At 33.7% G+C, this 115,343-nt stretch carries 94 protein-coding genes and 1 riboswitch (2 of these 95 cut by a window edge); of the genes, 49 read left to right on the top strand and 45 right to left on the bottom strand.

Annotated features, from left to right (window positions below):
- From QMG60_RS07465 to QMG60_RS07455, 3 genes are all read right to left on the bottom strand, one after another.
- On the bottom strand, positions 1 to 1,164 hold the 5' portion of the coding sequence (locus QMG60_RS07465) for a HAMP domain-containing sensor histidine kinase (protein ID WP_281867369.1). 165 nt of this gene lie to the left of the window's left edge; 1,164 of the gene's 1,329 nt are visible here — the first part of the coding sequence; the start codon lies at positions 1,162 to 1,164; its stop codon lies beyond the left edge, outside the window.
- 10 nt (positions 1,165 to 1,174) lie between these two features.
- Positions 1,175 to 1,849: a response regulator transcription factor gene (locus QMG60_RS07460; protein WP_281867368.1), complete on the bottom strand. Its 675-nt coding sequence runs from the start codon at positions 1,847 to 1,849 to the stop codon at positions 1,175 to 1,177.
- A gap of 180 nt (positions 1,850 to 2,029) precedes the next feature.
- Positions 2,030 to 2,242, bottom strand: a complete 213-nt coding sequence (locus QMG60_RS07455) for a hypothetical protein (RefSeq protein WP_281867367.1) — start codon at positions 2,240 to 2,242, stop codon at positions 2,030 to 2,032.
- A gap of 288 nt (positions 2,243 to 2,530) precedes the next feature.
- Between QMG60_RS07455 and polA the strand changes: the two genes are divergently transcribed.
- On the top strand, positions 2,531 to 5,383 hold the full coding sequence (polA, locus tag QMG60_RS07450) for a DNA polymerase I (protein WP_281867366.1): 2,853 nt from the start codon (positions 2,531 to 2,533) through the stop codon (positions 5,381 to 5,383).
- A 209-nt stretch (positions 5,384 to 5,592) separates the two neighbouring features.
- Here polA and QMG60_RS07445 read toward each other — a convergent pair whose 3' ends face one another.
- On the bottom strand, positions 5,593 to 6,618 hold the full coding sequence (locus QMG60_RS07445; RefSeq protein ID WP_134139338.1) for a LacI family DNA-binding transcriptional regulator: 1,026 nt from the start codon (positions 6,616 to 6,618) through the stop codon (positions 5,593 to 5,595).
- Positions 6,619 to 6,813: 195 nt separating this feature from the next.
- Between QMG60_RS07445 and QMG60_RS07440 the strand changes: the two genes are divergently transcribed.
- From QMG60_RS07440 to tsf, 6 genes are all read left to right on the top strand, one after another.
- Positions 6,814 to 7,560, top strand: a complete 747-nt coding sequence (locus tag QMG60_RS07440) for a ferritin-like domain-containing protein (protein WP_134139337.1) — start codon at positions 6,814 to 6,816, stop codon at positions 7,558 to 7,560.
- 25 nt (positions 7,561 to 7,585) lie between these two features.
- Positions 7,586 to 8,398, top strand: coding sequence for a ferritin-like domain-containing protein (locus tag QMG60_RS07435; RefSeq protein WP_057117473.1), 813 nt, complete (start codon positions 7,586 to 7,588; stop codon positions 8,396 to 8,398).
- Positions 8,399 to 8,593: 195 nt separating this feature from the next.
- Positions 8,594 to 9,049 carry a 50S ribosomal protein L13 gene (rplM, locus tag QMG60_RS07430; protein ID WP_057117474.1) on the top strand — a complete coding sequence of 152 codons (456 nt, stop codon included), beginning with the start codon at positions 8,594 to 8,596 and terminating at the stop codon, positions 9,047 to 9,049.
- Entirely contained in the window at positions 9,049 to 9,435 is a 387-nt protein-coding gene (gene rpsI, locus QMG60_RS07425; RefSeq protein WP_012023687.1) for a 30S ribosomal protein S9, read from the top strand. Before rplM ends, rpsI begins: the two co-directional genes overlap by 1 nt.
- 227 nt (positions 9,436 to 9,662) lie before the next feature.
- Positions 9,663 to 10,433, top strand: coding sequence for a 30S ribosomal protein S2 (gene rpsB / locus QMG60_RS07420; RefSeq protein ID WP_057117475.1), 771 nt, complete (start codon positions 9,663 to 9,665; stop codon positions 10,431 to 10,433).
- A gap of 139 nt (positions 10,434 to 10,572) precedes the next feature.
- A complete protein-coding gene (gene tsf / locus QMG60_RS07415) occupies positions 10,573 to 11,535 on the top strand; it encodes a translation elongation factor Ts (RefSeq protein ID WP_113677488.1) in 963 nt (320 codons plus the stop codon).
- A gap of 66 nt (positions 11,536 to 11,601) precedes the next feature.
- On the opposite strand, the gene QMG60_RS07410 is transcribed toward tsf, so the two are convergent.
- Positions 11,602 to 13,665, bottom strand: a complete 2,064-nt coding sequence (locus QMG60_RS07410) for a M3 family metallopeptidase (RefSeq protein ID WP_281867365.1) — start codon at positions 13,663 to 13,665, stop codon at positions 11,602 to 11,604.
- Positions 13,666 to 13,839: 174 nt separating this feature from the next.
- On the opposite strand from QMG60_RS07410, the gene QMG60_RS07405 reads away from it, so the two are divergent.
- The 11 genes from QMG60_RS07405 (at position 13,840) to QMG60_RS07355 (ending at position 22,929) form a co-directional block, all read left to right on the top strand.
- On the top strand, positions 13,840 to 14,502 hold the full coding sequence (locus QMG60_RS07405) for a queuosine precursor transporter (RefSeq protein WP_134139334.1): 663 nt from the start codon (positions 13,840 to 13,842) through the stop codon (positions 14,500 to 14,502).
- Positions 14,503 to 14,517: 15 nt separating this feature from the next.
- Positions 14,518 to 15,180, top strand: a complete 663-nt coding sequence (locus QMG60_RS07400) for a hypothetical protein (RefSeq protein WP_134139333.1) — start codon at positions 14,518 to 14,520, stop codon at positions 15,178 to 15,180.
- Positions 15,180 to 15,749, top strand: coding sequence for a DNA-3-methyladenine glycosylase I (locus QMG60_RS07395; protein WP_281867364.1), 570 nt, complete (start codon positions 15,180 to 15,182; stop codon positions 15,747 to 15,749). Before QMG60_RS07400 ends, QMG60_RS07395 begins: the two co-directional genes overlap by 1 nt.
- 89 nt (positions 15,750 to 15,838) lie before the next feature.
- Positions 15,839 to 15,935, top strand: a riboswitch (TPP riboswitch).
- A 65-nt stretch (positions 15,936 to 16,000) separates the two neighbouring features.
- The gene (gene thiS, locus QMG60_RS07390) at positions 16,001 to 16,207 is read left to right on the top strand and encodes a sulfur carrier protein ThiS (RefSeq protein ID WP_281867363.1); all 207 of its coding nucleotides are present in this window, start codon (positions 16,001 to 16,003) and stop codon (positions 16,205 to 16,207) included.
- A gap of 128 nt (positions 16,208 to 16,335) precedes the next feature.
- Positions 16,336 to 18,159: a phosphomethylpyrimidine synthase ThiC gene (gene thiC, locus QMG60_RS07385; RefSeq protein WP_281867362.1), complete on the top strand. Its 1,824-nt coding sequence runs from the start codon at positions 16,336 to 16,338 to the stop codon at positions 18,157 to 18,159.
- A gap of 33 nt (positions 18,160 to 18,192) precedes the next feature.
- Complete coding sequence (locus QMG60_RS07380) at positions 18,193 to 18,801, top strand: thiamine phosphate synthase (protein ID WP_281867361.1); 609 nt, start codon at positions 18,193 to 18,195, stop codon at positions 18,799 to 18,801.
- Positions 18,759 to 19,499, top strand: a complete 741-nt coding sequence (locus QMG60_RS07375; protein WP_281867360.1) for a hydroxymethylpyrimidine/phosphomethylpyrimidine kinase — start codon at positions 18,759 to 18,761, stop codon at positions 19,497 to 19,499. Before QMG60_RS07380 ends, QMG60_RS07375 begins: the two co-directional genes overlap by 43 nt.
- The gene (locus tag QMG60_RS07370) at positions 19,492 to 20,130 is read left to right on the top strand and encodes a thiamine phosphate synthase (RefSeq protein ID WP_281867359.1); all 639 of its coding nucleotides are present in this window, start codon (positions 19,492 to 19,494) and stop codon (positions 20,128 to 20,130) included. Before QMG60_RS07375 ends, QMG60_RS07370 begins: the two co-directional genes overlap by 8 nt.
- Positions 20,111 to 20,887 (top strand): thiazole synthase, encoded by a 777-nt coding sequence (locus tag QMG60_RS07365; RefSeq protein WP_281867358.1) that lies wholly within the window; start codon positions 20,111 to 20,113, stop codon positions 20,885 to 20,887. The genes QMG60_RS07370 and QMG60_RS07365 overlap by 20 nt, the downstream gene beginning before the upstream one ends.
- 154 nt (positions 20,888 to 21,041) lie before the next feature.
- Entirely contained in the window at positions 21,042 to 22,169 is a 1,128-nt protein-coding gene (thiH, locus tag QMG60_RS07360) for a 2-iminoacetate synthase ThiH (RefSeq protein WP_281867357.1), read from the top strand.
- 49 nt (positions 22,170 to 22,218) lie between these two features.
- Positions 22,219 to 22,929, top strand: coding sequence for a HesA/MoeB/ThiF family protein (locus QMG60_RS07355; protein ID WP_281867356.1), 711 nt, complete (start codon positions 22,219 to 22,221; stop codon positions 22,927 to 22,929).
- Here the strand turns inward: QMG60_RS07355 and QMG60_RS07350 are convergent.
- From QMG60_RS07350 to QMG60_RS07335, 4 genes are all read right to left on the bottom strand, one after another.
- Entirely contained in the window at positions 22,926 to 23,720 is a 795-nt protein-coding gene (locus tag QMG60_RS07350; RefSeq protein ID WP_281867355.1) for an MOSC N-terminal beta barrel domain-containing protein, read from the bottom strand. The genes QMG60_RS07355 and QMG60_RS07350 overlap by 4 nt on opposite strands.
- A gap of 2 nt (positions 23,721 to 23,722) precedes the next feature.
- Positions 23,723 to 24,361 (bottom strand): leucyl/phenylalanyl-tRNA--protein transferase, encoded by a 639-nt coding sequence (gene aat / locus QMG60_RS07345; RefSeq protein WP_281867354.1) that lies wholly within the window; start codon positions 24,359 to 24,361, stop codon positions 23,723 to 23,725.
- Positions 24,362 to 24,528: 167 nt separating this feature from the next.
- Positions 24,529 to 24,900 (bottom strand): DUF3127 domain-containing protein, encoded by a 372-nt coding sequence (locus tag QMG60_RS07340; protein WP_281867353.1) that lies wholly within the window; start codon positions 24,898 to 24,900, stop codon positions 24,529 to 24,531.
- A gap of 35 nt (positions 24,901 to 24,935) precedes the next feature.
- On the bottom strand, positions 24,936 to 25,811 hold the full coding sequence (locus tag QMG60_RS07335; protein ID WP_281867352.1) for a flavin reductase family protein: 876 nt from the start codon (positions 25,809 to 25,811) through the stop codon (positions 24,936 to 24,938).
- 160 nt (positions 25,812 to 25,971) lie between these two features.
- On the opposite strand from QMG60_RS07335, the gene QMG60_RS07330 reads away from it, so the two are divergent.
- Positions 25,972 to 27,123, top strand: coding sequence for a HAMP domain-containing sensor histidine kinase (locus QMG60_RS07330; protein ID WP_057117492.1), 1,152 nt, complete (start codon positions 25,972 to 25,974; stop codon positions 27,121 to 27,123).
- Between the two features lie 112 nt (positions 27,124 to 27,235).
- Here the strand turns inward: QMG60_RS07330 and QMG60_RS07325 are convergent, their stop codons facing one another.
- Both QMG60_RS07325 and greA read right to left on the bottom strand, forming a co-directional pair.
- Positions 27,236 to 27,625, bottom strand: coding sequence for an HIT family protein (locus QMG60_RS07325; protein ID WP_281867351.1), 390 nt, complete (start codon positions 27,623 to 27,625; stop codon positions 27,236 to 27,238).
- Between the two features lie 68 nt (positions 27,626 to 27,693).
- On the bottom strand, positions 27,694 to 28,170 hold the full coding sequence (gene greA / locus QMG60_RS07320; protein WP_057117494.1) for a transcription elongation factor GreA: 477 nt from the start codon (positions 28,168 to 28,170) through the stop codon (positions 27,694 to 27,696).
- A 156-nt stretch (positions 28,171 to 28,326) separates the two neighbouring features.
- On the opposite strand from greA, the gene QMG60_RS07315 reads away from it, so the two are divergent.
- Positions 28,327 to 28,743: a hypothetical protein gene (locus QMG60_RS07315; protein WP_281867350.1), complete on the top strand. Its 417-nt coding sequence runs from the start codon at positions 28,327 to 28,329 to the stop codon at positions 28,741 to 28,743.
- Positions 28,744 to 28,790: 47 nt separating this feature from the next.
- On the opposite strand, the gene QMG60_RS07310 is transcribed toward QMG60_RS07315, so the two are convergent.
- The 5 genes from QMG60_RS07310 to QMG60_RS07290 form a co-directional block, all read right to left on the bottom strand.
- Positions 28,791 to 30,953 (bottom strand): TonB-dependent receptor, encoded by a 2,163-nt coding sequence (locus tag QMG60_RS07310; RefSeq protein WP_281867349.1) that lies wholly within the window; start codon positions 30,951 to 30,953, stop codon positions 28,791 to 28,793.
- Positions 30,954 to 31,223: 270 nt separating this feature from the next.
- On the bottom strand, positions 31,224 to 31,625 hold the full coding sequence (arfB, locus tag QMG60_RS07305) for an alternative ribosome rescue aminoacyl-tRNA hydrolase ArfB (protein ID WP_281867348.1): 402 nt from the start codon (positions 31,623 to 31,625) through the stop codon (positions 31,224 to 31,226).
- A 1-nt stretch (position 31,626) separates the two neighbouring features.
- Entirely contained in the window at positions 31,627 to 33,741 is a 2,115-nt protein-coding gene (locus QMG60_RS07300; protein ID WP_281867347.1) for a DUF4301 family protein, read from the bottom strand.
- On the bottom strand, positions 33,705 to 34,325 hold the full coding sequence (pnuC, locus tag QMG60_RS07295) for a nicotinamide riboside transporter PnuC (RefSeq protein WP_057117499.1): 621 nt from the start codon (positions 34,323 to 34,325) through the stop codon (positions 33,705 to 33,707). The genes QMG60_RS07300 and pnuC overlap by 37 nt, the downstream gene beginning before the upstream one ends.
- Before the next feature lie 30 nt (positions 34,326 to 34,355).
- On the bottom strand, positions 34,356 to 35,087 hold the full coding sequence (locus QMG60_RS07290) for a geranylgeranylglyceryl/heptaprenylglyceryl phosphate synthase (protein WP_281867346.1): 732 nt from the start codon (positions 35,085 to 35,087) through the stop codon (positions 34,356 to 34,358).
- Between the two features lie 86 nt (positions 35,088 to 35,173).
- On the opposite strand from QMG60_RS07290, the gene QMG60_RS07285 reads away from it, so the two are divergent.
- The 3 genes from QMG60_RS07285 (at position 35,174) to QMG60_RS07275 (ending at position 36,528) form a co-directional block, all read left to right on the top strand.
- On the top strand, positions 35,174 to 35,770 hold the full coding sequence (locus QMG60_RS07285; RefSeq protein WP_281867345.1) for a Crp/Fnr family transcriptional regulator: 597 nt from the start codon (positions 35,174 to 35,176) through the stop codon (positions 35,768 to 35,770).
- 81 nt (positions 35,771 to 35,851) lie between these two features.
- Positions 35,852 to 36,139, top strand: a complete 288-nt coding sequence (locus QMG60_RS07280) for a hypothetical protein (protein ID WP_057117502.1) — start codon at positions 35,852 to 35,854, stop codon at positions 36,137 to 36,139.
- Positions 36,136 to 36,528, top strand: coding sequence for a group III truncated hemoglobin (locus QMG60_RS07275; protein WP_281867344.1), 393 nt, complete (start codon positions 36,136 to 36,138; stop codon positions 36,526 to 36,528). Before QMG60_RS07280 ends, QMG60_RS07275 begins: the two co-directional genes overlap by 4 nt.
- Before the next feature lie 100 nt (positions 36,529 to 36,628).
- Here the strand turns inward: QMG60_RS07275 and QMG60_RS07270 are convergent, their stop codons facing one another.
- Positions 36,629 to 37,279 carry a 4'-phosphopantetheinyl transferase superfamily protein gene (locus QMG60_RS07270; protein ID WP_281867343.1) on the bottom strand — a complete coding sequence of 217 codons (651 nt, stop codon included), beginning with the start codon at positions 37,277 to 37,279 and terminating at the stop codon, positions 36,629 to 36,631.
- A gap of 298 nt (positions 37,280 to 37,577) precedes the next feature.
- Between QMG60_RS07270 and ahcY the strand changes: the two genes are divergently transcribed.
- The 8 genes from ahcY to QMG60_RS07230 all read left to right on the top strand — a co-directional run bounded on the left by ahcY (position 37,578) and on the right by QMG60_RS07230 (position 43,613).
- Positions 37,578 to 38,894: an adenosylhomocysteinase gene (gene ahcY / locus QMG60_RS07265; protein ID WP_134139299.1), complete on the top strand. Its 1,317-nt coding sequence runs from the start codon at positions 37,578 to 37,580 to the stop codon at positions 38,892 to 38,894.
- 149 nt (positions 38,895 to 39,043) lie between these two features.
- Positions 39,044 to 39,328, top strand: coding sequence for a hypothetical protein (locus QMG60_RS07260; protein ID WP_057117506.1), 285 nt, complete (start codon positions 39,044 to 39,046; stop codon positions 39,326 to 39,328).
- A gap of 10 nt (positions 39,329 to 39,338) precedes the next feature.
- Positions 39,339 to 40,421, top strand: coding sequence for a WG repeat-containing protein (locus QMG60_RS07255; protein WP_281867342.1), 1,083 nt, complete (start codon positions 39,339 to 39,341; stop codon positions 40,419 to 40,421).
- Positions 40,422 to 40,449: 28 nt separating this feature from the next.
- The gene (locus tag QMG60_RS07250) at positions 40,450 to 40,908 is read left to right on the top strand and encodes a hypothetical protein (RefSeq protein WP_281867341.1); all 459 of its coding nucleotides are present in this window, start codon (positions 40,450 to 40,452) and stop codon (positions 40,906 to 40,908) included.
- Positions 40,909 to 41,011: 103 nt separating this feature from the next.
- Positions 41,012 to 41,854, top strand: coding sequence for a methylated-DNA--[protein]-cysteine S-methyltransferase (locus tag QMG60_RS07245; RefSeq protein ID WP_281867340.1), 843 nt, complete (start codon positions 41,012 to 41,014; stop codon positions 41,852 to 41,854).
- A gap of 75 nt (positions 41,855 to 41,929) precedes the next feature.
- On the top strand, positions 41,930 to 42,643 hold the full coding sequence (locus QMG60_RS07240; protein ID WP_281867339.1) for a 2OG-Fe(II) oxygenase: 714 nt from the start codon (positions 41,930 to 41,932) through the stop codon (positions 42,641 to 42,643).
- A 129-nt stretch (positions 42,644 to 42,772) separates the two neighbouring features.
- Entirely contained in the window at positions 42,773 to 43,018 is a 246-nt protein-coding gene (locus QMG60_RS07235; protein ID WP_134139288.1) for an Ada metal-binding domain-containing protein, read from the top strand.
- Positions 43,005 to 43,613, top strand: coding sequence for an alpha-ketoglutarate-dependent dioxygenase AlkB (locus QMG60_RS07230; RefSeq protein ID WP_134139287.1), 609 nt, complete (start codon positions 43,005 to 43,007; stop codon positions 43,611 to 43,613). Before QMG60_RS07235 ends, QMG60_RS07230 begins: the two co-directional genes overlap by 14 nt.
- Positions 43,614 to 43,627: 14 nt before the next feature.
- Here the strand turns inward: QMG60_RS07230 and QMG60_RS07225 are convergent, their stop codons facing one another.
- The gene (locus QMG60_RS07225; protein ID WP_134139286.1) at positions 43,628 to 43,945 is read right to left on the bottom strand and encodes an MmcQ/YjbR family DNA-binding protein; all 318 of its coding nucleotides are present in this window, start codon (positions 43,943 to 43,945) and stop codon (positions 43,628 to 43,630) included.
- Between the two features lie 65 nt (positions 43,946 to 44,010).
- A complete protein-coding gene (locus QMG60_RS07220) occupies positions 44,011 to 44,766 on the bottom strand; it encodes an NUDIX hydrolase (RefSeq protein WP_281867338.1) in 756 nt (251 codons plus the stop codon).
- Positions 44,767 to 45,061: 295 nt separating this feature from the next.
- Here QMG60_RS07220 and QMG60_RS07215 point away from each other — a divergent pair, with 295 nt between their 5' ends.
- On the top strand, positions 45,062 to 45,319 hold the full coding sequence (locus tag QMG60_RS07215; RefSeq protein ID WP_281867337.1) for a hypothetical protein: 258 nt from the start codon (positions 45,062 to 45,064) through the stop codon (positions 45,317 to 45,319).
- Between the two features lie 141 nt (positions 45,320 to 45,460).
- On the top strand, positions 45,461 to 47,482 hold the full coding sequence (locus QMG60_RS07210) for a hypothetical protein (protein ID WP_281867336.1): 2,022 nt from the start codon (positions 45,461 to 45,463) through the stop codon (positions 47,480 to 47,482).
- Positions 47,483 to 47,537: 55 nt separating this feature from the next.
- Here the strand turns inward: QMG60_RS07210 and QMG60_RS07205 are convergent, their stop codons facing one another.
- The 13 genes from QMG60_RS07205 to QMG60_RS07145 form a co-directional block, all read right to left on the bottom strand.
- Positions 47,538 to 49,769, bottom strand: a complete 2,232-nt coding sequence (locus QMG60_RS07205; protein ID WP_281867335.1) for a glycoside hydrolase family 3 N-terminal domain-containing protein — start codon at positions 49,767 to 49,769, stop codon at positions 47,538 to 47,540.
- 13 nt (positions 49,770 to 49,782) lie between these two features.
- Positions 49,783 to 51,210 carry a glycoside hydrolase family 30 beta sandwich domain-containing protein gene (locus tag QMG60_RS07200; RefSeq protein WP_281867334.1) on the bottom strand — a complete coding sequence of 476 codons (1,428 nt, stop codon included), beginning with the start codon at positions 51,208 to 51,210 and terminating at the stop codon, positions 49,783 to 49,785.
- Complete coding sequence (locus tag QMG60_RS07195) at positions 51,210 to 52,046, bottom strand: endonuclease/exonuclease/phosphatase family protein (protein WP_281867333.1); 837 nt, start codon at positions 52,044 to 52,046, stop codon at positions 51,210 to 51,212. Before QMG60_RS07195 ends, QMG60_RS07200 begins: the two co-directional genes overlap by 1 nt.
- A gap of 72 nt (positions 52,047 to 52,118) precedes the next feature.
- Complete coding sequence (locus QMG60_RS07190) at positions 52,119 to 53,195, bottom strand: glycoside hydrolase family 16 protein (protein ID WP_281867332.1); 1,077 nt, start codon at positions 53,193 to 53,195, stop codon at positions 52,119 to 52,121.
- Between the two features lie 112 nt (positions 53,196 to 53,307).
- Entirely contained in the window at positions 53,308 to 54,783 is a 1,476-nt protein-coding gene (locus tag QMG60_RS07185) for a glycoside hydrolase family 30 beta sandwich domain-containing protein (protein WP_281867331.1), read from the bottom strand.
- A gap of 29 nt (positions 54,784 to 54,812) precedes the next feature.
- Positions 54,813 to 56,285: a glycoside hydrolase family 30 protein gene (locus QMG60_RS07180; RefSeq protein ID WP_281867330.1), complete on the bottom strand. Its 1,473-nt coding sequence runs from the start codon at positions 56,283 to 56,285 to the stop codon at positions 54,813 to 54,815.
- A 92-nt stretch (positions 56,286 to 56,377) separates the two neighbouring features.
- On the bottom strand, positions 56,378 to 57,832 hold the full coding sequence (locus QMG60_RS07175) for a glycoside hydrolase family 30 protein (protein WP_134139274.1): 1,455 nt from the start codon (positions 57,830 to 57,832) through the stop codon (positions 56,378 to 56,380).
- 154 nt (positions 57,833 to 57,986) lie between these two features.
- Entirely contained in the window at positions 57,987 to 58,871 is an 885-nt protein-coding gene (locus tag QMG60_RS07170; protein WP_281867329.1) for a hypothetical protein, read from the bottom strand.
- A gap of 19 nt (positions 58,872 to 58,890) precedes the next feature.
- Positions 58,891 to 60,399 (bottom strand): RagB/SusD family nutrient uptake outer membrane protein, encoded by a 1,509-nt coding sequence (locus tag QMG60_RS07165; RefSeq protein WP_281867328.1) that lies wholly within the window; start codon positions 60,397 to 60,399, stop codon positions 58,891 to 58,893.
- A gap of 11 nt (positions 60,400 to 60,410) precedes the next feature.
- Entirely contained in the window at positions 60,411 to 63,533 is a 3,123-nt protein-coding gene (locus tag QMG60_RS07160) for a TonB-dependent receptor (RefSeq protein WP_134139270.1), read from the bottom strand.
- Positions 63,534 to 64,648: 1,115 nt separating this feature from the next.
- Positions 64,649 to 65,437, bottom strand: a complete 789-nt coding sequence (locus tag QMG60_RS07155) for a hypothetical protein (RefSeq protein ID WP_057117527.1) — start codon at positions 65,435 to 65,437, stop codon at positions 64,649 to 64,651.
- Between the two features lie 27 nt (positions 65,438 to 65,464).
- Complete coding sequence (locus QMG60_RS07150; RefSeq protein ID WP_057117680.1) at positions 65,465 to 67,171, bottom strand: RagB/SusD family nutrient uptake outer membrane protein; 1,707 nt, start codon at positions 67,169 to 67,171, stop codon at positions 65,465 to 65,467.
- A 16-nt stretch (positions 67,172 to 67,187) separates the two neighbouring features.
- Positions 67,188 to 70,412: a TonB-dependent receptor gene (locus QMG60_RS07145; protein WP_281867327.1), complete on the bottom strand. Its 3,225-nt coding sequence runs from the start codon at positions 70,410 to 70,412 to the stop codon at positions 67,188 to 67,190.
- 344 nt (positions 70,413 to 70,756) lie between these two features.
- Between QMG60_RS07145 and QMG60_RS07140 the strand changes: the two genes are divergently transcribed.
- Positions 70,757 to 73,636: a triple tyrosine motif-containing protein gene (locus QMG60_RS07140; RefSeq protein ID WP_134139266.1), complete on the top strand. Its 2,880-nt coding sequence runs from the start codon at positions 70,757 to 70,759 to the stop codon at positions 73,634 to 73,636.
- Positions 73,637 to 73,669: 33 nt separating this feature from the next.
- Here QMG60_RS07140 and murF read toward each other — a convergent pair whose 3' ends face one another.
- Positions 73,670 to 74,956 (bottom strand): UDP-N-acetylmuramoyl-tripeptide--D-alanyl-D-alanine ligase, encoded by a 1,287-nt coding sequence (murF, locus tag QMG60_RS07135; RefSeq protein ID WP_281867326.1) that lies wholly within the window; start codon positions 74,954 to 74,956, stop codon positions 73,670 to 73,672.
- Positions 74,957 to 75,073: 117 nt separating this feature from the next.
- Positions 75,074 to 76,759 carry a gliding motility lipoprotein GldJ gene (gldJ, locus tag QMG60_RS07130; RefSeq protein WP_057117531.1) on the bottom strand — a complete coding sequence of 562 codons (1,686 nt, stop codon included), beginning with the start codon at positions 76,757 to 76,759 and terminating at the stop codon, positions 75,074 to 75,076.
- 212 nt (positions 76,760 to 76,971) lie between these two features.
- Here gldJ and porU point away from each other — a divergent pair, with 212 nt between their 5' ends.
- From porU to QMG60_RS07090, 8 genes are all read left to right on the top strand, one after another.
- Entirely contained in the window at positions 76,972 to 80,808 is a 3,837-nt protein-coding gene (porU, locus tag QMG60_RS07125) for a type IX secretion system sortase PorU (protein WP_281867325.1), read from the top strand.
- A gap of 40 nt (positions 80,809 to 80,848) precedes the next feature.
- Complete coding sequence (gene porV, locus QMG60_RS07120; RefSeq protein ID WP_057117533.1) at positions 80,849 to 82,054, top strand: type IX secretion system outer membrane channel protein PorV; 1,206 nt, start codon at positions 80,849 to 80,851, stop codon at positions 82,052 to 82,054.
- 79 nt (positions 82,055 to 82,133) lie between these two features.
- The gene (gene cdd, locus QMG60_RS07115) at positions 82,134 to 82,616 is read left to right on the top strand and encodes a cytidine deaminase (protein ID WP_281867324.1); all 483 of its coding nucleotides are present in this window, start codon (positions 82,134 to 82,136) and stop codon (positions 82,614 to 82,616) included.
- Between the two features lie 159 nt (positions 82,617 to 82,775).
- The gene (gene pdhA, locus QMG60_RS07110; RefSeq protein WP_057117535.1) at positions 82,776 to 83,774 is read left to right on the top strand and encodes a pyruvate dehydrogenase (acetyl-transferring) E1 component subunit alpha; all 999 of its coding nucleotides are present in this window, start codon (positions 82,776 to 82,778) and stop codon (positions 83,772 to 83,774) included.
- A gap of 6 nt (positions 83,775 to 83,780) precedes the next feature.
- Positions 83,781 to 85,436 (top strand): pyruvate dehydrogenase complex dihydrolipoamide acetyltransferase, encoded by a 1,656-nt coding sequence (locus QMG60_RS07105; RefSeq protein ID WP_281867323.1) that lies wholly within the window; start codon positions 83,781 to 83,783, stop codon positions 85,434 to 85,436.
- A 115-nt stretch (positions 85,437 to 85,551) separates the two neighbouring features.
- Positions 85,552 to 87,399: a hydrolase/aminopeptidase gene (locus tag QMG60_RS07100; RefSeq protein WP_281867322.1), complete on the top strand. Its 1,848-nt coding sequence runs from the start codon at positions 85,552 to 85,554 to the stop codon at positions 87,397 to 87,399.
- A gap of 243 nt (positions 87,400 to 87,642) precedes the next feature.
- On the top strand, positions 87,643 to 88,173 hold the full coding sequence (locus QMG60_RS07095; protein WP_057117538.1) for a carboxymuconolactone decarboxylase family protein: 531 nt from the start codon (positions 87,643 to 87,645) through the stop codon (positions 88,171 to 88,173).
- Between the two features lie 96 nt (positions 88,174 to 88,269).
- Positions 88,270 to 89,148, top strand: a complete 879-nt coding sequence (locus QMG60_RS07090; RefSeq protein WP_281867321.1) for a helix-turn-helix domain-containing protein — start codon at positions 88,270 to 88,272, stop codon at positions 89,146 to 89,148.
- Here QMG60_RS07090 and QMG60_RS07085 read toward each other — a convergent pair.
- On the bottom strand, positions 89,145 to 90,389 hold the full coding sequence (locus QMG60_RS07085; RefSeq protein WP_281867320.1) for a glycosyltransferase: 1,245 nt from the start codon (positions 90,387 to 90,389) through the stop codon (positions 89,145 to 89,147). The genes QMG60_RS07090 and QMG60_RS07085 overlap by 4 nt on opposite strands.
- A gap of 114 nt (positions 90,390 to 90,503) precedes the next feature.
- Between QMG60_RS07085 and QMG60_RS07080 the strand changes: the two genes are divergently transcribed.
- Both QMG60_RS07080 and QMG60_RS07075 read left to right on the top strand, forming a co-directional pair.
- Positions 90,504 to 91,085, top strand: coding sequence for a tRNA-(ms[2]io[6]A)-hydroxylase (locus tag QMG60_RS07080; protein ID WP_057117541.1), 582 nt, complete (start codon positions 90,504 to 90,506; stop codon positions 91,083 to 91,085).
- A gap of 54 nt (positions 91,086 to 91,139) precedes the next feature.
- On the top strand, positions 91,140 to 93,899 hold the full coding sequence (locus QMG60_RS07075) for an AsmA-like C-terminal region-containing protein (RefSeq protein WP_281867319.1): 2,760 nt from the start codon (positions 91,140 to 91,142) through the stop codon (positions 93,897 to 93,899).
- Between the two features lie 257 nt (positions 93,900 to 94,156).
- On the opposite strand, the gene rpmA is transcribed toward QMG60_RS07075, so the two are convergent.
- Positions 94,157 to 94,417, bottom strand: coding sequence for a 50S ribosomal protein L27 (rpmA, locus tag QMG60_RS07070; protein ID WP_012023622.1), 261 nt, complete (start codon positions 94,415 to 94,417; stop codon positions 94,157 to 94,159).
- Positions 94,418 to 94,441: 24 nt separating this feature from the next.
- Positions 94,442 to 94,885 carry a 50S ribosomal protein L21 gene (gene rplU, locus QMG60_RS07065; RefSeq protein WP_281867318.1) on the bottom strand — a complete coding sequence of 148 codons (444 nt, stop codon included), beginning with the start codon at positions 94,883 to 94,885 and terminating at the stop codon, positions 94,442 to 94,444.
- Positions 94,886 to 95,158: 273 nt separating this feature from the next.
- Between rplU and QMG60_RS07060 the strand changes: the two genes are divergently transcribed.
- Both QMG60_RS07060 and QMG60_RS07055 read left to right on the top strand, forming a co-directional pair.
- Complete coding sequence (locus QMG60_RS07060) at positions 95,159 to 96,481, top strand: pitrilysin family protein (RefSeq protein WP_281867317.1); 1,323 nt, start codon at positions 95,159 to 95,161, stop codon at positions 96,479 to 96,481.
- Positions 96,482 to 96,493: 12 nt separating this feature from the next.
- Entirely contained in the window at positions 96,494 to 98,542 is a 2,049-nt protein-coding gene (locus QMG60_RS07055) for a pitrilysin family protein (RefSeq protein ID WP_281867316.1), read from the top strand.
- A gap of 254 nt (positions 98,543 to 98,796) precedes the next feature.
- Here QMG60_RS07055 and QMG60_RS07050 read toward each other — a convergent pair whose 3' ends face one another.
- On the bottom strand, positions 98,797 to 99,663 hold the full coding sequence (locus QMG60_RS07050) for a DMT family transporter (RefSeq protein WP_134139251.1): 867 nt from the start codon (positions 99,661 to 99,663) through the stop codon (positions 98,797 to 98,799).
- A gap of 99 nt (positions 99,664 to 99,762) precedes the next feature.
- Here QMG60_RS07050 and QMG60_RS07045 point away from each other — a divergent pair, with 99 nt between their 5' ends.
- Complete coding sequence (locus QMG60_RS07045) at positions 99,763 to 100,140, top strand: heavy metal-associated domain-containing protein (protein ID WP_281867315.1); 378 nt, start codon at positions 99,763 to 99,765, stop codon at positions 100,138 to 100,140.
- A 247-nt stretch (positions 100,141 to 100,387) separates the two neighbouring features.
- Here QMG60_RS07045 and gldD read toward each other — a convergent pair whose 3' ends face one another.
- The 4 genes from gldD to mutY are packed head-to-tail and all read right to left on the bottom strand — an operon-like array spanning position 100,388 to position 103,795.
- On the bottom strand, positions 100,388 to 100,948 hold the full coding sequence (gene gldD / locus QMG60_RS07040) for a gliding motility lipoprotein GldD (RefSeq protein ID WP_281867314.1): 561 nt from the start codon (positions 100,946 to 100,948) through the stop codon (positions 100,388 to 100,390).
- Position 100,949: 1 nt separating this feature from the next.
- A complete protein-coding gene (locus tag QMG60_RS07035; RefSeq protein WP_281867313.1) occupies positions 100,950 to 102,245 on the bottom strand; it encodes a gliding motility-associated protein GldE in 1,296 nt (431 codons plus the stop codon).
- Between the two features lie 26 nt (positions 102,246 to 102,271).
- Positions 102,272 to 102,712 (bottom strand): single-stranded DNA-binding protein, encoded by a 441-nt coding sequence (gene ssb, locus QMG60_RS07030; protein ID WP_057117681.1) that lies wholly within the window; start codon positions 102,710 to 102,712, stop codon positions 102,272 to 102,274.
- Between the two features lie 36 nt (positions 102,713 to 102,748).
- On the bottom strand, positions 102,749 to 103,795 hold the full coding sequence (mutY, locus tag QMG60_RS07025; RefSeq protein WP_281867312.1) for an A/G-specific adenine glycosylase: 1,047 nt from the start codon (positions 103,793 to 103,795) through the stop codon (positions 102,749 to 102,751).
- A gap of 140 nt (positions 103,796 to 103,935) precedes the next feature.
- Here mutY and QMG60_RS07020 point away from each other — a divergent pair, with 140 nt between their 5' ends.
- Positions 103,936 to 104,226 carry an HU family DNA-binding protein gene (locus QMG60_RS07020; RefSeq protein WP_007805026.1) on the top strand — a complete coding sequence of 97 codons (291 nt, stop codon included), beginning with the start codon at positions 103,936 to 103,938 and terminating at the stop codon, positions 104,224 to 104,226.
- Positions 104,227 to 104,636: 410 nt separating this feature from the next.
- A complete protein-coding gene (locus tag QMG60_RS07015) occupies positions 104,637 to 106,181 on the top strand; it encodes a ribonuclease E/G (protein ID WP_035645529.1) in 1,545 nt (514 codons plus the stop codon).
- 248 nt (positions 106,182 to 106,429) lie between these two features.
- Here the strand turns inward: QMG60_RS07015 and pbpC are convergent, their stop codons facing one another.
- The 3 genes from pbpC to QMG60_RS07000 all read right to left on the bottom strand — a co-directional run.
- Complete coding sequence (gene pbpC, locus QMG60_RS07010; RefSeq protein ID WP_281867311.1) at positions 106,430 to 108,805, bottom strand: penicillin-binding protein 1C; 2,376 nt, start codon at positions 108,803 to 108,805, stop codon at positions 106,430 to 106,432.
- Positions 108,806 to 108,941: 136 nt separating this feature from the next.
- Positions 108,942 to 109,532: a transposase gene (locus QMG60_RS07005; RefSeq protein ID WP_134139237.1), complete on the bottom strand. Its 591-nt coding sequence runs from the start codon at positions 109,530 to 109,532 to the stop codon at positions 108,942 to 108,944.
- Between the two features lie 136 nt (positions 109,533 to 109,668).
- On the bottom strand, positions 109,669 to 115,343 hold the 3' portion of the coding sequence (locus tag QMG60_RS07000; RefSeq protein ID WP_281867310.1) for an MG2 domain-containing protein. The gene runs 4 nt beyond the window's last position; the window shows 5,675 of its 5,679 coding nt (coding positions 5-5,679); its start codon lies beyond the right edge, outside the window; it ends in the stop codon at positions 109,669 to 109,671.

Here is a 115,343-nt window from a genome sequence, read left to right as displayed (position 1 = left end):
TTCCAGCTGTGATTCTTCCATTCCAATTCCAGAATCTTTGACCGAAATAAAATAATATTCGTCAACAAATCCGTCTTCTATAAAAATACTGCCTTTGGGCTTATTGTATTTTATGGCATTTATAACCAAATTATAAATAAGAATATGAATTAAGGTTTTGTTGCCTGTAAAAACAAAATCGTTTTGCATTCGATTTACAAACTGAATTTCTTTGTCATCAATACGGTCTTCTAAATCTTCTTGCAAATCCAGAACTACCTCACGCAGATTAATTTCTTCATTTGCTTCATATTGATTGTTATCTATTCTAGAAATAAGCAATAAATTATTGATGATTTTTTTTAGCATATCTAATGTCTTTAATGAGCCTGCAATTTTATCGACTGCGTTGTCATTTAAAGATTCGTTCTGCAATAAGTTTTCAAGTTTGTTTTTAAGCAGTGCAATTGGCGTTAGAAGTTCGTGCGAAACATTAGAAATGAATTGTTTTTCTTTTTTAAAAACTTCTGAAATACGATCCATCATTTGATTTAAAACAAAATCAAGTTCGCGGAAATCTCTTGAACCGGCTTTTATCGGAGTATGATCAAATGCATCTGGTTCGTTTACCCGTCTGATTTTTGTATCAATGATTTTATAAAAAGGTTTGAGAAGATATTCAATATAAAACGTATCAGCCAAAAAAGTAATAAAGAGTATCACAACAAAAACCACAATAATAAAGAATCGAATAACAAAAGTTAAATCATTTACTTCACTAAGGCTGCTCCCAATTTCCAGTTGATAATCTTGGCCCTCATAAGTAAAATGATGCTGCAAAATTCGGTATTCATTTTCTTCACCTTCAATTTCACGATAATCATTGCTAAAAGTTGTTTTTTTCTGATGTGGTTTTATGGGCACGCGGGACAGTACTAAAAACTCGCTGTGAAGAGTCGAAAACTCTGAAAAAGTCTCCGTGGAATCATTTGGATTTTCTATAAAATCATTGATTTCTTCTTGGTTCAAATGTTCAATAAATTTCTTCTTTTTCTCCAGCAGACTATTATTAATATGATGATAAACTACATTTTCTACCAAAATAGGGAGCATCAGCCATAAAATCAAAATCACCAACAATCTTGTCAGTGCATTAAAAATAGCTAATTGATGTTTTATCTTCACAAAAATTGATTTATTCGTTTATACGATATCCAACGTTTCGAACGGTTTCGAACCAATCTATAGGTGCGTGTTTGTCAAGTTTTTTTCTGAGATTTCGAACATGGACATCAATAAAATTAGAATCTGAATTTACTTCTAAAATATCTCCCCAAATATGTTCGGTAAGCTGCAAACGAGTAATTACCCGATTTTTATTTAAAACCAAATATTGAAAAATATCAAATTCCTTTTTCGTAAGATTGATTGGATTATCATTGAAACTTACTTTGTAATCTTGCAGCTGTAATACAAAGCCATTAATAGAAAGTGTATTTAAGGTAAAGCCGTGTATTCTTCGAATAACAGCAAACAATCTGGCGCCAAGCTCTGTTAACGCAAAAGGTTTTGTTAAGTAATCATCGGCACCTAAATGCAGACCATTAATTCTATCATCAAGCTCCCCTCTTGCCGTTAACACAATAACCGCCATTTTTGATTTTGTTTTTCTAACAGTCTTCAATACCTCAAAACCATCTCCGTCAGGAAGTCCTAAATCTAACAGCATCGCATCATAATCATTACTGCTAAACTCTTCTAAAGCATCGCTGCAGGTATGCGTGATTTTACATATATATCCTGCATTACACAAAAAATCATAAACCTCTACCGCAAGTTCACGATTATCTTCAACAATCAAAATATTCATAAAAAATGTGCTTAAGCGAAATTAAAATTAATCATTTAAAAGAAGAAAAATCTGCATTATTAAAACATTAACGAAAAAAGCTGACAAATTTCTTCATCAGCTTTTACCACCTTCATTCTTCATAATTATCCTTCCTGTTTTGCTTCCTTACAATCTTCGAAAACAAAACAAAAAGCAACATTATTTTTTCACTTTTGCAGTTTCTGTTTTTGGGGCTTCATTTTTTGAAGCTTCTGTTTTTTCTGATTTTGCTTTTTTATCAGATTTGTGTTTAGGATGTTTTGTTGCTTTCACCTCTTTAGCTGGAGCTTCTTTTCCATTTTTTGCTGGAAAAGCTTGAACCATTGCACTTGTTCCTAAAACTGCTACTAATAACATTAATAAATTTCTCATGATTTCTAAGTATTTAAATTAATAACTTTTTATTTTACAGATCAAAATTACCTTCGAAAAATGAAGAGATCATGAAGAAATCAACGAATAAAAAAATTTAACTTGATATTAACTCTTTGCATTTTTTCTACCATATAATATAGAACTTCATTTTAGCGCGGTGTATTTAAAGTTTATGAATATCTGCAAAGTTAAATACCCTTATATAACTTATGTGATGAAAAAAAATCTTATTAGTCTAATTTTTAAAAACCCAATTGTTTATTTTTACAGACTAATATTTTTTATATGTCAACTCAAAAACGTCTTTTTCTTCTAGATGCTTACGCATTAATTTTTCGTGGTTATTATGCCTTTATAAAAAACCCGAGAATCAACTCAAAAGGAATGGATACATCTGCAATTATGGGATTTATGAATTCCCTTTTAGATGTTATTAAAAGAGAAAAACCAGATCATTTAGCTGTTGCTTTTGACAAAGAGGGAAGTCAGGTAAGAACCGAAATGTTTGCTGAATATAAAGCCAATCGTGATGCAACGCCAGAGGCTATTAAAATTGCCATTCCTTATATTCAAGAATTATTAAAAGCCATGCACATTCCGATTATTGAAATCGCAGGATGTGAAGCCGATGACTTAATTGGAACAATTGCCAAACAAGCCGAAAAACAAAATTATAAGGTTTACATGGTAACACCTGATAAGGATTTTGCACAATTGGTTTCTGAAAATATTTTTATGTACAAACCTGCCCGAATGGGTAACGGAATCGAAATTTGGGGAATTCCTGAGGTTTTAGCCAAATTTGAAGTGGAAAGACCTGAACAAGTAATTGATTTTCTTGGAATGATGGGCGACGCCGTGGATAATATTCCTGGATTGCCTGGTGTTGGTGAAGTAACCGCTAAAAAGTTCTTGAAAGAATTTGGGACAATGGAAAACCTTTTAGAAAACACACATTTACTAAAAGGAAAAATGAAAGAAAATATCGAAGCTAATAAAGACAAAGGTATTCTCTCTAAAAAACTGGCCACTATTATATGTGACTGTGATGTTGTTTTTAATGAAGACGACTATGAACTTTCACGTCCTGATATCGAAAAAACAGATGCTATTTTTCAGGAATTGGAATTTAGAAGAATGGCTGAGCAGTTTGATAATTTATTTAAAGTTGGAGGCGGAAATGAATTAGCAAGTTCTACTCCAGCATCTGATGCCAAATTATACAAAAAGCCACAGCCTAAAAACGAAGATCAATTTGACCTTTTTGGCGGAGGCGGAACCACTTTAGACGAAAGCGCTGAAGCTGCTAGAAATTCATTTTACAATACTTTAGAAAATACTGAACATTCTTATCAAACTATTCAAGGTGATTTAGGAATTAAATTGCTTCTACAGAATTTACAAAAACAGACTTCTGTTTGTTTTGATACAGAAACCACAGGAATCGATGCTTTGCATGCAGAACTTGTTGGAATGTCTTTCTCATACGAAAAAGGAAAAGCATTTTACGTTCCGTTTCCGGAAAGCCAGGAAGAAGCACAAGCTTTAGTTGACAAATTCGTTCCGTTTTTTGAAAATGAAAATATTGAAAAGATCGGGCAAAACTTAAAATACGATTTAAAAATTCTGGCTAATTACGGCGTTACTGTAAAAGGAAAACTTTTTGACACCATGATTGCGCATTATTTGATTAATCCAGATATGCGTCATAATATGGATATTTTAGCAGAAACGTATTTAAAATATTCACCAAAATCAATCGAAACTTTAATTGGTAAAAAAGGAAAAAATCAGCTTAACATGCGTGATGTTCCTTTAGAAGATATTAAAGAATATGCTGCTGAAGACGCCGATATTACTTTACAATTAAAAGAAATATTTACAGCTGAACTAGACAAAACAGAAACTAAAAAGTTATTTGATGAAATCGAAATTCCGTTAGTAAGCGTTTTAGCAGCGATGGAAACTGAAGGAATTCGTCTTGATGTTGATTTCTTAAAACAAATGTCTACAGAGATGGATGTTGAAATCAAATCTTTAGAAGAAAAAATATACGAAACTGCCGGCGAGAAATTCAATTTGGCTTCTCCAAAACAATTAGGAGACATTTTATTTGATAAACTTAAAATTGGCGGCGCAAAGCAAAAGAAAACCAAAACGGGTCAATATGCAACTGGAGAGGAAGTCTTGACTTATTTAGCTAATGACAATCCAATTGTAAAACAAATTTTGGACTGGCGTCAAATGGTGAAACTGCAAAGTACTTACATCATGGCTTTGCCGGAACAAGTTGACAAAAAGACTTTACGCGTTCATACGGATTATATGCAGACTGTTGCTGCAACAGGACGTTTAAGTTCTAATAATCCGAATCTGCAAAACATTCCGATTCGTACCGAAAGAGGCCGTCAGATTCGTAAAGCATTTGTTGCTCGCGATGAAAATCACACTTTAATTTCTGCCGATTACTCGCAAATCGAATTAAGAATTATTGCCGCTTTAAGCGGAGAAGAAAATATGATTGCTGCTTTCCAAAATGGAGAAGATATTCACAGAGCTACGGCGGCAAAGGTTTTTGATGTGGCCTTAGAAGAAGTTTCGCGCGAACAAAGAAGCAACGCTAAAACGGTAAACTTCGGAATTATCTACGGTGTTTCTGCCTTTGGTTTAAGTAATCAAACTTCTTTATCACGCGGTGAAAGTGCCGCTTTGATCGATGCGTATTACAAAACCTATCCGAGATTAAAATCATACATCCAAGATCAGGTTGAATTTGCTCGTGAAAATGGTTACGTACAGACAATTTTAGGACGTCGTCGTTACCTTAAAGATATCAACTCTGCAAATGCTGTTGTTAGAAGTGCTGCCGAGCGAAATGCTGTAAACGCACCAATTCAAGGAAGTGCGGCAGATGTTATCAAAATTGCAATGATCAATATTCATAAAAAATTACAAGACGAAAACTGGAAATCGAGAATGCTGCTTCAGGTGCATGACGAGCTTGTGTTCGATGTTCATAATGATGAACTCGAAAAAATCCAGCCAATGATTAAACACGAAATGGAAAATGCATTTAAAATGATAGTTCCGTTGGAGGTTGAAATTGGAATAGGTAAAGACTGGTTAGAAGCGCATTAATTATTTTAGATTTCAGATTGTTGATTTTAGATTTATAAATCTACGCAATCTTGTCCTTGCGAGGAACGAAGCAATCTCATTTGATGAAGTAACTTTGTGCCTCATTATTATTGAGACTGCTTCGTTCCTCTCAAGGACAGAAATTATACACACAAAAAAAAAGGACTATTCTTTCGAATGGTCCTTTTTTATCTATAATATTTTATTGACTAAACTTTTCTAGTCGACTCTCTTTCTTTCAATTTCGTCTTAATTACGATGGTTTCATATTCTGAAATTGTTCCTTCTGGTTCTTCTAATCTTTCGATTAATCTTTTTGCTGCAGTTTCTCCAATTTCAACACCATGCTGGCTTATTGTAGTCAAACTTGGCGACAAACGTCTTGAAGCTAAAATTCCGTCTGCGAAACCTATTATTGATATATCTTCTGGAACTCTATATCCTTTTTTCAAACTTACTCTTAAAGCTGCAACTGAATCATTTTCATCCAAAGCAAAAATTCCGTCGATTTTATGATCAAAAAGTGAATCTATTTTGGCTTTCATATCCTCTTCAGAATCTGTACGAAGAATAATTTTTTCGTTTACCGGAATATTATTGTCTTTTAAAGCTTTCAAATATCCGTCTGCTCTCAGTTTCCCAACACTCAAATTATCTACAGAAGAAATCAGTGCTATATTTTTACAACCTAAATTAATTAAATGCTGTGTAGAGTTTAAAGCTGAATCGAAATCATCTACAACCACTTTATCACAGTCCACTTCGTCAGCAATACGGTCGAACATTACTATTGGAGTTCCATCATTAATTATTTCAGAGAAATGATTGTAGTCCTGCAATTTTTGAGCTTCTTGAGAAACAGACAAAATAAATCCGTCGATAGTCCCGTTGCTCAACATCTCTAAAGTATGAACTTCTTTTTCAAGAGATTCATTAGAAATACAAGTAATTACATTATATCCTTTTTTATCGGCAACTTTCTCAATACCGCTAAAAACTTTCGCAAAGAAAGAATTTAGAATATTCGGAATAATAACTCCAATGGTTTTGGTTTTACGATTCTTTAAATTCAGACCAATAACATTCGGCTTATAATTTTTGAGTTTGGCATACTCCTTAATCTTCACCTTCGTCTGCTCACTTATTTCCGGACTGTCGTTAAGCGCTTTTGACACTGTAGACACAGAAACTCCTAGTTCCTTCGCAATTTGTTTTAGAGTTGCTTTAGCTTTCATCTAATAAAAGTTTATGTAATTAATACAAATATAGTAGAATTACCGAAAATAAAACAAAAAACAACTACCAGTATTTGAAATTATATGCTCAATTCGAAATAAAATAAAAAAAGAGGATTTTTCTGAAACCGTACCTACAAAAATTTCGTTAATAAGCTTAATACAATGTTATTAACCTTAATAAAAACCTAGATTATGAAAAACGAAGTTAAAATTCATGAAGTTGATCCTTCACTGAATAGCAGAAGGAGCTTTCTTAAGCTCAGTGGATTAACATTAGTGACCACAGGTTTAGTTTTAGCTGGCTGCAGCGACAATGATAACGATAACCCAATGGAAGACACTTCTTTACCTGGAGTAAGAAATGGTGTTTTTGATTTAGGCTCTGGTGATTTTGGAGTCCTAACCTACGCTTACGCTTTAGAGCAGTTAGAAGCAGATTTTTATACTAAAGTTGTAAACGCGAGCAGTTTCAATACTGTATTTAATGATATAGAACGTCAAGTTCTAACAGATTTATATCATCATGAAGTAGTTCATAGAGATTTTTTCAAAGCTGCTTTGACTGGAGCACTTCCTGATCCAAATTCTCAATTACTTCCTTCTTTGGCTTTTACTTATGGTTCTTTAAATTTTAATAACCGTACCGAAGTTTTAGCAACTGCAAAAGCACTTGAAGATACTGGAGTTGCTGCTTATAATGGAGCAGGAAAATTGATCAAAACGGCTGACTACTTATTATTAGCTGGAAAAATTGTTTCTGTTGAGGCCAGACATGCTTCAGCAATTAGAAGTTTAATTAATCCGAATTCAAAAGATTTTGCCGGAGATGATATTGTAAATATGTCAACAGGTTTAGATGATGCTAAAGATCCATCTAAAATCCTGCCGATTGCAGCCAATTTTATTACTACAAAATTTACAGCTAAATACCTTCCTTAATCTTAACCAGTAAAACTTAGAAATTATGAACATTTTAAAATTTATAGAAACCTTTACTGACGACAATTTAATGAAAAGCACAGGCTCAAGAAGAGACAGTTTTTCGCAGTTTGGGAATATCGGAAAAAATTTAGCCTTAGCATCAATCCCATTCGGATTATCGGCTCTAACTAATAAAGCATTCGCTAAAGATATTACAGCAACACCTGCCACTCCTATTGGGGCTTTGCAATTTGCATTAACATTAGAATATCTTGAAAATGAATTTTATGCTATGGCATTAGATTCTGGAGTAATTCCAGCATCTGAAAATGGCGGACGTGATTTAAAAGTATTTCAGCAGATCGCTGCTCACGAATCTGATCATGTGAAATTTTTGATCGCAGGACTTGGCGGTACAGCAAGTGCTAATTTTGTACCAAAACCTACATTTGACTTTACAGTTGGCGGCGCTTTTGATCCTTTTAATGATTATCCAACCTTTTTAGCTTTGGCACAAGCTTTTGAAGATACAGGCGTACGAGCCTATAAAGGACAAGCCGCAAATCTTATTACTACACCAGACTTATTAACAGCAGCACTTCAGATTCATTCTGTTGAAGCTCGTCATGCTTCTGAAGTCAGAAGATTGCGAGGTTTAAAAGGATGGATATCCAATTCTGACCGAGGCGCTGGCATGCCGGCAGCCACACAAGCTGTTTATGATGGTGAGGGTGTAACGATGCAGGCTGGCTTCAATACTGCAACAGCATTTGGTGCAGCAGCTGGCTCAGAAGCTTATGACGAACCATTAACTACACAACAAGTAGTCGATATTGCCAATATTTTTATTGTCTAATATTTTTTTTTCTAAAAATGCTGAACCGTCTTACTTTAATGTGAGACGGTTTTTTTTATGACTTGATTTATTAAAAAACTGAAGCCCTGATTTTCAGTACATAAAATATTCTTTTCAGGTATTTGGTTTTAAAATAATTAATTGTACTTTTGCATCCCCTTTATTGGGGATGGAATGTTTAATTAAAATAATATTATGGACGCATTAAGCTACAAAACAGTTTCAGCTAGCAAAGCCACTGTAACTAAAGAGTGGATTGTTGTTGACGCTGAAGGTCATAACTTAGGACGTCTTGCTTCTAAAGTTGCAATGATCTTAAGAGGTAAGTACAAGCCAAGTTACACACCGCACGTTGACTGTGGAGATAACGTAATTGTTATCAACTCAGAAAAAATTAACCTTACAGGTACAAAATTGAATGACAAAATTTACATGCGTCATACAGGTTACCCAGGAGGACAAAGAACTTTAACTGCTAAAGTATTGCAAGCTAAAAACCCTGCATTATTAGTAGAAAAAGCTGTAAAAGGTATGTTACCTAAAAACAAATTAGGAGCAGAACTTTTTAGAAATCTAAATGTTGTTGTAGGATCTGAGCACAAACACGGAGCTCAAAAACCTAGAACTGTTAACCTAAATGATCTTAAGTAATGGGAGTTATTCACAAAATCGGTAGAAGAAAAACCGCTGTTGCACGTGTATACGTTTCTGAAGGAACAGGAAATATCACTGTAAACAAAAAAGAATTCGCAACTTACTTTCCAACTGCAACTTTACAATACAAAGTTTTACAACCATTGTCTATGACAGAAAATGTAAACAACTTTGATGTTAAAGTAAACGTTTACGGAGGTGGTACAACTGGTCAGGCAGAAGCTGTAAGAATGGCATTAGCACGCGTAATGTGTGAAGTTAACGCTGAAAACAGAGGAATCCTTAAACCAGAAGGTTTATTAACAAGAGACCCAAGAATGGTTGAACGTAAGAAATTCGGTCAGAAGAAAGCTCGTAAGAGATTCCAATTCTCTAAACGTTAATATTACCTGTCTTGTTCAAATGGGACAAGACATTATCAATTATTTATTGAAATTAAAAAACACAGTTATTGTTGCTCTCCTATCGAGGTAGGATATAGTTTAGCATCTAAATGGGTTGAGTCTTAAAGTCGAAAGTCTTAAAGTCAATGCTCGAAGCCTAAAGCTTACAGCTTAGCGCCTAAAGCCAAAACACATTGCTAATCAACAGAACGTAAACTAGTACAAAAATGGCAAACAAAATAGAAGTAAAAGAATTACTAGAAGCAGGTGTTCACTTCGGACACATGACTAGAAAATGGGATCCAAACATGGCTCCTTACATTTATATGGAGCGTAATGGTATTCACATTATCAATCTATATAAAACTGCAGCTAAAATTGAAGAAGCTAATGAAGCTTTGAAAAAAATCGCTGCATCAGGTAGAAAAATTTTATTCGTAGCTACCAAAAAACAAGCAAAAGACATCGTTGCTGATAAAGCAAAAGCTGCAAACATGCCTTACATCACTGAAAGATGGCCAGGTGGAATGCTAACTAACTTCGTAACTATCAGAAAGGCAGTTAAAAAAATGTCTTCTATTGATAAAATGAAGAAAGATGGTACTTTCAACACTCTATCTAAAAAAGAGCGTTTGCAAGTTGATCGTCTACGTGCTAAATTAGAGAAAAACTTAGGTTCAATTGCTGATATGTCTAGACTACCTGCAGCATTGTTCGTAGTAGATATCAAAGCTGAACACATCGCAATAAAAGAAGCTCAAAAATTAAACATTCCAGTTTTCGCAATGGTTGATACGAATTCTGACCCAAGAGAGGTTGATTACGTGATTCCAGCAAATGATGACGCTTCTAAATCAATTGACAAAATTTTATCTTTAGTAACTACTGCAGTAATCGAAGGTCTTTCTGACAGAGGTTCTGAAAAAGAAGTTGAAACTGCTGAAGAAGCTGCTCCTGCTGTTGAAGCTGAAGCTGCTGCTCCTGCAACTGAAGAATAAATCAAATTTTAAATTCCAAATTTTAAATTCCAAAATCCAAGAAAAAAAATTAAAAACATTATGTTGATAATTTATTAAAATTGGAGTTTGGGATTTAAAAGCTGGAATTTTTACTTTTAACATTAAAATTCAAAATATTATGGCAACAATTACTGCTGCAGACGTAAATAAATTAAGACAATCTACAGGTGCCGGAATGATGGACTGTAAAAAAGCTTTAGTTGAAGCTGATGGAGATTTCGATAAAGCTATACAAGTCCTTAGAGAAAAAGGACAAAAAGTTGCTGCTAACCGTTCTGACCGTGAGTCTTCTGAAGGAGCTGCTGTTTCTTTTGTTAATGCTGACCACACTAAAGGAGCTATTTTAACTTTGAACTGTGAAACAGATTTCGTAGGTAAAAATGAGGCTTTCGTAACTTTAGCTAAAGATTTAGTTGAAAGAGCTATTAACTTCTCTTCTAAAGAAGAATTCTTAGCTTCAGATTTCAATGGAATTACTGTTGCTGAAAAATTAATCGAGCAAACTGGTGTTATCGGTGAAAAAATCGAAATCGGTGGCTTTGAAATTTTAGAAGGTGCTTTCGTTGGATCTTATGTTCACGTAAACAAAATTGCTGCTTTAACAGCTATTTCTTCTCCAATCGCTAATGCTGAAACTTTAACAAAAGATGTTTCTATGCAAGTTGCTTCTATGGGAGCTGATACATTATCTTACAAAGATTTTGATCCTGCTTTCGTTGCTTCTGAACTTGCTGCTCGTATTGCGGTAATCGAAAAAGAAAATGAAGAAGCTGCACGTTTAGGAAAAACTTTAAAAAATGTTCCTAAATACATTTCTTACTCTCAATTAACTGAAGAAGTTTTAAAACAAGCTGAAGAAGACGCTAAAGCTGAATTGAAAGCTGAAGGTAAACCAGAACAAATTTGGGATAAAATTGTTCCAGGAAAAGTACAACGTTTCATCTCTGACAACACTACTTTAGATCAAGAAAAAGCTTTATTAGATCAAAACTTCATCAAAGATGATAGTAAAAAAGTTGGTGATTATGTTAAAGGATTCAATGTTGAAATTACAGGTTTCAAAAGAGTTACTTTAGGTTAATATATTATTTTTTCAATAAAAGAAAAGCCCGAATACTAGTTATTCGGGCTTTTTTTATTTCAGCTTTTAATTCTCGATTGGAAAATTTCTCGCTCGCATTAAAGCATCTGACTTTGGAGCATGTCCCCTAAAATTTTCATACATTTTTTCATTGTCTATCGTATTTCCAACACTTAAAACAGTATCATAAAGACGTTTAGAAACCTTTTTATCAAAAGGTCCGTTTCCTTCTAAAAATGCCTCATACGCATCTGCATTTATCACATCGGCCCATAAATAACTATAATATCCTGCAGCATATCCGTCACTTGAAAAAATATGGGCAAACTGTGGAATTCTGTGACGCATAACAATCTCCGACGGCATATTGATTTCCTCTAAAACTTGTTTCTCAAATTTATGCGGATCAATAGTTTCTGTTGTTAAATGCAGTTTCATATCCACAAAAGAACTCGAGATCGTTTCAACAGTTGCAAAACCTTCATTAAAATTAGCAGCTTCTGCAATTCTTTCTACTAATGACTGCGATAGAGGTTCATTCGTTTTATAATGAAGTGCAAATTTATTTAATACTTCTGGAGTTGAAAGCCAGTGTTCTAATAGCTGCGATGGAAATTCCACATAATCTCTAGCGACAGAAGTTCCAGATAAACTTGGATAGGTAACATTGGAACACAAACCATGCAAAGCATGACCAAATTCATGAAATAAAGTTGTTGCATCATCCCAGGAAATTAAAACTGGTTCATCTGCATTTCCTTTTATAAAATTGCAATTGTTAGATACGATTGGAAGTACTTTTCCATTTATTTTCTGCTGATCGCGATGTGAATTCATCCAAGCCCCAGAACGCTTTCCTACGCGCGCGTATGGATCGAAATACCATAACCCAATTGGTTCTCCTGTATTTTTATTATTTACTTCCCAAACGCGAACATCTGGGTGATAAACTGGAACATCAAATAATTGTTTAAAACCTAAATCAAATAATTCACTTGCTGTCCAAAACATTCCTTCACGGAGATTTTCCAATTGAAGATATTGTTTTATTTCATTTTCATCTAAATCATATTTTGCTTTTCGAACTTTCTCCGCATAATAGCGGTAATCCCAAGGCTGAATTTTGAAGTTTCCTCCTTCTTGGTTCACCATTTCCTGCATGGCAGCAACATCATTTTTTACTTTTTCAACAGCTGGTTTCCAAACAGAATCCATTAAATCTAAAGTCTTTTGCGGATCTTTTGCCATTTTATTAGACAAACTCCACTCTGCAAAATTCTTAAAACCTAATATTTTTGCCTTTTCTGCCCTTAATTTTAAAATAGAAACCAAAGTACTATTAGTATCATTTTCATTACCGTTATCACCTCGTTTAACGAAAATATCAAATGCCTTTTCTCTTAAATTTCTTTGGCTTGAAAAGGTTAAAAACGGCTCAATGGAAGATCTTGTATTCCCAATACATCCTAAAACATTCAGATTTCTTTCTCTAGCTTCTGCTATTGCTGCATTTTTAAATTCTTTAGGAAGTCCATCAAAATCAGATTCTGTTTTTAATTCGATATACTGATCGTTTTCTTCTGCTAATAATTTCTGACTGAATAAAGTAAAAAGACTTGCCAGTTCTTGATTAATCTTGGCCACTTTATCTTTATCTTCTTTATGCAACTCTGCTCCTTCTCGAACAAAATCAGTATAATAAAGCCAAAGCAGTCGCTGCTGCTCATCTGTCAATTTCTTACTATCTTCAGATTTGTATAAAGATTCAATTCTTAAAAAAAGTTTTTCATTTTGATAGAGTTTATCATTTATTGCCGCCAATTTTGGAGACATTTCGGTATCAACAATATTGAATTCGGGAGTACTTAAATTCGATCTGTAAATTCCATAAACAGCATGAATTCGTTCTAATTTTTCACCCGAAAGCTCTAAAGCTGTAATTGTATTTTGAAATGTTGGCTTTTCGGTATTATTGGCAATTGCATCTATTTCATTCAACTTTTCCTGAATAGCAAATTCTATTGCGGGCTTAAAATCTGAGACTTTATATTTGGTAAAATCTGGAACTCCTCCGTAAGGACCAGACCAATCTTGTAATAAAGGATTATCTAACTCAATTTGTGCTTTCATAATAAATAACATTAATTAATTTCTGTATAAATTTTCTAACGAATAGAAAACAACAGATTCTCAAAATTAACCAATCGAAAGCAAACTTTAGTGTTATAATGAATTATAAAAATTGATGGATTCTAAGATTTAAAAGAAATAGTTTAATTTTGAAACATCAACACCTAAAACAACATGTTTAAAACCAGAAAAGAAATCGTTTTTGTAATTCTAGCAGGAATATTTATCACGAATGCAGTTGTTGCAGAACTTATTGGAGGTAAATTAATTCAAGTTGGTCCGTTTGTAATGAGTATAGGAATTCTACCTTGGCCAATTGTATTTTTAACCACAGATTTAATTAATGAATATTTTGGTGAAAAAGGAGTAAAAAAACTTTCCTTTATAACCGCATGCCTAATCGCTTATGCTTTTCTGATTTTGTTTATGGCGATTGTAATTCCTGCCGCAAAAGGAATCAGCCCAGTAAATGATGAACAATTTCAAGCTGTATTCGGGCAAAGTATGTGGATTATTGTGGGAAGTATTATTGCCTTTATGGTTTCACAGTTAATTGATGTCAGCGTTTTTTGGTTCTTTAGAAACCGAACGGGACATAAAAAAATATGGCTGAGAACGACAGGATCAACTGTAATTTCACAATTGTTCGATTCATTTATAGTGCTTGGAATTGCTTTCTGGCTTCCAGGGAAAATTGATTTTGATACTTTTATTTCTTCAGGATTAATTGGATACACTTTTAAACTAGCAATTGCAATTTTACTAACACCAGCAATTTACTTAGGACATCATTTGATTAAAAAATATTTAGATGAGGACCCTTCTCTCAAAAATTAAGTGTAATTTAATATCATGAAAAAAACGGGTCTCATTATATTACTTTCGTTAACTTATTTCTTTACAAGCTGTGGCAACGATTCCAAAAAACAGCCAAAAAAGGAAATGATTACCTCTGTAAATAAATTAACCCCAGTTTCAGAAAAAAAATTCAAAAAAAGCTCCTTAGAAAAATCGGCCATAAAAGATTTTACAAGGAAACAGAACAGTAATGCAAAAAATAATTCTGCATTAAAAAAAGATACACTGGTCAAACCTGAAATACAAAATCTGCAAAGCACAGCAGAAAAAAATGAAAGCAGCGATAATTTAATGACTTTCGCTAATTTAAAAAAAATACTTTCTAATAGTGAAATAGGTGAAACCTTTACTCAAAAAGAGCTGACACAAAATTTTCAAATCCCGAAAGAAGCTGTCAAAATAGTTAAAAGCATTACAAAAATTGCGGAAGACGAAATAGCCGTAAAATGGAAATCTACATGGCTCTTAGAAAAAGTTTCTGATGCCAAATTCAAAGATGGCAGTATGAAAATTGCTTTCAAATCCAATAAATTGTATACTTCAGGTACGGCAATTGGAATAAAATATGAGAAAAAAATCTATAACAACTTAATCATAATTGGCAGATCAGCCTATATTCCGACAGTAAAAGGATACAGCTGGCAAATCGGGAAGTAATGGAACAAGAAAATCTTATAAGATGCGGCTGGTGTTCTGCCAGCGATTTATATAAAAAATATCATGATGAAGAATGGGGCGTTCCAGTTTATGATGATTCTACTCTATTTGAATTTTTAATTTTAGAAACCTTTCAAGCTGGACTTAGCTGGATCACGATTTTAAATAAAAGAGAAAATTTCAGAAATGCATTTGATCATTTTGATTATCAAAAAATCGCCAATTATTCTGAAGATAAAATCGAAGAATTATTGCAGAATACCGGAATCATCCGCAATAAACTTAAAATAAAATCAGCAGTTTCAAATGCTCAGGCATTTATGAAAGTTCAGGAAGAATTTGGAAGCTTTTCGGATTATATTTGGAAATTCACAAATGGAAAACCTATAATAAACCATCCCAAAACTTCAAAAGATGTTCCGGCTACTACGCCTCTTTCTGACGAAATAAGTAAAGATTTGAAAAAGAGAGGTTTTAAATTTGTGGGTTCAACCGTAATTTACGCACACATGCAAGCAACCGGAATGGTCAATGATCACGCCGAAGATTGCTGGACAAGAACTCAGTAATCAGTCGCAGTTTTCAGTGACAGTATCAGTTTTTTTTTAAACCTGAAACTTGAAACCTGAAACTTTTAAACAAAAATCATTATATTTGCTTCACACTTTAGGGGTGTCTACAACTTGTAGGCTGAGATTTTACCCTCTGAACCTGATCTAGTTCATACTAGCGTAGGGAAAAGTAAGATGACTTCTGCACGCATTTTTATGCGTTCTTGTAGCCATTCCTAAAGTATAACTATATACTAAATTCAAAGGGAATGGAACTAAAAATCAACCAACAAATTAAACATTTCAATGCTGAATCGCTAAGCGTTCAATCATTGCTCGATCTCGAAATTCCGCACAAACAAAACGGAATCGCCGTTGCGATTAACAATACCGTTGTTCCAAAAATTAAATGGAACGAATTCCTCGTACAAGGAACTGACGAAATCTTAATTATTTCTGCCACGCAGGGAGGTTAGAAATAAATTCCAAATTTTAAAAACCAAATTCCAATTAATACTGGAAGTAGACGCACTCCAGTGCGCCTCTATATACACAATCTGCATCAACCTGAAACTTGAAACTTCAAACCTGAAACAAAAATATTATGACAAACGAAGAACAAATATCCAGAACCCCGTTTCCAAATTCTACAAAAGTTTATATAAACGGAGAAATTCATCCTATCAAAGTAGCGATGCGCGAAATTGCTTTGAGTGACACCAAACTTTCAAATGGCGGAATTGAAAAAAATCCGCCCGTAACAGTTTATGATACTTCTGGTCCTTACACCGATCCTAATATTGAAATTGATATTAGAAAAGGATTGCCACGCTTACGCGAAAGTTGGATCCTAGATCGTAATGATGTCGAGATTTTAGATGAAATCACATCAGATTATGGTCAAAGCCGATTAAAAGATGAAACGCTAAATCATCTTCGTTTTGAGTATTTGCATCAGCCAAAAAGAGCTAAAAAAGGCGCAAACGTAACGCAATTGTATTATGCTAAACAAGGAATTATTACTCCGGAAATGGAATACATCGCGATTCGTGAAAATCAGCGTATCGAGCTTTTAAATGAGCAAACAAAAGCTATGCAATGTCAGCACAGCGGTCACAGTTTTGGAGCCAACACTCCAAAAAGCAAAATTACTCCAGAATTTGTGCGATCTGAAGTTGCCTGTGGCAGAGCTATTATTCCAAACAACATCAATCATCCAGAAAGTGAACCAATGATTGTGGGGCGAAACTTTTTGGTTAAAATAAATGCCAATATTGGTAACAGCGCTGTGACTTCGAGCATTGAAGAAGAAGTTGAAAAAGCCGTTTGGGCATGTCGATGGGGCGCTGACACCATAATGGATTTATCAACAGGAAAAAACATTCACGAAACCAGAGAATGGATTATTCGTAATTCTCCAGTTCCAATTGGTACTGTTCCTATTTATCAGGCATTAGAAAAAGTAAAAGGAGTTGCCGAAGATTTAACTTGGGAAATTTTCCGCGATACTTTAATAGAACAGGCAGAACAAGGCGTTTCCTATTTTACCATTCACGCCGGAGTATTGCTTCGTTACATTCATTTAACCGCCAATCGAGTTACCGGAATCGTTTCACGTGGTGGTTCGATTATGGCAAAATGGTGTTTATTTCATCATAAAGAAAACTTCTTGTACACACATTTTGAGGAAATCTGCGAAATCATGAAACAATATGATGTTGCTTTTTCTTTAGGCGATGGTTTACGTCCAGGTTCCATTGCTGATGCGAACGACGCTGCGCAGTTTGCTGAATTGGAAACTTTAGGCGAATTGACCAAAATCGCATGGAAACATGATGTTCAAGTTTTTATTGAAGGTCCAGGTCACGTACCAATGCATATGATTAAAGAAAACATGGACAAACAATTAGAACATTGCCATGAAGCTCCGTTTTACACTTTAGGACCTTTAACAACCGATATTGCACCTGGTTACGATCATATCACATCGGCAATTGGTGCTGCTATGATTGGTTGGTACGGCTGTGCCATGTTGTGTTATGTGACACCAAAAGAGCATCTTGGTTTACCCAATAAAAAAGACGTTAAAGATGGTGTAATCACGTATAAAATTTCAGCACACGCTGCAGATTTAGCAAAAGGACATCCGGGTGCACAATATCGTGATAATGCATTAAGTAAAGCTCGTTTCGAATTCCGCTGGGAAGACCAGTTTAATTTGGCTTTAGATCCTGATACCGCTAGAGAATTTCACGACGAAACCCTTCCTGCAGACGGTGCAAAAGTGGCTCATTTTTGTTCGATGTGTGGACCAAAATTCTGCTCTATGAAAATATCTCAGGAAATTAGAGATGTCGCTGCCGCAGAAAAAGGAATGCAGGAGAAATCAGAAGAATTTATTGAACAGGGGAAAGAGATTTATATTTAGAAGAAAATAGAGTAAAGAATAAAGAGGAAAGATATGATTGTAATTACGAATCCTTTTTCTGTTGAAAATGAAACAAATATGATTCAATCTTTATTTGCCGAGGGATTGTCTTTGCTTCATATTAGAAAACCTGATTTTTCTGAATTGGAAATGGCGCAGTTCATTCATCAAATAAAACTAGAATTTAGAGATCGAATTGTTTTGCACAATCATCATGCATTGGCAGAAGATTTTGGAATTAACCGATTTCATTTTTCTGAAAAAGAAAGAAAGCAAACTCATGACTCTCCTGAAAGGTTTTCAGAACCTTGTAGGTATTCAACATCAACACATTCTATTAAAGATTTCAATTTATTAGATAGTGATTTTGATTACGCTTTTTTAAGTCCAGTTTTTAAAAGTATTTCAAAAGAAAATTATCATCCAGAAACAGATCTTTTTGAAGAGATAAAATCACGAACAAACTATAAAACAAAAGTCATCGCTTTAGGCGGCATTGATTCGCAAAATATTCAAAAAGTGCTTCAAAACGGTTTTGATGATATTGCTCTTTTGGGAAGCATCTGGAAGAATGAAAATCCTTTAAAACAATTTACATTATGCCAGCAAATCGCCCTTTCGTACTTACAATCGCAGGCTTAGATCCGTCTGGTGGCGCTGGGATTTTGGCTGATATCAAAACCTTTGAACAGCACAAAGTAACTGGTTTTGCCATTTCGACAGCGAATACAATTCAGACGAAAAATCAGTTTTATGAAATTGAATGGACGAATTTGAATTTTGTTATTCGGTCTATCGAAACGCTGTTTTCTAATTATAAAATTGCTGTTGTCAAAATTGGAATTGTAGCCTCTCTATACGACTTAAATCAAGTTATTTCGACTATAAAACTACTTTCTCCTTCAACAAAAATCGTTTGGGATCCAGTTTTAAAATCGACCACAAAATTTGTATTTATGAATATTGAAGATCATGAAAGATTAAATAAAATACTTCCCAAAATCGATTTGATTACACCGAATTATCATGAAGCCAAAATTCTGTTTCCTGATTTTAGTTCTAAAGAAAATAGCTTCTTAACAGACATTTTATTGAAAGGCGGACATAACAAAAAGGCTTTAGGAACAGATACTTTATTTCTAGAAGATGAAATTTTAGAATTGCTTCCTTCAAACCAGAAATGCTTTGAAAAACATGGCTCTGGCTGTGTACTTTCTTCTGCAATTGCATCCAACTTAGCATTAAACCAAACTATGATAGAAGCCTGTAAAAATGCCAAAATATATATCGAAAATTATTTGAGCTCAACTTCAACTTTAATCGGATATCATTATGTATAATAAACTGCAATACATTTCGCAAGGCGAAACAATCGAAGAACAATTACGCAATATACATCAAGCTCTTGATGCTGGATGTGAGTGGATACAAATGCGATTTAAAAATCAAACAACTCAAAATAGGCTCACTTTGGGAGAAGCTGTAAAACTTCTATGCGACGAATATCAGGTCAAATTTATTGTAAATGATGATTTACATCTCGCCCAGCAAATTGAAGCAGATGGAGTTCATCTGGGATTAACAGACACAAAAATTGATGAAGCGAGAGCAATTTTAGGCTCTGAAAAAATAATTGGCGGAACTGCTAATACTTTTGAAGATATTCAGAATCATGTCAAAAACGGCTGTGATTATATTGGTTTAGGGCCTTTTCGTTTTACTGCAACGAAAGAAAAACTAAGTCCAATTTTAGGGTTGTCAGGTTATTTTGACATTCTTCAAAGACTGAAGAAAGATAAAATTGATGTTCCTGTTTATGCAATTGGAGGCATCACACTGCGAGATATAAATCCGTTAATGGAAACTGGAATTAACGGAATTGCGGTTTCTGGAATCATTACAGAAAGCGAGGAAAAGGAAAAATTAATTCAACAATTAAAAGAAAAATTATATGCAAACGTCATTGTTTAATATTGGAGACAAAACTTTCAAATCACGTTTGTTTTTAGGAACAGGAAAATTTGGCTCGAATGAAGAAATGGAGCAGGCTATTTTGGCTTCAGAAAGTGAATTGGTTACTGTCGCCCTCAAACGTATTGATTTAGAAACAGAAACCGACGCTATTTTATCTCATTTAAAACATCCAAATATTAATTTATTACCCAATACATCTGGAGCACGAAATGCAAAAGAAGCTGTTTTTGCCGCACAATTGGCTCGTGAAGCTTTGGAAACCAATTGGGTAAAACTAGAAATTCATCCTGATCCCAAATACTTAATGCCTGATCCTATAGAAACTTTGAAAGCAACAGAAGAAATGGCAAAACTCGGTTTTTTTGTTCTGCCTTACATTCATGCTGATCCTGTTTTATGTAAACATTTAGAAAGTGCAGGAACAGCTGCTGTTATGCCTTTGGGTTCACCAATTGGCAGTAACAAAGGTTTGAAAACGATTGATTTTCTGGAAATTATTATCGAACAAAGCATTGTTCCGGTAATTGTAGATGCTGGAATCGGCGCTCCATCTGACGCTGCAAAAGCAATGGAAATTGGTGCCGATGCGGTTTTAGTGAATACTGCAATTGCTGTGGCTGGAAATCCGAAATTAATGGCTGAGGCTTTTAGAGAAGCTGTAATTGCAGGCCGAAAAGCTTTTGAAGCTAGAATTGCTAATCAGCAAAATTATGCCGTTGCTTCTAGTCCTTTGACTTCATTTCTTTATGAGTAATTTTTTTCCTAACGCAAAGTCCGCAAGGTTTTTTCGCAAAATTCGCAAAGCTTTGCGGACTTTTTGTCAAAGACAAGAACTCAAAGCTTAGCGATCTTTGCGTATTCTTAGCGCGCTTTGCGTTAAAAAACTTTTGCAGTAAAACTAAACTCACATGAATACTTTTAAATCTATTTTTGAGCAATATAATTGGGATGAAATCCAATCCAAGATATATAAAACCACGTCAAAAGATATTGAACGCACTTTGGCTAAAACCAAATACAATCTCGAGGATTTTTTGATTTTGATTTCTCCAATTGCTCAAAATTATTTAGAGCAAATGGCACAAAAATGCCATGAAATCACCAAAAAACGCTTCGGGAAAACGATTCAAATGTATGCACCGTTGTATTTGAGCAACGAATGCCAGAACATTTGTACCTATTGTGGATTTAGTCTAGACAATAAAATCAAAAGAAAAACGCTGACTGATGCTGAGATAAAAGTAGAAGTTGAAGCCTTAAAAAACACTGGCTTCGATCATGTTTTACTGGTCACAGGCGAAGCTAATTATACCGTAAATATTAACTATTTTCTAAATGCAATTGACTTGATTCGAAAAGATTTTTCGATTATTTCTGTTGAAGTTCAGCCTCTTTCAACAGAAGATTATGAACGTCTGCATAAAGCTGGAGTTTATTCGGTTTTGGTTTATCAGGAAACTTATCATCAGGAAGTTTACAAAAAATATCATACGAAAGGAAAAAAATCAAATTTTGACTATAGATTAGAAACTCCAGACAGAATAGGTTCTGCAGGAATTCATAAAATTGGCTTGGGTGTTTTATTAGGTTTAGAAGATTGGCGAACGGACAGCTTCTTTAATGCTTTACATTTAGATTATCTTCAAAAAAAATATTGGCAGACTAAATATTCGGTTTCGTTTCCACGTCTCCGCCCTGCAGAAGGAATTATTGAACCTAATTTTATCATGGATGATAAAGATCTGACGCAGTTAATCTGCGCCTATCGTTTATGGAATGAGGATTTAGAAATTTCTATTTCAACTCGTGAGAACGAGAAATTCAGAAACAATATAATTCCAATTGGCGTTACGAGCATGAGTGCTGGTTCTAAAACAAATCCGGGTGGTTATGTTGTTGATCCGCAGTCTTTGGAACAATTCGAAATCAGTGATGAACGTTCTGCAGAAGAAATTTCAAAAATCATAAAAATGAAAGGTTACGAACCCGTTTGGAAAGATTGGGATAGAAGTTATATTTCAGATTTTAGAGTTTAGATTTCAGATTTTTTTTGCACTACTATTCATCAATCTAAAATTAAAAAAAATGAGTATAATACAAGAATTTCTTCGTTACAACAGGCAAACTATTCTGCCTGAAATTGGTGATGAGGGACAAGAAAAATTAAAAAAAGCTAAAGTTTTAGTAATTGGCGCAGGCGGTTTGGGTTGCCCGATTTTGCAATATATTGCAACTGCTGGAGTTGGTTATATCGGAATTATGGATTTTGACACTATTGAAATTCATAATCTGCACAGACAGATTTTATATACCGAAAATGAAATTGGCCAGCACAAAGCAGCTGTGGCAAAAGATGTAGTTTCTAAATTAAATCCGTTGATTGAAGCTGTTGCTATTAATGAAAAATTAACTGCTGAAAATGCCTCAAAAATTATCGAACAATTTGATATTATTGTAGATGGTTCTGATAATTTTTCGACTCGTTATTTGGTCAATGATACTTGTGTTCAGCTTAAAAAGCCATTAGTTTATGGAAGCATTTTAAGGTTTGAAGGACAAATTGCGATTTTCAATCATAAAGAAAGTAAAAATCTTCGTGATTTATTTCCAGAAATGCCAGATCCAAAAGATGTTCCTAATTGCAATTTGAATGGCGTTTTAGGAACATTGCCTGGAATTATTGGTAATATGATGGCTCATGAAACCTTAAAATTGATTCTAGAATTACCAACTTTAAAAAATGAATTGATAATTTTTAATACTTTAAACTGGAATTTTACAAAGCTGAATTTCTAAAATACAACCTCATCGCCAACACTAATAATTCCGTTATTTAAACTCACAATATTAGTTCCAAATAAAACTGAATTGTCTACATTTCTGTATTTGCTTAAAGTCTTGAGAGGCTCTTTTTTCAAACGTCCATTTTGAGGATCATTGTTAACCATAATACATCTGCCGCAAGGTTTTATGTTTTTAAACTGAACTTCTCCAATGGTAAAAGTCTTAAAATCATCTTCTTCATGAGGATTTTCACTACTTATTACAATATTGGGACGAAATCTCAAAACAGTAATTTTATCTTCTAGTTTTTCATTTAAGAAATCTAAACTCTTTGTCCCAATTAACAAATATGGATACCCATCGGCAAGACTTACATTGAAGGTTTCTTTTAGTCTGGAGCTTTCATGTTTGCGGTCTCCATTTTTTATAATTTTTACCAATTTACATTCAAATCCCAAATGCTGGCTGAACCATTTTGAAGTTTCGTAATTTACTTCAACAACTTCGCTTTTATCATCCCAAACATTTACTTCCAACGAATTTTCCAAATGCTCATCAATAGAAAATTCATGTTTTTGATCTTGAAAAGTAATGCAAATTTTGCCATCTGAAATTTGCGGGTAAAACTGGCTCATAATGCGATGCTCTCTTTGCGTTAGCATTTGATTTTCGGCATCGATTAGCATCCATCGGCGGTCATTTTCAAATCCCATTTCTTCTGCAAAAGCAGACTTACAGCTTATTCCTGCCAGACTTTTTATCGGATAAATATAAATTTCTTTTACACTATAAACGACACTCATTTTTACTTACTTTTTAAAATGGACATAAATTCTTCACGATCAATTTCGCGACAGCCTAAACTCTCTAAATGTGGATTATAAACTTGACAATCGAGTAATTTATAATTTTCTTTTTGCAAATATAAAGCTAAAGCAATAAAAGCTGTTTTTGAGGCATTTGAAACTTTAGAAAACATGCTTTCTCCACAAAAAACATGTCCCAGATCAATTCCGTACAAACCTCCAACTAAAATATCATCCTGCCAAACCTCAACAGATTTTGCAATTCCGTCCTCATTTAATTTGCAATAAGCATCGATCATATCGTTTGATATCCAAGTTCCGTTTTGACCGTCACGTTTTATCTGCTGGCAATTTGAAATTACTTCTTTGAAATTTTTATTAAAAGTAACTTTAAACATTTTCCGATTTAAGATATTCCGCATACTTTTAGATATTACAAGTTCATCAAAAAATAATACCATTCTCGGATCTGGTGCCCACCAAAGAATGGGTTCTCCTTCATTAAACCACGGAAAAATGCCACTTTTATAAGCTAGTTGTAAACGTTCTGGACTGAGATCGCCTCCAATAGCCAAAACACCTTCTTCATCTGCTTCTGTAACTGGCGGAAAAAATAAATCTTTGAATAAATAATACATTTTTTTAAATAATCAATTTTGAAAACATTCCAAATTCCACACTTCTGCAGCATTGTCATTTTCACTTAAGAATAAATAACAAAAGAGCTCAAAAATTAAAATTCCAAATCCCAAAACATAGCAATGAATTGGAATTTGGAATTTCAAATATTTAAATTTAAACGTTCTTAGAACGGTAAATCGTCTGGTTCGTCTTCACTTACATTTGTTGCTGGAGCAAAAGTTTCTGCTGTTGGCATTGGCGGCGCTTGCGTAGGTGCAGCATCTGCTAATCTTTCGATTCTCCAACCTTGAATACTATTGAAATATCTAGTTTCTCCTTGTGGATTAACCCATTCTCTTCCTCTTAAATTGATAGAAACTTTTACTGCCTCTCCTTGTTTATAGCTACTCAACAAATCGCATTTATCTTGTGTAAATTCGATTAAAATATGTTGTGGATACTGTTCCTCAGTAGTAACAACTAATTCTCTTTTTTTGAATGAGGCACTAACTTGCTGCTCTGGGTTAACCACTTTTACTTTTCCTGTAACTTCCATCTTCGTCTATATTAATTATTGTTTCTTTCTTTCTTTTATTTTTTTGCTAAAAGTACTTTCCAAGCCGACTCAACATCGCCATTGTCGAGATATTTTTTGGCTTCTAAGTGTATTTTTTTCTGGTCATCTGAACTTAAAACTCCTTTGACAGAAAAATTTTCTTTCACAAATATACTAACTTCTTCTTTTGTAGGCAAGGCTTCAATGTTGCCTAATTTACCTAAATCATTTCCATCAAAAACAGGACTTGCTTTTACAAAATCTGGTATATTATCTACTCCTACTCCCAGTGTTGTCAATGGTTTTGCGACTTCAAAAAGTCCTTGATTTGATCTTGAATACCAGTTATTTCCTAACCTCGATACCAAATCAATTTTATGCTGATCTATTGCGCCGTTCTCGTCTAAAATTGATTCGTGAATGTGAATTTTTACAACTTCACATAAAATTAAATTTCCTGCCCCGCCTTCTTCTCCTAACGGAATAATCTGCGTTACCTTGCATTCAAATTGAACTGGAGATTCTTTTACACGATATGGTTTTACTAAATCTGAAGGAATCTGGGTTAAGCCGGCTTTTATGAATTCGTTTACTCCGTCTCCATATTCTGTGCTTGCTAAAGACGTCTGTTGTACTAAGTTGTAATTTACAACATTTATAACAACTTCTCGAGTTGCTTCGGCATTAATTAAAGTATGTTTGATGGTATTATCACGAACGCGGCGTGACGGTGAGAAAACCAATATTGGCGGATTAGCACTAAAAACGTTAAAGAAACTAAACGGTGAGAGGTTCGGAATTCCTTTTTCGCTGATTGTACTTGCAAAAGCAATTGGTCTAGGACCAATCGCGCTCTGCAGATAGCCCTGCAGCTTTGCCGTTGGAATCTCTTTTGGATTAATACTGATCATACTTTTTGATTTAAAACCAAATCTCATTTTGGTACCTGCAAAAGTATTGAAATGGTTTAATTATGAGAAATTGTTTTGCAGATAAAACAAAAAAACTTTCGCCAGTCGCAAAATATAAAATGTGTATATTTCGTTATATTTATACCACAAAATAATTGATATGTCTTTTTCTGAAAGAACAAATACAACTCGCTGGATTATCATTTCCTTCTGCTTTATCATCATTTCTCTAATCCTTTGGAATACTTATACTTTCTTCCAAATATTTAAAAATGAGGAGCGTTTAAAAATGAAACTTTTTGTAAATGCGCAAATTACAATTGTGAATGCAAACGAAAATACTGATGTAGAACTTCCGCTTCAAATCATCAACAACAATACTTCTATTCCGGCTATAGTTATTTTGTACGACAAAGTGGTAAGTGCGACAAATGTTCCTGATGAAATTCTTAGTAACAAGAAAAAAAGAGCAGCCTATTTGAATAAATTAAGAAATGAAAATGAGCCTATAACTTTTGAATATGCTCCCGGGAAATACCAGACGTTGTACTATGGAAATTCAGGATTACTTAATAAACTCAAATATTATCCAATTGCTTTATTTCTTATTATTGTTTTATGTGTTGCTTTAATTTATAATTTTTACAAAAGCACTAAAATGGCAACCCAAAACAAACTTTGGGCTGGAATGGCTAAAGAAACTGCACACCAGATTGGCACACCATTGTCTTCATTAATTGGCTGGGTCGAAATATTAAAAACCGAAGAGATTGATCCTTCTATAAGTATTGAAATAGAAAAAGACATAGAACGTCTGCAGACTATCACCGATCGTTTTTCTAAAATTGGATCTGTTCCAGTTCTAGAAAATCACAATATTGTAGAAGAGACAAAAAATGCATATGAGTATCTTCAATCTCGATTTTCGAAACAGGTTGCTTTTTCTTTTGAAGCTCCAAAAGAACCAATTTTTGCTATGATAAATCCAACATTACACAGCTGGACAATTGAAAATTTGGTCAAAAATGCTATTGATGCCATGAAAGGAAAAGGAACTTTAGATCTTAAAATTGAACAAGATGCTTTTAATGTAAAAATTAATGTGAAAGATTCTGGAACAGGAATTTCTAAAAAACAATTTAAAACCATTTTTGAACCAGGTTTCACAACCAAAAAGCGCGGCTGGGGACTTGGTCTTTCTTTAACGAAAAGAATTGTTGAGGAATACCATAATGGGAATATAAAGGTATTACAGTCTGAAATAGGAAAAGGAACTACTTTTCAAATCTTATTAAATAAAAAAGTGCAGTAAAAATAATTTACTGCACTTTTTATTATCTGTTTTGTCAGACTAAGCGAAGTCGAAGTCTACGGCTCGCTCTTAAAACGAACTTATACTTCTTTGCCAGACATTCGTGAAAACATTATAAATTCGATTGAATATCTTTTGCTAATGCTTCAAATTCTTCTTTAGAAAGAGAAACTTTGTTTTGAAAACGCATTTCATCCATTTCGTTTAACGGAATTAAGTGTACGTGTGCATGAGGCACTTCAAGTCCAACAACTGCTATTCCGATTCTCTTGCATGGAACTGTTTTTTCCAAAGCTGCCGCTACTTTTTTAGAAAACTTCATTAAGCCTAAATAATCTTCTTCTTCCATATCAAAAATCTTATCGATTTCTTGTTTCGGAATGCAAAGCGTATGTCCTTTAGCATTTGGATTTACATCTAAAAAAGCCAAATATTTATCGTCTTCAGCAATTTTGTAGGCAGGAATTTCTCCGTTTACTATTTTAGTGAATATTGAACTCATGGTTTCTTGGGTTAATCGTTTAACTGTTTATTCGTTTAACCGATTTAACGATTACACTTTTAAAAGAATTAGTCTCTTGAGATTTCAAGAATTTCAAATTTCAAAATTCCGTTTGGAACTGTAATTTCTGCTACTTCTCCAACAGACTTTCCTAATAACCCTTTTCCGATAGGAGATGTTACAGAGATTTTTCCTGTTTTAAGATCTGCTTCACTTTCAGCAACTAGAGTATATTTCATCTCCATTCCGTTGCTTTGATTTTTGATTTTTACATTAGACAAAACCAAAACCTTAGAAACATCTAATTGAGATTCATCTATTAATCTTGCATTTGCATATACTTCTTCCAATTTAGAAATTCTCATTTCTAATAAACCTTGTGCTTCTTTTGCTGCATCATATTCCGCGTTTTCAGACAAATCACCTTTATCTCTTGCGTCTGCAATATCTTGAGATGCCTTAGGACGCATTACACTTTTTAAATGCTCCAATTCATCTTTTAACTTTTTTAGTCCTTCTGCTGTATAATAAGATACTTTACTCATAACTTCATCGTTTATATAAATACAAAAAATCCCATCGCGACGGGATTTTCTTACCACAAATATACTATAATTTTTAATAGTACATAATTATATGTTAATCATATAGATTTCAAATCTAAATAAATTATTTTTGTTTCACTAATTCTTATTAAAATAATGAAAAAAATCTGGTTCTTTATCGCACTTTCTGCTGTATTATTCTCATGCAGCGACAACAACAGGAGCAATAACAATCCTTATATCCCTAATTATTCTGTAAATGCGTACTTGGATACCAATCTTCCAACTTACAATAAATTGATTTATCCTAGTAATCCTGTTTTTGTTGCTAACTACGGAGCAAAAGGAATTATTGTAATGAAAACTGGTGAAGGAACTTACACCGCTTTTGATGCCGCATGCCCAAACCAAGAACTTGCCTCTTGTACCGCTATGACAATTGACGGAATTTATGCCGTTTGTTCGTGCGATAAGACTCAATATAATTTATTTACAGGACTGGGAGGAAAAGAATATCCGATGAAGCAATATCGTGTAGAGTCTTCTGGAAGTGTAGTTCACGTATACAATTAAAAAAAAGCCTGAAAATAATTTCAGGCTTTTTTTTGCATTTAACTCAATTAGAATTTCAGATTTAACCCAATTAAGAAATTGGTTCCTGCCTGCGGATAATAGTATGGATAAATATCCCACATAGCTCCGTTTGAAACATATTTTTTGTCGAAAATATTATTAACCAATGCCGTAATCGTAATCGATTTAAAAATAGAATTTGGTTTTATTTCGTAGGAAGCATTAAAGTCATTTACAAAATAATCTGCCAACTTAGCTGCAGGTAGTTCAATATTGTTCATGTACTGCTCTCCAACGTATTTTTGCAATAGCGAAAGATATAATCCTTCAATAGGTTTATACACAATTACATTTCCTGCAATAACTTCTGGAGAATAGGCGATTTTGGTTGTTCCGTAGTATTCCCCTTCAACAGCTAAATCAACATTTTTATTGCTGCTCAAAGTAAAGTTTGGTCTTAAAGTAAATCTATCAGTAATCGCAATTGTTGCATCAAATTCGAAACCTAAACGATAACTTTTTTCTGTATTGGCACGAATTGGCGCACCAACATCATCAAGTCTTCCCGTTAAAATCAATTGATCTCTATATCCCATATAATATAGATTAGAATTCAATTGAAATTTCTCTGAATTAAATCTCCATCCTAATTCAAAATCATTAAGTTTCTCTGGTTTTACATTTCCACCTTCATAATCGGTTCTGTTTGGCTCACGATTACCTCTGGCATAAGAAAAGTACAAAGTGTTTTTTTCATTGAAAGCATAATTCAAACCCGCTTTTGGATTAAAAAAGTTGAAGTTATCATCTACCAAACCTGTTTCAGCACTATTTGCTTTATACTTCACATTTCTGTATTGTAAATCTCCGTAGAAACTCAATTCTTCTGTAAATTGATAATTTGCTTTAGCGAAAATATTTCCATCAGTCTTAGTAGAAAAATCATCATAATAATGATCTCCTAATTCAGATTGCGAAGCGTATCTCGCCCAGATTACTTTTCCGTAGTGGTCTCCTTCATATTTATTCCAGCCTCCGCCAATAATTACATCTAATTTTTCTTCTTTATATTTTGCCGAAAAAGTTGTCCCGTAAAAATCATTATCCAACCATTTCTGACGCACTAAATCTGTTGTTGTTACAGCACCAACTGGATTCAGATTATAATCAGACATATCTGCATCTTCCTTATAATTTTCGTAATATCCTTTTCCTTTTGTATAATGTAATGCAAGATTCGTACTCCATTTATCAGAAATTGATTCGCCCCAATGCAGTTGATAATGGTCTTGTTTGTAATTATCGGTTTCATTATCATAAAAACGAACATTTCCAGCTTCGTCTGTATATTTACCAGCTGAATTATAAGTACGATCTGTATTTAAAGTTTCGGCATCAATTCCGTTCCAAGATTGATACGTTTTTTCAGTTCCTCCAAAAACCAAAGCTTTAATTAAAGTCGTTTTGCCAACATAAGTTCCCTGAAGGAAATACGATTTTAAATCAGAACTTGCACGATCAATATATCCTTGTGATTTTATGGCAGATAAACGTCCTGCGATTTCGAAGTGGTCATTTAATAACCCAGTACTAAATTTTACCGTATTTTTTATGGTATTGAATGAACCTGCAGAGCTTGAAATTTCACCTGTTGCTTTTCTTGCATAACTATCTGTCAGCATGTTTAAACTGGCACCAAAAGCACCTGCTCCATTTGTAGATGTTCCAACTCCACGCTGTAATTGAAGACTTTCTACAGAAGAAGCAAAATCGGGCATGTTTACCCAAAAAGTTCCTTGACTTTCAGCATCATTGTATGGAATTCCGTTTATAGTTACGTTTACACGTGTAGCATCGCTTCCACGCACTCGTATTCCTGTGTAACCTACTCCGTTTCCAGCATCAGAAGTTGTTACAACTGATGGAAGATAATTCATTAAAACAGGAATATCTTGTCCTAAGTTTCTATATTTAATTTCTTTTTTATCCATATTACTAAAACTTACTGGAGTTTTTGTAGTAACGCGAACTGCAGAAACCAGAACCTCATCAAGAGAATTTACTTTTGTAGAATCTTGCTGTTGCGCAAAAGAAAAAAGAGAATAGAAAAAAGAGAATAGAAGAAATAAAATAGATTTGATTCTGCTCATTTTTTGAACATTAGAACCTTTGCAACTTAGTACCTCAGTACCTTTAAAGATAGTTTTCATCTGTAAAAAATTACAAATAAAAGGGGGAATTATTCTTTTGTTAAATTAATAAAATGTGTTTCACGACAATGTAAAGTGTGCACTCTTAAAATTGTCGTTTTTTCCCTTAGCAACATTACTCGCTCAGGTTCTTTGGGTATGATCTCAGCTCGTTATTTAGAGCACCCCTTTGAGACAGTGCAAATATAGAAAAGTATTAAGATAAATGTATAAAGTATCAAGATTTAGTTTGTGATCTCTTTCTTTATACTTAATTCTCCAATCTTAATACTAAAAATCAGGTTTTCTTCTTGATTGTTTAAGATCCGAAACGTTCTTTTTATCTTTAATTCTCTTTTTAATTACTGATTTCGGAACTTTTGTAGCTTTTCTGACCTTAGGAACATAAAGTCCTTTTTTTATTAACTCTAGAAATCTCTTTATAACAATTTCTTTGTTTTTTAACTGACTTCTATCTTCATCACAATTCAAAATCAGAATATTTTCAGAAGTTAAACGAGTTGATAAATTGTCTTTTAAAAGTATTTTTTCTTCATCAGACAAAGCTTGAGAATTATCTAAATCAAAACTCAAAACTACCTTTGACGAAACTTTATTTACGTTTTGTCCGCCGGCGCCACTGCTCCGAACGGCTTTAAAGCCCAACTCTGATATGATTTTTTCTGTATCCATTTTATTGTGGCTGATGCGCTGCTTTCAATAAATCATTTACTGTTTTTACAGGATTAAAAGTAATTAAAGGAACTGCAACAAAAATAGTTAACCAATTTGCCATCGATCCGTTCCATAATCCTGGAAGTTCATAACTTTTTACTGGTTTTCCTTCAACACTTTTTTCAACAATAAAACCAGATTTTTGATCAACAAATTGTTTTAGATCAAATTTTTCTCCCTTATAATTTTTAATTCCGCAAACCAAATCTACAGGATTAAAATGTGTTGCATCTTCTAAAATTTGGAGCTGTCTTTTGTTTGCTAAATCGACCTGTGATGTTTCTACAATTTGCAATGAAACTTCACCTTTTTCATTCATCACCCAAAATGGTCCGCCGCCAGGTTCACCTTCGTTTCTAACCATTCCGCAAACTCTGATCGGACGGTCTAATAGTTCTTTGATTTTAGCAAGTTTATTTTCAAAAGTAAATTTATTAAAATCGCTAGTCATTTGAATATTTAACTTTTGGATTAAAACATCCACAATTTCAACCAGATCATTTTCTGTCACTTCCCCTTTTTCAATTTTTCTTAAATAATCAAACACTTTCTGTTGGACCTCGATCAAAATACCACCTAAAGCCTTTTTATACAATGTAATTTTATCGATATGATTTTGAATTACGTTGTCTATATTTTTAATAAAAATGATATCAGAATCCAGATTATTCAGATTTTCAATTAAGGCACCATGCCCTCCAGGTCTAAAAACCAAACTTCCATTACTGTTACGAACAATTTTGTTTTGTATGTCTACATTAATAGAGTCTGTACTTTTATTTTGATAAGAATATGCAATATTAATAGTAGTGCCAGATTCCTTTTCAATTTTTTCTTTAACCTGATCAATTGCTGTTTCAAACAGATCTTGATGCATTTCTGAAACCGTAAAATGTAAATTGGAGACATTGTTTGCAGTTGCATAATGCACACACTCGTTCAAATGTTCTTCTATTGGATTCGCAATATGTGTTTTATATAAATGAAAAGGCAAAACAGCTTTAGGCTTATTTGCTGCATTAAGATAATCTGAAGATAATAATACTTGTATAAAGTAATAGTTTTTATAATCTCTTTCTAAAGTCTCGAAATCTGGATAAAGCTCTCGTAATTTTTTATCAATAGTTTTAAAGAAAGGAAACTTCTCCATTCCAACAATAAAAATGGCAAGTTCCTTATCATTTTTTCTGTTGATGTAAGCATTTATTGTTTCTTTCTGAATGTCGAAATCATTTAAAAAAGCTGTTAAAAATTTAAACATCCTAGTAGCTGCACCAGAAGCAGGAACAAACTTTTTAATTTTTAGATTTTCTTTATGATTGTCAAAAAAAGCTGCTTTTTCTACAAACTCAGTTTGAGATAAACTTAAAATACCGTTGCTGATTGTTGCAGGACTTATTAAACTACTTTTTGCTATTCCATTTTTAAATATATCTAATTGTTTTAGAATATTTTCAAAAGGAATACCATGATTATATATCTCAACAAAATCCTCAGATGATAATCCTTTATCTTTGGCTAATGCTAAATTATCAATAATTGAAATCGCTTTTTTCAAACGGCTCACTTTATCTCCAGATAATGTAATAAACGGCTTTTTGGTATCAATTAGGGTTTGTTTGAAAACAGAAAACACTGTTTCTCTTCCTTCTGGGGTATCTCGAATATCATCTTTCTCCCAAGGAACATCAATATCTGTTAAAAAGAATAAATCGTATTCGTGTTTCAAAGCGGCTTCATTTAGAAGCGGATCACAAAAACCATAATACATTTCAGAAAAAACTTTTGTTACCATCAAATTGGTATCACAAAACAGATATTTATTTGCTGAAGCCAGTTTTTGATTTTCTAATGCAGTCTGACCGTAAGCAATTGGCATCATATCATCTGCAACACAGATATGCTTATTTTCTTCCCACTTTTCTTGTAGATAATCACGTGCAAATTCTGGAACCCATTCGGTTTCGTAATATTCTGCAAGCTGTTTTGCTAATGTGGTTTTACCTGTACTTTCAGGTCCAAATAAAGCAATTTTTATTATAGTTGTTTTTTGCTGTCTAAGATCTTTCTCCATTCTAAATAAGCTGAAATAGCCAAAATTGTAAAAATTATATATTGAAGTGACAACATTCCTAAGCCGCGATAAGCATAGAGAGGTACAACAATAATATCACCAATAATCCAAAGTGTCCAGTTTTCTATTTTTTTTCTGGCCATGTACCACATTCCCGCAAAAAATATTCCAGACGAAATCATGTCTACATAATTGTCTGGTTTAATTTCGTAATCAAAATATTTATAAATTCCGAAAACTACAAAAACGGTAACAATAAACAGGAAGATTCCAATTATTTTTTCATTAAAAGTTGTACGAGTAATCGGCAGATTGTCTTCAACAGTTCCTCCTTTTGCCCAAACATACCACCCGTAAATACTCATTATTGAAAAATATGCATTAATAATCATATCTCCAATATAACCTGCGACATACAAAAGGTAAACTGAAATTACCGTTGCAATTAATCCTGTTGGGTAAACCCAAATATTTTCTTTTTTTGCCAACCAAACACTTAAAATACCAAAAACAAATACTAAAAACTCAAGAGCAATATGCCACAACGGCGCATTTTTATAACTATCAAGAAAAAAGTCAATCATTTTTGTGGTATTTAAAGGCGGTTAATTTTTTTATGAATCAAAAAAATGACTGTCATTTTCAAAAGCAGTTCCTATAACTACTAAATCTGCTCCAGCATTATAAGCTTGTTTAATTCCTTGCAAATCTACAATTCCTCCACCAACAATAACAGGAATTTCTACGTTTTGAGCAATCAGCGAAATCATTCCCAAAGGAACAGGCTTTTTTGCCCCGCTTCCTGCTTCTAAATAAATTAATTTGTTCCCGAGCATTTCACCGGCTTGTGCCGTGGCAAGAGCCAAATCAAAATTTTCACGGTTCATAGGTTTTGTTTTACTAACGCGCGCAACAGCTGTTTCATTGCCGCTTTCTATTAAAATATAACCTGTCGAAATAACCTCAAGATTTGTCTTTTTTAGGATCGGTGCTGCCTGAACTTGATATTCTATTAAATAATCAGGATTTCTCCCCGATAATAAAGATAGAAACAAAATAGCATCTGCCTGTGGCGAAATCTGCGAAGGATCTCCAGGAAATATTACAACCGGTAAATTTGTTTTTTGTTTTAACTGCGCAATTAAATCTTCTAAAATAGTACTTTGAACTATACTTCCTCCAACAAAAATATGGGTTGCAGGAGATTGATTTATTTTAAGCAATAAATGATCTAAGTTCTCCCACACAATTTTATCGGGATCCAGAAGTATAGCCAATAATTTTTGACCATTTTTCTTGGCTTCTAAAATTTGTTGATGGATCGTTATAAGTAATTTTTGTTCCATAATGACTGTAAAAGTAAAAAGTTTTTAACGTAGAAGAACTATTATGAATGAATTATATTTGTAATGTCTTTGTTAAGAAACAATTTATGATCGCAGCTGAATTATTAAAGAAATATGGTGCAGTAAAAAAGTCTTTTGCAAAAGGTGAAATTATCTTTGAAGAAGGAAATCTGCCAGCGTATTATTATCAGATAGCTTCTGGCGAAATTAAAATGTGCAATTATAATGATGACGGACGAGAATTTATTCAGGGAATATTTTATAAAGAGCAGTCTTTTGGAGAACCTCCATTATTTTTAAACCAAAAATATCCTGCCAATTCCATTGCTGTAGAAGACAGCCAGATTTTGCTTCTTCCCAAATCTAATTTTATGAAACTGCTGGAAGAGAATCCTGCAATAAGCATTAAAATAATCGAAAACCTTGCGCAGCGATTGTACTATAAATCAGTTATGGCTGCGGAAATATCGACACATGAACCAGAACATAGGGTTTTAAAACTAATCGATCACGGAATTGCTTACTTTAATTTTCAAAAAGATAAAAATGGTTATCTGATTAATTTTACGAGACAGCAGATCGGAGATTTAACGGGTTTGCGTGTAGAAACTGTGATTCGAGCCATAAAAGCTCTGGAAAAAAAAGGAGAATTGAAGATAATAAACAGGAAAGTATACAGATAAAAAAGTTCTTGTTTTATGATTTAAATCATAAAATGCAGCGGTATTGAGGGCGTATCTTTGTGGTATAAAAATCTCAATATCATGACACTATATCAAACAACCTTCGAAAATTTCAATAAAAGTTATATGGGTTCTGCTGCAATGGCTGTAATTGGTCAAAGCTGTTTAGGTGGCGCTGCGGCTATGTACGTTTTAGCTAATGGAACTTCTGTTTTTCAAATGATCCAGCTAGCTATTATAGTTTTAGCCTGTATCTTTGTAAACACTTCAATTTTGGCACAAATGAAACATAAAGTGGTTTTTAACCTTTTAATTCTGAGTGCATTTTTAAGTGTAGCATTTATTCTTTTAAACACTTTTATTCTGTGAAAAAACAAATAGAAAATAGAGCTGACATTGAATTTCTAGTACATCAGTTCTACGATAAAATAAGAGCCGATCAAGAAATCGGCTTTTATTTTAATAAAATGATTACCGATTGGGATGCACATCTTGAAAAGCTAACCGATTTCTGGGAAACAAACTTATTTGCTGTACGCAAATACAAAGGAAATCCACATGCGGTTCATAATGAAGTTGATGCTCATTTTAACGAAAATATTACAGCAAACGAATTCGGTATCTGGCTGAATCACTGGGCACAGACGTTAGATGAACATTTTGAAGGGGAAAATGTCGAAACCTTAAAAAGACGCGCCCGAAAAATGAGTACTTTTCTGTATATGAGTATGTTTCAGCACAGAAAAAAAGAAAGTTAATCCTCGTTCAACCTTGACTATGATGGATTTAACAAATGAGATTGCTTCGTTCCTCGCAATGACTAAGCTGAAAACTGTCACTGAAAACTGCGACTAAAAACTACTTCTCAAAAGCATAAACCAAAGTAAAGGTTCCTTCAAAATTATCTGATTTGATTTCTTCGTAATGCACATCAAAATCTTTTACTAAATCATCAAAATGAAGACTGGACTCTGTTTGTTTTTTTTCTAAAGAAAAATCTTCAACTCTAATATGATCTTTAAAGCTGATTCCTTTTTCATTTCTGATTTTAAAGATCGCCTCTTTAGCGCCCCAAATAACGGTAAGCTTTTTAATATATTCTTCTATAAATTTTGGCTCTAAATAATTGCATTCATAATCAGTAAATTTATCTGCAATTTTCTGAATTTTTTCGCGCTGCAATTCCATATCAATTCCTACGGTCTCATGACTTATAATTATTGCCGCAAAATGATATGAATGTGTAATTGAGATATAATTATGACAATCAAAATACGGTTTTCCGAATTCGTCATAATGCAAATCTTTATCTGTAAAACCCATTTCCTGAATCAGCATTCGAACACTCAAAAAAGCACGTTGATGCATTTGAGACTTCATTCCGTTCAATCTTTTTTGTGTCTTTTCTTTCAACACAACTTTGCTTAATAACTCTTCTAAAGATTCGGTTATTTCCCAAATTAAAATTTTAGTAGTTTCATTGAATTGTATGGTCTGAAATAGAGGCATTTCTTTTTTAATTGTAAATTATGAATGGTTAATTTTAAACCATATAAGTAATATCAGAAAATATAACCGCTGGCTCAAAAAATGTATTAGTAAATATAAGCAATTCACTGCAAAGGTCATAGTTTAAGAATCTTTTTTAAATGAACTCCTATCACTTATATGGCAAAAAATGATTTTTAGAGTAACATTCTAGAGATTAAGAAATTAAAGATTTCACAAATCTGACAGAAAGTAGTAAAAATAAAAACCTATTATGTAAATTTGCAAAAATTTTACAATATACAAATATACACTATAAATGAGTACTACAACTACGCCTTATGTGGCTTTCAAAGTAAAAGACATTTCTCTAGCGGCTTGGGGAAGAAAAGAAATTGAATTAGCTGAAGCTGAAATGCCAGGTTTAATGGCGCTTCGTGCTGAATATAAAGACGAACAACCTCTTAAAGGTGCTCGTATCGCTGGATGTTTACACATGACGATTCAAACTGCTGTTTTAATCGAAACTTTAATCGCTCTTGGTGCTGAGGTTACTTGGTCTTCTTGTAACATTTTCTCTACTCAAGATCAAGCTGCTGCTGCTATTGCTGCTGCTGGAATTCAAGTTTATGCTTGGAAAGGTCTTGACGAAGAATCATTTGACTGGTGTATTGAGCAGACTTTATTCTTTGGTGAAGACAGAAAACCATTGAACATGATTCTTGATGATGGTGGAGATTTAACTAACATGGTTATTGATCGTTACCCAGAATTGGTTCCTGGAATTAAAGGTCTTTCTGAAGAAACTACAACTGGTGTTCACAGACTTTACGAAAGAGTAAAAGCTGGAACTCTTCCAATGCCTGCAATCAACATCAACGACTCTGTTACTAAATCTAAATTTGATAACAAATACGGTTGTAAAGAATCTGCTGTAGATGCTGTACGTCGTGCAACTGACTTAATGTTGGCTGGAAAAAGAGTAATCGTTTGTGGATACGGTGATGTTGGAAAAGGAACTGCTGCTTCTTTTAGAGGTGCTGGTTCTATTGTAACAGTTACTGAAATCGATCCAATTTGTGCTTTACAAGCGGCAATGGACGGTTATGAAGTTAAAAAATTAAACACTGTAATTGCAAATGCTGATATCATCATTACAACTACAGGAAATAAAGATATCGTTCTTGGAGAGCACTTCGAACAAATGAAGGATAAAACGGTTGTTTGTAACATCGGTCACTTCGATAACGAAATCGATATGGCTTGGTTAAACAAAAACCACGGTGCTTCTAAAATCGAAATCAAACCTCAGGTTGACAAATACAACATCAACGGAAAAGATATCATTATCTTGGCTGAAGGTCGTTTAGTAAACCTTGGTTGTGCTACAGGTCACCCAAGTTTTGTAATGAGTAACTCATTTACAAACCAGACTTTGGCTCAAATCGAATTATGGAATAACAGCGCAGCTTACAAAAACGAAGTTTACATGTTACCAAAACATTTAGATGAAAAAGTTGCTGCTTTACACTTAGCTAAATTAGGCGTTGAGTTAGAAACTTTACGTGAAGATCAAGCTGCTTATATTGGTGTTCCAGTTGAAGGTCCATTCAAACCAGAATACTACAGATACTAAATTGATTTTAGATTTCTGAATTAAGATTTCAGATTTCTTTGATTATCTATATCAAACCCGACAGGTTTTTGAAACCTGTCGGGTTTTCTGTTTTAAATTCGAAATTTTAAGTTTAAATTTGAAATAAAAGAACCCGCCAAAATATAATTATGATTGAAAATGTTTTATGTGAAGTACATGGCTCAAAAGAAATGACTTTTGGATGTATTCATATTGCAATGGCAATAGATACAAAAGATAAAGTCGGATTTTTCTATTCTGAAGCTGAAGAAGATCTTCCGCAAATTGCTTGGTGTGGTGAATGCGAACAGTGGCTTCTAGACAATGGTGAGGAATGGACTGAAGTTTTTCAAGCCAAAGCCGATTTTAAAATGCTATGTGCCGATTGCTTTGATGAAGCAAAAAATAACGAAACAGAAATTCATCTGCGATAAATAAATTTCCATGAAAAAGGTTGTAATTCTTTATACGTTTCTCGTTAGCTGCACTGCACTTGCACAAACCAGCGATACATGGACTGCTTTTTGGAACAAAGACACTACAAAAATTGGTTTTCAAGATAAAAATGGTGTAATTAAAATTGAACCTAAATTTACTGGGTTTACGATTGCACGTAAATTTGAAAATATTATTGCTGTTACAGAAGAGGAAAATAATAGGTGGAAAAGCTATTACTTAACTAAGGAAGGAAAAATAGTGGGGCGTGACAGTTTATATACTTTTGATAACAGTACAGATTGCGAAAGTGAGGGTTTTATAAGATTTCGAGATCCGAAAACTGATAAAATGGGAATCTTCAACAGCAAAGGAAAAATCGTCATTCCAGCTGATTATAGTGCTTTATCAAATGTTAGAAACGGAGTGCTTACCGTTCTTAAAGATGCGAAAAAAGAAAGAGAACCAGGCGACGAACATTTTTTCTGGTCTGGCGGAAAAGAATTTCTTATCGACATCAACAACAAAGTTTTAATTGAAAATTTTGCTTATAATGACAATTTAAATTTTTATTCTTTAGAAAAATCAAAAGAACCTAATAAAGACCCAATAAGAGAAAATTTTAAGGGAGTTGATGGACAATATTATTCTTTCATAAATTTTGAAAAAGAATTTAAATTCTGGTTAGAGAACAATTTACTTAAAGATTTATCCAAAGGCAATTTAGAAAAATATTCTTTTGACAAAATTACTTACTGGAAAGAACCAGACGGCTGGATAAATTCGTCTAAAACTAAATTCATCAATCAAAATTATACCTATTTAAAATTAAAATTACAGGAACTTAAAAATCCAAAAACCGATTATTTTATTTCTTCTGGCGGACTTAATCAGTTTATTTTTGAGTCAAGTGAGTACGAAATCTATTTCAACAATTGCAATGAATCTAAAGATTGGATGTATCCTACTATGAACATTGTCATCAATCCAAAAAACAAAACAGATCGAGGGCAAGATCATTTTGAGTTTTTAAGAACTGAAAACGGTTATAAATTGATAAGTGTTTCGGATCGGAAAGATAATCTGAAATAATAAATGTCTTTTTTTTGAATAAAATAATATGGAAAAAGAAGATTTCAAACAAAATTTACAAAAAGCGCTTGACGGACTTATAGATTTCACTCAAGAAATGGTAATAAATAAATTACCTGCGAGTTATAAATTCATAATTAAAACGAACTGCTCATTTGATAAAAATGATTTAGAAAATGACGAGGAAATTTTCCCAGATGATAAAATTGACGAAACAAGTTCTGTCAATCCCGCCTCAGAGTCAGCCGTAATTGATTATTTATGGAGAAATGGTAAGGTTCCACAATGGATTAATGTTCAGGTTAGCAGCTGCGATTCTGATTTTAGTTATGTGACATTAGAATGCTGTGGCAGGTATTCGGCTTTTTTAAATCACAAAGACGGTCCTTTTCGGCCTTTAGGCCCCAATATCCCCTATCGGTATATCGACCCGGTTACCGAAAAGCTTCGTCAAAAAATTGATTTAAATGAGATTAACAAAGTTTAAATCTTTCGTGTCCCTTTGTGATTTTGCGATTAAAAAACAAAGCAAGTTTCGGATTTTATAGCAGTAGAAACCAATCGATCTTTGCCTTATAAAATTGAAGAAGATGAACACACAGGAAACCATCAATTATAATCGTATCGCCGAAGCTATAGATTATATCAAAGCTAATTTTAAAGAGCAGCCCAATCTTGATGAGGTTGCCGGGAAAGTGCATTTGAGTCCGTTTCACTTTCAAAGGCTTTTTAGCGATTGGGCAGGAACAAGTCCGAAGAAATTTTTGCAGTATACAAGTCTCGAACACGCCAAAAAACTACTCAAAGAAAATCAGGCAACGATTTCAGAAACAGCTTATGAAACTGGTTTATCCGGCACAAGCCGACTCCATGATTTGTTTGTAAATATCGAAGGAATGACTCCAGCGGAATATAAAAACGGAGGAAAAAATCTCGCCATAAATTACAGTTTTGCCGAAAGTCCGTTTGGAAATATAATTGTTGCGTCAACTCAAAAAGGCGTTTGTTTTATGGCTTTCGCCGAAGATGAAACAATCGGATTTGTGGATTTAAAAAACAAATTCCCAAATGCGTCTTTCACAAGAAAATTAGATTTAGCACAACAAAATGCGCTATTTATTTTTCAAAACGACTGGAGCAAATTATCTGAAATCAAACTGCATTTAAAAGGCACCGATTTTCAATTGAAAGTCTGGGAAACTTTATTAAAAATTCCAATGGGACAGCTTTCTACTTATGGTTCCATTGCACAGCAAATTGAAAAACCAAATGCTTCTCGCGCGGTAGGAACTGCAATTGGCAGTAATCCTGTTGCGTTTTTAATTCCGTGCCACCGCGTGATTCAGTCTTCTGGAATTTTTGGCGGATATATGTGGGGAAATACCCGAAAAACGGCCATAATTGGCTGGGAAGGCGCACAGGTAAATCCATAAAAATAAAACTCCAAATTTCGAATTCCAAATTTCAATGATTAACCTTCATTGAAAATTTCATAAAATCCAATTGCTATGCAAACTATACAATCTAGAATTGCTTCTCAAAACTGGGAAAGCATCACCGAATCTATGCACCAAAGTGGTTTCTCTATCATCCCAAATCTTCTCACAAACGAAGAATGCGAAGATTTAAAATTCGACTATGATAATCCAACTTCATATCGAAAAACTGTGGTAATGGAGCGTTATCGATTTGGTTTAGGTGAATATAAATATTTCAATTATCCTCTGCCCGATTTGATTCAGAATATTCGAACTTCTATTTATCCGAAATTGGCACCAATTGCAAATGCCTGGATGAAAGCTCTAAACATCAATACTTTTTTTCCTGAAAAACATGAAGAATTATTGAAACAATGCCATGACAATAATCAATTGAAGGCGACGGTTTTGATTTTAAAATATGGAAAAAGCGGATTTAATACTTTGCATCAAGATCTGTATGGTGATATTTATTTCCTCATTCAAATTGTACTTTTTCTTTCAGAACCTGATGAAGATTTTACAGGCGGAGAATTTATATTAACGCAGCAAACGCCAAGAGCGCAATCGAAAGCAATTGTTTTAAAACCAAAAAAAGGAGATGTTTTGGTTTTTACTACTAACTTCAGACCTGTAAGAGGAACAAAAGGATATTATCGAGTTAACATGAAACATGGTGTCAGTGAAGTTCATTCTGGTGAACGTTATACGTTGGGAATTATTTTTCATGATGCGTTGTCATAGACACCCAATATTTCTGTAGAGACGCACTGCTGTGCGTCTCCGCAAAGATTGTCGACAAAGAATCTTTGTGGAGATACGTGACGTTAGACGCACTGCTGTGCGTCTCTACAATACAAAACTTACCACTTCATGATTAATCATCAAAAAATAACCGATTCTGAATTGCTCCGTAAAATTAAAAATGCGGAAATTTGCTTTGGCGGCAACCGAAAACTAAAAATATACGGAACGCTGAAATGCTCTTCGGGAAAAAGAATGAAACGCGAAAATCGGGTTTTCTTTTCTTCTGAAAATCAAGCTCGAAATAATGGATTCAGGCCTTGCGGACATTGCATGAAATCCGAATATTTAAAATGGAAAAATGGACTTATTTAATCCCCAAATAGACGAAACTACGAATTTGCTTCCTAAGGATGGAACTGTAAATTATTACGGAAAATTGTTTTCACGAGAAGAAGCTGATTTCTATCGCGATATTTTGCTCAATACAATTGAATGGAAAAATGATGAAGCCATTATCTTTGGAAAACTAATTTTAACGAAACGAAAAGTAGCGTGGTACGGCGATAAGGAATTTGAATATACCTATTCCAACACTACGAAAAAAGCACTTCCGTGGACAACCGAATTATTAAAACTAAAAACTTCTATAGAAGAAAAAACAGGAGAAACTTTTAATTCTTGTTTGTTGAATTTATATCATTCTGGCGAAGAAGGAATGGCTTGGCACAGTGATGCCGAAAAAGATTTGAAAAAAAATGGCGCTATTGGTTCGGTAAGTTTTGGCGCTGAACGTAAATTCGCTTTCAAACATAAAGAAACCAAAGAAACGGTTTCACTGATTTTAGAACATGGAAGTTTATTGGTTATGAAAGATGAAACGCAGACCCATTGGCTGCATCGATTACCGCCAACTAAAACCACTCAAAAACCAAGGGTAAATTTGACTTTTAGAACAATTGTCAAATAGAATTTCGAATAGTATTACTTTTTACCTATAACATTTTGATACGAACGTATTAACGCATCTTCGAACATTTCTGGTCGTACTTTTGAAAGTTCCACAGTAGTCCAGCCTTGTTTACCCCATTTATTTGGAACGGGATAAAAAATCATTTCGCTCGATGCACAAAAAACCGATTGATCGATTTCGTTTAATTTTAAAACAGCGTGATTGTTCTTTTCATCAAAAGTGGCAAAGATTTTCTTTTTGACACGAAAAGAGGTTTTCTCAAAATGAGGCTCTTCGGATGCATCTGGAAACGATAATGCTAATTTTCTAAATGTTTCAATTGAGATCATAATCGTAAATTATTTATCAGACGTAACAAGTTTTAAAAACCATTTATGTCTCGGTTAAATTAATTTTACCATCCCTGATTCAGTCCATTTTTTAAAACCTCATCATATTTTTCTTTATCAAAAGAATACAAGTTTGGTGCTTTGTGTGCAACGTTGCTTTTCTTTTCGTCTAGCTTCGTTAGAATTCCGATATTCGTGATTTTACGTAAAAAATTCCTGCGGTCCAGCTTTTTGTCCAAAATAGTTTCATACAATTTCTGCAGCTCTGGAATGGTAAATTTCTCTGGCAGTAAATTATATCCAATTGGCATTAAATTCAACTCAACCCTTAAGGTATCCAGCGCCTTATCGAGAATCTCACGGTGGTCTAAAATAAGTTCTGGAACTTCTTTATGGTCAATCCATTCTACAACTTCATATCTGTTCATCGGATTTGGAAGAATTTTTGAAAAATCAACCAATGCATAATATCCAATTGTAACAAAACGGCGCGTAAGCCATTTTCCTTTTTCTTCCTCTATTTGTAAATACTCTAAAATCTTTTTGTCAAAATGCTGTGCATTACGTTTTACTTTTCCAAAAGTCGCAAATTGTCTCAAGAAAACACCTTCTACTCCAGTTCGACTGCTTAAGACCGTATTGGCAGCAGTATCTATATCCTGATCCACTGGAATGAATCCGCCGGGAAGAGACCATTTATCTGCTCGTTCTACTTTTAACAATAAAACTTTAAGCTGATTGTCGTGAAAACCAAAAATTACACAATCGATAGAAAGTCCAGGCTGGTAATTTTCATTATTGTCTATAATGTCTTTTAACATTCGAATATTTAAGGGTAAATCTTTCTTTCAATAATAGTGCAATTTACTTCATTTTTATAAAACCGAATTACTTTTGCGAAACAGAGTTGCATTTCTTAATAAAATAGAGAAGTGTATGAATCACAATTTTAACTAAAATTTAAAGTTCAAATTTAAAAAAAATAATTACATTGCGTCATAATAACACATTACAGATCTGAATTGTTAAATTCTAATCTTAATTTATAGAAATCTACTAAAAATCAGTTTGTTTCTTCTCAAAGATAAAAATTGAAAGTTTAAAAATACAGGAGTTATGATTGCCAATCCGTTAAAAAATATTAATCAAAAAATTAGAACAAAAATCTGGAGTTCATTCGGCTTTGTTTCAAAAACATATCTTCTGGAAGCTTCTTTAAAATATAGTGAAGAACAGGAAAGAATTTTCAATGAAATGATTACCGAAACTGATGTCAAAAATAAAAAAGCAAAACAAGAAGCTTATGAAAGAGCTTTATATGCTTCTTATAAAGGAATTGGCGCTATGGATTTTATAAATACTGTCTTGAGATAATTTCCCTTCAACCTAATCATTTATAGAACCTCGCTCTCACGTGAGGTTTTTTATTTCCATAAATTTCATATTATTATAAGGCAAAATAGCGCATTATTACTTATTTTCGCTTTAAGTAAGAATACACATATAAAAAATAACATGGAAAATACCATTGAAACAGAAAGTTACAAAATTCAAAAACCAGAAAACTGGGCTTCAATAATAAATGATGATCAACTAATTGGATACATAAAAGAATCTGACTTTTCAAATAAACAGGTTGACGAAGGAAGAGACTTCTGTTATTTCTTAGATAAAATTTACTATACAAGTGATACAGAAAACAGCGAATATGCCTGCGTAGCCTATACACTTAATGAACCTTCAAATCTAGAAAGTGCTTCTGTAAAAGATGTTGTTGTTGAAGAAAATGAAACCTTCATTATACACAGAATTAGTGTTCTTAGAGACGGCGTTTTGATTGATAAAATCCCAGATACAAAGATTAAAGTTCTGGACAATGAAAATCAAAGTGAAGGCGGTGTCTTGAGCAGTACTAAAAAAATAAATATTACGATTAAAGATTTACGTCTTTATGATATTCTAATTGCTGAAGATTCAAGAGTAAAAGTTTTTACTGATCGTGATTTTCTTAGAAAAGAATATTTAAAATATGTTTACGTAACTCCAAGTACTTACTGGGCTTACGGAAATTATAAATTTACTTTTATTAATGACCGAAAAGCTCCAATCGCATACAAGAAAACATTCTATAGAGATAACGCTGGAAATGTTTTGGAACCGGAAATTAATTATCTAAAAAAGGGAGAAAGATTTGTAATTGAAAAAGAAAATTACATCAACTCTTTTGATATCAACAGAGAAATTGCTCCTTATATTGATTTTGCGACAGATAGTAATTGGACTGATTTATCTAATTATATTTCACCTTTATACGACGAAATTTACTCTAACGCTTCTTTAAAAGAATTTGCTCCTAAGCTGGTAGAAAAGCTAGATGCAATTTCAGATAAGGATGAGCAGCTTCGATTTGCTATAGAATATGTACAAAACCATGTAAATTATATTTTTAATGCTGATGAAATGAATGGGCATAAGCCGCAAGAACCTGCTATTACGTATGAAAACAAACAGGGAGATTGCAAGGCTAAATCTGTTTTACTAAAAGTGGTTTTAGATTATATCAATATAGATTCGTCTGTTGTATTGGTTAACTTCAATTCAGATCATTACATCAAACATTATCTGCCTTCTCTTCTTACTTTTAATCATGTGATTGTAAAAATCAATTATAAGGATGAAACTTATTTTATTGATGCTACAACCAGAGATGAATTTGGACTGATTGAAAATCGCTGTTTTATTTACTTTATGCATTATTTGGAAGTAAAACCAAACCAGCAGTTACAAATTAGAAAACCACATAGATTCTCTTATTATGGTATTAATGAAAAAGTAGATTTTAGTGCGCAAAATAATGAAGGGCATCTAAAATTGACTACTACATACAAAGGAAACCGTGCCAATTACATGCGTAAATATTTTAAGAACACGAATAAAAGGGAAATAATTGACAGTTGGAACAATTTCTTATTTTATACTTTAAATTATTCTAGTGACCGAAACGGAACTGATATTAGAACGATATTTAAAGACGCTGCAATTGAAATTGTCAGTGATGATAAAATGCTGAATGAGTTTACAATTCAGTACAATTCATCTATTGAAAATCCTTATTTTACAGATGATCAAAAGAATCGTTTTTTAATGTATTTTGATCGAAATGTGGTGAAGAATAATGCGCGCGATTTTATGCATACCGATGTTCCGTTCTGGCATAATTTTGATAACGAAAAATATGAAATCAATCTCCATACAGATCAGAAAATAGATACCGAAGAGAAATTTACGCGCCAGGAAAGCAACATAAATAATCCTTATTTTGATTATACAAGCCGTAAAAAAGTAACTAAAAACAGTGCCTCTATTTTTGTAGATTTTAAACCGCTGGTTAATTTAGAAATTCCTGCAGCTGATTTTGAAAAGTTCAGAACAGATCATCACACGATTGCCGACAGCAATTTTGGAGTAGGAATTGATATTATAGAGCAAGGTTTGCTTAATCTTATAAAATTCAACTTTAAAAAACGTCTTAAATAATTTGTATAAAAAATGGGGCTTAACGGCCCCATTTTTATTTATTAAAAGTAAATTATTACTTAGCCAGTAATTCAAAATCAGATTTTAATTTAATGTCTGCAGAGGAAGCCCCAATCATCACTTCAAAATCACCTGGCTCAGCTGTCCACTCTAATTTATCATTGTAGAAAGAAAGTTTTTCTTTATCAATTGTAAATTCAATTGTTTTAGATTCTCCTGCATTTAATTTCACTTTTTTAAAGTCTTTCAACTCTAAAACTGGCCTCACAACAGATCCAAATTTATCTTTCAAATACAACTGAACTACTTCTTCTCCAGCTGCTTTTCCAACATTTGATAATTGGAAAGAAACTTTAATCGTTTCGTTACTTTTTATTTTTGATGCCGATAATTTCAAACCAGAATAATCAAATTTTGTATAACTTAATCCGTATCCAAAAGGGTATTTAGGAGAGTTTTTCAAGTCGATATAAGCCGAAACATAATTGGTTTCGCTTTCTGTTTTCGCTGGTCTTCCCGTACTAAAATGATTGTAATAAATTGGCACCTGCCCTACTTCTCTCGGGAAAGTCATTGGCAGTTTTCCTGACGGATTGTAGTCTCCAAATAAAACATTTGCAATTGCATTTCCAGCTTCTGTACCCAGCCACCAAGTATAAACAATTGCAGGAACATTGTCTGCTGTCCAATTGAAAACAAGAGGTCTTCCTGCATTAATTAAAACGACAACTGGTTTTCCTGTTGCTTGGATTGCTTTTACCAAATCTTCCTGAACGCCTGGCAAATGAAGGTCGCTTCTGCTTTTTGCTTCACCGCTCATGTCGCGTCTTTCCCCAATACTCAAAATCACAACGTCGGCTTGTTTTGCAGTTGCAACAGCTTCGGCAAAACCGTCTTTGTTTGTTCCCTCAATTTCACATCCTTTAGCGTAAAGGAGCTTTGTATTTTTACCCACTTTATTTTGAAGACCGTCCCATTGTGAAACAATCCATTTATTATAATCAACCTCAGGAAGTTCTACAGACCAGAATCCCATATTTTCTTTGTATTCTTTTACCATTGGTCCAATGAAAGCAATAGTTTTTACATTTTTTGAAATTGGTAAAGTCTGGTTTTCATTTTTTAATAAAACAATACTTTTCTGCGCCACTTCAAGTGCTGCTTTTCTGTTTGCTGGATCTGACAAGGCTTTTTCAGCACGCTTTTCATCCGAATATCTGTAAGGATCATCAAATAATCCTAATTCAAATTTTTTGCGAAGAATACGTTTTACGGCATCATCCACTAAATCAATAGAAACTCTGCCTTCTTTTATTAATTGAGCTAGATTCTGACGATACGCATTACTTTCCATATCCATATCGCTTCCGGCAGTAATGGCAGCATAAGCGGCTTCTTTAAGATCTTTAGAATAGCCATGCGCTACCATTTCGCCAATTGATCCCCAGTCTGAAACCACGAAACCTTGGAAATTCCATTTTCCTTTTAAAATATCTCTTTGTAAATGAGCATTTCCTGTTGCCGGGATTCCATTAATATCATTGAATGAATTCATGAATGTTGCTGCACCTGCATCTAAAGCAGCTTTAAAAGGAGGTAAATAAGTTTCAAACAACATTCTTTCGCTCATGTCTACAGAGTTATAATCTCTTCCGCCAACACCTGCACCGTAAGCTGCAAAGTGTTTTACGCAAGCCATAACCGAATTTAAATCGCCCAGTTTATTTCCTTGAAAACCTTTAACTCTTGCATAAGCAATTTTAGAACCTAGATAAGTATCTTCTCCAGCTCCTTCCATTACACGTCCCCAACGCGGATCACGGCCAATATCTACCATTGGTGCAAATGTCCAGTGAATACCACTCGCCGCTGCTTCTGTAGCTGCAACTCTTGCCGCTAACTCGATTGCTTCTAAATCCCAGCTCGCTGCTTCTGCAAGCGGAATTGGGAATGTAGTTTTGTAACCGTGAATAACGTCCTGACCAAATAACAACGGAATTTTAAGTCTTGACTGCATGGCTAATTCCTGATATTGTCTGGTATATTTTGTTCCAACAACATTTAACATAGAGCCTATTAACCCTTGTTTGATTTCGGATTGTTTGTTTGGATTAATTGTAATTGGTCCAGTTGCCTGATTATCTCCTGTGTACTGATTTAACTGTCCAATTTTTTCTTCAATTGTCATTTTATTCAATAGATCGTTGACTTTCTGATCTATTGTCTGCTGTTGTGCCGACGCAAAAAGCGAAAACAGCAACAACGTAATTGTGGTTACTTTCTTCATAAGTTTAAGTTGTTTACCAAACGTAAGTAGCTACAGCACCAGCGTTTAGTGTTGTTGAGGTTTGTTTTTGGTTGTATTTAATATTAAAAGTTTCTGCTGAAGCTCCGTCATTTTCTACAATCAGAACGATTTGTCCTAACGGAGTTTTGAAAGAAACATTGTGTAAATTTCCTACTATATTACTTCCAATTCTTACTGAACCTTCTGGTACAAATTTCGAAGCATGTCCTATTATATAATATCCCACTTCTCTTTTGATATTTTGATTTTGATCAATCATCAATGCGCCTTTACAAGTAGAACATCCTCCTGGGGTGAAAGGTTTGTAAAACTCATCATTTGCTAATCCCCACGAAAGTGCATTTTTACTCCAGTTACGCATACAACCAATTACTACATTTTTGACACTCCATTTCAAGTCAGTTTCAAAATTTGTTCCTGTTCCCGTATATTGTTCGGTAAAATACAAATCTTTATCTGGAAAAGCATTATGAACTGTTGTTAGAGCACTAATATCTCCTTCATATAAGTGAAAAGCAGAGCCTGTAACAAACGGATTTGCTTTTGGATCTTTTAAAATGGTTAGAGGATATTCGGGTTTGTTGCAATTGTGATCGTAAACAATAATTTTGGTTTTGATTTTAGCTTTCGCGAAAGCGGGACCTAAATGATTGCCTATAAAATCTGCCTGCTGTTCTGCCAGCATCAATAAACTTGGATTGTTTCCTGGATGCAGAGGCTCGTTTTGAGGTGTAATGGCATCAATAACAATTCCGTGTGATTTCATTGCCTGAATGTATTTTACAAAATATTCAGCATACACTTGATAATATTTTGGCTGTAAACTTCCTCCTTTTGAGCTTCCGTTATCTTTCATCCAAACTGGAGGCGACCACGGAGAACCCATTATTTTAATTTTAGGATTTATGGCTAAAATTTCTTTTAAAACCGGAATTACATCTTCTAAATCTGGTCCTAAATTAAATTTTTCCAATTTTAAATCTGTCTCGCCTTCCGGCACATCATCATACGAAAAAACTTTCTCATTCAAATCTGATGCTCCAATACTAATTCGCAGATAACTTAAACCGATGGCATCATTTTTTCTAGAAAATAATTCCTGAAGCAAAGCTTCTCTCTTTGGCTTATCTAGTTTTATAATTGCCTGGGCACTTCCGCCGGTTAGTGAAAACCCGAAACCTTCTACGGTTTGAAATTTCTCCGAAGGATTTACCTCAATTGTCTGATTTGAATTTGTCTCTGCACTAAAAACTAAATCAGGCTGTTTTTTAAGTTTTGAAGTTTCATCTGAAGTAGTAATCCAAGATTCTACTTTTCCAGAATTAGTAGTTGTACCATTTTTTGAAGATCCGCAATTGAACTGCATTGCAATTAATGGCAGTAAAGCTAGGATTTGAAGTTTTTTGATGCTGTTTTTCATTAATCTATTTCTATTAAAACAGGTAAATGATCCGACGGATATTTTAAATCTTTAGAATCACTTAACACTGCATGTTTCTGAATTGTAAGTCCGCTATTTTTTGATATAAAGATGTAATCTAATAATAATGTTACGGGTTCATTATGTTTAAAATCATTAAAAGTTCCAGATGGACCAAAAGGCTTTTCTTTTGAAACATCTTTAGTATCATCCATTACTTTTTTGATTTCGGCAATTTGCGGCGTATTAGGCTCTGAGTTAAAATCACCCATTAAAAAAACGGGATAGTTTTTAGTATTTATTTCTTTTATTTTAGAAAGAACGAGCTGTACACCTTTTACTCTGGCAACTTCTCCCATGTGATCTAAGTGAAGATTAAAAACCCAAAATGTTTTTTTCGTTTTTAAATCTTTAAAGAGTCCATAAGTGCAAACTCTATTACAAGCTGCATCCCATCCTCTTGAAACCACGTTTGGCGTTTCTGATAACCAAAAAGTATTAGATTGTTCTACTTTAAAACGATCTTTTTTATAGTAAATCGAAGATGCTTCTCCTAAACCTCCTTCTTCTCTGCCGATTCCAAATTTGTTGTATTTTGGCAAAGCCAATGCTATATCAATAACTTGATTGGGTGTTGCTTCCTGCACTCCAAAAATATCCGGGCTGTAAAAACCAATTTGAGAAGTAAAATAATCTTTTCGGTTTGGCCAGGCGTTTTCTCCATCTGAAGCAACATCTAAGCGGATATTATAGGTCATGATTTTTAGGTTTTGACCATAAAATGAGTTTACTGCCAAAAACAGCGCTGCTAAAACAAGTTTGTTTATCTTTTTCATGTTAAAAAAATTTTAATCTGTAAAGCTAGTTTTTCCCAAGCTTTACAGAAAAAAATCTATTTAAAAGTTATGTTAATTATACACTCTTACATAATCAACTTCGAAGGTCGCACTTGTAAAATTGGGATCTACAGCTCCTCCAAAATTTCCTCCCATTGCTAAATTAAGAATGATGAAGAACTTTTGGTTAAAAGGAGTTGTACTTGAATTTTTGTAAGTATAGAATAAATTATCATCTACATAAAATTTGATACTTTCTGCACTCCATTCGGCAGCATAAATATGAAATTCTGTAGTTGAGTTTGCGGCAGTTGTTGTTTTTGTGTCTGGGGTATTTCCTGAACGCCCTGGAGAATGTAATGATGAGTGAATTACATTTGGGGTGTTTCCAACTGATTCTAAAATATCAATTTCTCCGCAGGCAGGCCATCCAACAGTATCAATATTATCTCCAAGTAACCAGAATGCAGGCCAAGTTCCGCCGCCAACTGGAAGTTTCGCACGAACTTCGGCTCTTCCATATTTGAATGAAAATTTACCTTTTGTAAGCATTCTCGTTGACGTATATTGGCTTCCTAAATAATTTTCTTTAATTGCTGTAATCTTTAAGGTTCCATTTTCAATTTTTACATTCTCAGATCGATTGGTGTAATATTCTAATTCGTTGTTTCCCCAACCGTCACCTGTTCCTGTATTATATCCCCATTTTGAAGAATCTGGAGATCCGTCTACATTAAATTCATCAGACCAGATTACTTTACAGGCTACAAAAACATTTACTGAAGTTGAACTGCTCACAAACTTTGATCCGTTGTAAGCCGAAACAATTATAGGATAACTTTTAGTTCCCGATGCTGTAAATTCATAAGTTAAACTGCCTGTAGTAATCTCTTTAAGTTCATTATTTATCAATATTTTATAAAGTTGTGCATTAGTAGCACTGATAGTCAATTGTACTTTCCCGCTTCCATCTCCATTTGGGTTTTCTGCAGTTTTACCAACAGGTTCTACTTGTACAGAAAGATTAGAAGGAGCAGCGTTTACCGAAGAATCATCGCCTGCATCATTGTTACTGCTGCAAGATTGAAATATAAACAATAAGATTAGTGTAAACACACCTGCCTTATTTACAAGATTGATTGTTTTCATGGTTCATTTAAGATTGGTTTGTAGTTAATAAATTGAATATCAAGATAGATATAATTTGTTTGTTTTTTGCTTTTTGTTACTATTAAAGTCAAAATATTTCAAACTAAAGCCTTTATTTCCAAATGTAAGTTCCTACAGATCCTCCGTCTAACGAAGTTGTAACCCATTTTCCATTATATTTTATATTGAAAGTCTGGTTTGCAGATCCATCATTTTCAACAATCAAAACTTTAGAACCAGACGGTGTAATGAATGCAACATTTTGTAAATCTCCACTTGAATTACTTTGAATTCTAACAGACCCCATCGGAACAAATTTTGAAGCATGAGCAATAATATAATACGCTACATTTCTCTGAAAATTTTCACTAGATGTAATCGTTAAAGCTCCTTTACACATTGAACATCCTCCATCTGTATGAGGTTTGAATGCTCCATCATTGGCTAAATTCCACTCTAAGGCATTTTTACTATAATTTCTCATAGAACCAATGATTACGTTTCGAACATGCCATTTTAAATCTCCTCCAAAATCTCCGGTCGACGAAGTCCATTGCTCTGTAAAATAAATATTTTTAGTCGGATAAGCATTGTAAACATTTAAAAGCGCGCTGATATCGCCCGCATATAAATGAAATGCAGAACCATCGACAAACGAAAATGCATCGGCATCTGCCAAAATTGCTTTTGGATAATTTGGATTATCACAGTTATGATCGTAAGCTATAATTTTTGTTGCAAGATTTGCTGCTTTTAGCGCTGGTCCTAAATTAGCTTTTATAAAAACGGTCTGTTCTGCCGCAGACATATACATACTTGGATTATTTCCGTCGTGCAATGGCTCGTTTTGTGGAGTTACAGCATCAATTGTAATTCCTTCTGCCTTCATTGCCTGAATGTATTTTACAAAATACTTTGCGTAAACATCATAATATTTAGGCTGTAATTTACCGCCTATAAAACTGTCTTTATCTTTCATCCAAAGCGGGGCTGTCCAAGGAGTGGCCAAAATTGGTATTTTAGGGTTGATAGCCAAAATTTCTTTCAGAAGTGCAATTACTCCGTTTTTATCTTTTTCTAAACTGAATTTTGCCAAATCTAAATCTGTTTCTCCTGTTGCAAGATCATCATATGTAAAAGGTGAAGCATTTAAGTCTGAAGCTCCAATACTGATTCTTAGGTAACTTATTCCAATAGAATTTTCACCAGTTCCGAATAATTCCTTCAGAAGATCACTTTTTTTAACTGGGGTTAAATTGTTAATCACATAAGCACTTCCGCCTGTTAAAGTATAACCGAAACCGTCTATTGTTTGATATTTTTGAGAATCGATTACTTCAATATTTGTAAATGAATTAGATGTTGTGCCAAAACCTAATGTTCCAGACTGTTTTGCCAGCAAAGCAGTTTGATCTGATTTTGTCAGCCAAAAATCGACGTCGTTTGTAACCACTACTGGAGGATTTACCACAGGTGGATCTACTGGAGGATTTTCGACCGTATCATTTGAAGTAGAGCATTTTACTTGTGCCAATATGGCTGCCATAAAGAAAAATGCTTTAATAGTATTTTTGGTATTCAATTTCATATTCTTGGTTATTTAGTTAGCGTGCACAATTAAAACACTACAGTTTGTATAGCATGTGCTGGAATTGTAATAGTATTTTTTGTAGTTTGATTTTCGATAGCATAAACAATCTCTTTTTCAGATTGGTTCATAACGATAGTAATCAATTGTCCGTCAGAATTTTTAAAAGAAGTGCTCAATAAAGATTTATCGCTTATTGTTTCTATTACTCTTTTGGCATTTGGTCTAATAAATTTTGAGAAATGCCCGATATAATAATACATTGGCGTATAAATTAATTCGTCTTTTGTGGTATCGGCATGGATTGGTGCAAAGCAAAAATTACCAACATGATTTGGCCCTCCATTTTGGTCTAAAAGAATATTCCAATCTGTCCATGCTACTGTTCCGTTATTAAAATCATTAATCATATTGATTCCGTAACGCTCGGCATTTCCCCAAAACTGATATTTTTTGGCGTCAAATTTTTCAATACAGCCTTCTGTAAATATTAAATTTTTGTTTGGAAATTCTTCATGAACCTTTGCTACAGATTCGAATTGAGGCGGACCTCCGTTCCAAGTTTCATACCAGTGAAATCCAATTCCCCAAGCATATTTAGAAACTTCAGGATCTGAAAAAACAAGATTTGCACGTTTTTCCAGCATGTCTCCCCTATTATGATCCCAAATAATAACCTTTTTGGAGCCTAGACCTTCTTTTTCTAAAGTTGGGCCAAGATGGTTTTTAAGGAAATCTCTTTCTGCTTCTGGAGTATAAATACAAGATTCCCAGCTTTGTTTGGCCATTGGTTCATTTTGAACTGTTAAACCCCAAATAGGAATTCCTTCTTTTTCGTATGCTTTTATAAATTTGGCATAATACAATGCCCAAGATGGAGCAAACTCAGGCAATAAAACGCCGCCGTGCAAAATATCATTATTGTCTTTCATGAAAGCTGGGGGACTCCATGGACTTGCAAATAATGTTAGTTTTCCGCCGGCTGTTTCAATTGCTTTTTTGATTAATGGAATTCTATATTTTCGATCGTGATCGATATTGAAGGTTTTCAGATCTTTGTCTCCTTCAGCAATATAGGTATAACTATCGCTGCTAAAATCACAGCTATGAATATTGGTTCTGGCTAAAGAATAACCAATGCCATTGGTTTTGTCGTAGTAAGCATTTAAAAATTCCCTTTGTTTTTTTGGAGATAATTTAGCAAAAACTTCCGCGCTTGCATCTGTAATTGCTCCTCCAATTCCGAGGAAAGTCTGATCTGTTTTTTCAGTATTTACAATTATAGATACTGTTGAAGTTTTTTGTTGTGTAGTATTGTTATTTGAAATTAAATCATTGGATAATGATAAATTCCAATTGGTATTTTCGGCAGTAGTAAAAACCTTTATTTTATTTTTTTTTTGCGATGAAGCATTGGTTTTTTGAGCTGTTACTGTTGAAGTAAAACAGCTTAATTGTATTAAGATAAAGGCAGATAGAAATAGTTTTGATGTTGTTTTCATGTTGTTTAAAAAAATAGTTTTTAAATTAAAAGTAAGAGAAGACTAATAAGGATGATTCAGATTAGCCTTCTTCTTTACTTTACTACAAAATATTAATAAACAAGCGTTTGTATAGCTCGTGGCGGAATTTTAACTACCGCTTTTTCAGCTCCAATAATCAAATTATATGTAAGTTCATTTGCCGACTGGTTCATAACAATAGTTGCCATAGTTCCATCTGCATTTAAAAATGATGTACTTAATAATGCGCTTCTGCTTACTGCAGTACTTACACGAACCGCATTTAGACGAATAAATTTAGAAAAGTGTCCGATGTAATAATACGATGGTGTGTAAATTAACTCCCCTGTTGTGGTGTCTGCATGAATTGGTGCAAAACAGAAATTTCCAACGTGATTAGGTCCTCCATTTTGATCTAATAAAATATTCCAATCTGTCCAAGCAACTGTTCCGTTATTAAAATCATTAATCATATTGATTCCGTAACGTTCTGCATTACCCCAAAATTGATATTTTGATGCATCAAATTTTTCTATACATCCTTCTGTAAACATTAGTTTTTTGTCTGGATATGCTTGATTTACTTTAGCAACATTATCAAACAGCGGCGCACCGCCAGACCATGTTTCGTACCAGTGAAACCCCATTCCCCAAACGTATTTTGATGCTTCTGGATCAGAGTAAATTACATTAGCACGGTAATTCATCAAATCGCGGTTATGATCCCAAATTATAATTTTTTTATCCCCTAGATTTTCTTTTTTCAAAGTTGGCCCAAGATAGTTTTTGATAAAATCTCTTTCAGCTTCTGCTGTATAAATACAAGATTCCCAAGTCTGAACAGCCATTGGTTCGTTTTGTGTAGAAGTTCCCCAAATCGGAATTCCTTCTTTTTCGTATGCCTTAATAAACTTCGCATAGAAATTTGCCCATGTCTGATAGTATTCTGGAAGCAGTGTTCCGCCTTTTAGTACATTTTTATTACTTTTCATAAAAGCATTTGGTGACCAAGGCGCAGCATAAGTTGTTAACTTTCCACCTGCTTTTTGAATAGCTTGTTTTATTAGAGGAATACGATATTGCTTATCATGATCAATAGAAAAAGTTTTCAGGTCTTTATCTCCTTCTTCGATATAAGAATAGCTTCCACTGCTAAAATCAGAACTTTGAATTGTTGTTCTTAGCAAAGAATAGCCAATACCTTTTTGTTTATCGTAATAAGCATCTAAGAATTCTGCTTGTTTTTCTTTTGAAAGTTTAGCAAAAATTTCGGCACTTGCATCTGTAATAGCGCCGCCGATTCCCATAAAAGTCTGAAACTTTTTTGCAGGTTCTACAAAAACCGAAAATTCTGTTTCTAAGGGCTGTTTTGCAGCCGAAAAAGTTAAGTTATCTGTAGATGTTAATCGTAACTTCGAATTTTCTGCAGTTGTGTAAACGGTTATTTTTTTACCATTGGTTGTAAATTCTTTTTTTGTTTTTGGTTGTTGTGCAAAACATGCAGCTGTAAACAAAAGGCATAAAATTTTTAGACTATTTTTTTTCATTCGCTCCCAATTATTATTGTTTTTTAATTGAAGTTTTGGAGAAATCTAAAACTGATTTTTTTAATCTCTTTTAAAGAATTTAAAAAATAGCCCATACTCATAATGATTATGGGCTACTTACAACCAAACTTAAACTTAAACTTAACTTAACTCTTTATTTTCCTCGGAATTCAACTTTTGATACTGTGATTCCATCTTTTGTAAAAGTATTACCACCAGAACGGATTAGTAAATAGATTTTTCCACTTTCATTGAATTTTACAACATTTGAAACTGTACCTGTTGCGTCGTTTTTCACACATCCAACTACAGAAAGCATTCCTGAAAAACCTGATTTTGCACAACCATCCCAAGTACTTAATCCCATCACTTTATTGTCTTTGTATTCAACTCCAGGTTGTGGAGCTGATTTACCAGCGTAAACTTCAAACCAAGTTTCATCAGAACCACTAGTAGAAGAAACTTTCATGTCTATCGTATACTCTTTGTCTTTTACAACATCAATTGCTTGGTAGATTCCTTCTTGTGCCCATCCTCCTGGAGAGTGAATGGTTGCACTGTTATTAGCAAATGACCAAAATGCCGCACCTGTAGCACTAAGTTTTAGTACAGTCCATTTTGCTTGATCTTCAGCAGTGGCAAAAGAACCACCTTGCACTAAATTTCCTTTTAAAGGATCTGATGTTGCAACTACTACTTCTTTTGAAGCTGTAGCCTCAGCACCTCCTCTACCTATCGCAGTATGTACAATAGTGTAAGTTCCAGCATCTGGCAAAGAAATTTCTTCTTCCATTTTACCTACATAAGCTCCTGCTCCTGTATCCCATAATGATTTTAAAACTCCTTTTGGCTGAGCCACCAACTTATAAGTATTTACTTTTCCTTCAACAGGTGTAATCGTAAAAGATGCATCAACATTATCATCAGTTAATCCATTATTAGTAACAGAATCTTCAGGCTGACAGCTAGTTAAACTTAATACTGCTGCCATAAAAAACAATGCTAAAAAACCTTGTTTTTTTATTAAATTTATTTTCATATGATATTGTATTAACTAATTAATAATTAGGATTTTGAACTAACTGAGTATTTTCTAAGTCCTTTTGTGGAATAGGCCAAACTTCATTTTTACCAGCAACAAATCCGTCACCAGCAAGAACAGTCGCTGCTTTTCCAGTTCTAACTAAGTCGAACCAGCGGTGTCCTTCACCAGCCAATTCTAATCTTCGCTCGTTAGCAATTGCATCTAATGATACTGGCACTGAAGCCAATCCAACTCTAGCTCTTACTGCATCTAATAAAGCTTGTGCTCTAGCTCCAGTTCCTCCTAATGCTTCTGCTTCCATTAAGTAAGTATCTGCTAAACGAATTGCATAAGTATCTTGTTTGTAATTTAAAGCTGTTGCTCCTCCGCCTGTAGATGTGTCTGAATTTAAAGGCATAAATTTCTTTAAGAAATATCCTGTATCTTGATCACCAGGCGCATAATCTGCTGCTCCTGATGCTTTAAGAGCACGTAAATCAAAAATTGTAGAATTAAAACGCGGGTCTCCTTTTAAAGCATCGTATAAACTTTGAGTTACTGGATTAAAACTCCATCCTGAAATATAATCTGGTAATGTTAAGTCAGATCTACCATATCCTCTTGGGCCAACCATGATATTTACAGAGTTTCCTTCGTCAGCTCCGCCTCCCCAGAATCCCCAGTCTGCATTACTTTTATCTGTATGCATGATTTCGATAATAGCTTCTGAGTTAAATTTGTTACTGATTACCCATAAATCAGAGAATTTAGTTAACAATTTGTAACCGTACATGCTAGTTCCTCCAGGTGTACCATTTACGTCTGCAAATTCGGCAGCTGCTAATGAATTTTTACCCTCATACAAATAAACTTTACCTAATAATGCCTGTACTGCTCCTTTTGAAAGGCGACCTCCCTCTGTTGGAACATCAACTTTATTAGGAAGTACAGCTTTTGCTTCCATTAAATCTTTTTCTATTTGCGCATAAATTTCTTCTGGACTAACTTGAGTAACGTTATATCCCTCAGCAGGCGAAATTGGAGTCAGTATTAATGGTAAATTTTTAAATGTTCTTACTAATTCAAAGTAGAAATAGCCTCTCAATGCTTTTGCTTCTGCTGCAAAACGTGTTTTTTTAGCATCAGACATATCTACTCCTGGCAATTTTGCCAATAAAATATTTGCTCTAGCAATTCCCTGAAAAAAATCACCCCAATAACTTCTTGGCATATTTATTTTGTCCAGTTTATAATTATCAAAAGCATGTATACCAGCACCATCACCAGGTCCACCACCTCCAGCATAAAAATCATCTGAACCAGCATTTAGCATAGTTATCATGTTTTCAAAACCTTTAGATTGTTTACCCATTATATCATAAACAGCAACCAGCGCAGAAAATGCTTCTGACTCATCTTTATAATAATTGTCTACTAACGGAAGCCCTTTTGGCTCAACTGTTAAAAAATCTTCACCACAAGAAGAGCCTAGAAGTAATAATCCAGCGGCGATGAATGAATATCTTATATTTTTAATTTTCATGATTCTTAATTTTAAAATTGTAAATTAACACCTAACATTACAGTTCTTGCTTGTGGATAATATCCTTTATCAATACCAAAAACTCCTCCACCAATCTCTGGATCATATCCTGAGTATTTTGTAAATGTTAATAAATTTTCTCCAGTCAAATAAAGTCTTGTTTTTGAAAGACCTGCCTTTGCAACTACATCACTTGGTAGATTATAACCAATTTGAACTGTTTTAACTCTCCAGTAATCTCCGTTTTCTAAATAGAAATCTGATGGGTTTGAGAAGTTTTTATTGTTATCAACCGTTGATAAAATTGGATATGTATTAGTTGATCCTTCGCCTGTCCAACGACCTAAAGCAGAAGCTGGGTAGTTAGCATCGGTGATATCTAGACGACGAAGTCCTTGGAAAATTTTGTTTCCAATTGCTCCTTGAGTAAAGATTAACAAATCAAAGTTTTTATAATCCAAATTAACTGTGAAACCGTATGTGTATTTTGGAAGTGGGCTTCCAAGGAAAGTTTTATCATCATCTGAAATTTTTCCATCACCATTAAGATCCTGCCATCTAAAATCTCCTGGTCTTGCACCTGGTTGAATTAAACCGCCTGTAGCATTTGTGTAAGCATTAATTTCTGCTTGATTTTGAAAAATTCCTTGGGTTTTATATCCGTAAAAAGAGTTGTAAGATTGTCCTACTTGTGTTCTTGTTACAGCACCCATATTTTGGAAAGAGGCATCTCCAGAAATGAACTGGATATCTTTTCCTAAATTAGTTACTTCATTCTCTAAATAAGAAATATTTCCACTTAAACTTAAACCAACTTTACCAATTTTTTTACGGTAAGAAAGTTCTAAGTCAACCCCCTTGTTCTCCATGTCAGCAATGTTTGCAGACGGTCTACCAGTACTACCAACGTGACCAGGTAAGTCAATATCTTGTAAAATACCTGTAGATTTTTTAACATAAAAATCTGTTGTTAATGATAAGTCATTGAAGAAAGTGATATCAAAAGCAACGTTTGCCTGACTAGTTTCTTCCCATTTCAAATCTGGATTCGCAGGTGCATTTGGACTATTACCAACAACTACTGAACCTTGATCTCCTATAGTATAATTTCTTCCTGAACCAATAGTTGCTAAGTATTTGAAATCTCCAATAGCATCACTACCTGTAATACCATATCCTCCTCTAAACTTTAACTGAGTTACTACCTTATTTTGTGGCCAGAAATTTTCTTTAGTTGGCACCCATCCTAATGAGAATGAAGGGAAAGTTCCATATTTGTAATTTTGACCAAAACGAGAAGAACCATCACGACGTACAATACCTGTAAATAGATATTTTTCCTTGTAATCATAATTCGCTCTTGCAAATAATGAAGTTACTTTATGCTCATAACCATTGTAAGCTGAAGCAGTAATATTGTCTTGTGGATGATCGTTCGGGAAAGTTGCATCATCAAAATTAGTGTAGGGAATATTAAAATAAGTCACCGTAGATCCAGATGTAATATTATCGACATAAGCACCTTGTCCTACTAAAACTGAAAAGTTATGATCTTCGATTTGTTTTGCATACGAAATAGTATTTTCAATATTCCATCCAAAACCTCTGTTTGAATTTCTGCTTAAATTATTTTTCGCATTAATTGTAGATGAGTTAAAGTAATATACTGGAGTAAAACTTTCTGAACCCCAATATGCTAATTTACCTCCTAAGGTACTTCTAATTTTTAAGCCTTTAATAGCTTCTAATTCTAAGTAAGCATTTCCAACAAAATTATCAGACCATCCATAATTACCCAATTTTGTTTGGATATATGCCAAAGGATTACTCATCTCTTGAGTTACTACTTGAGAAATTCCATAAGGATTTCCGTTTGGATCTCTTAAAACATAATTTTGATTGTACGGATATCCAGCTGCAACAGTTGGATCTGTAACAATGGCAGGAGTAGTTGGATCTAAATTGATTGCAGAACTTAATGGTCCACCATATTCATTATTTGTGTTTCCTATTCCAACATTTTTTTCATGTGAATAACCTAAAGTTTGCCCAAAAGTTAATCCTTTTACAATTTTGTGTGTTGAGTTTAAACGGATGTTTTTTCTATTGTAGTTAGAAATTGGAGTAGCTACAATACCTTCTTGATCTAATAAACCAAAAGAAACGTAGAAAGTAGAAACATCATTTCCTCCTGATAAACTTAATTCATGACCAGTTCTTTGGGCATTATCATTAAAAATTTGTTTTTGCCAATCAGTTCCCGCTCCGTAAGAAGAAACGTTTTTATATGGAAGATCATAAGGTTTACTAGTATCTGTATACCCATTAGCATATCTTTCATTCATTATAGTCGCATACTCAGTAGCATTCAATAAATCCAGTTTTCTTGCAGCAGCAGAAAATCCAGTGTAACCATTATAATTTACACTCATTTTACCAGATTTACCTTTTTTAGTTGTGATAAGGATAACACCCGCTGCTGCTCTAGCACCATAAATAGCTTGAGATGCCGCATCTTTAAGAACCTCCATAGAAGCAATATCAGATTGATTCAAATAACCAATACCGCCCGAATCAACAATTACACCATCAACAACCCATAAAGGCTCATTATTTCCAAAAGAAGTAATACCCCTTACTCGTATTGTAGAAGAAGATCCTGGTTGTCCTGCATTTGCTGCAATGGTAACCCCAGAAACTCTACCTTGAAGAGATTGTTCAACTCTTGTAATTGGTAAATCTTCCAAATCTGATGCTTTTACACTAGAAATTGCACCAGTTACAACAGATTTCTTTTGAGTACCATATCCAACAACAACAACTTCATTTAAAGATTGTGATTCTGGTTTTAATTGAATTGAAATTTTAGTTCTTCCATTTACAGCTTCAGTTACTGTAGTATAACCTATAAATGTAATTGTTAAAGTTCCGTTTGAAGGTACTTGCATTTGAAACTTTCCATCAAAGTCAGATGCAGTAGATTTGGTTGTACCTTTTAATAAAATTGTTGCACCTGGAACAGGCATACCACTTTCATCATTTATTATTCCACTTACTGTGACATCTTGAGCCACAGCTATAACCGAGAATAATAAAGATGAAATACAAAAAACAAGTAATTTTGTTAATTTCATTTTTCTAAAAATTTTGGTTAATTAATTAGTAATTTGATGCAATACTAAAACTAAATTTTCACTTTTCACATTTAAAAATCATTACAAAAACACATCAAATTAAAGATTTTAATATTATAAAAACACATCAAAAAAATCATAACAATTTGATTTATAAATATTTAAAAAAACAAAAAATAGTACTAATGAAAAGTTAATATTATCAATAAACACTACATATAGTTAAAATGACCAAAACTTACTAAAAAGCATCATAAACTACAACGAGATAGTACTGTAAATATCACCATAACTTATTATTTTCTAAATATTTACAATAACTTAACAAACAAATTTTGAAAAAATTAGCAAACCGAGAATATGATATTTTTACAATACTTTTTTTACATTATTAGCAATCATTTTTTAAATAGGTAAATTCTTATTTTTATGTATTTTATAAGAAATAAGCTTCAAAAATGATGGGGATTATGGAAGTAAGTAGAAAAATTTTGGCTGTAAAATTCTTTAAGGAGTTATACTATTTTGAGCTTTTTTAAAAAGTAAATTAAATTCTAGTTGCTTTAGATCTAACTCAAATTGATCTATAAATGCTATAAAAAACATTGATTTTATGAAGAAATATAATCATATGGCATTGGTTTGCTTTGACCATTTAACGTACGTTATAGCTAACAAAAACAGGCATAGAATGGATGTTGTTTTAATATTAGAAGTTTAACTGTCTAGCTATCGATATTCGACAGATATTACATTCTTATTGAAAAAAAAAAAGTCTTAACGTTTGTTTTAAGACTTTACATGAAGATAGAATCGTTTTAGTTAATTAGTAAAAATTACAAAGTATTCAATCGATAAATGATTCTAAAATCGGCCTATTATTGAAGTAGTTCTCTTTGAATACTTTAAAATTTAATTAGCACCCGAAATTTGAAGTAAAAAAAATAGCCCATAATCGAAATTACGGGCTACCCAGGCAATAAACTTAACTTAAACTAACCATAGTTTAAATCTTCTAAATATTTCATTTTAAAGAATGAAATATAAATGTTTGAAAAATCGAAAAAGGAATTTTTTAATCTTCCTTTTTCGAAAATAACTAACATGAAATATTATTATTGAGGTTTGAAAACAAATGTCCAACCTGTTCCATATGTTTCACTATTATTTAAGTAAAGAATCATTTTATCTTGTTCAAGACTTACGATAGTGTAAACACCATCAGCATTTCCTGCAGCCGAACCTAACATTTTCGAATTTATGATAGTTAACTGCTTATTTTTGATATCCAATTTAAAGCTTCCTTTTGTTGGTGCAGCACTTGTTGTTTCATAATGGTTGTAATTTGCTGCTCCATTTAAATCAAAATGCATTTTCCCAAGCGCATCGCTTGGAGCACAACAATCTCCAGCATTCCACCACGCGGTCATAGCGCTTTCTGCACTTCCGTTTGGAGACATAAACCACCATAATCTTCCAGAACCTTGCGTACCATCAAAAACCCAAGTTTTACCAGCAGCCGTATTAGTCCCAACTAGATCATACCAGTCTTGGTCTAAAGGAGTATCTAACTGATTAATTTGAACATCAATTGTCTTAGTAAAAAATTCAGCGCCTAGAGTTCCAACAAAGGTAAATGTTGCTTTTCCCGGGATAGGATAAACAAACGTCACTTCATTTGTTAGTGCTTTATCTAAACCGTAATCCCAATATCCAGTCACGCCTGGAGTTTTCATATTAAGTGTGATCTTATTCCCTCCTGGAGTGCTTTGAGTAGCTACTAATTCAACTCCAGCAACGTCAGTAGAATTCGTTAAATGCTGTTCATCTACTATTGGATCACATGCTGAAAAAGTCAACGTAAAAAGAGCCAAAAGAAGATATAATATTTTATTGATTTTCATATTTATCTATATTAATATTGTTAAATTTTACCACCCTGGATTTTGTGAATAAACTCCATTTGATAGTCTAAGTTCTGTTTCAGGCATAGAAACCAAACCCTTAGTCTCTGGTCTATATTTTACGCTGTAAACTGCTGAAGTACCTGAATTTCTAACTGGAATTGTGCTATTATATGCGTTATCAACATCTCCCCAACGAATTAAATCAAACCAGTGTAATCCTTCAAACGCAAATTCATGCAAACGCTCTGCTTTAATATTTTCAAGCGAATACCCAACTGGATCAAGCTTTGCTCTTGCTCTAACTGCATTTAAACCTGCAGCAGTTTTAGTAATTTCTGAATGCATCAATAATACATCTGCGTAACGCATGAAGATAAAATCTTGTGCATGCATTAATTGCATATCAGTATTTGACCAGTTGTACAATTGAACAAACATTCCGACAGTAGTTCCACCTGCATTAGGATATTGTAACGAAATATATTTTTTATTGAAATATCCTGTCTCATGGTCTCCCTTATCTTGCGCATAAGCAGCCGTTCCTTGATCGGCCTTACCTACTTCAAGTATAGAACCTCTTTTTCTTGTATCACGTTCCTCCCAGTTACTATATAAACTTGGATTTACTGTACACCAGCCCCATCCTTCTCCAAATGGCACCAATGAATTACCGCGTAATGCAGAGAACAGACATAATCTATTAGTATAAATATTACCATTTGTCCAGCTCCAATCTCCAAAAGAGAATCTTTGAACGAACATTGTCTCATAATTTCCGGTTCCAAACGTCGGGCTGATACCATCTTGTCCTACCCAAGATAAACCTTCAGTTGCAGCCCATGGCAAAACATTATTTCCAGAAGCTTTATTAACATAAGAGTAAGGCCAAAGGTTTCTAAAATCTGGAACAAGAGCATGACCACTATTAGTCATACAGTCAGTTAAATAACTTGCTACTTGTGTTGCATTTAAAGAACCTCCTTCTGCTAAAGGTAATTCTTCAGTGGCTTGTTTCTCCATATTTGTCATATAGCCTGTGTAAAATAAAAACACACGTCCTAAATAAGCTTCTGCAACCCATTTATTAGCATGACCATATCTTGATGTTGGAATACTTGTAAAAGGAGTTGCCGGCATTGTTTCGATTGCCTTTTTTAGATCTGAAGCAATCTGTGCAAATGTTTCAGTGTAAGTATTTCTTGGGCCGTCTTTTTTTCCATCAATAGTTATGATTAATGGAACTCCTCCAAAAAACTTAGCCAATCTAAAGTAGAAAAACGCTCTCATAAAATAAGCCTCGCCAATTGCTTGTTGCTTAAATTGATCAGCTTCAGCAGCAGTATTGAAATAAGTACTAAAATCCGCAAGAGGAGTTTTCTCTATAATTGCATTTGTTCTAGCAATACCTCTGTAAGATTGAACCCACATATCTAAATATGTATCATCTACAGGATCTTCAAAATTATCAACCCATTTGGCTGTTTTATCATCAGGACCTCCTCCTCCTAACATCATATTATCCATAAGATTGGCTGCAATCTGCTCTTCGCTATGCACGTTATTTGTATAAATAGCGTTGTAAACTCCAGCAGTTGCTTCTTCAATATCTTGAGGTGTCTTGTAAAAATTCTCTAAACTCTTTTCTGTTAAATTATCAGTATCAAGATAATCATCACAGCTTGCTACAATAAATACAGCCGAAATCGCTACTAAATATTTTATTTTTTTCATTGTAATTGTATTTATATTAAAAATCAGCACTTAAACCAAACATCACCGTTCTAGCTTGTGGATACAAACCTAAATCAATTCCTGAAGCCCATGGAGCATTTGTATTATCTCCTGACCAACGAACTTCTGGATCCATACCATCATATTTAGTAAATGTATATAGGTTATTTACTGCAACATAAAATTTAAGATTTGAGATAAACTTGAAATCTTTAAATACTTCGTTGAAATTATAACCTAACGTTAAGTTATTTATTCTCAAATAATCTGCATTTTGCATATAAATATCTGACACATAATTGCTATTTCTATTTGAAGTAGCACTTAATCTAGGCATTTTAGTAGATGTACCTTCTCCATGCCAGCGATCAAAAACATCAGAAGTATAATTTTGAGCAGGACTATCTGCAAAAGATCTATATGACTGCATAACTTGCATACCAAATTTACCAGCCATAGTAGTGTTCAAGTAAACATTTTTGTATTCAAAATTTAACTGAATCCCTAATTCAAAATCTGGATTTGGATTTCCTAAATAAACTTTATCACTTTCGTCAATAATACCATCATTGTTTTGGTCTACAAAACGAACATCTCCAGGACGTTGATCGCTAAAATATGGCTGCCCGTCTGGACCAACATACTCATTAACTTCTTGTTGATTCTGTAAAATTCCTGCTGTTTTAAAACCGTAGAAATAACCTAATGGGAAACCTACCTGACCTCTTGAGATTTCTCCTGTTCCTTGTGATAATACGTTAGAAGGTCCGTGCAATATTCCGTCAGCATTTGCAATTCTTGTAACTTTATTTTTATTGAATGCTCCACTTACAGTAGCTCCATATTTAAAGCCCCCAATTTTATCACTCCAATTTACAGAAAACTCAAAACCTTTATTTTCGATATCTCCACCATTAAAATAAGGTGGTGCAGCTCCATCCGTTCCTCTTCCTGCTGCTAGAACTAACCAGTCTTTAGTAGTTTTGTTATACCAATCTAAAGTCACGTTTAATCTAGAATCAAATAAACTTGCATCAAGACCGAAATCTAATTGCTCCGATGTTTCCCAAGTTAAATCTGGATTGGTAACTCTAGCTGGATAAGCTGTTGTTCCAGAAACTGGTTTTGTATCTCCAAAAAAGTATCCAGGAAAAACGTAAGCAATATTTGAAGAATAATAAAAGTTAGGAATATCTTGGTTACCATTTTGTCCCCAGCTTCCTCTTACTTTTAATGAATTAAGCCATTTAGAAGAACTTTCCATAAAATCTTCTTTTGTAATTACCCAACCTGCAGAAACAGAAGGGAAATATCCCCATCTTTTTCCTTCTGCGAAGTTAGAAGAACCATCAGCACGTATTGTAGCTGAAAGAAGGTATTTTTCTTTATAATCATATTGTGCTCTAGCAAAATAAGACATAATACCACCTCCACCAGCTGAAGTATCCATTCCGTTAGTTCCAATATCATTAATTGTTTTTGGAGCTGTATTGTTTAAATATGCGTATCGCGGATCTTCACCAAATGTCAAATTATTCCTTGAACCACTAACATTATTGTTCACCAAATATTGAATCAACTCAGTTCCTGCAACGGCAGAAATATTATGGTTTCCAAATTGTTTTTTATAAGAAACAGTATTTGTCCAAGTTGAGTTAGCCCCAATGTAAGAATACTGAGATGCACCATTGATATAATCTTGATAGAGTACACCCAAATTATATGTTGGATTCATCGATCTTCCATATCCAAACCAAGAATCAATACCATAAACCGTTCTAAATTTCAAATCTTTAATTGGTTCAATTTCTAAGAAAGCATTTCCTGTAATTCTATTATCTTTTGGATAATTATAATTACTTCTGTAAAACATTACTGCTAAAGGATTTGTTTGTCCCGTAGAAATGCCATCTAAAGTTGGTGTAAATCCAAATTTATCGATATTTCTATCAATAGAAGTCTGCCAATAAGCCGGCTGTAATGGGTTTGCAGTTAATGCATTATGCAAATCATTTCCATAAATATTACCATTAGAAACTCCTCTATTTTGAGAATTAGTGTAAGTAACATTTTCTCCTACAGTAATGATGCTATGACTATCATTCTTTTTCAATACCATTTGAGTATTTAATCTAGTTGTAAGTCTTTTAAAACCTGCATCAACTAAATCTCCACCAATAATACCATCTTGTTGAAAATAAGAAACTCCGAAAGCATAAGTTATATCTTCACTGCCTCCAGTAATGTTAAGAGAATGATTCATGATCGGAGCATCTTTTTTACTCATTTCATTAATCCAGTTTGTCCCTGTCCATCCATTTTGTAATTTCTCCCAAATCTCATTTCCTAATTGAGTACCAGCGCCAGGAAATTGAGTATTTAACCATGAATTATTAGTCAAAAGTTTTTGCCAATCTTGACGAGGCAATCCATCGTTTACTCTTCCTTCATCAATAATGTACATATACTCTTGCGCATTCAAAGGATCTAAATTTTTATAGATATTTTGAATACCGAAGTAACTGTCATAACTAATTCTTGCAGCTCTTCCTTTTTTACCTTTTACTGTCGTAACTAATACAACTCCATTAGCTGCTCTAGATCCATAAATAGCAGCAGAAGCCGCATCTTTTAATATGTCAATAGATTCAATATCTGAAGGGCTCAAATAATCGATATTACCAACAGAAATACCATCAACGATATACAATGGGTTAGAGTTTCCATTCGTACCCAATCCACGAATAGTTACCTTAGTACCAGCCCCAGGCGAACCATTTGTTCTTGTAATACTAATACCAGGAGCAATACCTTGAAGCGCCTCCATAGCAGATCCTGTATTTAGTTCCTTAATCGTTTCTCCTTTAAGATTTGTAGAAGCACCGGTAATGAGGCCTTTTTTCTGAGTACCATAACCTACTACGACAACTTCATTTAAATTTTGAGATGTTGCAGTAAGAATCGCATTAATCTTTGTCCTTCCATTAATAGTCTCATTTAGTGTCTGAAATCCAACGAAACTAATAACTAAGACCCCATTTGAAGGAGCACTAATCTGAAATTTTCCATCAAAGTCAGATGCAGTAGCTTTATTCGTTCCTTTTACTAAAACCGTCGCTCCTGGGACGGGTAATCCACTTTCATCATTTATGGTTCCATTTACCGTCACATCCTGAGCAAATGCGACAGCCGAAAACAGCAAAGACGAAACACAAAAAATAAGTAATTTTGTCAATTTCATTTTTCTAAAAATTTTGGTTAATTAATTAGTAATTTAATGCAATTATAATGTTAAATTTTAATAAACTTGAATTAAAATTCTTTACAAAAACACTTCAAACTAAATAATGTTACACTACAAAAACACAACATTTTTTTTTTAATATATTAATTTACTGTATTTTAGCTTTAACAAAAAATTGTTATAAAAATGTTAATTAAAAAAAACGTATATTACATTAGTTTAACAACAACTATAACGTTATAAATTAAAAATAATTTAAAAAAGTAGAGTCATTGAGATTGAAAAATAAACAATCAAATGACATTATAAAGCATTTCTAATAAAAATACATTTAAAATTTTATGAAATTCATAGTTAGACCTTTTGCACTTACATTACTATTTTTCATACAAAACATAAGTTTTTCTCAGGTAAAAAACATTGGAATTCCAGATATTAAAAATTACAAAAGATCAGAATACAAAGGAGGAACTCAAAACTGGAGTATAGACCAGGATAAAAACGGAAATATCTATTTTGCAAACAACAGTGGTTTGATCCAATTTGATGGATCTAACTGGCATAAATATTCATTACCTAATAAATCTGAAATACGAAGCTTAAAAATTGATCCTTCAGGAAGAATTTTTGTTGGAGGAAACAATGAATTTGGTTATTTTAAAATTGATGAAAAAGGAATATTAAAATATCATTCCCTCTACAATCTATTAAGTCCTATTGATAAGGAAAACATTAATCTGATTTGGAGAATTCATCTCTTTAGAGGAGAGGTTATATTTCAATCTTTTTCAAAAGTATTTTTCCTGAAAAACGAAAAAATAACCACTTTAAGCGCACCTCACAAATTCCAGTTTTCATTTTTAGTAAACAATCGCCTTTATTTCCAAGACAAAACATTGGGAATGCTCGAATACAAAAACAGGAGACTGACAGCAGTAGAAGGCACAACTCTTTTTAATGATAAAGAGATTTGGTCTCTTTTTCCTTTACCAAATAATCGATTATTATATGCAACTTTAGAAAAAGGGCTTTTTGTTTCAGAAAATGGCACAATAAAACCTTGGGCAACAGAAGCAAATGATTTCATCAAGAAAAATACTTCTCTTGGCGGATCTATAATTAAAAACAAATTTATAGTGCTAAATTCTGTACTAGACGGCGCTATTATTTGTGATTTAAACGGAAAGATACTTCAGCATTTAAATAGACAAAAAGGCATTCAAAACAATACCATCTTAGCATCATTTATAGATAATAAAAACAACATCTGGCTTGGTCTGGACAATGGTATTACATTTATTAATGAGAATTCTCCTTTTTCTTATTTTGATTACAGTTATAATATAGGAACAGTTTATGCCTCAACAACATTTGAAGATAATTTATATGTTGCCACCAATCAAGGTTTATTTTATCATCCGTGGGGGAAATCGTTTAAGGACAGCCCATTTACAAGAGTCGAAGGAACAATTTCTCAAGTTTGGAATATTCAAGTTTTAAACAATGTCCTTATCTGCGCCAGTAACAGCGGCGCATTGGTAATTGAAAAGAACAGAGTATCAAAAATATTAGATAATAAAGGATATTTTGGATTCAAAAAAATTCCAAATCATGAAAATTATATTATTGGCGAAAGCTATAGCGGATTTTCTGTTTTCAAAAAATCTGCAACAGGTTATGATTATTTACATCAAGTAAAAGGATTTGATGAAACTACAAATAACTTTTCTGTAGAAATAGATGAAAACTATTTATGGCTTAAGAAAAACCCTTTCCTCTACCAAGTAAAATTATCAGACGACTTGAAGAGGTTTGATTTTATGAAAAAACATACTAATATTTCTGAAAATCATAAAGGAATCAACAGCCTGCAAAATATTAATGGTAAAGTTTATTTTCAAGTCCGCAATCATTTTTATAGATATTCAGTTGAGCAGGAGGCTTTTTTTGAAGATAAAAAGATTAGTAATTTATTTAAAGGAATTCCAACTATTAATACATTGATTGAAGATCCTTCAGGAAATTTATGGTATGCATTTAATGAATCTCTAGGAGTATTGGTTAAAAACCACAATGGAACTTACGCTAAAAAACAAGCTATATTTTCAAACTTGACAGGAAATTTAGTGAACAATTATGTATCTGTAAATGCTATTGATCCTCAAAATATTTTTATAGGTTTAACGGATCGTTTAGCCCATTACAATTCTACCATTTCAAATGCATTCATGACAAAACCGAAAGCATTCATTGAAAGTTTTTCTTTTCCTGGCGATACTATTTTGACAGGTAATCTAACAAACCAGGCAGAATCGTACAGTATACCATATAAGTCCAATCGAGTAAAATTTACTTTCGCATCGCCAATATACGAAAATCAAGAAAATGTAATGTATTCTTATAGGTTGGAGCCTTTTGAAGAAAACTGGAGAGGATGGTCGTCTACCGCCATAAAAGAATATACCAATTTGAGAGAAGGAAATTATGTAATGAAATTAAAAGCCAGAAACAGCTACGGCATAGAGTCTAATATTGCTGAAGTTGAATTTACTGTTTCTCCGCCATGGTACAGACATTTCCTTGCTTATCTATTTTATCTAATTCTCATTTTACTGGGTGCTTACTTAATATCTATCAGAATTAAACTAAAGATCAGAAAAAATAGATACTACGAAACAATTGAACAACGAAGATTATATCTTGAAAGAGAATCTAAAATAAGACATGAGCAACATGATTTGGAGAAAGAAATTGAAAAATTAAAAAATGATAAACTTCAAATTAAAATCTTAGCAAAAGATAAAGAACTAGTAAACAACTCATTACAAGTTGTAAAAAAGAACAAAGTATTAAACGGAATTATTCATAAACTTAAAGACATTGATACCAGCATATTAGACGACAATACTAAATCTGAGTTTAGCAAATTACACAAAAGTATTGTAAAAGAAGTTAATACAGATAAAAGCTGGAAAGACTTAGAAAAACACATTAAAAACGTTCATTTTGAGTTCTTAAAGCGCCTTAAAGGCCAATACCCTACTATTTCGCCAAGAGAATTAGATTTGTCGACTTATTTACTAATGAATATGTCAACCAAAGAAATAGCCGAAATTATGAACATTTCAACTGGGGGAGTTGAATTAGCTCGTTATCGTCTGAGAAAAAAATTAGGATTAAATAAAAAAGAAAACCTAATTGGGTTTTTAATGAGTATTTAAAAAGAAAGCCATCCGAATTGGATGGCTTCTTTTTTATGAAATATATTCTAAAGTCCGTTCTAACGCCATTCCTCTGGAACCTTTAATTAAAATGGTATTTGAATCAAACTTAAATGATTTTATAAAAGCCGCAAAAGCATCAAATGTTTCAAAAAACTGTATGTTTTCTTTTGAAACTTGATTAGCATAAAACGATTTCCCTATTAAAAAACATAATGCTTGATCTTGATCCGCTAAAGAATCAACTATAACTTTATGCTCATACAAACTCTCATCCCCGAGTTCAAACATGTCTCCAAGAATCATCATTTTATTATTTTTATCTAATTGAAGAAAGTTAGCAATCGCAACTGCCATACTGCTCGGATTTGCATTGTAAGCATCTAAAATAATTTCATTTTTGCCTCTCTGCATCATTTGAGATCTGTTATTCGCTGGAATATAATTCTCAATTGCACTCTTTATATCGCTCTCATTTACTTCAAAATATTTTCCAATAGCTACAGCTGCATTGATGTTATTTGCGTTATAAAGCCCTATTAAATGCGATTCAACTGCAAAATCGTTATAGCTTATGGCTACAAATGGATTTGCTGTTATTTCTTGAATATTTAGATCTGCATTTCCTTTTTTGACACCAAATGTAAATGCTTTAATACCTTTTGATTTCTCTATCTGAATAGGATCTTCAAGATTGACAAAAACAGTCTTTTGATTTGCTGCGAGATATTGATACATTTCGCTTTTACCAGCAATTACTCCTTCAACCCCACCAAAACCTTCTAAATGGGCTTTCCCAAAATTTGTGATATAACCAAAATCTGGCTGCGCAATTTGGCACAAAAATTCAATTTCTTTTTGGTGGTTAGCCCCCATTTCGACAATTCCGATCTCTGTTTCTTTTGTAAATGAAAGCAAAGTTAATGGCACTCCAATATGATTGTTTAAGTTCCCTATTGTAGCTTTTGTTTTGAACTTTTTGGACAACACAACATTAATTAATTCTTTTGTTGTCGTTTTTCCATTACTGCCGGTTAATGCCACAATTGGAAGCCCTAGATAAGTACGATGAAACTTCGCTAATTCTTGAAGTGTTTCTAAACTATTCTTAACCAAAATAGTTCTATCATCAATAAAGTAAGATTCATTATCAATTACTACAAATAAAGCTCCTAAATCTAAAGCTTCTTTAGCAAATGTATTAGCATCAAAATTCTCTCCTTTAATGGCAAAAAATATTGAATTCTTTTCAATCTTTCTTGTATCTATAGAAAGAGAACTGCATTGTAAAAACAGGTTATGAATGTCTTGAATATTCATTTATAAATTTTTTAATAGGTCATAAAAGTAAAAAAAAAACAATAAAAAAATTCCAAATTCCAGACTGAATATTCAGCTTTTGGAATTTGGAATTTTTTATACTTGAATTTCTAAATCTTAGTTTCTAGGAGATTTTCTCTTTTCAGATTTTGAACCAACTCTAGACATTGCACATCTAAATCCAATATAATCAGTTGCCATATCTTGAGGGAAATATCTTCTTTGAGCTGGATCTAACCAATAAGCTCTATCTCTCCAAGAACCTCCTTTGTAAACTCTTACTTTATCATCGATTAAAGTAGTACGTTTACTAGAGTTATCATATTTTCTAATCATCTTACCTAAACTGTCTGTTGTTACATTATGTTTAGGAGAATTGTACATTGCTTGATCAGCTTTAGCGCCAGACTCTGAATCTCCAAAGTCAAAATATCTAGAAGATTGTTTATCACCATCTCTGTAATTGATATTATTACTTGTACTGAAATTCGTTCTTAAATATGTTTCTTGTTCGTCAACTGGAACTTGAGCAATTTCTCCTGGAAGATTTCTTGCTATAACTTTACCGTTGCTTAAAGTATCATATTTAATGTTAGAAGTTGAAACGATTTCAACTTTACCGTCTTTACCAATTTTGTTTTTAGCATATTGATTTCCTCTATAGTAGTTAAAATCATTTGCTTCATTATCAATAATAGGTCTGTAAACATCGGCAACCCATTCTGCAACGTTTCCAGCCATATCATAAAGACCGAAATCATTTGGAGCGTAGCTTTTCACAGCATTTGTAATATCTGCTCCGTCATCTGACCAACCTGCAATTCCACCGTAGTCACCGTTTCCTTGTTTAAAGTTAGCCAATTGATCACCTCTGTTTTTACGTTTGCTAGAACGTGTGTAATCTCCAGACCATGGATATTTCTTTTGACCTTTGTAGATATTGTATTCTCTTTGTCCAACATCAGCTGCAGCAGCATATTCCCATTCTGCTTCAGTAGGAAGTCTGTATTCTGGCAAAATGATTCCAGAAGAACGTTGAGCGTAAACATTTTTCTCTTCAGGAACTACACCGTCTTTACCAGCTTTAGGTCTTTTCCCTCCAGGATTTTTCTTTAACACAATCTCTTCGCTTCCACCACGTGATGTACTTGGAGACATTAAGTAACCTTCAGTGTTAAATGCATTATCAGCACTAACTTCATTCGTTTTAGCACCTTTTTTAAGATACCCGTTTTTCTCTAAAACAGCTTCGTTTACACGGTCTGTTCTCCATTTACTAAATTCAACTGCTTGAATCCAGTTAACACCAACTACAGGATAGTTAGCATAAGATGGGTGTCTTAAATAGTTGTTTGTCATCGTTTCGTTATATCCTAAACGATTTCTCCAAACAAGAGTATCTGGCGATGCTCCTTCGTAAATATTTTTGTAATTTTCTTCCGTTGGCGGGAAAACTTTCTTTAACCATTCTAGGTATTCTAAGTACATACCATTCGTAACTTCGGTTTCGTCCATGTAGAATGACTGAACGTGTTGTTGAGTTGGTGTGTTATTCCAATCATGCATAACATCATCCTGTACTTTACCCATAGTAAACGTACCTCCTTCAACAAAAACCAAACCAGGACCAGCCTGTTGTTTTTTCCCTGCATTTCTAGCAGCAGTTCCATTCTGACTATCTACATCCCAGCCAGTTGCTCTAGAAGCGTGAGAGGAACTAGATTTTTTGCTACAACTAGCCATGCCCAACATCAATACCATTGACATCATTAATTGCAAGGCTACAATTTTGTTTACTTTCATACTCATTCTTAGGTGATAAATTTAGGTGCTGCAATATAATAATTAACATTTAATTAGCAACATCTGTTCTAATAATTTTATTTAGCTGTTTTTTACCAGAAAATAACCTTTAGTTACGAACGCAAAAATATACTTTTTATTATTACTGTAACATGAAATACTATATTTTTACTTAATAATTATTTTTTAATTAAATTTCGCTTTTCAAACCAATGAAACAAGTAATATTCATCTTTATTTTTTTGATTCCAATTCTCTCATTTTCTCAGTTAAATGGGGACGTCACGATCAATTGGCAGAACAAAAAGGAGATCAATTACGGCGAAAATAAAATTATTATCCCAACCTTTACCGGAAGCAGTTTTCGCTTCGATATTACAAAAAAAAGCATAACGTTCCTCCAAAATCTCAACCAATCCAACGTCTCAAACGGCAGCTCGATACAAATTAACAATATTATTTACGAGTCGGTTTCAAGAGCAGAATTAGGAGATTTAACAACTGCAAACATACCTGAAAAACCGAACGAATCTTTATTAATTACAAATTCGCGTGATCTAAAACAATCTTTTCTTTCATTATATCCAATAATAAAGGATGGAAGTGGTTTTAAACGTATTAGGTCATTTTCTTACAATATAAACAATTCAACAGCAAGAACAAACAATACTTCCTTCTTTCAAAAAACTGCTGCAATTTCAAATTCTGTTTTAGCATCTGGAGATTGGTATCGGTTTTATGTTCAAAAATCTGGTGTATATAAAATAAGCAAGTCCTTTTTACAAAGCTTAGGATTTGATCCTTCGAGAGTTGATCCGAGAAGAATAAAAATTTACGGAAACGGTGGCAAAATGCTTCCCCTGGCCAACAACATCTATTATCCAGATGATTTAACTGAAAATGCAATTCAGATTATCGGTGAAGATGACGGCACTTTCAACAATGAAGATTATATTCTTTTTTATGCCGAAGGAGTTGAAAACTGGAACTCTGAAAGTCAAACCAATCTAAATTTGTACGACACTAAGTCTTATTACTATGTAACTGCGTCTGGGACTGAGGGAAAGAGAATTCCTAATTTAAATCAGCCAACGGCGAACAGCACTTTAGAACTGAACACGTTTGATGACTATCAATTTCATGAAATCGACCAGACTAACATTGTCCATTTAGGTCGTCAATGGCTTGGAGAATCTTTTGATATTAATCAGGAACAGGAATTTTCATTCAGTTTTCCAAATCTCGACACTTCTACACCAATAAAAATTGAAGTAAATGCTGCTTCAACGGCTTTTACCCCTACTTCATTTATTGTTTCTGCCAACGGACAAAATGTTGGGACTATAAATTTTTCGTCATTAATAACAAATTCTGACACTAAATACTACACTGGAAAATTACCCACAAACACAACTTTTACAGGAACCGATAATATAAAAATAAAACTTACCTATAATAATAATGGAGTTCCAGGGTCAAAAGGCTATTTAGATTACATCAATTTGACAGCAAAACGAAAACTTTTAGGAACTGGAAAGCAATTTTTGTTTCAATACAACAATGCGGGATCTATAAGTGGAGTTGTTAATTACACGATTGGAAATGCGGCGGGAATAAGTCAGATTTGGGATATTACAGACCTATATAATGTATCAAAAATTGAAAATGCAAATCAATCAACTTTTAGCTTTAAAGCCAATTTAGGAGAAGTTAGAAAATATGTAACAGTTGATGCTGCGGATTATTACACTCCTTTAAAAGACAACCAATCAAAAATTGCAAATCAAAACTTAAAAGGCACAATTTTTAGAAATAGCCAAAATACTTTTCAAGACATCGATTATGTAATTGTATCTCCAAAATCTTTGATATCTCAAGCGGAAAGACTGGCTAGTTTTCATCGCATCAATTCAAACTTAAATGTAAAAGTTATTTCACTAGACAATATTTATCAGGAGTTCTCTTCCGGAAAACAAGATATTGCAGCTATTCGAAATTGCGTTAAATATATTTACGAGAATGCTTCTTCTTCAGAAAAAAGAATAAAGTATTTAAATCTATTTGGTGATGCTTCGTATGATTACAAGGACCGAATTTCTAACAACACCAATATTGTACCTATATATCAATCGTTAATAAGCAATACGGTTGGAGAAGCTGGATTTGCTTCTGATGATTTTTTTGGCTTTATGGATGCTGATGAAGGAATTATAGCTTACCCTTTTGGAGGAATTGACATTGCAGTGGGAAGAATGCTTGTTTCAGACAATTCGCAAGCACAGGAAATGGTCAACAAAGTTTTAGAATATCATAATGCAAAATCGTACGGAAACTGGAGAAACAATTTTGTTTTAATAAGCGATGATTCTGATAAATCTGGAGACGAAACATTACAGTCCCGCCAAAACGGATTGGCCGATGTGATAGCCACAGAAAAACCTTTTTTTAATATCGAAAAAATACTTTTAGATTCTTACACACAAGAAGCTTCTGCCGGTGGAGCGCGATATCCCAAAGCAAGAACCGATTTTTTTAATGCTTTTGAAAAAGGCGCATTAGTTTTTAATTATTTGGGACATGGAGGCGAAGACGGATTAGCAAGTGAACGAATTTGGGAAAAATCAGATGGGCAGAATTTAAACAATCAATACAAATATCCTTTATTCGTTACAATTACCTGTGAATTTTCAAGATTTGACGATCCAACAAGACCAACAGCTGGAGAATATGTATTTTGGAACCCAAAAGGAGGTGCAATTTCTATGCTGACAACAATTCGTGAAATCGGCCAGCCAAATGCAGAAGATTTCAATGACATATTAAGCAAAAATCTTCTTTCATATGGCTCAAATCAATACAATAGCATTGCAGAATCTTTAAGAATTTCAAAAAACGAAAGACCAAGTTCTGCCAGTAATGTTGTTGTATATATAGGCGATCCTGCTTTGATGTTAGCAATTCCAAAACCTAGGATTAATTTAACAAAAGTAAATGATATTGTGATTTCTCAAGCTATACCTGATTTAAAATCACTGTCAAAAATCAAAATATCAGGAGAAATTACAGATGAAAACAATACTCTTTTAAGCAATTATAATGGAGAATTAGCCACCGCCATTTTCGATAAAATGATTACAAATTCGACTTTAAACAATGACGGTTTCAGCCCTCCAATACAATTTAAAACCTTAGGAGAAACGATTTTTAGAGGAAATGCATCTGTCACAAATGGACAATTTGAATTTAGTTTTGTTGTTCCGAGAGACATTAGAATTCCTGTTGATAATGGTCGAATTAGTTTTTATTCTAAAAAAAATGAGGCTCTAGAAAACCAAACGGGCTACAATAATAGCATTAAAATTGGAGGAATTAACGAAAATGCACCTCAGGACAATATAAGTCCAAAAGTTAAGTTATATATGAACGACGAAACTTTTGTGTCTGGAGGCATTACAAATGAGTCTCCTTTCCTTTTAGCCTTTTTAGAAGACGAAAACGGAATTAATACAGCAAGTGGAATCGGGCATGATATTGTTGCAATTTTAGATGGAGATGTAAGCAATCCTTATATTTTGAATGATTATTATCAAACAAAATTAGACGATTACACAAACGGGAACTTACGCTTCCCTTTTAGAAATTTAGCCCCAGGATTACACACCATAAGCTTCACTGCTTGGGATGTTTATAATAATCCTGTTACCAGCGAAATTCAATTTACAGTTGTTGGAGATGAATCATTGACATTATCACACGTTCTTAATTACCCAAACCCTTTTTCAACTTATACACAATTCTGGTTTTCGCATAACAGACCATACGAACCGCTGGAAGTACAGGTTCAAGTTATGACTATTACAGGAAAAGTGGTTTGGACTAAAAATCAAACAATAACAACAGAAGGATTTTTATCAAGAGAAATAACATGGGACGGAAAGGATGATTTTGGAGACAGAATCGGAAAAGGAGTATATATTTACAAACTCACGGTAAAATCAAATTTAACAAATAAAAAAGCAGAAAAATACGAAAAGCTTGTCATCCTATAATATTATATATATTTGCATCACCAAAACATTAGTCCCATAAATGAAAAAAATATCACTTTTATTAATTTGTTTTTTTATTTTCTGCAGTTCAAAGGCCCAGGAATCAAGACCTATAGTAACTGGAGTACCTTTTCTATTAGTAGCCGCAGATGCTAGAGCAGCCGGTTTAGCCGACCAAGGTGTCGCTACTTCGTCCGACGTTTTCTCACAACAATGGAATCCCGCTAAATACGCATTTGCAGAAGATGCTCAGGGTCTTTCTATTAGTTACACACCGTATTTGACGGATCTTGCCAACGACATTTCATTAGGTCAGTTGACTTACTACAACAAAATCAACGAAAAAAGTGCTTTTGCTGCAAGTTTTCGTTATTTTGGTTTTGGAGGAATTGAACTAAGATACACTGGAGATCCTAACGAAGCTGTACGAGAAGTAAATCCAAACGAATTTGCCTTAGACGGATCTTATTCACTAAAATTAAGTGAAAAATTCTCGATGGCAGTTGCAGGACGTTTCATAAACTCTAACCTAAAAGTCGCTTCAGAAGAAGTTGATGCAACATCTGCCAGTTCTTTTGCTGTTGATGTAGCCGCTTTTTATCAATCAGAAGAAATTGCTTACCAGGATTTCAACGGAAGATGGAGAGCCGGAATTAACTTTCAGAATCTAGGTCCAAAAATAAGTTATGACAATGATGATGTAAGTTCAAACTTTCTGCCAGCTAATTTAAGATTAGGTGGAGGATTTGATTTTATTTTTGATGACTACAACAAACTTACTTTAAGCGCCGAACTTACCAAACTTTTAGTTCCGACTCCTCCAGGCATAGGAACTGCCGTAGACGCAAATGGAGATGGAGATTTTGATGATCCAGAAGACATCACACAACAAGAAGCTACAGATGCTGGATATAGAGACTATAATGATATTGGATGGTTTCAAGGAGTATTCAAATCATTTGGTGATGCTCCAGGCGGATTTAAAGAAGAAGTAAAAGAAGTTACCTATAGCGTAGCTGCAGAATATATGTACCAAGATTCATTTGCAATGCGTTTAGGATACTATCACGAAAGTCCAGAAAAAGGAGCTAAACAATTTTTCTCTTTAGGAGCAGGATTTAAATACAACATTATGAAAATTGATGTATCTTATCTGTTCTCGGCTTCGAAAATAAAAAATCCATTAGAAAACACACTCCGTTTCTCTTTAACGTTTAACTTTGGTGACAAATACGAAACTTATTAAAGAGCTGCATTAAAATAAAAATAACTCAATCCAAATTCCGGCATTTTAGGAATTTGGATTTTTTTTCCCTTAAAAACAGATGAAAGAAATCAATATAACAACTTCATTTACAATATTTGATAGTTTAAAAGAACTTCCAGAAGAAATTCAGTATTTAATGAATCAAGCAGTCGAAATTAGAAAGAAGGCTTACGCGCCCTATTCAAACTTTAGAGTTGGAGCCGCTTTACTTTTAGACAACGGCAAAATTGTTTTAGGTTCCAACCAAGAAAACGCCGCTTATCCCTCTGGACTTTGCGCAGAAAGAGTTGCAATTTTTCATGCAGGAAGCATTTATCCTGAAGCCAAAATAACAAAAATGGCTATTACAGCAGCTTCAGATACAAACCAGACCACTGCCCCTATTCCACCTTGCGGCTCATGCCGACAATCAATTGCTGAATACGAAATAAAACAGGACACACCAATTGAAATCTATTTTATGGGCGAAATTGGCGAAGTTTATAAATCTTCATCACTAAAAAATTTACTCCCTTTAATGTTCGACAAAAAGTTCTTGTAAAAAAAAGCCAAAAAGTAGCTATTTAATTTTAGTTCTTAAATGTAATGTCTTATTTTTGCATCCCGACCTTTCGGGCGCAAATTTGTGGGAGGAAACTATTTTGCGTTACAGGCACAATAATCGATAACACAAACAACTTTAGCAAAAGAAAGAATTCAGATGAAAGAAGTTACAAAAGAGGTATATTTAAAGTGGTATGAGGACATGCTGCTTTGGAGAAAGTTTGAAGACAAACTTGCAGCATTATACATTCAACAAAAAGTTAGAGGTTTTCTACACCTATATAATGGTCAAGAAGCTGTATTAGCTGGTGCATTGCACGCTATGGATTTGACCAAAGATAAAATGATTACTGCTTACAGAAACCACGTTCAGCCAATTGGTATGGGAGTTGATCCTAGAAATGTAATGGCAGAACTTTTAGGAAAAGTAACAGGAACTTCTAAAGGTATGGGAGGTTCTATGCACATTTTCTCTAAAGAACACCGTTTTTATGGTGGTCACGGAATCGTTGGTGGACAAATTCCAGTAGGAGCAGGTTTAGCTTTTGCTGATAAATATTTCAACACTGGTGGTGTTACCATGACTTACTTTGGTGATGGAGCTGCAAGACAAGGTTCTTTACACGAAGCTTTCAACATGGCTATGTTATGGAAACTTCCAGTTGTATTTATTGTTGAAAACAACGGATATGCAATGGGAACTTCTGTAGAAAGAACTGCAAACCACACTGACATCTGGAAACTAGGTTTAGGTTATGAAATGCCTTGCGGACCGGTTGATGGAATGAATCCAGTAAAAGTTGCTGAAGCTATGCATGAAGCTATCGAAAGAGCGCGTCGCGGCGATGGACCAACTTTCCTTGAAATGAAAACATACCGTTACAGAGGACACTCTATGTCTGATGCACAATTGTACCGTTCGAAAGAAGAGGTTGAAGAATACAAAAAAATCGACCCAATTACTCAAGTTCTTGATGTAATTAAGGATCAAAAATATGCTACTGACGAAGAAATTGAAGTAATTGACCAAAGAGTTAAAGACTTAGTTGAAGAGTGTGCGAAATTCGCTGAAGAATCTCCATATCCAGACTTACAACAATTATACGATGTAGTATACGCACAAGAAGACTATCCATTTACACCTCATAAACTATAATTAATTATGGCTATTAAAGTAACAATGCCTCGTTTGAGCGATACTATGACGGAAGGAACGGTAGCGACTTGGTTAAAAAAAGTAGGCGACAAAATCAGCGAAGGAGATATCCTTGCTGAAATTGAAACAGACAAAGCAACAATGGAGTTCGAATCTTTTAACGAAGGAACTCTTTTACATATCGGAATTCAAGCTGGAGAAACTGCTCCAGTTGATTCATTACTTGCAATCATTGGTAAAGAAGGAGAAGATATTTCTGCTCTTTTAGCTGGTGGTGACGCTCCTGCTGAAGCGCCAAAAGCGGAAGCTAAAGAAGAAGCTCCTACTGCAGAAGCAAAAACTGAAACTGCTGCTCCTGCAAAAGCAGCTAATGAATTACCAAAAGGTGTTGTAGTTGTAACTATGCCACGTTTGAGTGATACAATGACAGAAGGTACAGTAGCAACTTGGTTGAAAAAAGTTGGCGATACTGTGGCTGAAGGAGATATTTTAGCAGAAATTGAAACAGACAAAGCTACAATGGAGTTTGAGTCATTCAATGCTGGAACATTATTATACATCGGAATTCAAGAAGGAAACACTGCTCCTGTTGACAGCTTATTAGCTATCATCGGACCTGCAGGAACTGACATTTCTGGAATTGCTGAAAATTATACTGCTGGAGGCGCTTCAACTGCAAGTGCACCTGCTGCAGAAGAAACAAAAGCTGCTCCTGCTGCTGAAAAAGAAACAGAAGCAACTGCTGATACTTCATCAAATGGAGGAAGAATTTTAGCTTCACCTTTAGCTAAGAAAATCGCTTCTGACAAAGGAATTCAATTATCACAAGTTAAAGGATCTGGAGAAAACGGACGTATCGTAAAAAGCGATATCGAAAACTTTACTCCATCTGCTCAAGGACAACCTGCTGCAAAACCTGCTGATGCAAAACAAGAAGCTTCTGCTCCTGCTGCACCAAAAGTATTTGTTCCTGCTGGAGAAGTTTACACAGAAGAGATCAAAAACTCTCAAATGCGTAAAATTATTGCTAAACGTTTGGCAGAATCTTTATTTACTGCACCTCACTACAACTTAGTGATCGAAGTAAGTATGGACGAAGCTATGGGTGCAAGAGCAACTATCAACACTGTTCCAGATACAAAAGTATCTTTCAACGATATGGTAATTAAAGCTTGTGCTTTAGCATTGAAAAAACACCCAAAAATCAACTCTCAGTGGAAAGAAGATGCTATCATCATCAACCACCACGTAAATATTGGTGTTGCTGTAGCTGTTGAAGACGGATTAGTAGTTCCTGTATTGAAATTTACAGATGCTATGAGTTTATCTCAAATTGGTGCTTCTGTAAGAGATCTTGCAGGAAGAGCTAAAAACAAAAAATTAGGACCACAAGAAATGGAAGGAAGTACTTTTACAGTATCTAACCTTGGAATGTTTGGTATTACTGAATTCAATTCAATTATCAACCAGCCAAACTCTGCAATCCTTTCTGTAGGTGCAATTGTTGAGAAACCAGTAGTTAAAAACGGTCAAATCGTAGTTGGAAACACAATGATGTTATCATTAGCATGTGACCACAGAACAATTGACGGTGCAACTGGCGCTCAATTCTTACAAACATTAAAACAATACATCGAAAGCCCAGTTACAATGTTGGCATAATATACACATGTCAGCCCGAGCTAAGTCGAAGGTTATATTTAATAAAATCCCGTTTTGTTTATTCAAAACGGGATTTTTTGTTTAATTTTCATCCTCAAATTCAATACTTCATAAAATGAAAAAACTAATCCTTGCAGCTTTATTTCTGACAGTAATTGCCTGCCAGAAAAAAGACCAAACGGAAAAACCAGCCGCTGTTACAGACGAACACAGCTACTCTAAACCAGAACTTGCTGTTGTAAAACATCTTGATCTAGATATTAAAGTCGACTTTGACACACAGACTATTTCAGGAAAAGCTTCTTGGCTAATTGATAATATCAGCAAAGGGAACGAAATTATTTTCGACGAAAACACTTTAAATATCACAAAAGTAACACTAGGCGACGAAGAAAAAGAAACCAAATTTGAACTTGGAAAGAATACTGAATTTCACGGAAAACCGCTTCATATTACAATTGAACCCAATACTACCAAAGTAAACATCTATTACAGCACAACAAAAGACGCTGTTGCTTTACAATGGCTGAAGCCTGAACAAACTGCAGACAAAAAGAAACCATTTTTATTTTCGCAAGGAGAAAGCGTTTGGTCAAGAACATGGATTCCATGTCAGGATTCTCCGGGAATTCGTTTTACTTACAATGCAAAAGTTACGGTTCCTAAAGATTTATTAGCCGTAATGAGCGCAGTAAATCCGCAGAAGAAAAATGATACAGGGGTATATACTTTCAAGCAAGACAAAGCAATTCCGTCTTATTTAATGGCGATTGCCGTGGGAGATATTGAATTTCAATCTATAGACAACAGAACTGGAGTTTATGCAGAGCCTTCAATGCTAAAAAAATCGGCTTGGGAATTTGCTGAACTAGGAAAAATGGTTGTCGCTGCCGAAAAGCTATATGGACCTTATCGCTGGGGACGTTATGATGTTTTGGTTTTACCTCCAAGTTTTCCTTATGGCGGAATGGAAAATCCAAACCTAACCTTTTTAACTCCAGGAGTTATTGCAGGAGATCGTTCGTTAACTAGTTTATTAGCACACGAATTAGGCCACAGCTGGAGCGGAAATTTAGTTACAAACGCAACTTGGGATGATATTTGGTTAAACGAAGGTTTTACAACTTATGTAGAACACCGAATAGGAGAAGCTATTTTTGGGAAGAAAGAATTTGAAATGCAAAATGTCATCACCCGTAAGGAACTAGTTGACAATGTAGCAGAATATGGAGAAACAAGTCCTGACACAAGATTAAAAGTATCTTTAACAGGAAGAAATCCAGATGACGGAATCAGTATGATTCCTTATGTAAAAGGTTATGCTTTTTTAAGAGTTATAGAAAATGCTGTTGGACGCGAAAAATTTGATGTTTTCATTAAAAATTATTTTGACGCACATGCGTTTAAATCAATTACAACAGAAGATTTTGTAAAATATCTAAATGAAAACCTGATAAAAGGAGACAAAACTTTAGCCGACAAAATCAAACTGGAAGACTGGATTTACAAACCTGGAATTCCATCAAACATTACTCCCGTAAGTTCTGCCGATTTTGACGCAATTGATAAAATTCAAAAAAGCTGGAGAGAAACCGGCGTAAAGGGATTAAGCAAAAAAATAACAACAACTGCAGAAAAACAGCATTTTATAGATCATCTTCCAGCAGATATTACAGTAAAAGAAATGGAAGCAATTGACAATGAATTCAACTTTACAAAAGGAGGCAATTTCATTATCAAACGCCAATGGTTTGTTCAGGCATTAATTCACCAATACAAACCAGCATATCCTGCAATTGAACAATTTTTAATTGGCATAAGCAGAACTGGATCTGTCATGATGCTTTATAAAGAAATGGTTAAAACCCCAGAAGGAAAAATTTGGGCTAAGCAGATTTTTGAAAAAGCAAAAGCTGGATATCATGCTACTACAATTCAAGCTGTTGAAGGTGTTTTGAAATAAATTTTTTAAACTATCATTTTAAAAGAGGCTGTCACTTTACGGACAGCCTCTTTTTTTATATGCACTATTTGTCATTTCTCCTCCGTCGAAATGACAAGATTATGATTTTTTCGTTTAAAATAATTGTCAGGGAAAATTGTCCATCACATAGCGTAGATTCTCCATGTTCCAAAATCTGTAATCGTCGCACCTTTGTAATGTCAAAAGACAACAACAAATAATAACATTTAAAATTTAAATAAAATGACACGATTAACAGCATTAAACCCAGAAGAAGTAACAGGAAAAACTAAAGATTTATTCAACGCTGTACAAGCAAAATTAGGTGTAGTTCCGAACATGATGAGAACAATGGGAAATTCACCAGCAGTTCTTGAAGGATATTTGAATTTGAGCGGTGCATTGAGCCACGGAAAACTAAGCGCAAAAACCGGCGAATTAATTGCATTAGCAGTTTCAGAAAGCAATTCTTGCGATTATTGTTTAGCAGCTCATACCTTTATTGGAGAAAAATTAGTTAAGGCAGATCCAGCGGTTTTAAAAGCGGCAAGAACAGGAAATTCAACAGACGCTAAAACAGAAGCAATTTTACAATTAGCTAAAACTTTAATCAGTAAAAATGGTTTAGTAAACGATGAAGATGTCAATAAAGCTAAAAATGCAGAAGTTTCTGACGCAGAAATCGCTGAAACTATTGCTCATGTCGCTTTAAATGTTTTAACAAACTATTTCAATAACGTTGCTAATACTGAAATTGATTTTCCAGCAGTATAATTAAAACACCAGCACACTATAACAAAAAACAATTTATAAGGATAGTTGTGAATTTATTTCATAACTATCTTTATATTTTCAAAAATACTATTACATATGAGTTCTTCAAATGTTTCAACTTTGATAAATCCGCAAAATGGCAATTTAGCATTTAAAATTCTTTCTTTTGATGACAACAGCCATTTCGACCATTTGCAACGAAACAACTACTACTCTTTAATTTGGGTAACCAAAGGAAAAGGCAAAGTAAAAGCTGATTTTGCAGAACATCAATTTGAAGAAAACTCTCTTATAGCCTTTTCACCATATCAGCCTTTTATGCTTTGCGTAAACGAACCAATTGAAGGAATTGCGATTCATTTTCACCCAGATTTTTACTGCATTCACATGCATCAAAAAGAAGTTTCATGTAACGGCGTTTTATTCAATAACATTTATCAGCCACCTTATGTTCGTGTTACAGAACAAGCGATGCTAACTTTCAAAATGGTTATTGAGCAAATGAAAGCTGAAATTCAAAATGCTGAACTGGCACAATATGAACTGCTAATTTCGTATTTAAAGATATTTTTAATTACAGCTTCAAGACTAAAAACAGAGCAATTAGAAGAGCTGAAATCGGTTCCAGATTCAAAAGAACCTGCTATTCTTCAAAATCTGATAGATGCCATTGAACTTAATTTCAAAACCAAACATTCGGCTGGAAATTATGCAGATCTGCTAAATATTTCACCAAAAGCATTAGCAAAACTCTCTAAGAATTACTTCAATAAAACACTAACGGACTTAATTTCGGAAAGAATAATTATTGAAGCTAAACGAGAATTGTACTTAACCAATAAAACCGTAAAAGAAATAGCTTACGAACTAGGTTATGATGACGAACATTATTTCAGCCGTTTCTTTAAAACCAATGCCGATGTTTCGCCTCAGATTTATCGTGAAACTGTAGGGTTTGGAAAAATGGAGGCTTAATTTTTATTTTTGGCTTCAATCCATTTTGACATATACATGGTGCTCTTATACGCGTGATGCTGTAGTAAACTGCCCATAAAATTATGAAGCCGATGATTTGTGGAATCGATTAATAATTTATTAACCAGATTAGTTAATTCGTCTGAATAATTATTTTTTTGATAACATTCATTAATAATCGCAACAGCATTTTTCTGAGACTCTTTCCATAGATTTTCATCTTTATAAAGTGCAATTGCTTTTTTTGCAAATTCCTGCGGATCATCTTCAACAAAACCATTCCATGGTAGATTACCATGCATAGCTTCAGAACCAATTGTTGTTGTTACACTTGGCGTTCCGCATTGCATTGCCTCTAACAACTTCCCTTTCAAACCTGCTCCAAAACGAATTGGAGCCAATACAACCCTCGCCTTTTTCACCACTTCATCAGCATCTGCTGCCCTTCCCATTATAAAAAAACCATTTTTAGGCTGATGTAATTGCAGCACTTTTTGTGAGGGATAAGCGCCATAAACTTCCAAAACAGCTTCTGGAAAATCTTTTTTTATAGAAGGCCAAATCGCTTCTTTTAAATATTGCACGGTATTCCAATTCGGCTCGTGAAGAAAATTCCCTATAAAAACATAATGCTGACGATCATCAAATACAGGCAATTGCAATAAATCATCTTCAGTTATTTTATTCACTAAAAAAGGAAGATAAAAAAGCAAGTCAGAACTAATTCTAAAATTTTCTTTAAGAATTTTCATTTCGAATTCAGAAATAATTAAAGATAAATCAGACCGTAAAATACTAGCAATTTCACGTTTAGCAACTTCTTCAGAAAATAAATCAGTCATTTCAAAAGTTCGTTTTTCCTTAAATGCTTTTTGTCTTGCTGCTCTCAAACAATGTAAATCTTCGGTATCTAAAACCCTGATGGCCTTTGGGCAGTTTTCGATTACTCTCCATCCAAATTGTTCTTCAATCATAAATCGATCAAACAACACAACATCGGGATTTAGTTCCAACAAAAACGAATCAAAAGTAGCTGAATTAAGTTCTATGCTCTTTTTAATTACTCCAAGCTCGGATAAATCAACCATAAAATCACTGTCCTGCGCTGCGCTGGCAAATGTTATTTCAAATCCGTTTGCTACGAAAATTGAAATCAACTGCATCATTCTCCCGCCTGCCGCAGAAGAATTTGGCTCAGGCCACACAAACCCAATAATTAAAAGTTTTTTTAACTGATTCATTGTAATTTATTTCAACTTACAAAATAATGCTTTTTTCAGCGCAATAGCACGATATTTAGTGATTATTAGTGATAAAAAACACTAATTTTGCACGGAACTAAATGCTGGGAAATTATGTTGGGATTAAAATTAGCTACAGACCCTCGCTGGGTAAATATCGTCGAGTCAAACATCGAAGAAATTTTAACAGATCATGCTTGGTGCGAACAAAAAGCAGCCTCAAACGCAATCAGCATTGTTACCTATAACTCTGAATTAGAGGAATTAGTAACCGAAATGCTAGTAATTGCCAGAGAAGAACTAGAACATTTACAAATGGTTCATGATGTGATAAAGAAACGCGGACTTACTTTGGGACGTGAAAGGAAAGACCATTATGTGAATGAACTTTTTAAATTCATGAAAAAAGACGGCAGCAGAAGAGATGCTCTTTGCGATCGATTGTTGTTTTCTGCAATGATTGAAGCTAGAAGCTGTGAGCGTTTTAAAGTGCTTTCTGAAAATATTAAAGATGAAGAATTAGCTAAATTCTATCGCGACTTAATGATTTCTGAAGCCGGACATTACACTACTTTTCTAGGTTTTGCCAGAAAATATCAAGACAATATCGACATCGATAAACGATGGAAAGAATGGATTGAATACGAAGGTTCTATTATTACCAATTATGGTAAAAAAGAAACTGTACACGGATAAATCACGCTCTTTTTTTGACCCCATTTTTTTATATCTAAATACCATAAATTCGCTATGCAAAAAAGTAAATCCAGATCAATCGTATTTAAAATTGCGAAGTATTTCGGAATAACTTTCGTCGTTATTTTAGGATTATTATTTTTAACGCCTATCGTCTTTGAGGATCAGATTAAAGAACAGATCAAAAAAACGGCTAACGAAAGATTGAGCGCAGAACTTAATTATTCTGATGTTTCGGTTTCATTTTTTCGTCATTTCCCATCACTAACATTAACTTTAGACGATTTAAGTCTTAATGGATCAGCACCATACAAAAACGAAAAATTCATTACTGCAAAAGAGGTTTCTTTTGGAATAAATGTTGCCAGTTTGATTTTTAGCAAATCTGTAAAAATCGACCAGATTTACTTATCAGATTCTTTCATCAATGTAAAAGTGAACCCAAACGGAGAAGCGAATTACAACGTTTATAAGTCACAAAAACAATCTACTCAACCAAAAGACAGTTCTGAAGCTGCTTTAAAACTGGAACGAATTGAGATTTTAAACAGTAAAATTATTTACGACGATAAATCTACAAAAGTACATTTTGATGCTCTTGGATTTAATTATTTAGGAAAAGGAGACTTAAACAAAGCTGTTTTCGATTTATACTCAAAAGCTAAAATTGAAAAATTAAATATCGTTTATGAAGACGAACCTTATTTAATGAATAAAAAAATTGATGCCGATTTAATTACCAAAATAAACATCAACTCTCTTTCTTTCTTTTTCCAGCAAAACAACCTTAAAATCAACCAGCTTTTGGTCGATCTTAAAGGAAAATTTGACATTTTGAAAGATGGTTATAATATGGATTTTGTCATTAAATCGGACAACAGTAATTTATATGACGTATTCACAGCCTTTCCTCCAAAATACATAACATGGCTTTCGCAGACTGAAATAAAAGGAAAAGCAAATCTTCTTTTTACTTTGAAAGGTAAATACATAACCTCACAAAACATTGCACCAGATCTTAATTTAGACGTAAAAATAAATGATGGATTTGTGAATTACAACAAAAGTGCCTTTCCTGTTTCAAACTTAAATTTGGACATTAAAACAAAAGTTCCGTCTCTCAATCCCGATTTAGTAATTGTTGATGCTAAAAACCTTTCTTTAAACATCAATCAAGATTATTTAAAATCAAAGTTTTTGGTTAAAGGCGTGAACACACCAGATATTAACGGGCAATTTAATGCTAAAATCGATTTAGAAAAATTAACCAGAGCGCTTGGAATTCCTAACATTCAACTAAAAGGAGCTTTAGTAAGCGATGCAAAAGTTAACGGGGTCTTTGATCAAAAAAACAAACGCTTTCCGATTACAAACGGTAAAATAGATTTGAAAAATGGATATTTAAAAACGCCATATTATCCAAATCCAATTACCAATATTACGATTAACTCTAAAATTGAAAATCAAAAAGGTACTTTTCAAGATTTAAAAGTGAATCTAAAACCAGTTCAATTTACGTTTGAAGGCAAACCTGTTTTCGTTCAGGCTGACTTAAGTAATTTTGATGATTTGACTTATGATGTAAAAGCAAAAGGCGAATTAGACGTAAATCGCATCTATAAAGTCTTCTCACAGAAAGGACTTGACCTAGATGGTTTTGTAAAAGCCGACTTGGTTTTAAAAGGAAAACAAAGCGACGCTGAAAAAGGAAATTACAGCAAATTACACAATAAAGGAACTCTTGAATTAAGAAATATCGGAATTGCTTCGGAATATCTTCCAAAGAAATTTATTATCAAAGAAGGCATTTTCAAAATCAATCAAGATAAAATGTCATTTAATAATTTCTTAGCTGCTTACGGACAGTCTGATTTTAAAATGAATGGGTATCTTCAGAACGTTTTCAATTACGCCACAACAAATACAGGCATCTTAAGAGGTTCTTTTAAAGTTACAGCACGATACATCAATGTTGATGAATTTATGTCTGCTACAGATCCAAATACTTCTGTAGCGCAAAATCCTGCACCTAAAACAGAAACAAAACCAGCAGCAAATAAACAGACTGGCGTGATCATTATTCCAACAAATCTAAACTTACAATTATTCGCAAGTGCCGAAAAGGTAAATTTTGACAAGCTAAATCTACAGAATGCAACTGGAAATTTAAGCATGAAAAATGGTAAATTAACCATGCAGAATACTGGTTTCAACTTAATTGGATGTAATGTTTCAATGAATGCCAATTATCAAGCGGTAACGCCTCAAAAAGCAAATTTTGATTATTCAATTAAAGCTGCTGATTTTGATATTAAAAGAGCATACAATGAAATAGAAGTTTTTAGAAAAATGGCCAGCGCTGCAGAAAAAGCGCAGGGAATTGTTTCTTTAGATTATCAGCTAAAAGGCCGTCTAAATGGAAATATGGATCCCGTTTATCCTTCACTTGTTGGCGGCGGAACACTTTCTGTAAAAGATGTAAAAGTGAGAGGATTAAAAATGTTTAATGCGGTAAGCAAACAAACAAACTCGGAGTCTATGAAGAATCCAGATGTTTCAAAAGTTGACATTAAAACTACCGTTAAAAACAATATCATAACCGTAGAACGTTTTAAATTTAAGTTTGCCGGCTTCCGACCAAGAATTGAAGGAACAACAAGTTTAGACGGAAAAATGAATTTAAAAATGCGTTTAGGACTACCTCCTTTTGGCATATTTGGAATTCCGCTTACTGTAACAGGAACGCAAGATAATCCTAAAGTAAAAGTGGGAAGAAAAACTGAAGACCTGGAAGAAACTAAGGATACTGAATAATAAATTCCAATTTAAAAATTCCAAATTCCAATTTAAAAAAATACCCTATAGCCTTTGTCAAAGTTTAAAACATTGACGAAGGTTTTTTTTCGCTGCATTGGGGAACGAAGCAAACACACCCATACTAATTGATTTTGCACATGAGATTGCTTCGTTCCTCGCAATGACCAATCTTTGTCGAGTTCACGGCAACAAATATTAAAAACAAAAAACCCGTTCATTTCTGAACGGGTTTTGTAAAAAGTAATCTTTGATTATTATGCCTCGAAAGGAATAATAGATACATAAGATTTGTTATCTCTTTTCTTTTGGAACTTAACAACTCCAGCAACTCTTGCGTGAAGAGTGTGATCTTTACTAATGTAAACGTTTTCACCTGGATTGTGTTTTGAACCTCTTTGTCTAACGATGATGTTTCCAGCAATAGCAGCTTGACCACCATAAATCTTAACGCCTAGACGTTTTGATTCTGATTCTCTACCATTCTTCGAACTACCGACACCTTTCTTGTGAGCCATGACGTATGAGTTTAAATATTGTTATTATTCTTTAGTAGCTTCTTTTTTTGCTTTTGGAGCTGCTGCTTTTTTTGCTTTTGGAGCTGCTTCAACTTCAGTTGCTGGTGCATCTTCTGCTACAACTGCTTTTTTAGCTGCTGCTTTTTTAGTTCCACCCGCTGCAGTAATACCTTCAATTACAATTTGTGTAAGATATTGTCTGTGACCATTTCTCTTTTTGTATCCTTTTCTTCTTTTCTTTTTGAAAACGATAACTTTATCACCTTTTAAGTGTTGTAACACTTTAGCTTCTACTGAAGCACCTTCTATAGCTGGGGCGCCTAAAGTTACGCTTCCGTTATCGTCTAATAAAAGAACTTTGTCAAATGAAACACTTGAACCTTCTTCGTTAGACAAACGGTGAACATAAACCTTTAAGTCTTTGCTTACTTTAAATTGTTGCCCTGCTATCTCTACGATTGCATACATACCAAATTGATTTATTGATTTTTAAGGTTGCAAATATACAATTAATAATTTATTGTGCAATCTCTAAAAGCAAAAATATTTTCAACCCAAAAAGCGCTGTATTTCAAGCACTTTAAATCAAAAAATAGATTTTATTTAAAGTAAAAGATTGTTAAAATAGCCGTAAATTAAAAACAAATCTTTAATTGATAATTAAAAAAAACTATTTTTGATGTAACTAAAATCAACTCTGGTCTACCTACTCTTGTTTGATATATAAAATTATTAATCTTTATGAAAAAATCAATAATGATGTTAAGTGCTGCATTAATGCTCGGCGGAGTGGCTCATGCTCAAAAAGTAGCTTTTGAAGAATACAATCTAGATAATGGGCTGCATGTTATTTTACACAACGATCCTTCTGCTCCAGTTGTTATCACATCGGTAATGTATCATGTGGGGTCAAAAGATGAACGTCCGGACAGAACGGGATTTGCACACTTTTTTGAGCATTTATTATTTGAAGGAACTCAAAATATTAAACGCGGTGAATGGATGAAAATTGTTACCGCAAATGGCGGCGTTAATAATGCCAACACATCTGATGACAGAACGTATTATTATGAAGTTTTTCCTTCTAACAGTTTAGAACTTGGTTTATGGATGGAATCTGAAAGATTAATGCATCCTATTATTAATAAGATTGGTGTTGAAACTCAGAACGAAGTTGTAAAAGAAGAAAAAAGAATGCGTTACGACAATCAGCCGTATGGGAACATTCTGCCTGAGGTTAAAAAGAACATGTTCAAAAAACATCCTTACAAATGGACAACTATTGGATCTATGCAAGATCTAGACGCCGCAACTCTAGAAGAATTTCAGGCTTTTAATAAAAAATTCTACACACCAAATAATGCCGTTTTGGTTGTTGCTGGAGATTTTGATAAAACAAAAACAAAAGAATGGATTCAGAAATATTTTGGACCAATTCCAAGAGGAGAAGAAGTTAAAAAGCAAACTTATATCGAAGACCCAATTACACAGCCAATTAAAGCTACTTATGAAGACCCGAACATTCAGATTCCGATGATTGTTGCTTCTTACAGAACGCCTTCGATGAAAACTAGAGATGCTCGAGTTTTAGACTTAATTTCTTCTTATCTAAGTGACGGAAAAAGCTCTAAATTGTACAAGAAGATTGTTGATGACAAAAAGATGGCTTTACAGATTGGCGCTGTAGGATTTAGTCAGGAAGATTATGGAATGTATATTTTGTACGGTTTACCAATGGCTCCAAATACAACTGCAGATATCTTAAAAGAAATGGACGAGGAAATTGTAAAAATTCAAACCGATCTTATTTCTGAAAAAGATTATGAAAAATTACAAAACAAATTCGATAATAACTATGTAAATGCAAATTCTAGCGTAGAAGGAATTGCAGAAAATCTTGCTTCTTATTATTTGCTTTATGGCGATGTGAATTTAATTAATACTGAAATCGACATTTACCATTCTATTACGAGAGAAGAAATTAGAGAGGTTGCCAAGAAATATTTAAATCCAAATCAACGCTTAATTCTAGATTATATTCCTACCCCTAAATCTCAAAACTAAGAATATCGAATCATGAAAAAAATATATACTTTTTTAATCCTTTTATTCCTAACTGGAATTATGCAAGCACAAGATCGTCCACAACCCAAACCAGGCAATGCGCCAGTAGTCAATATCAAAAAACCGCAAACCTTTGTTTTAGCAAATGGCATGAAAGTTTTGATAGTTGAAAACCATAAATTACCTCGGGTAAGTTTTACGCTTACTCTAGATAATGCGCCATTTACTGAAGGTAATAAAAAAGGAGTTGATGAATTAACAAGCAGTTTAATCGGAAACGGGACTAAAAAAACAACAAAAGAAGCTTTTAATGAAGAAATTGACTTTTACGGAGCAAGTATAAACTTTACTTCGCAAGGTGCTTATGCAAGCTCATTATCAAAATATTCTGGACGCGTTTTAGAGCTTTTGGCCGAAGGTGCATTACAACCCAATTTTACTCAGGCAGAATTTGATAAAGAAAAAGCAAAACTACTTGAAGGTCTTAAAGCTGACGAAAAAAGTGTCCCTGCAATTTCTAACCGAGTTGTTGATGTTTTAGCCTTTGGAAAAAATCATCCGACAGGAGAATATCTTTCTGAAGAAACTGTAAAAAATGTAACTCTTGCAGATGTTCAGAACAACTACAGTACATATTTTGTTCCAGAAAATGCTTATTTAGTTGTTATTGGAGATGTCAAATTCAAAGAAACAAAAGCAGCGGTAGAAAAATTGTTTAGCGGATGGAAAAAACAAAACGCTCCAAAAAACAATTACCCTGATCCTGTAAATCCTTCAAAACTACAAATTGATTTTGTAGATGTTCCAAATGCTGTTCAATCTGAAATCTCACTAGTTAACACTCTTAATTTAAGAATGAGCGATCCAGATTTTTTCCCTGCTGTTATTGCAAATCAAATTTTAGGAGGTGATTTCAACAGTTATTTGAACATGAATTTACGCGAGCAGCACGCTTGGACGTACGGAGCAAACTCAAGTATTGGAAGCGGAAAATATGTGACTAAATTCAAAGCATCGTCTGCAGTTAGAAACACCGTTACAGACAGCGCTGTTGTTCAATTTATTAAAGAAATAAAAAGAATACGTTCTGAAAGAGTTGATCCAGAAGTATTAAGAAATGTAAAAGCGGGATATATAGGAAGATTTGTAATGCAGGTTGAAAAACCGCAGGCTGTTGCCCGTTATGCTTTAAACATTGAAACAGAAAAACTTCCAGCTGATTTCTATGAAAAATATATCCAAACAATCAATAACGTTACAGCTGACGATATTTATCGCGTTGCAAACAAATATTTCTTATTAGACAATATGCGTATTGTAATTGTTGGAAAAGGATCTGATGTAATTTCGAGTTTAGAAAAATTACAAATTCCGATTTTCTATTATGATAGATTTGGAACTCCAATCGAAAAACCTTCTGTAAAAAAAGAAGCTCCAAAAGACATAACAGCAAAAACAGTTTTTGAAAATTACATTAAAGCAATTGGAGGAGAAAAAGCTGTTACTTCTGTAAAAACACTTTTTATGAATGGTTCTACGACTATTCCGCAAGCTCCTACTCCATTGACTTTTATTTCAAAATTAGATTCAAAAGGAAAAATGATGGTTTCGCTTTCAATGGGAACCATTAATTTAATGAAACAAGTTGTAAACGAAAAAGGCGCTTATGTTGAACAACAAGGACAAAGAAAAAATCTGGAAGGCAAAGATTTAGCCGACATGAAAGCTAATGCAGCTCCTTTTGAAGAATTACAGCTCGTAAAAAGAACTGATTTAAAAGTAGAAGGAATTGAACCAATCAACGGAAGTGATGCTTATGTAATTAAAGACGGGCAAACAACTTATTACTATGATGTTAAATCAGGTTTAAAAACGGCAGAATCTAAAATTCGTGAACAAGGCGGTAAATCAGCAGCGCAAATCACTAATTTTAACGATTACAGAGAAGTAAAAGGAGTTAAAGTTCCTTATAATTTAGTCCAAAATGTTGGTTTTGAATTAGACATTAAAATGTCTGATATCAAAATTAACGAAGGAGTTTCTGAAGCAGATTTTTTGTAGTAGAGGTTCAAAGCTATAAAGGCTCAAAGGAACAAAGGTTTTGAGCTACTAAGTCACTTAGGTTATAAGATTTTTTAAGGGCTTTGTCAAAGTTAGAAACTTTGACAAAGCTTTTTTTTATTCATCACGTTTGTCAAGCTGAGCGGAGTTGAAGCCATTTACGCTCTTCGACTTCGCTCAGAGTGACAGACTAAACTTCAATACATTTTACAAATAACTTTTCACTCATAACTCATAATTCATAATTCAAAAAATCACTTTTTAGCCGATAAATAAACGCCAATTAAAATAATAAATGCTCCGAAAAACTGAATCGGAGTCAGCATTTCGTTATCTAATAATCCCCAGAAAAAAGCGACTATCGGAATTAAATAAGTTACCGATGTTGCAAAAACCGGCGATGACATTTGAATCAATTTAAAGAAAAGGATATTCGCAATTCCAGTTCCTAAAACACCCAGAATCATTATAAAAAATATCGAGTGCTGGGTCTCTGCCAAATGTATTTTTTGGCTGATATCAGTTGTGCTTAAAATAATTAATGCTGGCAGAAACAGAACCGCAAAATTCCCAGTTGTAATGCTTATGGAATTCAAATCGTGTAAATATTTTTTAATCAAATTCACATTGATTGCATAACTCAAAGTTGCAATAACCACCAATAAAACACACACATAATTCTGGCCTGACTGCGCAGAATCTCCAGTTAAAACCAAAAGCAAACATCCTACAAGCCCAACAAAGACTCCTAAAACTTGCCTTTTCTGAAACTGAATTCCGAAAGCAATTATTCCTAAAACTAAAGTATTTAAAGGAGTAAGCGAATTTAAAATAGCAACTATTGAACTATCGACTTGAGTTTCTGCAATAGCAAAAAGATAAGCCGGCATAAAAGTTCCGAAAAGCGAAGTTACTGCAACAAATTTCCATTGACGGCGAGAGATTTTTTTCAGACTGTTAAAACCTATAATCAGTAAAAATAAAGCAGCAAAAATAATTCGGAATGATCCGACTTGAATCGCAGTCAAACCAACTAGTCCTCTTTTTATTAAAATAAAGGAGCTTCCCCAAATAAGAGAAAGAATCAATAAATATATCCACTTTAACTGCTTTGTATCCATAAATCGCATTTTACTGCAAATTTGTAATAATTTTGCGAACTAACCTTTGTCTTTTTATTAATTTTGCAAGAAAGAAATCGCAATTTAAATTTATATATAATGAAAATTTCAAGAATTTTAATCGCCGCAACAATTGCCGGTTTAGCATTTGTTAGTTGTAAAAAAGAAGAAGATAAAAGTCTTCAAGTTGTAAACGCAGAAAAAAACGCTCCAAAAGAACATAAAGCAATTGCTCCTGAAAATTTACAAACAGCAAGTTTTACAATAGAAGGAATGACTTGCGCTGTAGGATGCGCTAAAACAATAGAAGAAGAATTAGCAAATCTGGATGGAGTTGATAAAGCTTCTGTAGATTTCGATAAAAAAACAGCAACAGTAAGTTTTGATAAAACCATTCAAAATCCTGAATCATTAACTAAAGTTGTTCAAGATACTGGAGACGGAAAAACATATAAAGTTTCGAATTTTAAGTCTTAAATTCTAAGAAATATTCATTCCATTGGAATGTTTGGTTGGTAGAATAAAGTTGGAATTACAATTAAACGTTCCGTAGGAACCGTTTGAGCGTTCATTTATAAATGTTATTTCCGCAAAAACAATTGTCCTTACTGGACACAATGTAAAACGAAATTATTTTTTTTCTACCGATGAGATATTCCTACGGAATATTAAATTAGTTATAGAGAGGAATAAAAAAGGAATCCAAAATTGGATTCCTTTTTTGTTATTTCCACTTCAATGTTTCCATCAAACGCTGCATGTCGTTTTTAACATAACTCGCAGCAGGCATAATCGAATCAAAATTTGGTTTTGCGTAAAAATAAACCGAACCTATTAAAAAGTGTTTCGTGCTGTCTGTAACGTAAAATTGCGAATTAGTCGCTGCATTTCCATCAACTTGATAAAACATTCCGTAAACCTTCTTTTGCGGATTTATATAAGGTTGTTCTAAAATATCGTCTGCTTTAATTACGTGTTCGTATGTCAGTTTTTGGGCGTCACGTAATAACTTATCAATATTGCCATTTACAGGCTTATATGTCAAATAGATAGTCGCTTTCATTTTTGGATAAGTAATCGCAAAACCGCAATCTTTTTCACCTTTTATAACGGCGTCTTCATTCATTTGAAAAGCAAACGGGCAGTTGTTCTCAAAATTCACATATTTTGCTTCTGGATAATCTAATCGCAAAAAACTAGCTGGTTTAGGCAAAACGTCATTTTTACAGCTTAAAACCGTTAGCGCAAGCAAAATTGCAGTTATTGAAAGTATTCTATTAGGCATTTTAATTTATTGTTACTTTTATTTGTTTTACACGCTTTTTATCAACTGTTTCTATTGTGAAAATACAGTTTTCAAAAGGTACTTTTTGATCTTTTTTCGGAAAATTACCTAAGATCTCTAAGATAAATCCAGCCAATGTCTCTGCTTCTCCTTTATGAGATTCAAAAACATCTTCGTCAACATTTACAATTCTATAGAAATCTTTCAGATTTATTTTTCCTTCAAAAAGAAAGTTATTTTCATCAATCTGTGAGAAGTTCAGATTTTCATCATCAAACTCGTCGCTGATATCTCCAACTATTTCCTCGATTACATCTTCTAGAGAAACTAATCCTGAAGTTCCTCCATATTCGTCGACCACAATTGCTAAATGACTTTTCAAACTCTGAAAATCTTTTAAAAGATTATCAAGCTTTTTATTCTCTGGAACAAAAAATGCTTCTCGAATTAACGAATTCCAGTCAAATTCTTCTTTATCAATATGAGGCAGTAAATCTTTTACGAAAAGTACTCCTTCAATTTGATCAATATTATCACGATAAATTGGAATTCTCGAAAATCCTTTTTCAATTATTTTAGGATAAATAGACGCAAAAGATTCTGATATTTCTAATGCAAAAATATCAATTCTCGGACTCATTACCTGTTTTGTATCAGTATTTCCGAAAGAAACAATTCCTTCTAAAATTTTTTGTTCTTCGGTTGAAGTTCCTTCAGAATCTGTCAGTTCCAAAGCCTGCGAAAGCTGATTAATCGAAAAACTATTCTTTTGTTTTCCCAATTTATTCTGCAAATATATAGTAAGAGCACGCATTGGCAAACTTATAGGAGATAGTATCTTATCTAAAAAAGCCAGCGGATATGCCACTCGTTTAGCAAAACGCACACTGTTTCTGCTCGCATAAACTTTAGGAAGTACTTCGCCAAATAATAAGATAAAAAAGGTAACTAAAACTACTTCAAGCGTAAATTTAAAAGCAGGTGAACTTATTGTAGAAAAGATATTCTGTCCTATATATGCAAATAAGATAACAACACCTATATTGAAAAAGTTATTGGCGACCAGTAATGTAGCCAGCAGTTTTTTAGGTTTATCTAATAGGTTTGAGATGATTTTACCTTTTGCCTGATTATCGTTTAGGGTATCATCGATTTCTTGCTGTGATAGAGAAAAGAGAGCTACTTCAGCACCTGAAACTATTGCTGAAAGAAACAACAAAATAAATATTCCGACGAAACCAATAATTAAATTAGCGTCTAGATTTGTTGTAAAAAATAAACTGGGCTCCGGGTCCAAATTGCAAAAAATTAGTTAAACATCCTTTAGAAAGGCAGATCGTTAATCGGAAGCCCTTCATTAGCAGCATCAAAGTTAGTATTTTTTGTTGATTCTGCATCTTGATTTTGTTTCGTATGTGCAGTTTCTTTTTTGGTAGTCAGAAAAGTAAATTCCGTTACTTGAATCTCTGTGGTGTATTTGGTAGTTCCGTCTTCTGCCTGCCATTGGCGAGATTTTATCCTTCCTTCAACATATATTTTATCTCCTTTAGAAAGATATTTTTCGCAAATTTCTGCGGCTTTATTGCGTACAACCAAGTTATGCCACTCCGTAGAAGTGATCTTTTCGTTAGTTGTTTTATTGATATAAACTTCATTGGTAGCCAGCTGAAAACGTCCGATGCAATTTCCGCCATCAAAATAATGCATCTTCACATCATCGCCTAAATGGCCAATGAGCATCACTTTATTTAATGTTCCGTTCATAGTTTTTGGTGGTATTTCTACCAAAGATACATTTTTTTAGCAAATTATTTCTTGCTTTTCTATAAAATTATAAATCACAATAGGGAAAGGAAAAGTTTTTAATTTTTCTGGATCAACTCCATTTTCTATTTTCTCTTTTACTTTAATTTTCCAAAACTGTATATGCAGATGCTGATGCGAAAGTTTATGTATTATTGTCGATGTAGCACAATCCTCTATACCTATAATAGTATAAGAGGGAAACATTTCTTCTTTTGCGATTTTTGAAACTACATCAAAATCTACTATCGACTCAGTCTCTAAGAGTGGAAACTCGTATAAATTATGCCAAATGCCCTTATCAGTTCTTTTTTGAATAAGTGTATTTCCTATAGCATCTTCCAATATCAAATAATTAAAATAGCGATTTGACACTTTTACTTTTTTAGATTTTACAGGAAGCTGGTTTACCTTTCCCTTTTGCAAAGCCAGACAGCTATCATTAAAAACACAAATCGAGCAATTTGGACTTTTCGGCACACATTGAAGTGCACCAAATTCCATAATCGCCTGATTGAATATCGCTGGATTATCTTTAGACATTAATTCTTGGGCCAGAGCTGCAAATTCTTTTTTAGCTGCAGGATTGGCAATATCGGTTTCAATATCAAAATATCGCGACAAAACACGAAACACATTTCCGTCTACTACAGGAACCGATTCATTATAAGAAAAAGATGCAATTGCCGCCGCTGTATATTCACCAACACCTTTAAGTTTTAAAAGCTCTTTATAAGAATCCGGAAAAACTCCTTTTAAATCATTAGATACATATTGAGCAGTTTTATGAAGATTACGAGCCCTAGAATAATACCCTAAACCCTGCCAAAGCTTTAAAACTTTTTCTTCTGAGGCATCTGCCAAATCTTTTACAGTAGGAAATTCCTTGGTAAAAGCAAAAAAATAAGGCATTCCTTGAGCAACTCGCGTCTGCTGAAGCATAATTTCTGAGAGCCAAATTTGGTACGGATCGACCGTTTTTCGCCATGGTAAATCACGCTTGTTTTGTAAATACCATTTTATCAATATGTTAGAAAAATCCATTGCAAAATACTTAGATTACAAAAGTAAATGTTTATGTAATTAAAATTTAACGAATTAGCTTGATTAATTATTTTTTTAATTCCTATATTTGCAAACTCAAAAAAATAGTACACCATTTATAAAATAAAATAGGAAAGAAAATGACGAAAGCAGATATCGTAGCGAAGATTTCAGAGAAACTAGGTCTTGAAAAAGGAGATGTTCAAGCAACAGTAGAAACTTTTATGGAAGAAGTTAAAACTTCTTTAGAAACTGGAGACAATGTTTACCTAAGAGGTTTTGGTAGTTTTATTGTAAAAACTAGAGCTGAAAAGACTGGAAGAAACATTTCTAAAAACACAACAATTAAAATTCCAGCACACAACATTCCTGCGTTTAAACCTGCGAAAGTATTTGTAGAAGGAGTTAAAACAAACAACGAAGCAAAATAATATTAATTAACATAAATCAGACACGATATGCCAAGTGGTAAAAAAAGAAAGAGACATAAGGTAGCTACTCACAAACGTAAGAAAAGAGCGAGAGCTAACCGCCACAAAAAGAAAAAGTAGTTTTAAACTACTTTTTTCTTTTTAAACGTTCATTGAAATTTGGGAAATTTCAAAAATTCCAAAAAATAAAATCCAAAATCCAAAAATTAAGAAATCAATATTGATTCAATTGGAATTTGGAATTTAAAAATTGAAATTTAAACTTTCCCTCCCGGGTTCAATACCTGTTAAAATATTGTTTAATCCATCTGTAGATAAGATTTTAGATCTTAGATTTTAGATTTTAGACGCAAGTCTATACTCTTCTCTCTATATTCTATTTTCTGAAAAAACAGATAAAAATTTACAGTGTGAATAAAGAATTAATCATTAGATCTAGTTCTGAAGCCGTAGATTTTGCCTTATTAAAAGATGGAAAACTAATTGAATTACACAAAGAAGAAGAAAAAAGCAACTTTCAGGTTGGTGATATTTTTATTGCCAAAATCAGAAAACCAGTTGCTGGACTTAATGCTGCTTTTGTAAATGTCGGTTTCGAAAAAGATGCCTTTTTACATTATCACGATTTAGGTCCAAACTTAGCTTCCCAACTGAAATTCATAAAACTTGTAAGCGCAGGTAAAATAAAAGATTTCTCCCTAAAAACCTTTCAGTTTGAAAAAGAGATTGACAAAGATGGCATCATTACTGATATTTTAAGTGCCAATCAATCTGTTTTAGTTCAAGTAGTTAAAGAACCTATATCTACCAAAGGCCCAAGAATAAGTGCTGAGCTTTCATTGGCTGGAAGATTTATCGTTCTAGTTCCTTTTTCTGATAGAGTTTCTATTTCTCAAAAAATAGAAGACAAAAAAGAAAAGGATCGTCTAAAAAAACTTGTTCTATCGATCAAACCTAAAGGATTTGGTGTTATTGTTCGTACAGTAGCCGAAGGCAAAAACGTAGCCGAATTAGAAAAAGATTTGCAGAACCTGCTTGGCAGATGGTCTGCAATGTGTAAAAAATTACCAACTGCTCATCATCCATCAAAAGTATTAGGAGAGCTTAACAGAGCTTCTTCAATATTAAGAGATGTATTTAATGATACCTTCAGCGGTATTCAAATAGATGACGAAGAGTTGTACCATCAAACGAAGGAATATCTGCAAGAAATTGCACCTTCAAAACAATCGATTGTAAAGTTTTATCAATCAAATGATACTCCAATTTTCGAGAAATACAATATAGAGAGACAAATCAAAACTTCTTTTGGCAGAACTGTTTCCATGAGTAAAGGTGCTTACCTTATTATTGAACACACTGAAGCTCTTCACGTTATAGACGTAAACAGCGGAAACCGTTCAAACAAAGCAACCAACCAAGAAGACACGGCCATGGAGGTAAATATGATTGCCGCAGCAGAAATCGCAAGACAACTTCGTCTGCGTGATATGGGCGGAATAATCGTAGTTGATTTTATCGATATGTCTAATCCTGAAAATAGGAAAGTTTTGTTCGACTTCTTGCGAGAAGAAATGAGCGACGATAAAGCAAAGCATAAAATATTACCGCCGAGTAAATTTGGTTTAGTCCAGATTACAAGACAGCGAGTAAGACCAGAAGTCAATATAAAAACTAGAGAAGAGGATCCAAATAAAGTAAATGGTGAAATTGAAGCACCAATATTAATAATTGACAAGATCACTTCTGATTTAGAAAGACTTCTAAAAACCCACAATAAAGTTGTACTCAACACACATCCGTTTGTGGCTGCATACCTCAGCAAAGGTTTTCCATCATTACGTTCAAAATGGTTTTTTGAACATAAGAAATGGGTGAAAATCATACCTCGTGACGCTTACACGTACTTAGAATACCATTTCTATGATAAAAAAGGAAATGTTATTTCAGAATAAAAATCAAAACCGCCCCGATGCATCGGGGCGGTTTTTTTATGAGTCATTGCGAGGAACGAAGCAATCTCACTTAGTCATTATACCTAGAATGTTACCCTGAGCGATCCCGAGGCTTCGGGAGAAGGGCACTCCAATTGGCACGCAGGCTTCGACTTCGCTCAGCCTGACATACAATAAGCTTTCATCTTTTATAAAGAAGCAAAATTTGGAATTTGGGATTTCAAAAAATTGGAATTTCTTTTTAAATTTTATTCCCTAACAATCTCAATCCTTCTTCTAATTTCATTCCCAGAAGCATCTACAACTGTAATGTAATGTGTTCCTGTTGTTGGCGTAATTGGCAGTTCATGAAATGTTTTTGTCGTTGCTTTATAAACATCATCTACATACCAAAATAATTCTTTATACCTTTCAGAATAAGCTACTTTTAAAATTACAGGCTGTAGGTTGCTGTTAAAATCTTTGGTTAAGTAAATTTTACTGTTTGCTTTCGGGTAAATAAAATCCATTGTTGTGGTTTGCGTTCCCTCGCATCCTTCTTTAAATGGCGGCAAAGGTAAATATTCAATGTGCTGGCTTTTATAATACCATGCCATTACGGGCGGCAGCACAAACCAGTTTTTAGTCACAATATTTTCGACACTTTCACAGCTGCTGTTTACCTGAAATTGCTCTGTTTTATCTAAATGAATGGTTTTATGATAAGGACAAACTTTTGTTGATTTCCCTTTTTTTGAAACCCATTGTTTAATTTTCGGACAGTTTTCTTTTGCCAAATAACCGCTTAAACGGCAAACTTCAACTTCTTCTAGATCTTTATACGGTGTATCAAACCAACGTTGCCTTGGCAGTAAATTAAACACGTCAAATAAAATCGGTGCCGCACTTGTCACTCCCGTTAAAGTTGGCCTCCCCTCTCCCGTTGCGTTTCCAACCCAAACTCCCACTACATATCTGGAATTGGTTCCAATTGCCCAAGCATCTCTATTTCCGAAACTTGTTCCCGTTTTCCATGCAATTTTTAAAGAACTGTCATAAAACTTCCAAGCTTCATCTCCTTCTGGCCTGTTGACTTCTTCCATTGCATTGTATGTAAGCCAAATTGAACCCGCACCTAAAATGTTTTTCTGATTCGTTTCTGAACCAAAATCAGATTCAAAATCATTTTTATAATTTAATTCTAAAAACTCGTTGGTTCTATATTTTCCTTGATTTTTAGTATAATAATTTAATGTTGATGATAAGTTCGCATAGGTTCTACATAAATCCCATAAATTACTTTCGGCACCTCCCAAAATAAGCGACAAACCATAATGGTCGGGCGTTTGATTAATGTTTTTTAATTTAAACTTTTGAAGCTCTTCATAAAACTTATTTACCCCAAAATCCTGAAGCATTAAAACAGCTGGAATGTTTAATGAGCGTGATAAAGCACGATGCGCCGGCACAGCGCCATCAAACGTGAGATTAAAATTTTGCGGTGTGTAACCTGAAATTTGCGTAGGAATATCGGCAATTAATGTATTGGGTAATAATTCGCCATCATCGAGCATTGCACCGTATAGAAGCGGTTTTAAAATACTTCCTGTGCTTCTAGGGGCATCAATAATATCAACATCTTTTTGATGGTCAATATCTGAAGGAGAATTTCCAATATAACTCATTACATTTCTATTCTGCACATCTATTACCAAAATAGCCAGATTATGAACTTCATTCTGTTTGTACTGATTGTAATAATACCTCGCAATTTGATTTACCCTGTTTTGCAACGCATAATCTAAAGTTGTTTTTACTCGCGTTCCTTCTTCATTTTTAGCCACTCTCTGCAATAAATGAGGTGCTATTTGAGGGAGATCATAGGGTTTTTGAGGCAATGGTTCTTCTATTGCAAGTTCATAGGTCTGCTTGTCAATTATGCCATCTTGATGTAATTTTAGTAAAAGCCGGTTTCGCTTATTTAGTAATTTAATCTGATTTTTTCCTGGATAAATTAAACTTGGGGCATTGGGCAAAACCGCCAAAACAGCATTTTCAGCCCAAGACAATTGATTCGATTGTACACCGAAATAACGCCACGATGCCATTTCTAATCCGACTACATTTCCTCCAAATGGCGCATGAGCAGCATACATGTCAAGAATTTCATTTTTAGAATAACCTAATTCTAATCGGGTAGCGAGAACAATTTCTATTAACTTTTCAAAATAGGTTCTGTTTTTTCCTTTTCTCGATAGTCGGATAACCTGCTGTGTTAAAGTACTTCCGCCACGAACAACTTTCCCCGCTTTTCTGTTTTGTTTGAAAGCATTTATCATTGCACCCGGATTAAAGCCTGGATGTTTGTAGAAGTATTCATCTTCAAAATAAACAATACATTTTTTGAATTTATCCGGCACGCTGTCTTGCGCAGGAAAACGCCATTGTCCATCGCGGGCAATTTTTGCTCCTAGCAACTCTCCTTCTTTGCTTTCTATAACTGTAGAATAAGGTTCTTTAAATAAAGTTCGGGGTATCGAAAAATAGTAAATCAGCAAGAGCAGAAATGCAATTGCTGATTTTATTTTATTTCTTTTTATCCAATTTAGAATGCGTTGGAAAAACGCTTTTAATTTGTTTTTCACAATTATATTGTTCTTATCCTAACAGGTTTTAAAAACCTGTTAGGTATCAATTTATTTAGATTCCTAAAAGAAAAACCGAATACTTATAATATCTAACAGGTTTTTAAAACCTGTTAGGACACTCAAATGTAATTCTCTATTGATCAAGTAAATTTACATCATTAAGTACACCTTCGTAAATTAACTTTCTTTCATCATGACAAAATATAAAATTTTCTAAATCTTCGAATAATTCTATAATAAACTCTCGATTAATACTACTTCGCTTGTCTGATAAATAAGAACGATAAGATGAATGATTATAGGTTTGAAATTCTTTAGAAAAATTGTGTTTTAAAGGATTTAAATGAACATATAGGATTAACTGTTTCAAATACTCTTCGTTTTCAATTCTATTTCTTTGTAAGTGTTCCTGAAACAAACTCCCTGTTCTATTATAAGCCTTATTTATACTTTTAGAATAAGAGTTGAACAAATTCGAAAATGGCAGATAAATCTTTTCTCTAAATTTTTCTGGCAAATCGTTTTTATCTTTTATTCGAAGAACAATATGGAAATGATTTTTAAGCAAACAATAAGCATAAATATCGGCAATTGGCAAAATATATTTTTTAATCTTTTCTAGAAAATATTGATAATTCTTCTCTTCAATAAAAATATTCTCTTTATTATTTCCTCTGTTATAAACATGATAATATTGTCCTGCCTCAAAAATATCCTTCTCCAAACTGCTAATCTTTTTATTATTATCCTAACAGGTTTTGGAAACCTGTTAGGTATTTACTATTCTACTATTTTGGTTGCCATATAGATACCTAACAGGTTTTGGAAACCTGTTAGGATACGTAGTTCTTATTAAAACTTTATTTTACAACCTCAACCCAGAATCCTTTTGTTCTTGCTAGGAATGTATTATCATACATTGCTTCACATTGCAATCCAGGTAAATAATAATTTCCTAAATAAGATGCGTTTAGCAGAATTCTAAAAACTTTTGTTTCTCTAGATTTCATTCCGAAATAGAAATTTGTTCTATCATCGCGAATATCAATATAGTCGGCAATATTGTTTACTGCATCTCCGTAATCGGTGAAACGTGTATTTACAATCTCGAATCCTGATGGCAGAATTTGCGATAACGCTACGTTTTGAACGCTTTCGTTTCTCTGGTTTTTAATGGTAACCTCAGCAACAAACTCTGTTCCTTGATTAATTTTCGAAACATTGATTACATTTCCTTTTCTGTTTTTGAAAACTATAGAAGCCGAGACATCATTTTGTATTACATTTTCCTGTCCGATTGGTAATATTCCTGAATTCAGTACACGAACATAAACCGTGTTATTTTTATTGTTTTTCAGCGTAATACTATTAGCTCCAGTTGAAACAGAAATACTACGATCTGCAATTGTTTTTTGTGTATTTATATTTTCTCCTTTACCATTTTTACTGAACTGGATATTAATTCCTTTTGGACCGTTGCTTATCGCAAATTTCGACATTGAATATAAGCAGTAAGCGGTTGTCTGTGTACTCATCCATTGATTGGCTGACATTTCTTTGGCCAATTTAGAAGCCATTACAAATGCTTTTTGTTTTTGTCCTAAAAGCAGCATCGTCTCTAAAGCCATGGCTCTATTTCTTTCAGTTGAACCGTAATAGTAATAATTGTAACCGTCTGAATCACCATCAATGCTTGTTTTCAAAAACAAACTTTGTCCAGCCGATTTTTGTCCCGCTAAAACATACGCTGCAGCCAAACGAAGCATACTTTCATTCGAAATACCTTTTGTTTCTCGCAATCTGTTCATTGAAGATAAATCGGCATTTCCTGCTAAAGCTAAAGTGTATAAACGATACGCCTGCGCTAAATCATTTCCGTATTTCGGTTCAAAACGCCATTGTTTCGCTTCTTTCTGCTGATAAGACAGCCATTTCGATTTGAAATTAATTGGCAGCACATATCCTTTTTTCTCTGCTTCAATCAAGAAATGACCTGCGTAAGAAGTTCCCCAATCATCTGCAATTGTATTTCCCTGCCAGTACGGCAATCCACCGTTTGATAATTGGAAATTTCCTAATCTTGCTATTCCGGCCGCAATATTTTTTTGAATAATTTCTTTACGTTTGTTATCTATATCAGCAACATCGCTTAAAAATAACTGCGGGAAAACAGATGATGTTGTCTGCTCTACGCAACCGTGCGGGTATTGAATTAAAAACTGCAGTCTTCCATTCAAATTCATTGAAGGCATTGACGAAACTTCTAATCTCGCTTTGTTGCTTCCTGCTACGCCAAATGTTTTCCACGAAAGTGTTTTAGAACTGTTTGGAGTCAAAATAACATCTGTATAAGTACTAGTCAACGGATTTGGATTTGTCATATCAATTTCAACATCATAAGTTGACTTTTCACTTCCAGATGTTGCGATTACCTGTACTTTAGCTATTCCGGTTGCAGATCCAACCACTAAATTAAAGTATGCCATTTTCTCATCTGGCTGAGAAAAGTTCAATCTTTGAACCGCACTTCCCATCACTTTCAATCCGTTGCTGGTTTTGATCTGAATCGAAACATTTTTAATTTTGCTTTCAGTAGCAAAAACAGTCACCGGAATTGTCACTTTTTCTGATGGAGAAATTTTTCTCGGCAATGAAGCCAAAACCATTAACGGACTCTTAACTGGAGTTGCTTTTTCTACACTACCGTATGCACTAGTATTCGCATCTCCGGCAACAACCATTGTTCTAACAGAACCAATGTATTTCGGTAGTTTTAATTGATGAGATTTAGTCTGGCCTTTTTCCAATTTAAATGGACCATAATACAATACTACTGGTTTAAATCGGTTGGCTTTTTTAGCTTTTCCGCCACCTAAATCCTGATCTCCACCAATACTGAAAATCTGATTTATTTTTCCGCCGTAAGCACCAATTACATCATCGTAAATATCCCAGGTTTTTACTCCAAGCGCTTCACGAACATAAAAACTATCCCAAGCATTTGGTGTTTTAAAACGTGTTAAATCCAGAAGTCCTTCATCGACAACGGCAATTGTATACGTCATTTCTTTACCTGACTTTTCTTCTACTTTAACCGTAAAAGGCTGTTCTGGTTTTAAGACATCAGGCATATTAATTGTCGGTGCCAAAATGGTGTTTTTATCCACAACTTCAATTGGAACAATTCCGTACATACGAATCGGCGAATCATTTTTAGTCGAAGCGTGCGGCTGTAACAACGTAATATTAAAATAGACATTTGGAGCCATTTCTCCAGTTATCGGAACTTCGACTTTTGTTTCTCCATTTTTAGTTTCAGCCCAAATTGTCTTTACAACTCGAGATCCGTTTTCGATAGAAATTAAAGCACGTCCGCCTTCACTTGAAGGGAAAGAAATCTGCGCTTTTTCTCCAACTGCGTAATTCTTTTTATCTGTAGAAAAAACCAGCATATTTGCTGTTGAAGCATCTCTGTTACGAGTTTTTCCAGACCAAATTGGCCAGTCGATATTTACGGTTAATGCTGTTGCGTGCCCTTCGTTTGTATCTTCTACACGAATCAAATAACGTCCCCACTCTTCATCCGTCAAAGTAAATTCAAAACTTCCACGTCCATTTGAATCTGTACTAATCATTTTGGTTCTGTACGAAGTTGTGGCATTCGAAGAATTATAATTAGACAAGTTATCGCTGGAAGAATCCCACCACCAGCGCCAGTCTACTTTGTAAATCCTCACTTCCAGATTTCGTACCGATTTTGGTCTTCCGTTTTCGTCAACCGTAATCACATCAAAACGATTTGAGGCTCTGGTTTCGAGCATATTGTATTTGTTTAGTTCAGGCGACTTTATTCCGACATAAGTTTTGTATGGCGAATAAGTTGTTGAAATAACATCTGTACTAAAATCACCTCCTTCTTCGTATACTTTTGTAATGAACGAAGCGCGTAACATTCCCGGCGCCTGACCCTGTAATCTTGGCTGAATATTTACAGAAGCTTTTCCGTTTTCGTTTAATTTTCCAGAGAAAACATTAATTTCTTCTGTGCTGAATTGACGAACCAAATCATCAAAAGTATATTTTTCATATCCTTTAAAAGTAGTGGTTTGCTGAGAGAATTTTGCCTGCATTTCTACATTTAAATTCTTAGCAATTGCACCGTGAAGCCACGTTACTTCAAGATTATCTGTATTTGGATAAGATGACGAAAGTGTTTTTCTGGTAAATGTATTTTTAATTTTTAAACGATTAGGTTTAATGGTTTCGATTTTGATACTTTTATAAAATTTAGCACCTCCAACACTAACCATCGCTTCCCAATTTCCTGTTGGCGCATCTTGACTGGTTGGAACTATAAATGCATAATGGTTTAAATCGTTTGTTTTTTGAACAGTTTGATAAACCGTTTTTCCATTCGGATCGTTTAATCTAAATTTAATTGGATGTGATTTTGGAAGTTTATTTGCTGCGTCATTCAAAATAAAAGACAAATACAAATTATCTCCCGGGCGCCAAACACCTCTTTCTCCGTAAATAAATCCTTTTAGCCCTTTTTGTAAAGTCTCACCAGCAACATCAAAATTACTGACAGATAATGAAAGTCCGTCATCAAGTTTTACATAAGTAGATTGATCGCCTAAAGTAACGATAGCAAAATAAGCGAATTTGTCCAGTTGGAATGATGCAATTCCTTCACTGCTTGTAGCTTGCGTGCTTATTTTTTGCTGTTGAAAGTTATACAAATCAACTCTTGCATTTGATACTGGTTCTGTTGTTACAATATTATTTACGGCAAATAAATACGATTTATTTTCACCTCTTTTCGCAATTACCCCTAAATCTGTAGCCAGAATATTGGTTGCAATTTTAGCATTGTAATAATACGAACCCGAACAAGGATCTTGGCTTTCTCGCCACTCATAATCATCATAATAATAATCGTCGTAAGAATTGCCACTGTAGTTTACATCATTTTCATCAACTTCTTCTTCCTCTGATTCTTCCTGATCACCGTCTGAGGTTTCACATTTATAAATAGAATATTTCTTTTTATACTCAAACTCCACCCTGTAAATTGCTCCTGGTTCTGGTTTGATAATCTTAGATAAATCTAAAGCATACGTATTCCATTTGGAAAGGTTTACTAGCGTGCTTTCTTTAAGATTCAGCGTAGTTTTGGCAATTGGCTGCGCAACTTTTTTGAGATTTTGTCCGCCGTTTAATTCATTATACTGCAAAAACTGCAGAATATTATTTTTGTAAATCTTATATATCTTTACATCAACAGCACTTAAATTTACGGCTTCAAAATTCAGTTTTAAATTATTCGAACTCGGCAGAATTGTACCATTTTTAATGAAACGAATGCTTGGTTTGATCTGGTCAAAAGAGATTTTCTCAGAGTAATTTGCTTCCATCTTTTTGCCGTATTGGCTCTCAATTCCCTGAAAAACCTCCAAAAGCAATTCACCTGTAATAACTTGTTCTGGTTCTTCATCCTCAACAACCTCCACAACATTATCCGTCGACACTGTATCGATCGCAACCGCTGCAGAGTCAACTACAACTAATGCCGAATCAACCGCAGCAGAAGCTGGCTCTTCTGCTGCAACTGCAGCAGGTTCTTCTTTTTTAGGCGCATTTTGATTGGTAAAATATACTTTTAGTAAATTTCCCTGTGTCGAAAATTTTAAATTATTTGTGTTTTGAATCGAAACTAAACCAGCAAAATCCTGTCCTTTTTCTAAAGGTTCAGAAAAATTAATTAAAACCTGTTGATTATTTCCATCAGGAACCTCAACCTTTACAACCTTAAATTCGTTGATGCTGGTGATCGGGAAATCGATTTGTCCTTTCTGTTCAATATCAAAATCGCTTCCATCATAAATAATTTCCAGATTTGATGCTTCAGAAAAACGCTGAATACTATCAATTATAAAACGAAATTCTTTGGCTGGACCAGTCGTTTTCTCAAATTTAATTTTAAGATTATTCCCTTTTTGTTTGGCTTCTACCAATTTTTGAGCCGTTTCCAAATCAATATTATCTGCTGTTTTTAAAACACAGTTTAAATATTGATATTCTTTGCTGTACGATTGTATATCGCCAGTATTTATGGTAAAATCCTGTTTAACGGTTTTAACTGTAAAGTTGAATTTAGAAAGTTCTGCCTCTTTTTCTTTCGGAATCGCCGTCAGTTTATCTAAGTTTAAGGTAACTTGATATTCTGTTCCTGCTTTTAATTTTTTCTCCGGAATAAAAGCAATTGTGTTGGTCGAAAGTGCCACGACTTTTCCGTTCACACTTGGCGAAATATCAAACAAATCGTCATCTAGTTCCTGATTGGGCTTCCAATCGTTTTTATCAAAAGCCAAAACCACTCTAATGTCAGAATCAGAAGAAACGATTCCGCCTGTAAAACTGGTTATGTAATCTTTGAATAGTGAAAAATCTGAATTGAAATCGGCAGCCGATTTTCTGCCGCAAGATTGAAAAATAAAAAATACAAAAAATACGAGACTGAAACCTTTTATTT

It is taken from the genome of Flavobacterium sp. GSB-24, assembly GCF_027924665.1.
Classification (GTDB): domain Bacteria; phylum Bacteroidota; class Bacteroidia; order Flavobacteriales; family Flavobacteriaceae; genus Flavobacterium.
Note: the sequence above shows the minus strand (reverse complement) of the source record. Positions and strands in the feature narration are given on the sequence as shown.

What these genes read in the sequence shown, in the direction of transcription:
- QMG60_RS07170 (WP_281867329.1), bottom strand. Translation starts at nt 58,871, where the DNA reads ATGAAAATAAATTTAATAAAAAAACAAGGTTTTTTAGCATTGTTTTTT.
- QMG60_RS07175 (WP_134139274.1), bottom strand. Translation starts at nt 57,832, where the DNA reads ATGAAAAAAAATAGTCTAAAAATTTTATGCCTTTTGTTTACAGCTGCA.
- QMG60_RS07270 (WP_281867343.1), bottom strand. Translation starts at nt 37,279, where the DNA reads ATGCCTCTATTTCAGACCATACAATTCAATGAAACTACTAAAATTTTA.
- QMG60_RS07050 (WP_134139251.1), bottom strand. Translation starts at nt 99,663, where the DNA reads ATGGATACAAAGCAGTTAAAGTGGATATATTTATTGATTCTTTCTCTT.
- QMG60_RS07220 (WP_281867338.1), bottom strand. Translation starts at nt 44,766, where the DNA reads ATGTTAAAAGACATTATAGACAATAATGAAAATTACCAGCCTGGACTT.
- QMG60_RS07285 (WP_281867345.1), top strand. Translation starts at nt 35,174, where the DNA reads ATGATCGCAGCTGAATTATTAAAGAAATATGGTGCAGTAAAAAAGTCT.
- QMG60_RS07060 (WP_281867317.1), top strand. Translation starts at nt 95,159, where the DNA reads ATGAAAAAATCAATAATGATGTTAAGTGCTGCATTAATGCTCGGCGGA.
- QMG60_RS07395 (WP_281867364.1), top strand. Translation starts at nt 15,180, where the DNA reads ATGGAACAAGAAAATCTTATAAGATGCGGCTGGTGTTCTGCCAGCGAT.
- QMG60_RS07210 (WP_281867336.1), top strand. Translation starts at nt 45,461, where the DNA reads ATGGAAAATACCATTGAAACAGAAAGTTACAAAATTCAAAAACCAGAA.
- QMG60_RS07370 (WP_281867359.1), top strand. Translation starts at nt 19,492, where the DNA reads ATGTATAATAAACTGCAATACATTTCGCAAGGCGAAACAATCGAAGAA.
- rplM (WP_057117474.1), top strand. Translation starts at nt 8,594, where the DNA reads ATGGACGCATTAAGCTACAAAACAGTTTCAGCTAGCAAAGCCACTGTA.
- pdhA (WP_057117535.1), top strand. Translation starts at nt 82,776, where the DNA reads ATGAAAGAAGTTACAAAAGAGGTATATTTAAAGTGGTATGAGGACATG.
- QMG60_RS07020 (WP_007805026.1), top strand. Translation starts at nt 103,936, where the DNA reads ATGACGAAAGCAGATATCGTAGCGAAGATTTCAGAGAAACTAGGTCTT.
- mutY (WP_281867312.1), bottom strand. Translation starts at nt 103,795, where the DNA reads ATGGATTTTTCTAACATATTGATAAAATGGTATTTACAAAACAAGCGT.
- murF (WP_281867326.1), bottom strand. Translation starts at nt 74,956, where the DNA reads ATGAATATTCAAGACATTCATAACCTGTTTTTACAATGCAGTTCTCTT.
- QMG60_RS07085 (WP_281867320.1), bottom strand. Translation starts at nt 90,389, where the DNA reads ATGAATCAGTTAAAAAAACTTTTAATTATTGGGTTTGTGTGGCCTGAG.
- QMG60_RS07260 (WP_057117506.1), top strand. Translation starts at nt 39,044, where the DNA reads ATGATTGAAAATGTTTTATGTGAAGTACATGGCTCAAAAGAAATGACT.
- QMG60_RS07045 (WP_281867315.1), top strand. Translation starts at nt 99,763, where the DNA reads ATGAAAATTTCAAGAATTTTAATCGCCGCAACAATTGCCGGTTTAGCA.
- QMG60_RS07365 (WP_281867358.1), top strand. Translation starts at nt 20,111, where the DNA reads ATGCAAACGTCATTGTTTAATATTGGAGACAAAACTTTCAAATCACGT.
- QMG60_RS07350 (WP_281867355.1), bottom strand. Translation starts at nt 23,720, where the DNA reads ATGAGTGTCGTTTATAGTGTAAAAGAAATTTATATTTATCCGATAAAA.
- QMG60_RS07250 (WP_281867341.1), top strand. Translation starts at nt 40,450, where the DNA reads ATGGAAAAAGAAGATTTCAAACAAAATTTACAAAAAGCGCTTGACGGA.
- QMG60_RS07140 (WP_134139266.1), top strand. Translation starts at nt 70,757, where the DNA reads ATGAAATTCATAGTTAGACCTTTTGCACTTACATTACTATTTTTCATA.
- QMG60_RS07330 (WP_057117492.1), top strand. Translation starts at nt 25,972, where the DNA reads ATGTCTTTTTCTGAAAGAACAAATACAACTCGCTGGATTATCATTTCC.
- QMG60_RS07160 (WP_134139270.1), bottom strand. Translation starts at nt 63,533, where the DNA reads ATGAAATTAACAAAATTACTTGTTTTTTGTATTTCATCTTTATTATTC.
- QMG60_RS07340 (WP_281867353.1), bottom strand. Translation starts at nt 24,900, where the DNA reads ATGGAAGTTACAGGAAAAGTAAAAGTGGTTAACCCAGAGCAGCAAGTT.
- QMG60_RS07225 (WP_134139286.1), bottom strand. Translation starts at nt 43,945, where the DNA reads ATGATCTCAATTGAAACATTTAGAAAATTAGCATTATCGTTTCCAGAT.
- tsf (WP_113677488.1), top strand. Translation starts at nt 10,573, where the DNA reads ATGGCAACAATTACTGCTGCAGACGTAAATAAATTAAGACAATCTACA.
- gldD (WP_281867314.1), bottom strand. Translation starts at nt 100,948, where the DNA reads ATGCCTAATAGAATACTTTCAATAACTGCAATTTTGCTTGCGCTAACG.
- QMG60_RS07310 (WP_281867349.1), bottom strand. Translation starts at nt 30,953, where the DNA reads ATGAAAACTATCTTTAAAGGTACTGAGGTACTAAGTTGCAAAGGTTCT.
- gldJ (WP_057117531.1), bottom strand. Translation starts at nt 76,759, where the DNA reads ATGAAAGTAAACAAAATTGTAGCCTTGCAATTAATGATGTCAATGGTA.
- QMG60_RS07455 (WP_281867367.1), bottom strand. Translation starts at nt 2,242, where the DNA reads ATGAGAAATTTATTAATGTTATTAGTAGCAGTTTTAGGAACAAGTGCA.
- QMG60_RS07255 (WP_281867342.1), top strand. Translation starts at nt 39,339, where the DNA reads ATGAAAAAGGTTGTAATTCTTTATACGTTTCTCGTTAGCTGCACTGCA.
- QMG60_RS07380 (WP_281867361.1), top strand. Translation starts at nt 18,193, where the DNA reads ATGATTGTAATTACGAATCCTTTTTCTGTTGAAAATGAAACAAATATG.
- cdd (WP_281867324.1), top strand. Translation starts at nt 82,134, where the DNA reads ATGAAAGAAATCAATATAACAACTTCATTTACAATATTTGATAGTTTA.
- QMG60_RS07335 (WP_281867352.1), bottom strand. Translation starts at nt 25,811, where the DNA reads ATGATCAGTATTAATCCAAAAGAGATTCCAACGGCAAAGCTGCAGGGC.
- QMG60_RS07240 (WP_281867339.1), top strand. Translation starts at nt 41,930, where the DNA reads ATGCAAACTATACAATCTAGAATTGCTTCTCAAAACTGGGAAAGCATC.
- QMG60_RS07080 (WP_057117541.1), top strand. Translation starts at nt 90,504, where the DNA reads ATGTTGGGATTAAAATTAGCTACAGACCCTCGCTGGGTAAATATCGTC.
- porV (WP_057117533.1), top strand. Translation starts at nt 80,849, where the DNA reads ATGAAAAAAATATCACTTTTATTAATTTGTTTTTTTATTTTCTGCAGT.
- ahcY (WP_134139299.1), top strand. Translation starts at nt 37,578, where the DNA reads ATGAGTACTACAACTACGCCTTATGTGGCTTTCAAAGTAAAAGACATT.
- polA (WP_281867366.1), top strand. Translation starts at nt 2,531, where the DNA reads ATGTCAACTCAAAAACGTCTTTTTCTTCTAGATGCTTACGCATTAATT.
- QMG60_RS07075 (WP_281867319.1), top strand. Translation starts at nt 91,140, where the DNA reads ATGCAAAAAAGTAAATCCAGATCAATCGTATTTAAAATTGCGAAGTAT.
- QMG60_RS07055 (WP_281867316.1), top strand. Translation starts at nt 96,494, where the DNA reads ATGAAAAAAATATATACTTTTTTAATCCTTTTATTCCTAACTGGAATT.
- ssb (WP_057117681.1), bottom strand. Translation starts at nt 102,712, where the DNA reads ATGAACGGAACATTAAATAAAGTGATGCTCATTGGCCATTTAGGCGAT.
- rplU (WP_281867318.1), bottom strand. Translation starts at nt 94,885, where the DNA reads ATGTATGCAATCGTAGAGATAGCAGGGCAACAATTTAAAGTAAGCAAA.
- QMG60_RS07410 (WP_281867365.1), bottom strand. Translation starts at nt 13,665, where the DNA reads ATGAAAGCACAAATTGAGTTAGATAATCCTTTATTACAAGATTGGTCT.
- aat (WP_281867354.1), bottom strand. Translation starts at nt 24,361, where the DNA reads ATGTATTATTTATTCAAAGATTTATTTTTTCCGCCAGTTACAGAAGCA.
- QMG60_RS07095 (WP_057117538.1), top strand. Translation starts at nt 87,643, where the DNA reads ATGACACGATTAACAGCATTAAACCCAGAAGAAGTAACAGGAAAAACT.
- QMG60_RS07190 (WP_281867332.1), bottom strand. Translation starts at nt 53,195, where the DNA reads ATGAAAACAATCAATCTTGTAAATAAGGCAGGTGTGTTTACACTAATC.
- QMG60_RS07435 (WP_057117473.1), top strand. Translation starts at nt 7,586, where the DNA reads ATGAACATTTTAAAATTTATAGAAACCTTTACTGACGACAATTTAATG.
- QMG60_RS07315 (WP_281867350.1), top strand. Translation starts at nt 28,327, where the DNA reads ATGAAAAAAATCTGGTTCTTTATCGCACTTTCTGCTGTATTATTCTCA.
- QMG60_RS07325 (WP_281867351.1), bottom strand. Translation starts at nt 27,625, where the DNA reads ATGAGTTCAATATTCACTAAAATAGTAAACGGAGAAATTCCTGCCTAC.
- QMG60_RS07195 (WP_281867333.1), bottom strand. Translation starts at nt 52,046, where the DNA reads ATGAAAAAGATAAACAAACTTGTTTTAGCAGCGCTGTTTTTGGCAGTA.
- QMG60_RS07155 (WP_057117527.1), bottom strand. Translation starts at nt 65,437, where the DNA reads ATGAAAATCAATAAAATATTATATCTTCTTTTGGCTCTTTTTACGTTG.
- QMG60_RS07235 (WP_134139288.1), top strand. Translation starts at nt 42,773, where the DNA reads ATGATTAATCATCAAAAAATAACCGATTCTGAATTGCTCCGTAAAATT.
- pnuC (WP_057117499.1), bottom strand. Translation starts at nt 34,325, where the DNA reads ATGATTGACTTTTTTCTTGATAGTTATAAAAATGCGCCGTTGTGGCAT.
- rpmA (WP_012023622.1), bottom strand. Translation starts at nt 94,417, where the DNA reads ATGGCTCACAAGAAAGGTGTCGGTAGTTCGAAGAATGGTAGAGAATCA.
- QMG60_RS07460 (WP_281867368.1), bottom strand. Translation starts at nt 1,849, where the DNA reads ATGAATATTTTGATTGTTGAAGATAATCGTGAACTTGCGGTAGAGGTT.
- QMG60_RS07100 (WP_281867322.1), top strand. Translation starts at nt 85,552, where the DNA reads ATGAAAAAACTAATCCTTGCAGCTTTATTTCTGACAGTAATTGCCTGC.
- porU (WP_281867325.1), top strand. Translation starts at nt 76,972, where the DNA reads ATGAAACAAGTAATATTCATCTTTATTTTTTTGATTCCAATTCTCTCA.
- QMG60_RS07405 (WP_134139334.1), top strand. Translation starts at nt 13,840, where the DNA reads ATGTTTAAAACCAGAAAAGAAATCGTTTTTGTAATTCTAGCAGGAATA.
- thiH (WP_281867357.1), top strand. Translation starts at nt 21,042, where the DNA reads ATGAATACTTTTAAATCTATTTTTGAGCAATATAATTGGGATGAAATC.
- QMG60_RS07165 (WP_281867328.1), bottom strand. Translation starts at nt 60,399, where the DNA reads ATGAAAATTAAAAATATAAGATATTCATTCATCGCCGCTGGATTATTA.
- QMG60_RS07245 (WP_281867340.1), top strand. Translation starts at nt 41,012, where the DNA reads ATGAACACACAGGAAACCATCAATTATAATCGTATCGCCGAAGCTATA.
- QMG60_RS07230 (WP_134139287.1), top strand. Translation starts at nt 43,005, where the DNA reads ATGGACTTATTTAATCCCCAAATAGACGAAACTACGAATTTGCTTCCT.
- thiC (WP_281867362.1), top strand. Translation starts at nt 16,336, where the DNA reads ATGACAAACGAAGAACAAATATCCAGAACCCCGTTTCCAAATTCTACA.
- QMG60_RS07090 (WP_281867321.1), top strand. Translation starts at nt 88,270, where the DNA reads ATGAGTTCTTCAAATGTTTCAACTTTGATAAATCCGCAAAATGGCAAT.
- rpsB (WP_057117475.1), top strand. Translation starts at nt 9,663, where the DNA reads ATGGCAAACAAAATAGAAGTAAAAGAATTACTAGAAGCAGGTGTTCAC.
- rpsI (WP_012023687.1), top strand. Translation starts at nt 9,049, where the DNA reads ATGGGAGTTATTCACAAAATCGGTAGAAGAAAAACCGCTGTTGCACGT.
- QMG60_RS07205 (WP_281867335.1), bottom strand. Translation starts at nt 49,769, where the DNA reads ATGAAGAAAGTAACCACAATTACGTTGTTGCTGTTTTCGCTTTTTGCG.
- arfB (WP_281867348.1), bottom strand. Translation starts at nt 31,625, where the DNA reads ATGGATACAGAAAAAATCATATCAGAGTTGGGCTTTAAAGCCGTTCGG.
- QMG60_RS07290 (WP_281867346.1), bottom strand. Translation starts at nt 35,087, where the DNA reads ATGGAACAAAAATTACTTATAACGATCCATCAACAAATTTTAGAAGCC.
- QMG60_RS07150 (WP_057117680.1), bottom strand. Translation starts at nt 67,171, where the DNA reads ATGAAAAAAATAAAATATTTAGTAGCGATTTCGGCTGTATTTATTGTA.
- greA (WP_057117494.1), bottom strand. Translation starts at nt 28,170, where the DNA reads ATGAGTAAAGTATCTTATTATACAGCAGAAGGACTAAAAAAGTTAAAA.
- thiS (WP_281867363.1), top strand. Translation starts at nt 16,001, where the DNA reads ATGGAACTAAAAATCAACCAACAAATTAAACATTTCAATGCTGAATCG.
- QMG60_RS07445 (WP_134139338.1), bottom strand. Translation starts at nt 6,618, where the DNA reads ATGAAAGCTAAAGCAACTCTAAAACAAATTGCGAAGGAACTAGGAGTT.
- QMG60_RS07105 (WP_281867323.1), top strand. Translation starts at nt 83,781, where the DNA reads ATGGCTATTAAAGTAACAATGCCTCGTTTGAGCGATACTATGACGGAA.
- QMG60_RS07200 (WP_281867334.1), bottom strand. Translation starts at nt 51,210, where the DNA reads ATGAAAAACAGCATCAAAAAACTTCAAATCCTAGCTTTACTGCCATTA.
- QMG60_RS07400 (WP_134139333.1), top strand. Translation starts at nt 14,518, where the DNA reads ATGAAAAAAACGGGTCTCATTATATTACTTTCGTTAACTTATTTCTTT.
- QMG60_RS07180 (WP_281867330.1), bottom strand. Translation starts at nt 56,285, where the DNA reads ATGAAAACAACATCAAAACTATTTCTATCTGCCTTTATCTTAATACAA.
- QMG60_RS07280 (WP_057117502.1), top strand. Translation starts at nt 35,852, where the DNA reads ATGACACTATATCAAACAACCTTCGAAAATTTCAATAAAAGTTATATG.
- QMG60_RS07145 (WP_281867327.1), bottom strand. Translation starts at nt 70,412, where the DNA reads ATGAAATTGACAAAATTACTTATTTTTTGTGTTTCGTCTTTGCTGTTT.
- QMG60_RS07440 (WP_134139337.1), top strand. Translation starts at nt 6,814, where the DNA reads ATGAAAAACGAAGTTAAAATTCATGAAGTTGATCCTTCACTGAATAGC.
- QMG60_RS07300 (WP_281867347.1), bottom strand. Translation starts at nt 33,741, where the DNA reads ATGGAGAAAGATCTTAGACAGCAAAAAACAACTATAATAAAAATTGCT.
- QMG60_RS07185 (WP_281867331.1), bottom strand. Translation starts at nt 54,783, where the DNA reads ATGAAATTGAATACCAAAAATACTATTAAAGCATTTTTCTTTATGGCA.
- QMG60_RS07375 (WP_281867360.1), top strand. Translation starts at nt 18,759, where the DNA reads ATGCCAGCAAATCGCCCTTTCGTACTTACAATCGCAGGCTTAGATCCG.
- QMG60_RS07215 (WP_281867337.1), top strand. Translation starts at nt 45,062, where the DNA reads ATGATTGCCAATCCGTTAAAAAATATTAATCAAAAAATTAGAACAAAA.
- QMG60_RS07355 (WP_281867356.1), top strand. Translation starts at nt 22,219, where the DNA reads ATGAGTATAATACAAGAATTTCTTCGTTACAACAGGCAAACTATTCTG.